The 108,716-nt window shown below is 71.1% G+C and carries 91 protein-coding genes, 2 pseudogenes and 1 riboswitch (1 of these 94 only partly in view); of the genes and pseudogenes, 30 read left to right on the top strand and 63 right to left on the bottom strand.

From position 1 onward, the window contains the following. The first annotated feature begins 93 nt into the window (after window positions 1-93). Complete coding sequence (locus tag ACZ5Y0_RS16475; RefSeq protein WP_469129350.1) at window positions 94-1,491, top strand: ribonuclease D; 1,398 nt, start codon at window positions 94-96, stop codon at window positions 1,489-1,491. Between the two features lie 82 nt (window positions 1,492-1,573). On the opposite strand, the gene ACZ5Y0_RS16470 is transcribed toward ACZ5Y0_RS16475, so the two are convergent. Beyond that, window positions 1,574-1,720 (bottom strand): hypothetical protein, encoded by a 147-nt coding sequence (locus ACZ5Y0_RS16470; protein ID WP_469129437.1) that lies wholly within the window; start codon window positions 1,718-1,720, stop codon window positions 1,574-1,576. 195 nt (window positions 1,721-1,915) lie between these two features. On the opposite strand from ACZ5Y0_RS16470, the gene ACZ5Y0_RS16465 reads away from it, so the two are divergent. Both ACZ5Y0_RS16465 and ACZ5Y0_RS16460 read left to right on the top strand, forming a co-directional pair. Then, on the top strand, window positions 1,916-3,133 hold the full coding sequence (locus ACZ5Y0_RS16465; protein WP_469129349.1) for a thiolase family protein: 1,218 nt from the start codon (window positions 1,916-1,918) through the stop codon (window positions 3,131-3,133). Next, on the top strand, window positions 3,130-5,259 hold the full coding sequence (locus tag ACZ5Y0_RS16460; RefSeq protein ID WP_469129348.1) for a 3-hydroxyacyl-CoA dehydrogenase NAD-binding domain-containing protein: 2,130 nt from the start codon (window positions 3,130-3,132) through the stop codon (window positions 5,257-5,259). Before ACZ5Y0_RS16465 ends, ACZ5Y0_RS16460 begins: the two co-directional genes overlap by 4 nt. A 113-nt stretch (window positions 5,260-5,372) precedes the next feature. On the opposite strand, the gene ACZ5Y0_RS16455 is transcribed toward ACZ5Y0_RS16460, so the two are convergent. Then, window positions 5,373-6,389 (bottom strand): hypothetical protein, encoded by a 1,017-nt coding sequence (locus tag ACZ5Y0_RS16455; RefSeq protein WP_469129347.1) that lies wholly within the window; start codon window positions 6,387-6,389, stop codon window positions 5,373-5,375. Window positions 6,390-6,495: 106 nt separating this feature from the next. On the opposite strand from ACZ5Y0_RS16455, the gene ACZ5Y0_RS16450 reads away from it, so the two are divergent. Next, a complete protein-coding gene (locus ACZ5Y0_RS16450; protein WP_469129346.1) occupies window positions 6,496-6,870 on the top strand; it encodes a PIN domain-containing protein in 375 nt (124 codons plus the stop codon). 139 nt (window positions 6,871-7,009) lie between these two features. Here ACZ5Y0_RS16450 and ACZ5Y0_RS16445 read toward each other — a convergent pair whose 3' ends face one another. The 9 genes from ACZ5Y0_RS16445 to ngcE form a co-directional block, all read right to left on the bottom strand. Next, window positions 7,010-8,530 (bottom strand): amino acid permease, encoded by a 1,521-nt coding sequence (locus tag ACZ5Y0_RS16445; RefSeq protein ID WP_469129345.1) that lies wholly within the window; start codon window positions 8,528-8,530, stop codon window positions 7,010-7,012. Window positions 8,531-8,722: 192 nt separating this feature from the next. Then, complete coding sequence (gene dxs, locus ACZ5Y0_RS16440; protein ID WP_469129344.1) at window positions 8,723-10,642, bottom strand: 1-deoxy-D-xylulose-5-phosphate synthase; 1,920 nt, start codon at window positions 10,640-10,642, stop codon at window positions 8,723-8,725. 282 nt (window positions 10,643-10,924) lie between these two features. Continuing rightward, window positions 10,925-12,271: a sugar ABC transporter permease gene (locus tag ACZ5Y0_RS16435; RefSeq protein ID WP_469129343.1), complete on the bottom strand. Its 1,347-nt coding sequence runs from the start codon at window positions 12,269-12,271 to the stop codon at window positions 10,925-10,927. Continuing rightward, a complete protein-coding gene (locus tag ACZ5Y0_RS16430) occupies window positions 12,268-13,059 on the bottom strand; it encodes an ATP-binding cassette domain-containing protein (protein ID WP_469129342.1) in 792 nt (263 codons plus the stop codon). The genes ACZ5Y0_RS16435 and ACZ5Y0_RS16430 overlap by 4 nt, the downstream gene beginning before the upstream one ends. A 275-nt stretch (window positions 13,060-13,334) precedes the next feature. Beyond that, complete coding sequence (locus tag ACZ5Y0_RS16425; RefSeq protein WP_469129341.1) at window positions 13,335-14,426, bottom strand: sugar ABC transporter substrate-binding protein; 1,092 nt, start codon at window positions 14,424-14,426, stop codon at window positions 13,335-13,337. A 122-nt stretch (window positions 14,427-14,548) separates the two neighbouring features. Further along, window positions 14,549-15,748: an ROK family transcriptional regulator gene (locus ACZ5Y0_RS16420; protein ID WP_469129431.1), complete on the bottom strand. Its 1,200-nt coding sequence runs from the start codon at window positions 15,746-15,748 to the stop codon at window positions 14,549-14,551. Between the two features lie 217 nt (window positions 15,749-15,965). Beyond that, window positions 15,966-16,883 carry a carbohydrate ABC transporter permease gene (locus ACZ5Y0_RS16415; protein WP_469129340.1) on the bottom strand — a complete coding sequence of 306 codons (918 nt, stop codon included), beginning with the start codon at window positions 16,881-16,883 and terminating at the stop codon, window positions 15,966-15,968. Between the two features lie 2 nt (window positions 16,884-16,885). After that, on the bottom strand, window positions 16,886-17,812 hold the full coding sequence (locus ACZ5Y0_RS16410; protein WP_469129339.1) for a carbohydrate ABC transporter permease: 927 nt from the start codon (window positions 17,810-17,812) through the stop codon (window positions 16,886-16,888). A 28-nt stretch (window positions 17,813-17,840) separates the two neighbouring features. Continuing rightward, window positions 17,841-19,307 (bottom strand): N-acetylglucosamine/diacetylchitobiose ABC transporter substrate-binding protein, encoded by a 1,467-nt coding sequence (gene ngcE / locus ACZ5Y0_RS16405; protein WP_469129338.1) that lies wholly within the window; start codon window positions 19,305-19,307, stop codon window positions 17,841-17,843. Between the two features lie 478 nt (window positions 19,308-19,785). Here ngcE and ACZ5Y0_RS16400 point away from each other — a divergent pair, with 478 nt between their 5' ends. The 3 genes from ACZ5Y0_RS16400 (at window position 19,786) to ACZ5Y0_RS16390 (ending at window position 24,828) form a co-directional block, all read left to right on the top strand. Continuing rightward, window positions 19,786-23,538 (top strand): GH92 family glycosyl hydrolase, encoded by a 3,753-nt coding sequence (locus ACZ5Y0_RS16400; protein ID WP_469129430.1) that lies wholly within the window; start codon window positions 19,786-19,788, stop codon window positions 23,536-23,538. 535 nt (window positions 23,539-24,073) lie between these two features. Next, window positions 24,074-24,571 carry a DUF2975 domain-containing protein gene (locus tag ACZ5Y0_RS16395; protein WP_469129337.1) on the top strand — a complete coding sequence of 166 codons (498 nt, stop codon included), beginning with the start codon at window positions 24,074-24,076 and terminating at the stop codon, window positions 24,569-24,571. Next, window positions 24,571-24,828: a helix-turn-helix domain-containing protein gene (locus ACZ5Y0_RS16390; protein WP_469129336.1), complete on the top strand. Its 258-nt coding sequence runs from the start codon at window positions 24,571-24,573 to the stop codon at window positions 24,826-24,828. The genes ACZ5Y0_RS16395 and ACZ5Y0_RS16390 overlap by 1 nt, the downstream gene beginning before the upstream one ends. A gap of 177 nt (window positions 24,829-25,005) precedes the next feature. On the opposite strand, the gene ACZ5Y0_RS16385 is transcribed toward ACZ5Y0_RS16390, so the two are convergent. The 3 genes from ACZ5Y0_RS16385 to ACZ5Y0_RS16375 form a co-directional block, all read right to left on the bottom strand. Next, the gene (locus ACZ5Y0_RS16385) at window positions 25,006-26,070 is read right to left on the bottom strand and encodes a lytic polysaccharide monooxygenase auxiliary activity family 9 protein (protein ID WP_469129335.1); all 1,065 of its coding nucleotides are present in this window, start codon (window positions 26,068-26,070) and stop codon (window positions 25,006-25,008) included. 348 nt (window positions 26,071-26,418) lie between these two features. After that, entirely contained in the window at window positions 26,419-27,093 is a 675-nt protein-coding gene (locus ACZ5Y0_RS16380; protein ID WP_469129334.1) for a hypothetical protein, read from the bottom strand. Between the two features lie 402 nt (window positions 27,094-27,495). Next, window positions 27,496-30,330 (bottom strand): aconitate hydratase, encoded by a 2,835-nt coding sequence (locus ACZ5Y0_RS16375; RefSeq protein WP_469129333.1) that lies wholly within the window; start codon window positions 30,328-30,330, stop codon window positions 27,496-27,498. Between the two features lie 863 nt (window positions 30,331-31,193). On the opposite strand from ACZ5Y0_RS16375, the gene ACZ5Y0_RS16370 reads away from it, so the two are divergent. Then, a complete protein-coding gene (locus ACZ5Y0_RS16370; RefSeq protein WP_469129332.1) occupies window positions 31,194-31,394 on the top strand; it encodes a DUF4236 domain-containing protein in 201 nt (66 codons plus the stop codon). A 64-nt stretch (window positions 31,395-31,458) separates the two neighbouring features. Beyond that, a complete protein-coding gene (locus ACZ5Y0_RS16365) occupies window positions 31,459-32,988 on the top strand; it encodes a helix-turn-helix domain-containing protein (protein WP_469129331.1) in 1,530 nt (509 codons plus the stop codon). A gap of 309 nt (window positions 32,989-33,297) precedes the next feature. Here the strand turns inward: ACZ5Y0_RS16365 and ACZ5Y0_RS16360 are convergent, their stop codons facing one another. Further along, window positions 33,298-33,825, bottom strand: coding sequence for a DUF6584 family protein (locus ACZ5Y0_RS16360; protein ID WP_469129330.1), 528 nt, complete (start codon window positions 33,823-33,825; stop codon window positions 33,298-33,300). 219 nt (window positions 33,826-34,044) lie between these two features. On the opposite strand from ACZ5Y0_RS16360, the pseudogene ACZ5Y0_RS16355 reads away from it, so the two are divergent. Continuing rightward, a pseudogene (locus ACZ5Y0_RS16355) lies at window positions 34,045-34,365 on the top strand (helix-turn-helix domain-containing protein); the annotation flags it as partial. A 423-nt stretch (window positions 34,366-34,788) separates the two neighbouring features. On the opposite strand, the gene ACZ5Y0_RS16350 reads toward ACZ5Y0_RS16355, so the two are convergent. The 3 genes from ACZ5Y0_RS16350 to ACZ5Y0_RS16340 all read right to left on the bottom strand — a co-directional run bounded on the left by ACZ5Y0_RS16350 (window position 34,789) and on the right by ACZ5Y0_RS16340 (window position 37,616). Beyond that, window positions 34,789-35,877 carry a CU044_5270 family protein gene (locus ACZ5Y0_RS16350; protein ID WP_469129329.1) on the bottom strand — a complete coding sequence of 363 codons (1,089 nt, stop codon included), beginning with the start codon at window positions 35,875-35,877 and terminating at the stop codon, window positions 34,789-34,791. After that, window positions 35,874-36,530, bottom strand: coding sequence for an RNA polymerase sigma factor (locus ACZ5Y0_RS16345; protein WP_469129328.1), 657 nt, complete (start codon window positions 36,528-36,530; stop codon window positions 35,874-35,876). The genes ACZ5Y0_RS16350 and ACZ5Y0_RS16345 overlap by 4 nt, the downstream gene beginning before the upstream one ends. A gap of 114 nt (window positions 36,531-36,644) precedes the next feature. Then, window positions 36,645-37,616 carry an EamA family transporter gene (locus ACZ5Y0_RS16340; RefSeq protein ID WP_469129327.1) on the bottom strand — a complete coding sequence of 324 codons (972 nt, stop codon included), beginning with the start codon at window positions 37,614-37,616 and terminating at the stop codon, window positions 36,645-36,647. Between the two features lie 155 nt (window positions 37,617-37,771). Between ACZ5Y0_RS16340 and ACZ5Y0_RS16335 the strand changes: the two are divergent. Beyond that, window positions 37,772-37,918: pseudogene (locus ACZ5Y0_RS16335) on the top strand (DUF5999 family protein); the annotation flags it as partial. Between the two features lie 23 nt (window positions 37,919-37,941). Here the strand turns inward: ACZ5Y0_RS16335 and ACZ5Y0_RS16330 are convergent. Together ACZ5Y0_RS16330 and ACZ5Y0_RS16325 are read right to left on the bottom strand one after the other, a co-directional pair. Next, entirely contained in the window at window positions 37,942-38,343 is a 402-nt protein-coding gene (locus ACZ5Y0_RS16330) for a RidA family protein (RefSeq protein ID WP_469129326.1), read from the bottom strand. Then, window positions 38,340-39,632: an acyl-CoA dehydrogenase family protein gene (locus tag ACZ5Y0_RS16325; RefSeq protein WP_469129325.1), complete on the bottom strand. Its 1,293-nt coding sequence runs from the start codon at window positions 39,630-39,632 to the stop codon at window positions 38,340-38,342. The genes ACZ5Y0_RS16330 and ACZ5Y0_RS16325 overlap by 4 nt, the downstream gene beginning before the upstream one ends. Window positions 39,633-39,790: 158 nt before the next feature. Here ACZ5Y0_RS16325 and ACZ5Y0_RS16320 point away from each other — a divergent pair, with 158 nt between their 5' ends. Together ACZ5Y0_RS16320 and ACZ5Y0_RS16315 are read left to right on the top strand one after the other, a co-directional pair. Beyond that, a complete protein-coding gene (locus ACZ5Y0_RS16320) occupies window positions 39,791-41,395 on the top strand; it encodes an AMP-binding protein (RefSeq protein ID WP_469129324.1) in 1,605 nt (534 codons plus the stop codon). Window positions 41,396-41,410: 15 nt separating this feature from the next. Beyond that, on the top strand, window positions 41,411-42,235 hold the full coding sequence (locus tag ACZ5Y0_RS16315) for a PaaX family transcriptional regulator (RefSeq protein WP_469129323.1): 825 nt from the start codon (window positions 41,411-41,413) through the stop codon (window positions 42,233-42,235). 11 nt (window positions 42,236-42,246) lie between these two features. Here ACZ5Y0_RS16315 and ACZ5Y0_RS16310 read toward each other — a convergent pair whose 3' ends face one another. Together ACZ5Y0_RS16310 and ACZ5Y0_RS16305 are read right to left on the bottom strand one after the other, a co-directional pair. After that, complete coding sequence (locus tag ACZ5Y0_RS16310; protein ID WP_469129322.1) at window positions 42,247-44,637, bottom strand: bifunctional salicylyl-CoA 5-hydroxylase/oxidoreductase; 2,391 nt, start codon at window positions 44,635-44,637, stop codon at window positions 42,247-42,249. Further along, complete coding sequence (locus ACZ5Y0_RS16305; RefSeq protein WP_469129321.1) at window positions 44,638-45,465, bottom strand: enoyl-CoA hydratase family protein; 828 nt, start codon at window positions 45,463-45,465, stop codon at window positions 44,638-44,640. A gap of 314 nt (window positions 45,466-45,779) precedes the next feature. Here ACZ5Y0_RS16305 and ACZ5Y0_RS16300 point away from each other — a divergent pair, with 314 nt between their 5' ends. Further along, on the top strand, window positions 45,780-46,241 hold the full coding sequence (locus ACZ5Y0_RS16300; RefSeq protein WP_469129429.1) for an ATP-binding protein: 462 nt from the start codon (window positions 45,780-45,782) through the stop codon (window positions 46,239-46,241). Between the two features lie 8 nt (window positions 46,242-46,249). Here ACZ5Y0_RS16300 and argF read toward each other — a convergent pair whose 3' ends face one another. Then, window positions 46,250-47,260 carry an ornithine carbamoyltransferase gene (gene argF / locus ACZ5Y0_RS16295; protein WP_469129320.1) on the bottom strand — a complete coding sequence of 337 codons (1,011 nt, stop codon included), beginning with the start codon at window positions 47,258-47,260 and terminating at the stop codon, window positions 46,250-46,252. Window positions 47,261-47,409: 149 nt separating this feature from the next. Further along, the gene (locus tag ACZ5Y0_RS16290; RefSeq protein ID WP_469129319.1) at window positions 47,410-48,633 is read right to left on the bottom strand and encodes an arginine deiminase; all 1,224 of its coding nucleotides are present in this window, start codon (window positions 48,631-48,633) and stop codon (window positions 47,410-47,412) included. 139 nt (window positions 48,634-48,772) lie between these two features. Between ACZ5Y0_RS16290 and ACZ5Y0_RS16285 the strand changes: the two genes are divergently transcribed. Together ACZ5Y0_RS16285 and ACZ5Y0_RS16280 are read left to right on the top strand one after the other, a co-directional pair. Beyond that, window positions 48,773-49,837 carry an SPFH domain-containing protein gene (locus ACZ5Y0_RS16285; protein ID WP_469129318.1) on the top strand — a complete coding sequence of 355 codons (1,065 nt, stop codon included), beginning with the start codon at window positions 48,773-48,775 and terminating at the stop codon, window positions 49,835-49,837. After that, window positions 49,834-50,724, top strand: coding sequence for a hypothetical protein (locus ACZ5Y0_RS16280; protein WP_469129317.1), 891 nt, complete (start codon window positions 49,834-49,836; stop codon window positions 50,722-50,724). The genes ACZ5Y0_RS16285 and ACZ5Y0_RS16280 overlap by 4 nt, the downstream gene beginning before the upstream one ends. A gap of 79 nt (window positions 50,725-50,803) precedes the next feature. Here ACZ5Y0_RS16280 and ACZ5Y0_RS16275 read toward each other — a convergent pair whose 3' ends face one another. From ACZ5Y0_RS16275 to ACZ5Y0_RS16255, 5 genes are all read right to left on the bottom strand, one after another. Further along, complete coding sequence (locus ACZ5Y0_RS16275; protein ID WP_469129316.1) at window positions 50,804-53,392, bottom strand: polynucleotide kinase-phosphatase; 2,589 nt, start codon at window positions 53,390-53,392, stop codon at window positions 50,804-50,806. After that, the gene (locus tag ACZ5Y0_RS16270; protein WP_469129315.1) at window positions 53,389-54,852 is read right to left on the bottom strand and encodes a 3' terminal RNA ribose 2'-O-methyltransferase Hen1; all 1,464 of its coding nucleotides are present in this window, start codon (window positions 54,850-54,852) and stop codon (window positions 53,389-53,391) included. The genes ACZ5Y0_RS16275 and ACZ5Y0_RS16270 overlap by 4 nt, the downstream gene beginning before the upstream one ends. 108 nt (window positions 54,853-54,960) lie before the next feature. Further along, a complete protein-coding gene (locus tag ACZ5Y0_RS16265; RefSeq protein ID WP_469129314.1) occupies window positions 54,961-55,884 on the bottom strand; it encodes a DUF4232 domain-containing protein in 924 nt (307 codons plus the stop codon). 154 nt (window positions 55,885-56,038) lie between these two features. Next, window positions 56,039-56,962: an LLM class F420-dependent oxidoreductase gene (locus ACZ5Y0_RS16260; RefSeq protein WP_469129313.1), complete on the bottom strand. Its 924-nt coding sequence runs from the start codon at window positions 56,960-56,962 to the stop codon at window positions 56,039-56,041. A gap of 351 nt (window positions 56,963-57,313) precedes the next feature. After that, on the bottom strand, window positions 57,314-57,775 hold the full coding sequence (locus tag ACZ5Y0_RS16255) for a DUF6099 family protein (protein WP_469129312.1): 462 nt from the start codon (window positions 57,773-57,775) through the stop codon (window positions 57,314-57,316). 472 nt (window positions 57,776-58,247) lie between these two features. On the opposite strand from ACZ5Y0_RS16255, the gene ACZ5Y0_RS16250 reads away from it, so the two are divergent. Then, a complete protein-coding gene (locus tag ACZ5Y0_RS16250; RefSeq protein WP_469129311.1) occupies window positions 58,248-58,553 on the top strand; it encodes a hypothetical protein in 306 nt (101 codons plus the stop codon). Then, entirely contained in the window at window positions 58,550-58,858 is a 309-nt protein-coding gene (locus ACZ5Y0_RS16245; RefSeq protein ID WP_469129310.1) for a hypothetical protein, read from the top strand. The genes ACZ5Y0_RS16250 and ACZ5Y0_RS16245 overlap by 4 nt, the downstream gene beginning before the upstream one ends. An 83-nt stretch (window positions 58,859-58,941) precedes the next feature. Here ACZ5Y0_RS16245 and ACZ5Y0_RS16240 read toward each other — a convergent pair whose 3' ends face one another. The 3 genes from ACZ5Y0_RS16240 to ACZ5Y0_RS16230 form a co-directional block, all read right to left on the bottom strand. Further along, the gene (locus ACZ5Y0_RS16240; protein ID WP_469129309.1) at window positions 58,942-59,268 is read right to left on the bottom strand and encodes a nucleotide pyrophosphohydrolase; all 327 of its coding nucleotides are present in this window, start codon (window positions 59,266-59,268) and stop codon (window positions 58,942-58,944) included. Further along, window positions 59,265-60,611, bottom strand: a complete 1,347-nt coding sequence (locus ACZ5Y0_RS16235; protein WP_469129308.1) for an ATP-binding protein — start codon at window positions 60,609-60,611, stop codon at window positions 59,265-59,267. Before ACZ5Y0_RS16235 ends, ACZ5Y0_RS16240 begins: the two co-directional genes overlap by 4 nt. A 188-nt stretch (window positions 60,612-60,799) precedes the next feature. Continuing rightward, window positions 60,800-61,186, bottom strand: coding sequence for a cell division protein SepF (locus ACZ5Y0_RS16230; RefSeq protein ID WP_469129428.1), 387 nt, complete (start codon window positions 61,184-61,186; stop codon window positions 60,800-60,802). 476 nt (window positions 61,187-61,662) lie between these two features. Between ACZ5Y0_RS16230 and ACZ5Y0_RS16225 the strand changes: the two genes are divergently transcribed. Both ACZ5Y0_RS16225 and katG read left to right on the top strand, forming a co-directional pair. Next, window positions 61,663-62,097, top strand: coding sequence for a Fur family transcriptional regulator (locus tag ACZ5Y0_RS16225; RefSeq protein ID WP_469129307.1), 435 nt, complete (start codon window positions 61,663-61,665; stop codon window positions 62,095-62,097). A 59-nt stretch (window positions 62,098-62,156) separates the two neighbouring features. After that, window positions 62,157-64,382, top strand: coding sequence for a catalase/peroxidase HPI (gene katG, locus ACZ5Y0_RS16220; protein ID WP_469129306.1), 2,226 nt, complete (start codon window positions 62,157-62,159; stop codon window positions 64,380-64,382). 890 nt (window positions 64,383-65,272) lie between these two features. Here katG and ACZ5Y0_RS16215 read toward each other — a convergent pair. The 9 genes from ACZ5Y0_RS16215 to ACZ5Y0_RS16175 all read right to left on the bottom strand — a co-directional run bounded on the left by ACZ5Y0_RS16215 (window position 65,273) and on the right by ACZ5Y0_RS16175 (window position 73,865). Continuing rightward, window positions 65,273-65,440, bottom strand: coding sequence for a hypothetical protein (locus ACZ5Y0_RS16215; RefSeq protein ID WP_469129305.1), 168 nt, complete (start codon window positions 65,438-65,440; stop codon window positions 65,273-65,275). A 37-nt stretch (window positions 65,441-65,477) separates the two neighbouring features. Then, window positions 65,478-65,834 (bottom strand): PRC-barrel domain-containing protein, encoded by a 357-nt coding sequence (locus ACZ5Y0_RS16210; RefSeq protein ID WP_469129304.1) that lies wholly within the window; start codon window positions 65,832-65,834, stop codon window positions 65,478-65,480. Window positions 65,835-66,251: 417 nt separating this feature from the next. Then, window positions 66,252-66,833 (bottom strand): VanZ family protein, encoded by a 582-nt coding sequence (locus tag ACZ5Y0_RS16205; RefSeq protein WP_469129303.1) that lies wholly within the window; start codon window positions 66,831-66,833, stop codon window positions 66,252-66,254. Between the two features lie 380 nt (window positions 66,834-67,213). Continuing rightward, window positions 67,214-68,200 (bottom strand): YihY/virulence factor BrkB family protein, encoded by a 987-nt coding sequence (locus ACZ5Y0_RS16200; RefSeq protein WP_469129302.1) that lies wholly within the window; start codon window positions 68,198-68,200, stop codon window positions 67,214-67,216. Between the two features lie 198 nt (window positions 68,201-68,398). After that, window positions 68,399-68,602, bottom strand: coding sequence for a cold-shock protein (locus ACZ5Y0_RS16195; protein ID WP_023586116.1), 204 nt, complete (start codon window positions 68,600-68,602; stop codon window positions 68,399-68,401). A 991-nt stretch (window positions 68,603-69,593) separates the two neighbouring features. Next, on the bottom strand, window positions 69,594-69,986 hold the full coding sequence (locus tag ACZ5Y0_RS16190; protein ID WP_469129301.1) for a type II toxin-antitoxin system death-on-curing family toxin: 393 nt from the start codon (window positions 69,984-69,986) through the stop codon (window positions 69,594-69,596). Then, on the bottom strand, window positions 69,983-70,177 hold the full coding sequence (locus ACZ5Y0_RS16185; protein ID WP_037672007.1) for a ribbon-helix-helix protein, CopG family: 195 nt from the start codon (window positions 70,175-70,177) through the stop codon (window positions 69,983-69,985). The genes ACZ5Y0_RS16190 and ACZ5Y0_RS16185 overlap by 4 nt, the downstream gene beginning before the upstream one ends. Before the next feature lie 141 nt (window positions 70,178-70,318). After that, entirely contained in the window at window positions 70,319-71,671 is a 1,353-nt protein-coding gene (locus ACZ5Y0_RS16180; RefSeq protein ID WP_469129300.1) for a class I SAM-dependent RNA methyltransferase, read from the bottom strand. Between the two features lie 91 nt (window positions 71,672-71,762). After that, window positions 71,763-73,865: an APC family permease gene (locus tag ACZ5Y0_RS16175; RefSeq protein ID WP_469129299.1), complete on the bottom strand. Its 2,103-nt coding sequence runs from the start codon at window positions 73,863-73,865 to the stop codon at window positions 71,763-71,765. 416 nt (window positions 73,866-74,281) lie between these two features. Between ACZ5Y0_RS16175 and ACZ5Y0_RS16170 the strand changes: the two genes are divergently transcribed. Beyond that, window positions 74,282-74,953: a potassium channel family protein gene (locus ACZ5Y0_RS16170; protein ID WP_469129298.1), complete on the top strand. Its 672-nt coding sequence runs from the start codon at window positions 74,282-74,284 to the stop codon at window positions 74,951-74,953. Further along, window positions 74,950-75,618, top strand: a complete 669-nt coding sequence (locus ACZ5Y0_RS16165; RefSeq protein WP_469129297.1) for a potassium channel family protein — start codon at window positions 74,950-74,952, stop codon at window positions 75,616-75,618. Before ACZ5Y0_RS16170 ends, ACZ5Y0_RS16165 begins: the two co-directional genes overlap by 4 nt. 251 nt (window positions 75,619-75,869) lie before the next feature. Here the strand turns inward: ACZ5Y0_RS16165 and ACZ5Y0_RS16160 are convergent, their stop codons facing one another. From ACZ5Y0_RS16160 to ACZ5Y0_RS16135, 6 genes are all read right to left on the bottom strand, one after another. Next, window positions 75,870-76,643, bottom strand: a complete 774-nt coding sequence (locus tag ACZ5Y0_RS16160) for a DUF3159 domain-containing protein (protein ID WP_469129296.1) — start codon at window positions 76,641-76,643, stop codon at window positions 75,870-75,872. Between the two features lie 3 nt (window positions 76,644-76,646). Next, the gene (locus ACZ5Y0_RS16155; protein ID WP_469129295.1) at window positions 76,647-77,045 is read right to left on the bottom strand and encodes an OB-fold nucleic acid binding domain-containing protein; all 399 of its coding nucleotides are present in this window, start codon (window positions 77,043-77,045) and stop codon (window positions 76,647-76,649) included. 673 nt (window positions 77,046-77,718) lie between these two features. After that, window positions 77,719-78,897: an alginate lyase family protein gene (locus ACZ5Y0_RS16150; RefSeq protein WP_469129294.1), complete on the bottom strand. Its 1,179-nt coding sequence runs from the start codon at window positions 78,895-78,897 to the stop codon at window positions 77,719-77,721. A 169-nt stretch (window positions 78,898-79,066) separates the two neighbouring features. Continuing rightward, window positions 79,067-79,831, bottom strand: a complete 765-nt coding sequence (locus ACZ5Y0_RS16145) for a DUF3710 domain-containing protein (protein ID WP_469129293.1) — start codon at window positions 79,829-79,831, stop codon at window positions 79,067-79,069. Between the two features lies 1 nt (window position 79,832). Further along, the gene (dut, locus tag ACZ5Y0_RS16140; RefSeq protein WP_469129292.1) at window positions 79,833-80,384 is read right to left on the bottom strand and encodes a dUTP diphosphatase; all 552 of its coding nucleotides are present in this window, start codon (window positions 80,382-80,384) and stop codon (window positions 79,833-79,835) included. Next, the gene (locus ACZ5Y0_RS16135; RefSeq protein WP_469129291.1) at window positions 80,381-80,965 is read right to left on the bottom strand and encodes a PaaI family thioesterase; all 585 of its coding nucleotides are present in this window, start codon (window positions 80,963-80,965) and stop codon (window positions 80,381-80,383) included. Before ACZ5Y0_RS16135 ends, dut begins: the two co-directional genes overlap by 4 nt. Window positions 80,966-81,104: 139 nt before the next feature. Between ACZ5Y0_RS16135 and ACZ5Y0_RS16130 the strand changes: the two genes are divergently transcribed. Further along, window positions 81,105-81,569 (top strand): DUF3093 domain-containing protein, encoded by a 465-nt coding sequence (locus ACZ5Y0_RS16130; protein WP_469129290.1) that lies wholly within the window; start codon window positions 81,105-81,107, stop codon window positions 81,567-81,569. Window positions 81,570-81,644: 75 nt separating this feature from the next. On the opposite strand, the gene ACZ5Y0_RS16125 is transcribed toward ACZ5Y0_RS16130, so the two are convergent. From ACZ5Y0_RS16125 to ACZ5Y0_RS16110, 4 genes are all read right to left on the bottom strand, one after another. Then, window positions 81,645-82,583, bottom strand: coding sequence for a hypothetical protein (locus tag ACZ5Y0_RS16125; protein WP_469129289.1), 939 nt, complete (start codon window positions 82,581-82,583; stop codon window positions 81,645-81,647). A 13-nt stretch (window positions 82,584-82,596) separates the two neighbouring features. Continuing rightward, window positions 82,597-82,893: a DUF4193 domain-containing protein gene (locus ACZ5Y0_RS16120; RefSeq protein ID WP_003993510.1), complete on the bottom strand. Its 297-nt coding sequence runs from the start codon at window positions 82,891-82,893 to the stop codon at window positions 82,597-82,599. A gap of 395 nt (window positions 82,894-83,288) precedes the next feature. After that, window positions 83,289-84,521 carry a sensor histidine kinase gene (locus tag ACZ5Y0_RS16115; protein WP_469129288.1) on the bottom strand — a complete coding sequence of 411 codons (1,233 nt, stop codon included), beginning with the start codon at window positions 84,519-84,521 and terminating at the stop codon, window positions 83,289-83,291. A gap of 4 nt (window positions 84,522-84,525) precedes the next feature. Further along, a complete protein-coding gene (locus ACZ5Y0_RS16110; protein WP_467515691.1) occupies window positions 84,526-85,179 on the bottom strand; it encodes a response regulator transcription factor in 654 nt (217 codons plus the stop codon). Between the two features lie 415 nt (window positions 85,180-85,594). Between ACZ5Y0_RS16110 and ACZ5Y0_RS16105 the strand changes: the two genes are divergently transcribed. After that, entirely contained in the window at window positions 85,595-85,768 is a 174-nt protein-coding gene (locus ACZ5Y0_RS16105) for a hypothetical protein (RefSeq protein ID WP_469129287.1), read from the top strand. A 97-nt stretch (window positions 85,769-85,865) separates the two neighbouring features. Here ACZ5Y0_RS16105 and ACZ5Y0_RS16100 read toward each other — a convergent pair whose 3' ends face one another. Both ACZ5Y0_RS16100 and ACZ5Y0_RS16095 read right to left on the bottom strand, forming a co-directional pair. After that, entirely contained in the window at window positions 85,866-86,681 is an 816-nt protein-coding gene (locus ACZ5Y0_RS16100) for an inositol monophosphatase family protein (RefSeq protein WP_469129286.1), read from the bottom strand. An 8-nt stretch (window positions 86,682-86,689) separates the two neighbouring features. Continuing rightward, entirely contained in the window at window positions 86,690-87,817 is a 1,128-nt protein-coding gene (locus ACZ5Y0_RS16095) for a ferrochelatase (RefSeq protein WP_469129285.1), read from the bottom strand. 301 nt (window positions 87,818-88,118) lie between these two features. Between ACZ5Y0_RS16095 and ACZ5Y0_RS16090 the strand changes: the two genes are divergently transcribed. Both ACZ5Y0_RS16090 and ACZ5Y0_RS16085 read left to right on the top strand, forming a co-directional pair. Continuing rightward, window positions 88,119-89,357, top strand: coding sequence for an MFS transporter (locus ACZ5Y0_RS16090; RefSeq protein ID WP_469129284.1), 1,239 nt, complete (start codon window positions 88,119-88,121; stop codon window positions 89,355-89,357). Further along, window positions 89,317-90,636, top strand: coding sequence for a D-arabinono-1,4-lactone oxidase (locus tag ACZ5Y0_RS16085; RefSeq protein ID WP_469129283.1), 1,320 nt, complete (start codon window positions 89,317-89,319; stop codon window positions 90,634-90,636). Before ACZ5Y0_RS16090 ends, ACZ5Y0_RS16085 begins: the two co-directional genes overlap by 41 nt. Here ACZ5Y0_RS16085 and ACZ5Y0_RS16080 read toward each other — a convergent pair. Then, window positions 90,560-91,354: a hypothetical protein gene (locus ACZ5Y0_RS16080; RefSeq protein WP_469129282.1), complete on the bottom strand. Its 795-nt coding sequence runs from the start codon at window positions 91,352-91,354 to the stop codon at window positions 90,560-90,562. The genes ACZ5Y0_RS16085 and ACZ5Y0_RS16080 overlap by 77 nt on opposite strands. A gap of 489 nt (window positions 91,355-91,843) precedes the next feature. Here ACZ5Y0_RS16080 and sepH point away from each other — a divergent pair, with 489 nt between their 5' ends. Next, window positions 91,844-92,875 carry a septation protein SepH gene (gene sepH, locus ACZ5Y0_RS16075; RefSeq protein WP_469129281.1) on the top strand — a complete coding sequence of 344 codons (1,032 nt, stop codon included), beginning with the start codon at window positions 91,844-91,846 and terminating at the stop codon, window positions 92,873-92,875. Window positions 92,876-93,019: 144 nt separating this feature from the next. On the opposite strand, the gene ACZ5Y0_RS16070 is transcribed toward sepH, so the two are convergent. After that, a complete protein-coding gene (locus ACZ5Y0_RS16070) occupies window positions 93,020-93,871 on the bottom strand; it encodes a sulfurtransferase (protein ID WP_469129280.1) in 852 nt (283 codons plus the stop codon). Window positions 93,872-94,167: 296 nt separating this feature from the next. Between ACZ5Y0_RS16070 and ACZ5Y0_RS16065 the strand changes: the two genes are divergently transcribed. Then, the gene (locus tag ACZ5Y0_RS16065) at window positions 94,168-94,971 is read left to right on the top strand and encodes a VOC family protein (RefSeq protein ID WP_469129279.1); all 804 of its coding nucleotides are present in this window, start codon (window positions 94,168-94,170) and stop codon (window positions 94,969-94,971) included. A 55-nt stretch (window positions 94,972-95,026) separates the two neighbouring features. Here ACZ5Y0_RS16065 and ACZ5Y0_RS16060 read toward each other — a convergent pair whose 3' ends face one another. Genes ACZ5Y0_RS16060 through ACZ5Y0_RS16045 form a run of 4 tightly spaced genes read right to left on the bottom strand, consistent with a single transcriptional unit; the run spans window position 95,027 to window position 100,563 of the window. Next, window positions 95,027-95,674 (bottom strand): thymidine kinase, encoded by a 648-nt coding sequence (locus ACZ5Y0_RS16060; RefSeq protein WP_469129278.1) that lies wholly within the window; start codon window positions 95,672-95,674, stop codon window positions 95,027-95,029. A 59-nt stretch (window positions 95,675-95,733) separates the two neighbouring features. Next, on the bottom strand, window positions 95,734-96,924 hold the full coding sequence (locus tag ACZ5Y0_RS16055; RefSeq protein WP_469129277.1) for an alkaline phosphatase family protein: 1,191 nt from the start codon (window positions 96,922-96,924) through the stop codon (window positions 95,734-95,736). Beyond that, window positions 96,924-97,520 carry a DUF5998 family protein gene (locus tag ACZ5Y0_RS16050; protein ID WP_469129276.1) on the bottom strand — a complete coding sequence of 199 codons (597 nt, stop codon included), beginning with the start codon at window positions 97,518-97,520 and terminating at the stop codon, window positions 96,924-96,926. The genes ACZ5Y0_RS16055 and ACZ5Y0_RS16050 overlap by 1 nt, the downstream gene beginning before the upstream one ends. Before the next feature lie 43 nt (window positions 97,521-97,563). Further along, a complete protein-coding gene (locus ACZ5Y0_RS16045) occupies window positions 97,564-100,563 on the bottom strand; it encodes a bifunctional acetate--CoA ligase family protein/GNAT family N-acetyltransferase (protein WP_469129275.1) in 3,000 nt (999 codons plus the stop codon). Window positions 100,564-100,741: 178 nt separating this feature from the next. Here ACZ5Y0_RS16045 and ACZ5Y0_RS16040 point away from each other — a divergent pair, with 178 nt between their 5' ends. Then, complete coding sequence (locus tag ACZ5Y0_RS16040; RefSeq protein WP_073492738.1) at window positions 100,742-101,023, top strand: HPr family phosphocarrier protein; 282 nt, start codon at window positions 100,742-100,744, stop codon at window positions 101,021-101,023. Window positions 101,024-101,273: 250 nt separating this feature from the next. Here ACZ5Y0_RS16040 and ACZ5Y0_RS16035 read toward each other — a convergent pair whose 3' ends face one another. The 4 genes from ACZ5Y0_RS16035 to ACZ5Y0_RS16020 form a co-directional block, all read right to left on the bottom strand. Next, window positions 101,274-101,966 (bottom strand): GntR family transcriptional regulator, encoded by a 693-nt coding sequence (locus ACZ5Y0_RS16035; RefSeq protein ID WP_469129274.1) that lies wholly within the window; start codon window positions 101,964-101,966, stop codon window positions 101,274-101,276. 187 nt (window positions 101,967-102,153) lie between these two features. Next, window positions 102,154-102,909: a M23 family metallopeptidase gene (locus ACZ5Y0_RS16030; protein WP_469129273.1), complete on the bottom strand. Its 756-nt coding sequence runs from the start codon at window positions 102,907-102,909 to the stop codon at window positions 102,154-102,156. A 13-nt stretch (window positions 102,910-102,922) separates the two neighbouring features. After that, a riboswitch (cyclic di-AMP (ydaO/yuaA leader) is annotated at window positions 102,923-103,091 on the bottom strand. Window positions 103,092-103,358: 267 nt separating this feature from the next. Beyond that, the gene (locus ACZ5Y0_RS16025; RefSeq protein ID WP_469129272.1) at window positions 103,359-104,747 is read right to left on the bottom strand and encodes a M16 family metallopeptidase; all 1,389 of its coding nucleotides are present in this window, start codon (window positions 104,745-104,747) and stop codon (window positions 103,359-103,361) included. Then, window positions 104,744-106,096: a M16 family metallopeptidase gene (locus tag ACZ5Y0_RS16020; RefSeq protein WP_469129271.1), complete on the bottom strand. Its 1,353-nt coding sequence runs from the start codon at window positions 106,094-106,096 to the stop codon at window positions 104,744-104,746. The genes ACZ5Y0_RS16025 and ACZ5Y0_RS16020 overlap by 4 nt, the downstream gene beginning before the upstream one ends. Before the next feature lie 336 nt (window positions 106,097-106,432). Between ACZ5Y0_RS16020 and ACZ5Y0_RS16015 the strand changes: the two genes are divergently transcribed. Then, window positions 106,433-108,716, top strand: partial view of a DNA gyrase/topoisomerase IV subunit A gene (locus tag ACZ5Y0_RS16015; RefSeq protein WP_469129270.1) — the 5' portion only. It continues 173 nt past the right edge of the window; 2,284 of the gene's 2,457 nt are visible here — the first part of the coding sequence; the start codon lies at window positions 106,433-106,435; the stop codon falls past the right edge of the window.

Genomic DNA, 108,716 nt, shown 5'->3' with positions numbered 1-108,716 from the left:
TTGTAGGAGGTTGGTGTGTGGGGTGACTTGGGGTCCTCCGGGGAGGCCCCCCCCCCCCCCCCCCCCCCGCCCACACACGGATACCCTTGACAGGTGACCGACGCCCAAGAAACCGCAGCAGCCAGCTCACTGCGAACCACCGGGGGCGCCCCTCCGGAAGACGACGGACCGACTGCTACCGGGGCGCCGACACCACTGCTGGAACCGCGCGAGGGCATTCCCCCCGTGATCGCCGACGACGACGCCCTCGCCGAGATGATCGCCGCCTTCGCCGCCGGCTCCGGCCCCGTGGCCGTGGACGCCGAACGCGCCTCCGGCTACCGCTACGGCCAGCGCGCCTATCTGGTGCAGCTGCGCCGTGAGGGCGCCGGTACCGCGCTGATCGACCCCGTCGCGTGCCCCGACCTCTCCGCGCTCGGCGAGGCGCTGTCCAGCGTGGAGTGGGTGCTGCACGCGGCCACCCAGGACCTGCCCTGTCTGCGGGAAATAGGCATGGTGCCCACCCGCCTCTTCGACACCGAGCTGGCCGGGCGACTCGCCGGGTTCCCCCGCGTCGGCCTCGGCGCGATGGTCGAGGGCGTCCTCGGCTTCGTCCTGGAGAAGGGGCACTCCGCCGTCGACTGGTCCACCCGTCCGCTGCCCGAGCCGTGGCTGCGCTATGCCGCCCTGGACGTCGAACTCCTCGTCGACCTGCGCGACGCGCTGGAGAAGGAGCTGGACCGACAGGGCAAGCTGGACTGGGCCTGGCAGGAGTTCGACGCGATCGCCTCCGCTCCGCCGCCCGAGCCCCGCAAGGACCCCTGGCGCCGTACGTCCGGCATGCACAAGGTGCGTCGGCGCCGTCAGCTCGGTGTGGTGCGGGAGCTGTGGCAGACGCGGGACCGGATCGCCCAGCGGCGGGACGTCTCCCCCGGCAAGGTGCTGTCGGACGCGGCCATCGTGGAAGCCGCGCTCGCCCTGCCGGTCAACGTGCACGCGCTGGCCGCGCTGAACGGCTTCGGGCACCGGATGAGCCGGCGCCAGCTCGAGCAGTGGCAGGCGGCCGTCGACCGGGCCAAGTCGCTGAGCGAGTCGCAACTGCCGCAGCCGGGGCAGTCGGTCGTCGGGCCTCCGCCGCCGCGGGCCTGGGCGGACAAGGATCCCGAGGCCGCCGCCCGCCTCTCTGCGGCGAGGTCGGCCATCTCGGCGGTGGCCGAGGAACTGAACATGCCGCAGGAGAACCTGATCTCTCCCGACACCGTCCGGCGGGTCTGCTGGGAGCCGCCCCAGCCGGTCGACACGGCGTCGATCGCGTCGGCGCTCACGGCCCTCGGCGCACGCCCCTGGCAGGTGGAGCAGGTGACGCCGGTGCTGGTGGCGGCGCTGTCGGCGAAGGGGACGGGCCCGCAGGCAGGCGGTACGCGGGAGAGCGGTGCGCAGGGGGCGGGCGCACCCGAGAGCGGCGCGCTGGGGACCGCCGCGGGGGAGACGGATTCCCGGAGGCCGGCCTAGCCGCCGTGGACATCGCTGTCATACGGCGGTCGCCGGCCCCGGCGGTCACTCGCGCCGTTTCCGCGCTCGGGGCATCACCGGGTCAGCGCTCGCGTGAACCGTTGCAGGTGTTCCACAGGGTCAGGAGGACGATCGATGCCGGCAGGAAGACGAGGACCGCTCCTGCCGAGATCGTCCTCCCAGGGGCCGCGCAGGGGCCCCTGAAGCGCAACAGCGACGTCGAGTTCACGCCAAGATCTTGTGGACGGGTGGAGGAAAGGGCCCGCGGAAGGCGGGGCTCGACGCTCCGCCGCGCGTGTGACATTCACCGCTCCACCCGGTAGGGCTGTGCAGCTACGTTACCCACAAGTAGCATGGGTTCTGAGCGCGCGCTCAGCGCTTGCGCAACGCAGCAGTGCCACCCCGCACCTGGAGGAGAGCCATCGTGCCTCGTACCGTCAGGGACGTCGTCTTCGTAGACGGCGTCCGTACCCCGTTCGGCAAGGCGGGCCCGAAGGGCATCTACCACGAGACCCGTGCCGACGACCTCGTCGTGAAGGCGATCCGGGAGCTGCTGCGCCGCAACCCCGGTCTCGACCCGAAGAAGGTCGACGAGGTCGCCATCGCCGCGACGACGCAGATCGGCGACCAGGGCCTGACCATCGGCCGCACCGCCGGCATCCTGGCCGGCCTGCCGACCTCCGTGCCCGGTTACTCCATCGACCGCATGTGCGCGGGCGCCCTGACGGCCGTCACCACGGTCGCCGGCTCCGTCGCCTTCGGCGCCTACGACATCGCCATCGCCGGCGGTGTCGAGCACATGGGCCGCCACCCGATGGGCGAGGGCGTCGACCCGAACCCCCGGTTCGTGAGCGAGAAGCTGGTCGACGAGTCCGCCCTCTTCATGGGCATGACCGCGGAGAACCTGCACGACCGGTACCCGCAGATCACCAAGCTGCGCGCCGACGAGTACGCGGTGCGCTCGCAGGAGAAGGCCGCCAAGGCCTACGCCAACGGCAAGATCCAGGCCGACCTGGTGCCGGTTTCCGTGCGCCGTACGAGCCCCGAGGCCGGCGAGACGGGCTGGGGCCTGGTCACCGCCGACGAGCCGATGCGTCCGGGAACGACCCTGGAGAACCTCTCCGGGCTGAAGACCCCGTTCCGTGTGCACGGCCGGGTCACCGCCGGCAACGCGGCCGGTCTGAACGACGGCGCGACCGCTTCCCTCATCGCTTCCGAGGACTTCGCGCGCGAGAACGGCCTGCCGGTCAAGATGCGTCTGGTCTCCTACGCCTTCGCGGGCGTCGAGCCGGAGGTGATGGGCTACGGCCCGATCCCGGCCACGGAGAAGGCCCTCGCGCAGGCGGGTCTGTCGATCTCCGACATCGGTCTCTTCGAGATCAACGAGGCCTTCGCCGTCCAGGTCCTGGCGTTCCTGGACCACTACGGCATCGCGGACGACGACGAGCGCGTCAACCAGTACGGCGGCGCCATCGCCTTCGGCCACCCGCTGGCCTCCTCCGGCGTCCGTCTGATGACGCAGCTGGCCCGCCAGTTCGAGGAGCAGCCGCACGTCCGCTACGGCCTGACCACCATGTGCGTCGGCTTCGGCATGGGCGCGACGGTCATCTGGGAGAACCCGCACTTCGAGGGGGACAAGTGAGCACCACCGCTGAGCTGCTGAAGGGTGCGGCCGAGCTGTTCCCGGACGAGGTCGTCACGTCGGCGCACGTACGCCACTTCGACCTGCCGCAGGGTGCCGGGCGCTTCGCCCTGATCACCCTCGACAACGGCCTGGACCACACCAAGCCGACCACCTTCGGCCCGCAGTCGCTGGCGAACCTGAACACCGCCATCGACCAGGTCGAGAAGGAGGCCGCGGCCGGCGAGATCGTCGGTGTCGGCGTCACCGGCAAGCCGTTCATCTTCGCGGTCGGCGCCGACCTCAAGGGCGTCGAGCTGCTGAAGGAGCACGAGCACGCGCTCGCCATCGGCAAGGGCGGCCACGAGGTCTTCAAGCGCCTCTCCGGCCTGGCGGTGCCGACCTTCGCGTACTACAACGGCGCGGCCATGGGCGGCGGCGTCGAGGTCGGTCTGCACTGCACCTACCGCACGGTGTCCGCGGCCCTGCCCGCCTTCTCGCTGCCCGAGGTCTTCCTCGGTCTGGTCCCCGGCTGGGGCGGCTGCACCCTGCTGCCGAACCTGATCGGTGCCGAGAAGGCCGTCTCGGTGATCATCGAGAACTCGCTCAACCAGAACAAGCAGCTCAAGGGCGCCCAGGTCTACGAACTGGGGATCGCCGACGCCCTGTTCGAGGGCGCGGACTTCCTGGAGCAGTCGCTGATCTGGACGGCGGCCGTCCTCAAGGGCGAGATCGTCGTCGACCGTCCCGTGATCGACCGCGGCGAGGCCTGGGACCGGGCCGTCGCCAAGGGCCGCTTCATCGCGGACAGCAAGGTGCACGGCGCCGCCCCGGCCGCCTACCGCGCCCTCGACATCATCGCCGCCGCCAAGAACGGCGACCTCCAGCAGGGCTACGACGCCGAGGACCAGGCCCTCGCCGACCTGATCATGGGTGGCGAACTGCGTGCCGGTATCTACGCGTTCAACCTGGTGCAGAAGCGCGGCAAGCGCCCCGCCGGCGCCCCCGACAAGAACCTGGCCCGCCCGGTCACCAAGGTCGGCGTCGTGGGCGCGGGCCTGATGGCCTCGCAGCTCGCCCTGCTGTTCCTGCGCCGACTGGAGGTGCCGGTCGTGCTGACCGACATCGACCAGGAGCGCGTCGACAAGGGCGTGGGCTACGTCCACGCCGAGATCGACAAGCTGCTCGGCAAGGGCCGCATCAACCAGGACAAGGCCAACCGCCTCAGGGCACTGGTGACCGGTGTGCTGGACAAGGCCGAGGGCTTCGCGGACGCGGACTTCATCATCGAAGCCGTCTTCGAGGAGATCGGCGTCAAGCAGCAGGTGTTCGCGGAGGTCGAGGCGGTCGCCCCGGCGCACGCGATCCTCGCCACCAACACCTCGTCCCTCTCGGTCACCGAGATGGCGTCGAAGCTGAAGAATCCCGAGCGGGTCGTGGGCTTCCACTTCTTCAACCCGGTCGCGATCCTGCCGCTCCTGGAGATCGTGCGCGGCGAGGCCACCGACGACGCGTCGCTGGCCACCGCCTTCGCCGTCGCCAAGAAGCTGAAGAAGACGGCGGTTCTGGTGAAGGACGCCCCGGCGTTCGTCGTGAACCGCATCCTGACCCGTTTCATGGGTGAGGTGCAGAACGTCATCGACGAGGGCACCCCCGTCGAGGTCGCGGAGAAGGCGGTGGAACCGCTCGGCCTGCCGATGTCCCCGCTGGTCCTCCTCGAGCTGGTCGGCCCGGCGATCGGCCTGCACGTCTCGGAGACGCTCAACCGGGCGTTCCCGGACCGTTTCACGGTCTCCCCGAACCTCAAGGCGGTCGTCGAGGCGGGCAAGCGCGGCTTCTACGTCTACGACAGCGGCAAGCCCGAGCTGGACCCGGAGGTCGCCGCGCTGCTGAAGCAGGGCGACACCGTCCTGACCGAGGAGCAGGTGCGGGCGCGCGTCCTGGACGCGGTGGCGCAGGAGATCGGGCTCATGCTCGACGAGGGCGTCGTCGCCGAGGCCCAGGACATCGACCTCTGCCTGATCACCGGTGCCGGCTGGCCCTTCCACCTGGGCGGCATCACGCCGTACCTGGACCGTGAGGGTGTGTCGGAGCGGGTGAACGGCAAGACGTTCCTCGCTCCGGGCGTGGCGTCGATCCCGGCGTAACGCACAGGCGTGCAGGAGGGCCTCCGCCGGTCGGCGGGGGCCCTCCTCGTGTCCGCGCCCGCGGCACCGGGGACATGCGGCGGCGGGCTGCCACGCAGGCGGGCCGAGCCCGGTCAGACCTCCTGCCACGCCGTCAGCGCCAGCCCCGGTTCGCTCTTGCGGCGGGTGAGGAGGAGCCGGCCGGTCGACGGGGACAGGGTCACCGCGACCACCCGGTCCTCGTGGTCCCGGGCGAGGGCCACCTCGGCGTCGGCGGGCAGCTGGGGTCCGGACTCGGTCCACCAGGCGCCGGCGCCCTCCTCCTCGGTCGGGTACGCCGCGAAGGCCACCCTGCCGCTGGACGAGCGCTGGGCCAGCAACGTGCAGTCGTGGCCGTCGAGTTCGCAGCGTACGGCGGCCACCGGACCGGGGCCCGCCGCGGCGAGCAGGGCGACGGGCTTGCCGCCGGGGCGCCAGGCGCACAGGTCGCCCGAGTCGTCGGTGTAGTACAGCGTGGTGTGGTCCGGCGAGGTGGACAGGGCCCGCAGGGTGCCGGGGCGGACCGACGTCTCCAGCGACTCCGCGAGGACGGGCGGGGTGCCCGGCTGCTCCTGCCGCCAGTGCTGAAGGCCGCCGGGGACGGCCGCGTACGCCTCGACCCGCCCGGACTCCCCCGCGAGCGCGACCGGCGCTCCCTGGACGTCCGGCCCCTTCAGGTCGCGCCACGGGTCCCAGCCGCCCTTCTCCTTCTGGGCGACCATGCCGAGCCCGGTGCCGGCGCGGGCCACGAAGACGTGTGCCCGCCCCTGGGCGTCCACGGCCACGGCGGGGACACCGGTGCGGTCGCCCTTCGTGTTCGGGTGGCCGGCCGTGACCCAGTCGAGGGCGGCGAGCAGGGGCCGGAAGTGGGTGGAGTGCACCAGCCCCGCCTGGCCCGCCGCGGTGGGCCGCCAGGAGACCAGATGGGCGTATGCGTCGTCGCCCCGGCCGACCGCGAGGACCGCGTGCACCTTCTGGTCGCCGCCGACCTTGCGGGGTGGGGCCCAGGAGCCGCCGGGCGTGTGCTCCGCGCGGCACAGGACCGCGTCGTCCGACGTCAGGTAGACACAGAGCCGCCCGTCGCGGCCACGTACGAGCCATTCGCCGTTCACCCGGTCACTGTATGACGGCCCTCTGCGCACGTCCGCGCGTGGGGCACGTCCGAGCGGTCGTCCGGGGCCGTCGTCCGCGGCGGCCGCCCGTGGCACCCTGGGCGCCATGGACGACGACAACGGCCCGCTCCTCGTGATCGTCGACGCCGCGAACGTCGTGGGGTCGGTGCCCGACGGGTGGTGGCGCGACCGGCGGGGTGCCGCGGAGCGGCTGCGGGACCGGCTGGCCGCCGACGGACTGCCGGGGCACTCCGGACCGGTGGAGGTCGTCCTCGTCGTCGAGGGCGCCGCACGCGGTGTGGGGCCGGTCTCCGGTGTCCGGGTGGAGTCCGCGCCCGGCAGCGGTGACGACCACATCGTCGACCTGGTGGCCCGGTCGGCTGACCGCCCCCGCCTGGTCGTCACGGCCGACCGCGAACTGCGCCGACGGGTCGCCGCGCTGGGCGCCGACGTGACGGGGCCCCGCTCGGTCCGGGCGTGAGCGGTGACGGCGCCCAGGGCGGGCCTCGGGGGCGGACAGACCGCGGCTCGACGGCGGCGACGGCGCGCGGCGGCACGGCACAACGGCGCACGGCCCCGCGTCACCGCCGGGGCGGGAGACGCGGGGCCGTGCGGGGTCGTCAGCGGCCTTCGCCGGGGTCCGGCTTGATCACCCGGCCGACGGGCTCCTCGCGGCGGCCCAGGAGGCTGTGGGAGCGGCCGTACAGGAAGTAGACGACGAAACCGATCACCATCCAGATCGCGAAACGCAGCCAGGTCTCGGCGGGCAGGTTGAGCATCAGCCACAGCGAGGCCAGCACCGAGAGGATCGGCAGGGCCGGCACCCACGGGGTGCGGAAGGCGCGGTGCAGGTCGGGACGGGTCCGGCGGAGGATGATCACGCCGATGGCGACGACGACGAAGGCGAAGAGCGTGCCGATGTTGACCAGTTCGGCGAGTTCGCTCAGGGGTGTGAAACCGGCCAGGACGGCGATGAGCACGCCGAGCAGGATGGTCGGCCGGTGCGGGGTCTTGAACCGCGGGTGGACCTGGGAGAAGAACCGCGGCAGCAGCCCGTCGCGGCTCATCGCGAAGAAGACGCGGGTCTGGCCGAGCAGCAGGATCATGCAGACCGTGGTGAGGCCGACGGCGGCGCCGAAGCTGATGAAGCCGGCGTACCAGGGGTGTCCGGTGGCCTTGAAGGCGTCGGCGAGGGGCGCGGTGACCGACAGCTCGGTGTAGTGCTGCATGCCGGTCACGACGATCGACACCGCCACGTACAGGGCGGTGCAGATGATCAGGGAGCCGATGATGCCGCGGGGCATGTCGCGCTGGGGGTTCCTGGTCTCCTCGGCGGCCGTGGCGACGACGTCGAAGCCGATGAACGCGAAGAAGACGACGGACGCGGCGGTGAAGATGCCCATCACGCCGAAGTTGGACGGCGCCCACCCGAACATGAGCTGGATGAGCGGGGACTGGAGGCCGTCACCCGCCGGCACCTCCTGCGCCTTCGGGATGAACGGGTCGTAGTTGTCGCCCTTGATCAGGAAGGCGCCGGCGATGATCACGACGAGGACGACGGTCACCTTGATGGCGACGACGACCGAGGTGACCCGCGCGGAGAGCTTGGTGCCCAGGACGAGGATGCCGGTGAGGACCAGGACGAGCGCGGCGGCGAGGATGTCGAAGCCGAAGCCGTCGGCCCCGTCCCGGCCGCTGAGGGCTGCCGGCAGATGCCAGCCGGCGTTGTCCAGCAGCGAGGCGATGTAACCGGACCAGCCGACCGCGACCACCGCCGTGCCCAGTGCGAACTCCAGGACCAGGTCCCAGCCGATGGTCCAGGCGGGCAGTTCCCCGAGGGAGGCGTACGAGAAGGTGTACGCGGAGCCGGCCACCGGGACGGTGGAGGCGAACTCGGCGTAGCAGAGCGCGGCGAGCGCGCAGACGACGCCGGCCGCCACGAACGCCAGGGCGACGGCGGGACCGGCGTTGTTCTTGGCGACCGTGCCGGTCAGGACGAAGATGCCGGTGCCGATGATGACGCCGACGCCGAAGACGGTCAGATCGAGCGCGGACAAGGATTTCTTGAGCGCGTGCTCCGGTTCCTCGGTGTCGAGGATGGACTGCTCGATCTTCTTCGTCCGGAAGAGGCTGCTGCTCACGGGTTTACCTCCCACGCTGTGTCGTCCCCGACATGATCGAGAGGGGGCGTAGTGCCTATGCCCCGGCGCGGGCTCATTCACGCAAATGGGCCGGTTCCACCACTCTCCCAGCGGTGAAACCGGCCCGGTCGGGCGTTTCGGCACAGAGCCCGTCACTCGCGCGCGGGTCTCGTCAGTGGCGCGCGAGTGCCCTCAGTCGCGCGCGGCCTCGACCTCGGCGGCCGCCCTGTCGTACCGGCCGTCGAGCCTGGAGACCAGGCCGGTGACCTGGCGGGCGATGTCGGGGGCGGTCAGCCCGATCTCGGCCATGACCTCGGCGCGGGAGGCGTGGTCGAGGAAGCGGGGCGGGATGCCGAAGTCGCGCAGGGGTACGTCGACGCCGGCGTCCCGCAGGGCCTGGGCGATCGTGGAGCCCACCCCGCCGACGCGGGAGTTGTCCTCCACGGTGACGACGACACGGTGGCGCTCCGCGAGCGGGGCCATGGCCTCGTCGACGGGCTTGACCCAGCGCGGGTCGACGACGGTGGTGGAGATGCCCTGCCGGTCGAGGAGGGCGGCGATCTCCAGGCACATCGGGGCGAGGGCGCCCACGGAGACGAGCAGCACGTCGGGCCGGTCGGTGCCCGGCTCCCGCAGTACGTCCATGCCACCGACGCGTCCCACGGCCGGTACGGCGGGTCCGACGGCTCCCTTGGAGAAGCGCACCACGGTCGGCGCGTCGTCGACCTGGACGGCTTCCCGCAGCTGGGCGCGCACCTGGTCCGCGTCGCGCGGGGCGGCCAGCCTGAGGCCCGGCACGACCTGGAGGATCGACATGTCCCACATGCCGTTGTGGGAGGCGCCGTCGGTGCCGGTGACTCCGGCCCGGTCCAGCACGAAGGTGACCCCGCACCTGTGCAGGGCGACGTCCATGAGGACCTGGTCGAAGGCGCGGTTGAGGAAGGTGGCGTAGACCGCGAAGACGGGGTGCACGCCCGCGTGGGCGAGACCCGCCGCGGAGACGGCGCCGTGCTGCTCGGCGATGCCGACGTCGTAGACGCGTTCGGGGAAGGCCTTGGCGAACTTGTCCAGGCCGACCGGCTGGAGCATGGCCGCGGTGATCGCGACGATGTCCTCGCGCTCGGTGCCGAGCTTGACCATCTCCTCGCCGAACACGGAGGTCCAGTCGGCGCCGCTGCTGGCGATCGGCAGACCCGTGTCGGGGTGGATCTTGCCCACGGCGTGGAAGCGGTCGGCCTCGTCCTGGAGGGCGGGCTGGTAGCCGCGGCCCTTCTCGGTGAGGCAGTGCACGATGACGGGCCCGCCGAAGCGCTTGGCGCGGGCCAGCGCCGACTCCAGGGCCTCGATGTCGTGGCCGTCGATCGGGCCGACGTACTTCAGGCCGAGATCCTCGAACATGCCCTGCGGGGCGATGAAGTCCTTCAGGCCCTTCTTGGCGCCGTGCAGCGTGTCGAAGAGGGGCTTTCCGACGACCGGGGTGCGATCGAGGATCTCCTTGGTCCGGGCGAGGAAACGCTCGTAACCGTCGGTCGTGCGCAGGGTCGCCAGGTGGTTGGCGAGGCCACCGATGGTGGGGGCGTAGGAACGCTCGTTGTCGTTGACGACGATGACGAGCGGGCGGTCCTTGGCCTCGGCGATGTTGTTCAGCGCCTCCCAGGCCATGCCGCCGGTCAGGGCACCGTCACCGATGACGGCCACGACGCGGCTGTCCCGCTTCAGGATCTCGTTGGCCTTGGCGATGCCGTCGGCCCAGCCGAGCACGGTGGAGGCGTGGCTGTTCTCGATGACGTCGTGGTCGGACTCGGCCTGCGAGGGGTAGCCGGACAGACCGTCCTTCATCTTCAGCCGGGAGAAGTCCTGCCGGCCGGTGAGCAGCTTGTGCACGTAGGACTGGTGGCCGGTGTCCCAGAGGACCTTGTCCTTCGGGGACTCGAAGACCCGGTGCAGGGCGATGGTCAGCTCGACCACCCCGAGGTTGGGCCCGAGGTGGCCGCCGGTCTTGGACACGGCGTCGACGAGGAAGGTCCGGATCTCCCCTGCCAGCTGGTCCAGCTCCTCCAGGCTGAGCCGGTCCAGATCGCGCGGTCCCCTGATGCGGGTCAGCAGCGGCACCCGTGCCTCCTTGCGAGTAGAGCTGATCGAGCTGTTGCCGGGCTCGTCGAGTCTAATGTTCCCCCCCGGCGGTCGGCGCCCGCCCCGTGAATCGTGCGTCACGGACCGGCCGTACCGGGATGCGGGCTTCCTCTGACACGGCTGTGCCCGGCACCGGGAGCGGTGCCGGGCACGAGGCGGTCCGCCGGCGGACCGCCGGAGCGCGGCGGATCACGCGACCGGCCACGAAGGACCGGCACGCGCACATCCCACCGCGCCCCGTACGGCGCTCCAGCTCATGGACTAGCCGCGACCGGCGGCCATCTGGCTCCTGCGGGACACGGAGTCGATGACGACCGCGCCGAGCAGGACACCACCGGTGATCATGTACTGGATCGAGGTGTTCATGTTCAGCAGGTCGAGGCCGGTCCGGATGGACTGGATGACCAGCATGCCCAGGAGGGCGGACCAGACGGTGCCGCGGCCGCCGAAGAGGCTGGTGCCGCCGATGACGGCCGCCGCGATGGCGAGCATCAGGGTGTCACCGGCGCCGGCGCTCAGCGACGCGCCCGCGGTCTGACCCGCGAAGAACATGCCGCCGACCGCGGCGAAGCCGCCGGAGATGGCGAACACGGTGATCCGGACCATCGGCACGTTGATACCGGCACGGCGGGCGGCCTCGATGCCACCGCCGACCGCGAACACCTTGCGGCCGTACGTGGTGCGACGGAGCACGAAGTCCACGATCACCAACGCCGCAAGGAAGATCACCAACGCGTTGGAGACACCGGACGCGTTGTTCAGCACGGCGGCGGACACGAACGCCGCGACCGCGAGCAGGCCCACGCGCAGCAGGATCTCGCCGGTCGCGCGGAACGGCACGCCCGCCGCCCGGCGGCGACGCTGCTCACCGAAGTTGCCGATCAGGGACAGCAGGACGGCGAGACCGGCCAGGATGTACGCACCGATGATGGCCTGGTCCATGAAGAAGGAGTTCTGGCCGAACAGGTGGATCGGCCCGGAGTCCGACGGCAGGTTGATCGTGCCGCTGGAACCGAGCAGCCACAGCATCAGACCGTTCCAGGCGAGCAGGCCGGCCAGGGTCACCACGAAGGCCGGTACGCCGATCTTCGCGAAGAACCATCCGTGCAGGGCGCCGATGGCGATACCGGTGAGGATCGTCAGGAGCAGGGAGAACCACGGGTTCATGGAGTGGTCCACCACGAACACGGCGAACAGCGCGGACGCCAGACCGCTGACGGACCCGACCGACAGGTCGATCTCGCCGAGCAGCAGCACGAACACCAGGCCGATGGCGAGCATGCCGGTGGCCGAGAGGAAGAAGCTGATGTTCGAGAGGTTCTCGGCGCTCAGGAACCGGTCGTTCTTGAACTGGAAGATCGTCCAGATGACGATCAGCCCGATGACCACCGGCAGCGAGCCCAGCTCGCCGCCCTTGACCTTGCGCTTGAACTCGGTGACGTAGCCCTTGAGGCCCTCTTCGCGGACCAGCAGGCGCGGGTCGACGACGGTGACCGGTGCGGCCGTGGGGTCGTCGGCGGGGGCGACGGTGTTCTGCTCCTCCACCACGCCCTCGGCCTTCTCGGTCTTGGTGGTGTCGCTCTTCACGGTCTTGGACGTGTCGCTCACTTTGCCGCCTCCGCGGTGCGACGCCCCGCACGACGGGTCACGGCGTTGTCCGTGGCACCCGTGATGGCGGCGATGATCTCTTCGTGGCTGGTGTCCTTCACGGGGAAGGAGCCGTTGTTCTTGCCCAGGCGCAGGACGGCGACGGTGTCGGCGACCGCCTTGACGTCGGCCATGTTGTGGCTGATGAGGATGACACCGAGGTCCCGCTCGCGCAGCCGCTCGACCAGGTCGAGGACCTGCGCGGTCTGCTCGACACCGAGGGCGGCGGTGGGCTCGTCGAGGATGACGACCTTCGGGTCGCCGATCAGCGCGCGGGCGATGGCGACGACCTGGCGCTGACCGCCGGAGAGGCTCGCGATCGGGATGCGCACGCTCGGGATGCGGATGGAGAGGGTGGACAGCAGCTCGCGGGCGTTCTTCTCCATCGTCACCTCGTCGATGGCTCCGCGGCGCAGCAGTTCGCGGCCGAGGTAGAGATTGCCGACCACGTCGAGGTTGTCGCAGAGGGCGAGGTCCTGGTAGACCGTCGCGACGCCGAGGCCCTGCGCGTCATGGGGCCTGGTGATGCTGACCGGCTTGCCCTCCCATTCGATGACGCCCTCGTCGATGGGGTGGACACCCGCGATCGTCTTGACCAGGGTGGACTTTCCTGCGCCGTTGTCGCCCACCAGGGCGACCACTTCTCCGGCGTGGACCTCCAGCTCGACGTCGGTGAGTGCCTGCACCGCACCGAATCGCTTGGAGACTCCGCGCAACGCCAGCACGGGCGTAGCGGACACGTGAACCATCTCCTTCGCCGCCTGACCGGCGGGGATGCCGCGCCGTGAGACAGGCGCGGAAGGGTGTGCGCAACGCCGACGGGTACGGGGCGTTGACGCACAAGGTTTACAAGATGAACATGCGCGAGTCCGCCGCACTTGGCAACGGTTCCGTCCGACGCCCGCCCCGGCAGCGGGGTGTGAAGGTGGGGTGGGCGTCGGAGGGGTCTCACGAGGCCGCTGTGCGGCCGGTGGTCCGGGCCCCAGGGGGCCCGGACCGGATGCGCGCGGAGCGCGCGGTACCGCTACTGGAGGCCGGCGGCCTTGCAGGCGGCGGCGAACTCGGCGGTGCAGATCTCCTGGACCGTGTACAGCTTGTCCGCGATCACCGTGTCCTTGATGTTGGCCTTGGTGACCGACACCGGGGTCAGCAGCTGGGAGGGCACCTTGTCGCCGGAGCCGCTGGTCAGGGTCTGGGTGGCGAGGGACTTGATGTCCTTGCCCTCGAGCAGGTTGACCGCGAGCTGGGCGGCGGCGTCCGCCTCCGGCTTGAAGGCCTTGTAGACGGTGGAGGACTGGGTGCCGGCGACGATGCGCTGGATGCCCGCCAGTTCCGCGTCCTGGCCGGTAAGCGGGATGCCGCTGATCTTCGCGCCCTTGAGGGTGTTGGCGATGCCACCGGCCATGCCGTCGTTGGCGGCGTAGACGCCCACGATCTTCTTCGCGCCCAGCTGCGTGATCGCGGCGGACATCTTCTGCGCGGCGACGGTGTCCTTCCACAGGCCGGACTGCTCGTAGGCGATCTTGACCTTGCCGTCGAGGGCCTTGTGGGCGCCCTCCTTGAACTGGCCGGCGTTCGGGTCGGCGTCGTCACCGTTGATCATGACGACGTTCGCCGTCGGGGTGGCCTTGGAGCCGAGCGCGGCGAGCAGGGCCTGGCCCTGGAGCTCACCGACCTTGACGTTGTCGAAGGAGACGTAGGCCGAGACGGGACCCTGCGCGAGGCGGTCGTACGCGACGACCTTGACGCCCTTGTCCACGGCGGACTTGATGGAGGACTTGATGGCGGCCGAGTCCTGCGCGGAGACGACGATCACCTTGACGCCCTTGGTGACCATGCTGCTCATCTGCTGGGCCTGCTTGGCCGGGTCGGCGGCGGCGTTCGCGTACTGCACGTCGCAGTCGGAGCACAGCTCCTTGACCTTGGCCTCGAAGAGCGGCTTGTCGAACTTCTCGTAGCGCGCCGTGACGCTGTCGGGGAGCAGCAGGCCGATGGACTTGTTGTCGGAGCTGCTGCTGTCGGAGTCGTCGTCGCCCGCCTTGCCGCACGCGGCAATCGACAGGGCCATGGAAACGGCGGTGGCGCCGATCACGACTCTACGCATCGTTGCGTTCATTGGGGTGTGCCTCCCTGACAGGGCCGCAACGCTGCGGCCGAGGTGGCTGGAAGTCAACTCGGCCACACGTGCGACGTCAAGAAGTAAATACTTAACGAGATGGCAACGGCGTCATTCGTTCTCTAAGTGAAGGCAGGTGCGGCGGCCGACAGAGTGCCGTCCAAAAGGGTCGAATCGCCCATCTCGCTGAGTGCGAGAGCGAGCGCTCCGAGCACCTCCGCGCGACCGCCAAGTGCCCCCGGGAAAACGGTGAGTTGCCGTGCCGCACTGGGGATCGCGTAGCGGCCGACGGACTCCCTGATCGGGCCGAGCACCAGCTCACCGGCCTCGGCGAGATCACCGCCCAGGACGACCCGGCTCGGGTTCAACAGGTTGCAGAGATTGGCGACTCCACTGCCGATGTGTCGGCCGACGTCGGCGATCACCCGACGGCAGCCCGGGTCTCCGTCCCTCGCCAGTCGCACGACTCCCTCCATCGTCAGGTCCGTGCCGTGGCTGGACTGGAGGAGCGGCAGCACATAGCGGGCGGCCGTGAAGGTCTCCAGGCAGCCCCGGTTTCCGCAGCGGCAGACGGGGCCGGACTCATCGAGTGTAATATGCCCGATTTCTCCCGCAGTCCCGCCGGGGCCCCGGTAGATCTTCCCGTCGATCACCAGGCCGGCGCCGACGCCGCTCGCGACCTTGATGTAAGCAAGATCACGAACGCCTCGGCCGCTGCCCCAGACCATCTCGCCGAGGGCGCCGAGGTTGGCGTCGTTGTCCACGTGCACGGTCACGCCGAGCCGCCCCCGCAGCTCCTCGGCGGGCTTGGTGCCGATCCAGCCGGGCAGGATCGCGGACGAGCCGAGCGTGCCGGACTCCACGTCGATCGGACCGGGGACGCCGAGACCCACTCCGGCGATCTTCGAACGGTCCACGCCGGTGGCCTCGATCAGGCGGCTGACCAGCTGTTCCGCCCGGTCGAAGCCCTGCGTCGAGGAGGCGTCCACATCCAGCGGCTCGGACTCCTCGGCCAGCACCTGATGGGCGAGATTGCCTACGGCGACCCGCAGGTGCGTATGACCGAAATCCACCCCGATGACGATGCCGGCGTCCCCGCTCAGGCTGACGCTGCGGGCCCTGCGGCCGCCCGCCGAAGTGGGCGTGACCTCGACGGTCCCGCCGTCCTTCAGCTCACGCACGATGTTGGATACGGTCGCCGCGGACAAGCCGGTCGACCGGGCGATCTCCGCCTGCGTGAGGGACCCGGCCAGACGCACGGCGCGTACGACTCGCTCCAGGTTGGCTCGGTGCAGCGACGACTGCGACCCCGGAGTCTCCACGACGACCTCCTGCGCGCGGGACCGCTTCAATGAGGCCCCGTCTATGTCCAACTAGTGAACTCTAAGCTGAGCTGTTCGGGTCGCCTCCCGTCAAGAGGTTGAACACTAATCGCGTTCGTGCACACACCGAACGGTGCCGTTCCCCAAGGAGGGAACGGCACGCGTCCGAGTGGCTGCGGAGTGCTACCGCGGCGTCCAAGTGATCAAGTGGAGGGGGCTACTTCAGCGCCCCCGCGGTCAGCCCCTGCACGACCTGCCGCTGGAAGACGATGTACGCGGCGAGCACCGGCAGCATCGCCATCACCAGGCCCGCGAAGAGACCCGACCAGTCACCCTTGTAGCCCTGGCTGACGGCCAGCTGGACCAGTCCCTGGGTGAGGACGCGCTTGTCGGGGTCGGTGTTGAGGACCGTGGGGAGCATGTACTGGTTCCACTGGCCCAGGAAGTTGAAGATCCCCACACTGATCAGGCCGGGCTTGGCCATCGGCAGCATGATCTGGAAGAACGTACGGCTGTGGGAGGCGCCGTCGACGCACGCCGCCTCCGCCACCGACGAGGGCAGTGTGCGGAAGAACGCCGTCAGGAAGAACACCGTGAACGGCAGCGAGTAGGCGATGTAGACCAGGACCAGGCCGTGGATGGTGTTCAGCAAACCCATGTTGTTCACCACGTAGAACAGCGGGACCAGCGCGAGCATGATCGGAAAACTCATGCCGCCGACGAACAGGTAGTAGACGAAACGGTTCCCGGGGAAGTCGAACCGGGCCAGGACGTACGCCGCCATCGAGCCGAGCACCAGGGTTCCGATGAGCGAACCCCCCACCACCAGAACGGTGTTGAGGAAGTAGTCGCTCATGTTGGCCTCGGTCCAGGCCCGCGACCAGTTGTCCAGGTGCAGCGTGTCGGGCAGCGACCAGGGCGATCCGAAGATGGAGCTGTCGTCCTTGAAGGAGGTCATCACCGCCCACAGCAGCGGCAGCACGACCATCACCGCCCACAGGACGAGGATGCCGTGCGAGAAGGCGTTGAGGACCTGCCCCTCCTTCTTCGGCGGGGGCGGAGCGCCGGCCCCCGGCGCGTCCGCCTTCGTGACCCGAACGGGCGCCGGAGGTTCTGCGGTCTTCTCGATGCTCATGATCAGTACTCCAGCCGCTCGCGCCGGCCCAGCCGCATCACCAGCGCGGCGAAGGCCAGCGTCACGACGAGCAGGGCGACTCCGACAGTGGTGGCGTAGGCGGCCTGACCGTCACGGAACGCCTTCTGGTACACGTAGAGGACCATGACGGTGGTCGAGTAGTCGGGGCCGCCCGGCCCGGTCGTCATGATCTGGACGACCGCGAACGACTCCGCGCCGAGCGCGAGGATGCCCATGTAGACCCAGCCGGACTGCACGGTGTCCCACAGCAGCGGCAGGGTGATGCGGAAGAACGTGGTCGCCCGGCCGGCGCCGTCGAGCAGTGCCGCCTCGTACAGGTCCGCCGGGATCGACGCCATGCCCGCGGAGAACAGCACCACGAAGAAGCCGACCGTGGACCAGACGAGCACCGCCATCACGCACCACAGCGCCAGACCGGGGTCGCCCAGCCACAGCGGTTGCACGCCGTCCAGGCCGATGCCCCGCAGCAACGAGTTGATGGCGCCGCTGTCGGGGTTGTAGGCGAAGGCGAACAACAGGGCCACGATGGCGATCGACAGCACCTGCGGAAAGAAATACACGATCTTGTAGAAGGACGAGCCGCGGACGCCGGAAATGACCGGGCCGCCCCTCCTCTTCCGTCCACCCACATTGATCATGAAGGCGAAGAACAGCGCCAGACCGATCGTCACCAGCGGCAGCACGACCGCGAACATCAAGCTGTGCTGCAAGGACTTCCAGAAGATCTCGTCGTCCAGCATCCTCCGGTAATTGTCCACGCCGACCATCTCGAACTCGGGGCTCAGACCGGTCCAGTCCGTGAACGAGTAGTAGATGGACTGGATGAACGGCCACACCACGAAGAGCGCGTACAGTCCCAGGGGCAGCGCCAGGAACCCCACGATGAACCGGTACTTGCCGTGCTGCATCGCCACTCCGGTGTCGTGATAATGCCGGTCACTGGTGCTTGTAGTGCTTGATCGAGGAGTCCTTGGCCGCCTCGTCGGCGTAAGCCTGGATCTTCTTGATCGCCTCCGCCGGGGTGAGCCGGCCGGCCATCATCTCGCCGAGGCCCGAGACCCCGATCTTCTCCTTCTGCAACTGCACGTACCAGTCCTGGATTCGCGGATTCACCACGTTCTGGCCCGCCTTGTCCAGGGCGGCGACACCCGACTTGAGGCCGGGGGTGAGCGAGATGCCGTCGGTGCCGCCGTTGTACGCGGTCAGCGACTTGACCTTGGTGGTGAAGTTCTTCGAGGACGCCTCGCTGAGCATGATGCGCAACTGCTCCATGCCGCCGGCCGGGTTCTTCGCCTTGGCCGGGACGACGAACGGCTCACCGCCGGACGCCCAGATGGTGCCGAACGGCAGCTTGTCCGAGCTGTCGAGACCGGTGGGCGCGGAGACGGCGAGGTCGAAGTCGGCGGGGATGACGTTCGCCGACTCGTTCTCCACCCAGGAGCCGTTGGGGATGAACAGCGCCTTGCCCTTGGCCCACGCGGTCTGCGACTGGATGTGGTCCAGACCGGGGGTGCCGCGGAGGATGTAACCCTTCTTGTACAGCTCGTAGTAGGCGTCGAAGCACGCCTTGACCGCCGGGTGCTTCCAGGCGTTCGGCTCCAGGTTGTCGATGGCGTCGAGGACTTCGCGGCCGCCGACCTTGCCGATCATCGGGTACAGCGAGAACGGCACGTAGTACGGGTACTTGCCCGCGTACGTCCAGCCCGCCATGCCCTTCTTCTTGGCCTTCTCGCAGACCGCGAGCATCTCGTCCCAGGTCTCGGGGTACGTGGCGTCCAGCGAGTCGAGGGCCTTCTGCGAGTACCAGACGCCGTACACCGTGTAGGCGTAGTACATGATCCACACCGGGTCGCCGTCGAACTGGCCCATCTCCACGATGCCGGGGCGCAGCGTGTCGCGGACCTTCTTCGCCGGGTCGTCGTAGGACGGGGCGTCCAGCAGCGAGGTCAGGTCGGCCAACTGGTTCTTGCCGACCAGGACGCCCATGTCCATCTGCTCGGCGCCGGAGTTGTCGATGAGGTCGGGCGGGGTGCCCTGGTTGAAGCGGGGCTGGAGGGTGGACTGGATCTTCTGGGTGGCCGAGAACTTCACCTTGGCCTTCGGGAACTTCTGTTCGTAGATCTTCACGGCGTCCTCGGCGTACTCCTTGCCGAAACCGCCGTCGAACAGGACGAATTCCATCTGGGCCGTGTCATTCACGCCGAGCGGGTTCTTCTCGGTCTTCCTGCCGGCCTCGGGCTTGTCCCCGTCGCCGTCACCCCCGCTGCTGGCACAGGCGGAGAGGAAACCCACCGTGGGGACGGCGATCAGTCCGAGTGCGGCCGATCTCTTGATCACATCACGGCGGCCGACATCTTTCGCAACGCGGTTCTCGGCCGAATCGGACGCAGAAGTGGATCCCATGCTCAAGTCCTCGCCTTCTCCAGGACTCAGGCGGTGAACCGGATCCTTCCCGGCACCGCGGTCAGGTCAAGCAGGGTCGTGCGGACGGGTGAATCGCCGACAGGTATAGTCCACTTCCCGCCACCGGACAAGATCGAATGCAAGGTTGGCCATGGGTCTTTTCCGAGTTGAGACCTGGCGGAAATACCCACGCGCCGTGACCGGTAGGCCGGAAAATCGCCGGACTCGAGCCCGCGGAGGACTCGGGGCGGGCCCACGACGGACGCCTCACGGGACCCGCGGAGGTCACTTCGCAGGACTCGGGTGGCGCGGTCAACATCCTTGACATCCCTCGCCACTTGGCCACCTACTGATTTCTGCGCGCCGATGAGGACAACGTTGTCCGGCGCAGGGAGGGTGCTCGCGGATGCAGCTTTTCGAGGTTCGGTCGAGGTGGATCGGATGGAGACGGGCGGTCGTGTGCACGGCCGCTCTCGTCATGGCGGCGGGCACTCCGGGGGCGGCTGTCGGCCTGCCGGACCGGGGGCCGGACCGAGGACCGGCGGCCGACCGGGAGTTCACCTCCTCGTTCGAGAACGACGATCGCGCTCCCGACTGGCGGAGCACCGTCGAGTCGGTGCCGGGCGGCGGCAAACGGGCGTCGGGGGTCGACGGCGGCTACGGCGGCGGACTCCCCGGTGATGTGACCGACCGCATCACGGACGTCCGGGCGAGTGCGGAGAACACGGCCGGCGGCGAGGTGAAGGAGAACCTCGTCGACGGCGAGGCGGGCACCAAGTGGCTGGCCTTCGAGCCCAGCGGCTGGGTGGAGTTCGACCTGCCGGAGCCGGCGGCGGTCACCGCCTACGCGCTGACCTCCGCCAACGACGCCGCCGGGCGCGACCCCGCGGACTGGACTCTGAAGGGCTCGGCGGACGGCACCGACTGGACGACCGTCGACAGCCGCTCCGGGGAGACCTTCGACAAGCGGTTGCAGACGAAGACGTACCCGCTCGGCGCCCCGGCCTCCTACCGGCACTTCCGGCTGGAGGTCACGAAGAACCACGGTGCCGGGATCCTCCAGCTCGCCGATGTGCGGTTCGGCACCGGTGGCGACGGTGATCCCGTTCCGCCGGACATGCTGACCGTCGTCGACCGCGGGCCGAGCGGTTCCCCCACCGCCAGGGCGCGGGCCGGCTTCACGGGGCTGCGCGCGCTGCGCTACGCCGGGCGGCACACCGCCGAGGGCCCCGGCTACTCGTACAACAAGGTCTTCGACGTGAACGTGCGGGTCTCCTCGCGCACCCGGCTCGCGTACCGGATCTTCCCGGCGATGGCCGAGGGGGACCTGGACTACGCGGCGACGAACGTCTCGGTGGATCTGGCGTTCACGGACGGGACGTACCTGAGCGGGCTCGGGGCGACCGACCAGTACGGCTTCGCGCTGTCACCGCGCGGGCAGGGCGCGGCCAAGTCGCTGTACGTCAACCAGTGGAACGACGTGGTCGCGGGGGTCGGCTCGGTGGCCGCCGGGAAGACGGTCGACCGGATCCTCGTCGCGTACGACTCCCCCGGTGGGCCCGCGCGGTTCCGGGGCTGGGTGGACGACATCGCGCTGCGCACGGCCGCGCCCGAGGTCCCGAAGGCGCACCCGTCGGACTACGCGGTGACCACCCGCGGCACCAACTCCAGCGGGAGCTTCTCGCGTGGCAACACCTTCCCGGCGACCGCGGTGCCGCACGGATTCAACTTCTGGACCCCGGTGACCAACGCCTCCACCCTGGGCTGGCTGTACGACTACTCCCGTGCGAACAACGCCGACAACCTGCCCACGATCCAGGCGTTCAGCGCGAGCCACGAGCCGAGTCCGTGGATGGGTGACCGTCAGACGTTCCAGGTGATGCCGTCGGCGGCGGCCGGCGTTCCGGACACCGGTCGGACGGCGCGGGCCCTGCCGTTCCGGCACGCGAACGAGACGGCCCGGCCGTACTACTACGGCGTGCGGTTCGAGAACGGGCTCAGGGCGGAGATGGCGCCGACCGATCACGCGGCGGCGTTGCGTTTCACCTATCCGGGTGAGGACGCGAGCGTCGTCTTCGACAACGTCACCGACCAGGCCGGCCTGACGCTCGACGCCGAGAACGGCGTGGTGACCGGCTACTCAGACGTGAAGTCGGGGCTGTCCACGGGCGCCACCCGGCTGTTCGTGTACGGCGAGTTCGACGCGCCGGTGACGGACGGATCCTCGAGCGGGGTCAAGGGGTACCTGCGGTTCGACGCGGGCCACGACCGCTCGGTCACCCTGCGTCTGGCGACCTCCCTGATCGGCGTCGACCAGGCCCGGGACAACCTGCGTCAGGAGATTCCGGAGGGGACCGCCTTCGAGACGGTCCAGCGGCGCGCCCAGCGGCAGTGGGACCGGCTCCTCGGCACGGTGGAGGTCGAGGGCGCCACCTCGGACCAGCTGACGACGCTGTACTCCAACCTGTACCGGCTGTACCTGTACCCCAACTCGGGTTTCGAGAAGGTCGGTTCGACGCACAAGTACGCCTCGCCCTTCTCGCCGATGCCGGGGCCGGACACCCCGACGCACACCGGCGCGAAGATCGTGGACGGCAAGGTGTACGTCAACAACGGTTTCTGGGACACCTATCGGACGACCTGGCCGGCGTACTCGCTCCTGACGCCGAAGCGGGCGGGCGAGTTGGCGGACGGGTTCGTGCAGCAGTACAAGGACGGCGGCTGGACCTCGCGCTGGTCGTCCCCGGGGTACGCCGACCTGATGACCGGCACCTCCTCGGACGTCGCGTTCGCGGACGCGTACGTCAAGGGCGTCGGCCTGGACGCGAAGTCGGCGTACGACGCGGCGGTGAAGAACGCGACGGTCGTGCCCCCGTCCTCAGGCGTGGGGCGCAAGGGCATGGCGACCTCGCCCTTCCTCGGCTACACCGGCACGGAGACCCACGAGGGCCTGTCCTGGGCGCTGGAGGGCTACCTCAACGACTACGGGATCGCCCGGATGGGACAGGAGCTGTTCCGGAGGACGGGCGAGAAACGCTACAAGGAGGAGTCGGAGTACTTCCTCAATCGCGCGCAGGGCTATGTGCACCTGTTTGATGCGGCAGCCGGCTTCTTCCAGGGCCGGGACGCCAAGGGCGACTGGCGGGTGGAGTCGTCGACCTACGACCCCCGCGTGTGGGGATACGACTACACCGAGACGAACGGCTGGGGTTACGCCTTCACCGCCCCGCAGGACAGCCGCGGCCTGGCCAACCTCTACGGTGGCCGCGACGGCCTGGGGCAGAAGCTCGACACCTATTTCGCGACCCCGGAGACCGCCTCCCCCGAGTTCGTGGGCTCCTACGGCGGCGTCATCCACGAGATGACGGAGGCACGGGATGTGCGGATGGGCATGTACGGGCACTCCAACCAGGTGGCCCACCACGCCATCTACATGTACGACGCGGCCGGGCAGCCCTGGAAGGCGCAGGCCAGGGTGCGCGAGGCACTGGCCCGGCTGTACACCGGGAGCGCGATCGGGCAGGGCTACCACGGCGACGAGGACAACGGCGAGCAGTCGGCCTGGTACCTCTTCTCCGCGCTCGGCTTCTACCCGCTGGTGATGGGCAGCGGCGAGTACGCGGTCGGCTCCCCGCTGTTCAAGAAGGCCACCGTCCACCTGGAGAACGGCGAGGACCTGGTGATCCGGGCTCCGAGGAACAGCGCCCGGAACGTCTACGTACAGGGCCTCAGGGTCAACGGCCGTCCCTGGACGTCGACTTCCCTCCCCCACTCGCTGCTCGCGAAGGGCGCGGTCCTCGACTTCGACATGGGCCCCCGACCCTCGGCGTGGGGCAGCGGGAAGGGCGCCGCACCGGTGTCCATCACCAAGGACGACAAGGTGCCGGTCCCGCGCGCGGACGTACTCGCGGGCGGTGGCGCCCTGTTCGACGACACGTCGGCGACGGGGACCGAGGTGTCGGGTGCGGTGGAACTGCCGGTCGGCACCGCCGAGAGGGCCGTCCAGTACACGCTCACCTCCTCCGGGCAGGCCGACGCACCGACGGCCTGGACACTTCAGGGCTCGACCGACGGCGTGACCTGGACCGACCTGGACCGCCGCTCCGGCGAGTCGTTCCGCTGGGACCGGCAGACCCGGGCGTTCTCGATCGCACGCCCGGGCTCGTACCGGCACTACCGGCTGACCTTCGACGGCCGGGCCGCGGTCACGGAAGTCGAGCTGTTGTCGTGATCGGAAAACGACGGCACGTACCAGGTGTACGCCGTCGTCGCTGACTCCGTACGCTCCTCCCCGTCGAGGGCGTCTCCTTCGCCCGCGCACGCGCCCGCCCCCTTCGGCGCTCGGCTCGCGCGACACCGTCCGCCCGCCGGGCGGCGCGTGCACGGCGTTCAACCGGTAGGGGAAGCAGACCGGCGAACGGTTGCCCCGAGGAGACGCACGCGTCGCCGTGCCCTGGCCACGCGGGCGAGGCGGGCAGGGGCGTCGGCAACTGGTGTCGCCGGACGGGCGGTCACGGACCGAGGGGCAGGTCCGTGACCGCCCGGTGGGAGCGGAACGCAGCGAGAGGCGCAGGGTCCCGCGGCCGACGCGGTGGCGGTGGCGGTGGCGGTGGCGGTGGCGGTGGCGGTGGCCAGGAAAATACCTCGACCTGTTCGGCATCCCCGACGAGCGACCGACCATCAAGCACGGGTCGGCAGGGTCACCCGCTTGCCTCTCCTATCGAAAATCGATAGGTTTCCATCGTCGCTCGATGGAAGGAGAGAACATGGGCAAGCTGACCGTGCTCGCGCTGCGGGGTGTGCTCGTGGCACTGCTCGCCGGTTCGGGGTTCTTGCAGGCGGTGATGGTGCCCCTGCTGGGCAGGGATCTGGACGAGGTCGACACGGACCTCGCGTACCCGCCCGCAGCGTTCCTGGTGATCGTCGTGCTGGGCATCGTGACGGCACAGGTCGTCCTGGTCTGCGTGTGGCGCCTGGTGACGATGGTGCGCCGCGGAACCGTCTTCTCCCACGCCGCCTTCCGGTACGTCCACATCGTGATCGGCGCCTTCGTGGCGGCCGCCGCCCTGATGTTCACCCTCGGGGTCCTGCTGGCACCGGGCGAGGCCGTCGCCCCCGGAGTCGTCCTGCTGATCGGCGGCGTCGTCATGGCGATCCTGGGGGTGGCGCTCGTCGTGCTCGTGCTGCGCATGCTGCTCGCCCAGGCCGTGGCACGCGACATCGAGGCGGCGCAGATGCAGGCCGAGCTGGCGGAGGTGATCTGATGCCGATCGCCGTCGACATCGACGTGATGCTGGCCAGGCGGAAGATGTCCGTGGGCGAACTCGCGGAGCGCGTCGGGATCACACCCGCCAACCTGGCCGTCCTCAAGAACGGCCGCGCCAAGGCGGTGCGTTTCTCGACACTGGCCGCCCTCTGCGAGGTACTGGAGTGCCAGCCCGGGGATCTGCTGCGCTGGGAGGCCGAGGTGGGGAGCGGGGCCGCATCAGCGACCGAGGCCGCTGTCGGCGCGGACGGCTGACGTCACGCGCCGCGTTCCCGCCCCCCCCAATCCCGGCAACACCGGGCCGGAGCGGGGTGAACCGTCACGGCCCGGTGCGTTCCGGTGCGCCCCCATGCGTTCCGGGGACTCCCCGGAACCCCGAGGGCTTCGAGGCTCCGGGGAGTCCCGCTTCCGGCACGAGCCGGGTGCAACGGCTCAACCGACCCGGCAGGGAAGGGTCGTCGCGCTGTCACCGCCGGGTCCTGAGACGACATATCCGAAGGTCGCGCTCTGGCCCGGACTCAAGGAGCCGTTCCAGTGGGCGTTGTGCACCATCACCGCCTGGCCGTTGTACGTGGCGTTGCCGTTCCAGAGGCTGTCCACCTTCTGACCTGAGGCCAGCGTCCAGTCGACCATCCAGCCGAGCATCGGGATGTCGCCGGAGTTGGTGACGGTGACCTCGGACTGGTAGCCGCCGCTCCAGCTTCCCGTCGTCCTGCGGGTCGCCGTGCAGGTGCCGGGGACGGGCTCGGTCGGGTTGCCGGGCTCGTGAATGCCGGTCACCTCGCCGTTGCCGCCGTCGAAGACGACGTCGGAGCAGGAGTAGAAGGTCTCGGCACTGTCCGAGCGCTGCCACACCATGTAGATGATGTGCCGCCCCGTCTTGCCGCCGGGCAGCTTGCCGCTCCAGGCGTAGTTCGCCTCGACCGTGCCCGGACTGCCGTTGAGCGGCGGGTGGTCGACACTGAGGAAGGGCCGGTCCTCGATGTCGTCCCAGGTCAGAGCCCGGGCGGGGTCGAAGCCGTCCTTGGTGACGTAGACGTGGAACCAGCCCGGGTGGGCGGCCCAGGCGTTGTAGGAGAAGTCGACGGTCGAGCCCGAGGTGAGGTGGGTGAGCGGCCAGTCGTCGCGGAGTGCGTCGAAACCGGTGAAGTTGGTGTTCCCGCCGCTGCACAACTGCCCGTCGGGCACGAAGCCGCGGGTGCGGCCGGCGCCGTCGGAGCGGAGCACGGAGAACCAGTTGTAGAACGGTGTGGTCCCGCTGACCCGCTGTGCGTTCTTGCAGGCGGGGTTGATCGGCTTGATCTCGCCGGTGTCGGTCAGCCCGTCCTGCCAGCACAGGAAGGTCCGGCTGCCCGGCTTCATGGGAGTGCCGTGCGCTTCGGCCTGGCCGCCCGCCGAGACGATGAGTCCGACGGCGGGGAGGGTGGCGAGGAGGGAGAGGAGGACGAGGAGGAGGGCCTTGGTGCGTAACCTCGCCCTCGCGTTTGTCCTGACCATGACATTCATGACGTCTCGCATGAGTAGTCCGTCCTTCCGTGTACGGACCGTGCGGGCATGGAACGGTGCGAATGCGGGTGCCGACAAGGGTGCGCCGGGGAGGGGGAGGCGGGAGCGGTCCCGGGCGGGTTCCGGTCCACCAAATGGGAGCGCTCCCACCTCACCTGTGCCGGAAGGTAGCGCTAGAGGGCCGACTTGTAAACGGAATCGGCACCGATGCTCGGAATCGGGGACGCGGCGAGGGGCGCGGGCCTCATCCACGGGCCCCGTCGATCCCGCGTTCCCCGCGAGGCGCGAGCCACCTGAGCCCCTGCCGGGGCACCGGTGCGGCATCGGCCGCTGAACGCGTTACGACGGCCGCTCGCCGACGGGCGCGCCGTACCAGCGCCACTGCGTGCGGCGGGGGTGATCCGGGATCTCCGCGCGGCCGGTGGCCCACAGGAGGGTGGGCCAGCGGGGTGTGTCCTTCGGGGCGTCCGGGAAGAGCCTGGTCAGCACCCGGTCGCACAGGTCGGCGTCGGGTGTCCAGCCGAGGCCGAGCCCTTCGGCGACGTCGTGCACGTGCACCAGCGTCTCGACGACGCCCATCGCCGCGAATCCCTCGGGATCGGCCAGGCCGAAGACGTGGTGCGCCCGTACCGTCGGCGGCGTGGTGCGCACGACGGCCGTGAGCAGCGCGCCACACGCCTCCAGGACCTGCGCCAGGCCCGCCGGGCCGGCGGCACGGTCGGCGAAGACGACGTTCGCCGGCCCGCCCGGTGTCCTCCGGTTCCACGCGAACGGCACGTGGGTGTCCGACGGCGGCATCTGCGGACCCAGTTGGGCGGCGTAGGCGAACAGGTCGTCGGCCAGGTGTTCGACGGTCTCCCAGCAGTCCCATTCCAAGGACCCTGCCCTGGCGCCCCAGTTCGCTCCCTGCGCCCCGCGCAGGGTGGTCACGGCCAGACGGACGGCGTACTCGACGTCGTCCGCGGTGACGGGATCGCTCGTGACGGAACCGCTTGCTGCATGTGTTTCGGGCATGGCCGGACCGTATCAACGGCTCTCCCGCCCCGATCAGGGGCCGCCCGTCAGGTGCGTGCGCGGCTGACGGGCTCGGCATGTGCGGCGGCATGGCCGGGGCGTCGCCCGGGCGGGACGGGACCTGGGCGTTCGTCCGGGAGTTCGCCGGCCGTCGGCACCGGGCGACCCCGACGGCCTGAGCAGCGCCATGCGCTCACCGCGGCGACGCGCCCTCTCCCCGCGTGCGCGTCCTGGCTCCCGCTCCCCTCGGCCGGCGGCGAACCGGAGCGGCCCGGCTCGCCCCGTACGTCGATGTGCCGCCGTGCGCCGCGGTGATCGCGTCGGCGACGGCGCGCACGACGGAGGGCCGCACCCCCGTCACCGGGGGTGCGGCCCTCGACCGCCTTGCCGGACCGCTGCCCGTTACTTGCGGATCAGGCTGCGCAGGACGTACTGCATGATGCCGCCGTTGCGGTAGTAGTCGGCCTCACCGGGGGTGTCGATGCGGACGACCGCGTCGAACTCGACGCCCGTGTCGGTGGTGACCCTGACCGTGCGCGGGGTGGTGCCGTTGTTCAGTTCCTCGACGCCGGTGAAGGAGAAGGTCTCCTCGCCGGTCAGGCCGAGGGAGGCGGCGGACTGGCCCTCCGGGAACTGGAGCGGCAGCACGCCCATGCCGATGAGGTTCGAGCGGTGGATCCGCTCGTACGACTCGGCGATGACGGCCTTGACCCCGAGCAGCGCGGTGCCCTTGGCCGCCCAGTCACGGGACGAGCCGGAGCCGTACTCCTTGCCGGCCAGGACGACCAGCGGGATGCCCTGCTCGATGTAGTTGCGGGAGGCGTCGTAGATGAAGGACACCGGCCCGTCGGCCTGGGTGAAGTCGCGGGTGTAGCCGCCCTCGGTGCCCGGCGCGATCTGGTTGCGCAGGCGGATGTTGGCGAACGTGCCGCGGATCATGACCTCGTGGTTGCCTCGGCGCGAGCCGTAGGAGTTGAAGTCACGACGCTCCACACCGTGCTCGGTGAGGTACTTGCCGGCCGGGGTGTCGGCCTTGATCGCGCCGGCCGGGGAGATGTGGTCGGTGGTGACCGAGTCGCCCAGCTTGGCCAGGACGCGGGCGCCCGTGATGTCGGAGACCGGGGTGGTCTCCATCGTCATGCCCTCGAAGTACGGGGGCTTGCGCACGTACGTCGACTGCGGGTCCCACTCGAAGGTGTTGCCGGTCGGGATCGGCAGGGCCTGCCACTGGGCGTCGCCCGCGAAGACGTCCTGGTAGGACTTGTTGAACATGTCCTCGCCGATGGCGTTGGCCACGACGTCGTTGACCTCGGCCTCGGTGGGCCAGATGTCCTTCAGGTGGACCGGGTTGCCGTCCTGGTCGGTGCCCAGGGCGTCGCGCGTGATGTCCACCTTCATGGAGCCCGCGAGGGCGTACGCGACGACCAGCGGCGGGGAGGCCAGGTAGTTCATCTTGACGTCGGGGTTGATACGGCCCTCGAAGTTCCGGTTGCCGGAGAGGACCGAGGTGACCGCGAGGTCGTGGTCGTTGACGGCCTTGGAGACCTCCTCCGGCAGCGGGCCGGAGTTGCCGATGCAGGTGGTGCAGCCGTAGCCGACGAGGTTGAAGCCGACCTTGTCGAGGTACGGGGTCAGGCCGGCCTTGTCGAAGTAGTCCGTGACGACCTTCGAACCCGGCGCGAGGGTGGTCTTGACCCACGGCTTGCGGGTCAGACCCTTCTCCACGGCCTTCTTCGCGACGAGCGCGGCGGCGACCATGACGTACGGGTTGGAGGTGTTGGTGCAGGAGGTGATGGCGGCGACCGTCACCGCACCGTGGTCGATCTCGTACGTCGAGCCGTCGGGGGCGGTCACGGTGACCGGGCTGGACGGGGCGGAGGCACCGGTGACGGCGGCGTGCTCGGGGGCGCCGGCGCCGTTGTCGTCGTTGCCGTAGGCCGGGGCGTCACTGGCCGGGAAGGACTCGGAACTGGCCTCGTCGACCGGGGAGGCCACGCCGTGCGGCTTCTCCTGTGCGGGCACGCCCGGCTCGCGGTCGTCGCCGCCGGTCACGCCGGCCTCGACGTAGTTGAGGACGTCCTGGGCGAACTGCTGGGCCGCGTTCGCGAGGACGATGCGGTCCTGCGGGCGCTTCGGGCCGGCGATCGAGGGGACGACGGTGGACAGGTCCAGCTCGAGCTTCTCGGAGAAGTCCGGCTCGGCCTTCGGGTCCAGCCAGAGGCCCTGCTCCTTGGCGTACGCCTCCACGAGCGCGACCTGCTGCTCGGAGCGGCCGGTGAGCTTGAGGTACTTCAGGGTCTCGTCGTCGATCGGGAAGATCGCGGCGGTGGAGCCGAACTCCGGCGACATGTTGCCGATGGTGGCGCGGTTCGCGAGGGAGGTGGCGGAGACGCCCTCGCCGTAGAACTCGACGAACTTGCCGACGACGCCGTGCTTGCGCAGCATCTCGGTGATCGTGAGGACGAGGTCGGTGGCGGTGGTGCCGGCGGGCAGCTCGCCGGTGAGCTTGAAGCCGACCACGCGCGGGATGAGCATGGAGACCGGCTGGCCGAGCATGGCGGCCTCGGCCTCGATGCCGCCGACGCCCCAGCCGAGGACGCCGAGGCCGTTGACCATGGTGGTGTGCGAGTCGGTGCCGACCAGGGTGTCGGGGTAGGCCTGGCCGTTCCGGACCATGACCGTGCGCGCCAGGTGCTCGATGTTCACCTGGTGGACGATGCCGGTGCCCGGCGGGACGACCTTGAACTCGTCGAACGCGGTCTGGCCCCAGCGCAGGAACTGGTAGCGCTCCTTGTTGCGGCCGTACTCCAGCTCGACGTTCTGCGCGAAGGCGTCGTTGGTGCCGAACTTGTCGGCGATGACGGAGTGGTCGATGACCAGCTCGGCCGGGGCCAGCGGGTTGATCTTCGCCGGGTCGCCGCCCAGCTCCTTGACGGCCTCACGCATGGTGGCGAGGTCGACGACACAGGGCACGCCGGTGAAGTCCTGCATGATCACGCGGGCCGGCGTGAACTGGATCTCCTGGGAGGGCTGGGCCTGCGAGTCCCAGTTGCCGAGGGCACGGATGTGGTCGGCGGTGATGTTCGCGCCGTCCTCCGTGCGGAGCAGGTTCTCCAGCAGCACCTTCAGGCTGTAGGGAAGGCGCGCGGAGCCCTCGACCTTGTCCAGCCGGAAGATCTCGTACGACTCGTCGCCCACCAGCAGCGTGCTGCGGGCGTCGAAGCTGTTCGCCGACACGACAGTCTCCTTCATTGATGTGCGCGTATCACCGCATCCTGCCGTCACGCGGGCTTGGCCGATCCGCTGAGGTCAGGCTAAGTTAGGGCACCCTTACCGGGGTGGCGGCTGCGGTGCGCCTCGGCAGATATCTCGATGTCGAGATAACTCTAGTACATGAGGGCTGGTTGGTCATGCCCGGGCCCGCCGCCACCTCCCCCGGCGCGGCCGACTCGCCCGCTCCGGGCCGGCTCGGTTCGAGCGAGTCGGCCCGTGCGGCCACGAGCCCGGCCCCCCGGCTTCCGCACTTCGCCGCCCGCCCACGGAAGCCCGTGCGGCACCGATGCCGCCGCGGCGCCGAGTCCTCAGCCCCGAAGGCCGCGGCCCGTCCCGGACGCGCTTCGGAGGCCGTGCCCCCTCCCGGGCGCCGCCCACCCGGACGGATCCGCACGGTCGCGACCGCACGACGAACCCGGCGGCCGGTCGACCGGTCGCCCCCCCCCCCCGCAGACGGGGCGCCTGCACCGAGACGCTCCCGTCGGTACCGCAACCGTCTCGCCGCCCCGGACACCATCGACCCGCTCGCCACAGCCGGCCCGGCAACCCTGCCGACCGTGCCGGCGACCACGCCCGCACTCCGGCGCGAGGCGGCCGTCCGCGCGAGGGCGAGAGCGTGCCGCGACGACGGGGTGGGGTTCACCGAACCATCGTCACCGGTCCCCCGGTGTCGTCACCTGACCATTCGTCAGTCCATCAGCCATGACCGCCATACCGCCCCACGAGTCCGCCGCACCCCGGCCATGGCCCGGCCGAGCGGGGGTAGACGGAGGTGGAGCGTCTCCCACACACGGAGCCCGACGTCCCGACCCAGAAGGAGAGTCGCGATGCCCCTCACTTTCCGCAAGAGTTTCCGCATCTTTCCGGGCGTGCGCCTGAACATCAACCGGCGTTCGTGGTCCATCACCACCGGCGGCGGCTCGCACGGCCCGCGCCACACCCACAGCAGCACCGGGCGTCGTACGACATCGATGGATCTGCCCGGACCCTTCGGCTGGCGCCGTACGCGTACCACCAAGCGCCGTTGACGGGGTGTCACCCGGACAGACCCCCCGAGAGGCGCGATCTCATATCTGAGATAACCTCAACCTCATGGCAGACGACTACCTCGTACGCATCGGCAGGCTCATCCGTGACGCCCGGCAGCACCGCGGCTGGACACAGGCACAGCTGGCCGAGGCGCTCGGAACGAGCCAGAGCGCCGTCAACCGCATCGAGCGCGGGAACCAAAACATCAGCCTTGAGATGATCGCTCGAATCGGTGAAGCCCTGGACAGTGAGATCGTCTCACTGGGCTACGCGGGGCCGATGCATCTGCGCGTCGTGGGCGGCCGACGGCTGTCCGGCGCCATCGACGTGAAGACCAGCAAGAACGCCTGCGTGGCCCTGCTGTGCGCCTCGCTGCTCAACCGGGGGCGCACGGTGCTGCGTCGGGTCGCCCGCATCGAGGAGGTCTACCGCCTCCTGGAGGTGCTGAACTCGATCGGCGTACGGACGCGCTGGATCAACGAGGGCGTCGACCTGGAGATCGTGCCGCCGGCCGAGCTGGACATGGCGGCCATCGACGCCGAGGCCGCCGTACGCACCCGCTCGATCATCATGTTCTTCGGTCCGCTGCTGCACCGCATGGACCATTTCAAGCTGCCGTACGCCGGCGGCTGCGACCTCGGGACGCGGACCATCGAGCCGCACATGATCGCGCTGCGCCGGTTCGGGCTGGACATCGCCGCGACGGAGGGCCAGTACCACGCCGTCGTCGACCGTGCCGTCCGCCCGGACCGGCCGATCGTGCTGACCGAGCGCGGGGACACCGTCACCGAGAACGCGCTGCTGGCCGCCGCCCGGCACGACGGGGTGACCGTCATCCGTAACGCCTCGTCCAACTACATGGTCCAGGATCTGTGTTTCTTCCTGGAGGCGCTCGGCGTCAAGGTCGAGGGCATCGGCACCACCACGCTCACCGTGCACGGCGTGCCGGACATCGACGTCGACGTGGACTACTCCCCCTCCGAGGACCCGGTCGAGGCGATGAGCCTGCTGGCCGCCGCCGTCGTCACGGAGTCGGAGCTGACGGTGCGCCGGGTGCCGGTCGAGTTCCTGGAGATCGAGCTGGCCGTGCTCGAGGAGATGGGGCTCGACCACGACCGTACGCCGGAGTACGTCGCCGACAACGGCCGTACGCGTCTGGTGGACCTCACCGTCCGGCCCTCCAAGCTGGAGGCGCCGATCGACAAGATCCACCCGATGCCGTTCCCCGGCCTGAACATCGACAACGTGCCGTTCTTCGCGGCCATCGCGGCCGTCGCCCAGGGCAAGACCCTCATCCACGACTGGGTCTACGACAACCGCGCGATCTACCTGACGGACCTGAACCGGCTCGGCGGGCGGCTCCAGCTCCTGGATCCGCACCGGGTCCTGGTGGAGGGCCCGACCCGCTGGCGGGCCGCCGAGATGATGTGCCCGCCGGCCCTGCGGCCCGCGGTGGTCGTGCTGCTGGCGATGATGGCGGCGGAGGGCACGTCCGTGCTGCGCAACGTCTACGTCATCAACCGGGGTTACGAGGACCTCGCCGAGCGGCTCAACTCGGTCGGGGCACAGATCGAGATCTTCCGGGACATTTGATTTCCGATGCCGCCGCACCCCGTCCGACCCGCCAACTTGGCGGGTCGGACGGGGTGCGGCGGCATCCGTGGGACGCGAAGCGGCCGCGGGACCCATGGGAACCTCCGGGGCACCACCGACGGTGCCCGTGGACACGGTCCAGGACTCAGCCCGGTGAACGGGGCTGTCCAGGACGGCTCCGGAGCCGTGATCACACCAGACACCGCGAGATCGCTCGACTCCTCACCCCGGGTTTCCCCGTCCAGGGCAGTTCCCGGCGGTCTCACCGAGCCGTGGGCGACACCTCCTCACAGGCCCCGGTGGCCCGCGTCAGTCGAACAGGGCGACGAGTCCGTTGACCCAGATCGCGAAGAGCACGAGCGCAGCCACCAGGCAGCCGACGCCCGCCAGCACACCGCCGACCGTCCACGGCTCGAAGGGCGCCTCGTACTCCCCTTCCCGGTCGTCCCGGTAGGAGGCGGGGTCGTCCCAGTCGACGGGGTGCCCCAGCTCCTCGGCGCAGGCGGTCCGCACCGCGACCAGCTGCCCCGCCGCGAAGGCGGTGGCGGCCTTCGCTTCGGGGCCGCGCCAGGCGAGGGCCTTCATCCGCCATCCGGGAGACCCGTACCGCGCCTCGAAGGCGGCGGTCTCGTCGGCGTTCCGGTCCTCTTCGAGGTACATCCAGCGTCCGGCCTCGGCGGCGTCGCCGTAGAGCCGGTACACCTCGGCCAGACGACGACGGAGCGTCAGGTCGTGCGGGAAGGACGAAATGAGTCCGCGCAGGCGCTGGCGCGCGAGGGGAACCCGGCCGACGGCCAGGTCCGCATCGACTCGGGCAAGGGTCTCTTCCAGGGGCATGAACGCATGATCGGATACCGCACCGGCATGCGTCGACCTGATTCTGTCGCTCAGCACTCGCTCGCTGTCCACGGCATCGGCTGAACCCCACTGGGACGGGACACCCCCGCGGGTCCTGGACGACCCTTGACGAGGCGAGCGACGGTGGAACCATCCATGCCCGTCTGACGTGCAGTTACATGGACCCGTGAGGGGGACAGGCGGGAGGACGGGGGAAGGATGTCGACCGGGAATGACGTCGAGCAGTTCACGGCGCTGCTGCGCCGACTGAAGGACCGCACGGACCGGAGCTACGGTTCCCGGGCCCGGCGCCTCCACATGAACACCTCCACGCTGCACCGCTACTGCGCGGGCGAGGCGGTCCCGCAGGACTACGCCGCCGTGGAGCGCCTGGCCGTCTTCTGCGGCGCGACCCCGGAGGAACGCCTCGAACTGCACCGCCGGTGGCTGGTCGCGGTGACGGCACGACAGCGGTCCCGGACGGGTGAGGGTGGGACGCGACCGACACGGGCCGGGGTGGCAGCCGAGACGACGGAGGCCGAGGAAGCAGGCGAGCCGACACGGGCCTAGGAGGACGGCGGGGATCCACACAACACCTGCCGCCACACCTGCGCCCATGGAACGGTCCCACCCCTGTTGAGCTGCGGAAACAGAGCCGCCTGGGACGCTCTGGGATGCCGCGCCGGGATGCGGTGAGGACTCGCGGGTGGCTGGGCGGCGTCCCGGCCGAAGCGCTGCGCGTGTCCGTCGATGGGCAGGACACGGCCGGCCCGGCTGACCGCCTCCGGACCGCCGCCCCGGCCGCCGCCCGCCACGCCTCGTCACTCTCCGGGTGGGACGGGGCGCGGATGACCCGCGAAGTGCCGGGCGACCGGTGCTTCCGGGACATGTGACCGACGACGCCGGCCGCCGCCCCTCGGTCGGACCGAGGGGCGGCGGCCGGATCCCGCGTGAGTGCGGCCGTTACGGGGTCTGCTTGATGCCGTCGACGACCGCTCGTTCGATGACGGCGCTGGTGAAGGTGATGGTGCCGGGCTTGATCCGGGCCTCCTCGCCGGTGCGCTTCTCGACCTGGACCGTGCGCTGGCCCAGGAAGACGTAGGTCTTCCTGTCGAAGATCCACTCCTCTCGCTGCCCGCTGGTCTCGTCCAGCCGGGCCACCGCCACGCCGTGCCGGCCCACCGCGTCCACGGCGTCCTGGACGACGACGACACCGGGGATCTTCGCGGCGGTGCGGAACAGGGCGGAGTACAGCCGCGCGGGAGGGTAGCTCTCGCCGAGGAGATCACCGATGGTGGTGAAGGCTTCCTGGTCGGGCGAGTTCCCCTGGCCCGCGGTCTCCTTGTAGATCTTGGCGAGGAGGGCGTCGGGATCGGTGGTCAGCCGGGTGAGGTAGTCGTACGACGGGCCGTTGAGGTTCGCCTTCGGGGTGTTGCCCTGTTCGTCCGGGAGGCTCAGCGTCTCGCCCTCGGGGCTGTCGTTGACGGCCGGGTCGATCAGCCAGCCCTCGGTGCCGTCCGGGGACTTCCACATCTGACGGCGGTGCAGCTCGTGGCTCGCCAGGGTCGTTCCGTCGTCGTCGTTCTTCAGGAAGGTGTCGGCGGTCCTGGACTCGATGTAGATGAACTGGCCGGGTTCGACGTCCGGGTGGGGGACCTCGGCCGCCGCCAGCGAGATCCTGTCGAGGAGTTGCGGCACGCCCTGGCTGCTCGCGGCACCGATCGAGGTGGTCAGGGCCGGCCCGGACGCGACACCGCGGTCCGCGGCGCCGCCGGACGTCACCACGGCGGCGACGACCGCCGCGGCCACGACGGCCGCCGTCACGGGCAGGGCGATCGCCAGGCGCGGCAGCCGCAGCCTCAGCCGCCCCGCCGGGGCCTGGACCGGGGCCGGTGCCGGGGCCGCGGTGCGCTGTTCGTCGTGGATCTGGGCCATCAGACGCTCCTTGTGGAACTGGTGTCGGCCCGACGGCAGGTCACGCGCCGTCCGGGAGAAGAGCGTGTCGCCCTCTTCCCCCTGGGCCGGACTCTGCCGGGACGTGTTCGCGTTCATCGGTTTCCTCCCTGCGCGGGCCGGACCACGGGTGTGTGGTCATCTCTTGTCTGTCGGCCGGGGCGGCCGCCTTCCCGTTTTCCGCCGGGCAACTTCGGCGCGGTACCGGCCGGCGGGTCCGGCGGGGCGTCCTCGGTGAGTGCGCGCAGCTTCCTGCGTGCCCTGGAGAGGCGTGAGGCGACGGTGCCGACCGGAATCCCGAGGGCCTCCGCGGCGGCCTCGTACTCCAGGCCCTCCCCCAGGCACAGCGCGACGACCTCACGTTCCGTCCGGCGCAGGCCGGCCAGGGCCGTCAGGGCCCGTGCGAGGCGTCGCCGGTCGTCGAGCCGGTCGACCACCTCCTCGGCGTGGTCGGGCACTGCCGACTCGGCCGCCGCGGCCGCCATCGCCGCCGCCCGGTACCGGCGGTTGCTGCGGTACTGGTTGCGGGCGGTGTTGGTGGCGATCCCCAGCAGCCACGGCCGTAGCGAGCCGCCCTCGGGATCGACCCTCTCGCGCAGTCGCCACGCCTCCATGAACGTCGCGGCCATGACGTCCTCGGCCGTCGACCAGTCGGCGGTCAGCCGGAAGGCATGGTTGTAGACCGCCTTCGCCCAGCTGTCGAACAGCTCCGCGAAGGCGGTCGGATCCCCGGCCCGTATCCGGGCACGCATATGAATGCTCACCTCCATGAGCTGTCCGGCAGCGCCCACCGCCTTCCCGTGACCCGCGTCACAACGGCGTCGGTCCCCGGCGGCGTTCACGGACGCCGGCGGCGGGCGCGCCGGCTACCTTCCTCCGGCGGCCGCTCCCTTCACGGGGACGGCGAGGAGGACGAGCCCCAGCCCCAGGACGGCCAGCCCGCACCAGGAGACGTTCGGCAGGCGCTCGCCGAGGACGGTGACGCCCAGGACGGCGGCGACGGCGGGCTCGGCCAGCGTCAGTGAGGTGGCCGCGGAGGCGGACGTACGGCGCAGTCCGTACCCGAAGAGGCGGTAGGCGAGGTAGACGGTGATCAGGGCGAGATAGCCGGCCACCGCCGCACCCCTGACGCTGCCCAGCCAGGTCACGTCGACGAACAGGGCGAGCGGCAGGACGAGCAGCCCGGCGGCGCCGAACAGCGCCCCGACCACCGCGCCGGAAGGGTGCCCCTGGCTGATGAGCCGGCCGCCGATGCACGCGTGGACGGCGTACGACAGTCCGGCGCAGGAGGCGAGCGGCACGCCGATGAGGTCGACCGGTGTGGTGGCTCCGGTGAGCCGGGGGCCCAGCACCAGGAGCGCGCAGCCGAGGACCGCGGTCACGGTGGCGCCGGTCCAGCGTGCGGTCGGCCGGTCCTGTCCGGTGAGCCGGGACAGGAGTCCGGCGAACACCGGCGCGCTGCCGAGCGCGATCACGGTGGCCACCGCCACCCCGGTGCGGGCCACGGCCGGGTAGAAGGTGACCGGGTAGCCGGCCGTGGCGAGGGCGCCGAGGACGAGCAGCCACCGCTCGGCGCGGGTGCCGGCGGCCGGCAGTGAGCGGGCGCCGCGGGAGGTGAGGAGGAGCAGGATGCCGCCGAGGGCGAGACCGGCGCAGCCGATGGCCGCGGCGGGCGCTCCGGCCGGGGCGAGGGAGGAGGCGGTCCCGGTCGTGCCCCACAGCACGGCCGCGGTGAGTACGGGGGCGGCACCGCCGAGGAGAGGGCGGCGGAGGCGGGTGTGGAGCGGGGCCGGAGCGGACGGGTGCGCGGGGATCAGGGGCGAGGTGCGGTTCGGCACAGTCGTGGTCTTCCGTCGTCGAATGCGTCTGGGACTCGATCCGGAACGGGCGCACGAGACGGCCACCGGCCGGCGCGGGGAGCGCCAGGTCGGGGCGGGGAGTCACATCAGTGGGTGTCCGGCGCCCGTCAGACGGCGAGCGGCGGCAGCACGACGTGCCAGTACGTATTCACCCGGCGATCGTAACGTGCGCGATCAGGCCCCGGCAGCCCGCGACCCTGCTGTGCGACGGCACGATCGTCTTCGACGACTCGGGCGAGCTGCTGCCCGCCGGACGTGTCGTGGCCCCGCACCGCGTCCCGCCGAACGGCTCGCCGTCGCCTGATCAGTTCCCCAGGACGGCGAACCCGTCCAGCTCGACGAGGGCCTCCTCGTCCCACAGCCGTACGATCCCGAGGACCGCCATGGCCGGGTAGTCCCGCCCGGCCGACTCCCGCCAGATCCGACCGAGTTCGGGGGCGCAGGCCCGGTAGGCGGCGACGTCCGTGACGTACACCGTGACGCGCGCGAGGTCCGCGGGGGTGCCGCCGGCCGCCGACAGGGCGGTCAGCAAATTGGTCACGGCGCGGGCGAACTGGTCCGGCAGCGAGGCCCCGACCACCTTCCCGTCGGTGTCCAGCGCGGTCTGCCCGGCCAGGAACACCACACGGGAGCCCGTCGCGACGACCGCGTGCGAGAAGCCGGCCGGCGGGGACAGCTCGGGCGGGTTGACGCGTTCGACGGTCATCGGACGCCCTCCGCTCCCGGCTGCGACGGCATGCTCTCACCCTTACCCGCGTCCGCCACCGCCGCACCGTCCTCCCCCGCGTCCGCCCCCGCGCGAAAGGCATTCGCCCCCGCACCCGCATCGTGATGCGCATACGCGCTGTGATCCGCAGCCGCGTTCACCTCCGCGCGCTCGGCCTCCGCGTACAACTCCTTGGCGATGATGGCGCGTTGCACCTCGCTCGCCCCCTCGTAGATCCGTGGCGCCCGCACCTCGCGGTACAGGTGTTCCAGCAGATGGCCCCGGCGCAGGGCGCGGGCTCCGTGGAGTTGGACGGCGGCGTCGACGACGTACTGCGCGGTCTCGGTCGCGAGGAGTTTCGCCATGGCGGCGCGGCGCGGCACGTCCGGGGCGCCGGTGTCGTACGCCGTGGCGGCGGCACGGACCATCAGGCGGGCCGCCTCCGTGCGCAGGGACATCTCGGCGACCTGGTGGGCGACCGTCTGGAGGTCCCTCAGCTTGCCGCCGAAGGCGTCTCGTCGGGCGGTGTGGGTGAGGGTGGCGTCGAGGGCGGCCTGGGCCATGCCGACGGCGAAGGCGCCGACGCTGGGCCGGAAGAGGTTGAGGGTGGACATGGCCACGCGGAAGCCGCGGTCCGGTTCGCCGAGCAGGTCCGCCGTGGTGACCGGGACGGCGTCGAGGGTGAGGCTGCCGACGGGGTGCGGGGAGAGCATGTCCAGGGCGGTGCCGGTGAGGCCGGGGCGGTCGGCGGGGAGCAGGAACGCGGTGACGCCACGGGCGCCCGCTCCGGGCGTCGTGCGGGCGAAGACGGTGTAGAAGTCCGCCTCGGGGGCGTTGGAGATCCAGCATTTCCCGCCGGTCAGGCGCCAGCCGTCGGGGCCGTCGGGTTCCGCCGCGAGGGAGAGCGCGGCCGCGTCCGAACCCGCCCCCGGCTCGCTGAGCGCGAACGCGGCCACGGCGCTGCCGTCGGTGACGCGGGGCAGCCACCGCTCGCGCTGACCGCGGGTGCCGTGCGCGTGGACGGGGTGCGCGCCGAGGCCCTGGAGGGCGAGGGCGGTCTCCGCCTCGGTGCAGGCGTGGGCGAGGGATTCACGCATGAGGCAGAGGTCGAGGGCGCCGGAGGTGAACAGACGGGCCAGCAGGCCCAGTCGGCCCAGTTCGACGAGGAGGGGCCGGTTGATCCGGCCGGGTTCGCCCTGCTCGGCGAGCGGGCGCAGCCGGTCGGTGGCCAGGGCGCGCAGTTCGGCACACCAGGCGCTCTGTTCCGGTTCGAGCGAGAACGCGGGCATCGCCGCCCCTCTCCGCCGATGGCCTTGCCTCTGCCTCCTCCACCGTATCGCGAACCGTTGACTGCCGTCACCAACACGATACGCTCGGTGGGCGAGCCCACCATCACGCCCGCCACGGCGCCCACCAGGCGCCCACCAAGGCAAGGGGGCGAACCGCCATGCACGCCTCGGGCCACGTCGACACCTTCGCGCGCGACCACCTCCCGCCACCCGGCCAGTGGCCCCGGCTGGACTTCGGCCTGCCGGAGCTGCGCTATCCGGAACGGCTGAACGCCGCCGCCGAACTGCTCGACGGGGGCGCCCCCGAGCGGCCGGTGTTCCGCACCCCCACGGGCCCGCCGTGGACGTACGGGGAGCTGGGCGCCCGTGTCGACCGGCTGGCGCACCTGCTCACCGGCGAGCTGGGCGTCGTGCCGGGCAACCGGGTGCTGCTGCGCGGGCCGACCACGCCGTGGCTGGCGGCCTGCTGGCTGGCGGTGCTGAAGGCGGGCGCGATCGCGGTCACCGTGCTGGCCCAGCAGCGCTCGCACGAGCTGCGCACGATGTGCGAGATCGCCCGGGTGGAGCACGCCCTGTGCGACATCCGGTCCGTGGACGACCTTGCCGAGGCGGGGATACCGGGGTTGCGGATCGCGGTGTACGGCGGTGACGCCCCCGACGACCTGCTGAACCGGCCGACGACCGCCACGCCGTTCCCGGCCGTGGACACCGCCGCCGACGACGTGGCGCTCATCGCGTTCACCTCGGGCACCACCGGCCGGCCCAAGGGCTGCCTGCACTTCCACCGGGACGTGCTGGCGATCGCCGACACCTTCTCCCGGCACGTGCTCGCACCGCGCGCCGACGACGTGTTCGGAGGCAGTCCCCCGCTCGGGTTCACCTTCGGGCTCGGCGGGTTGCTGGTGTTCCCGATGCGGGTCGGAGCGAGTGCCGTGCTGCTCGAACAGGCGGGTCCGCGGCAGTTGTTGCCGGCGATCGCCGAGCATCGGATGTCGGTGCTGTTCACCGCGCCCACCGCCTACCGGGCGATGCTCGGCGACCTCGACGGCCACGACGTGTCGTCCCTGCGCCGCTGCGTCTCCGCCGGCGAGAACCTGCCCGCGGCCACCTGGCGGGCCTGGCACGAGCAAACCGGGCTGCGCCTGATCAACGGGATCGGGGCCACCGAGCTGCTGCACATCTTCATCTCGGCGGCCGACGAGCGGATCCGGCCGGGTACCACGGGCGTCCCCGTTCCGGGCTGGCACGCGCGCGTGCAGGACGAGACCGGCGCGCCGGTCCCCGACGGCCGGCCCGGACTGCTCGCCGTGCGCGGCCCGGTGGGCTGCCGCTACCTCGCCGACGCGCGGCAGCGGGAGTACGTGCGCGACGGGTGGAACGTCACCGGCGACACCTACGTCCGTGAGGACGACGGCCACTTCCGGTACGTGGCCCGCGCCGACGACATGATCGTCTCCGCCGGGTACAACATCGCGGGCCCCGAGGTGGAGGACGCGCTGCTGCGCCATCCCGACGTCGTCGAGACGGCGGTCGTCGGACGGTCCGACGAGGCGCGCGGGCAGGTGGTGGTGGCGTACGCCGTCCTGCGGGCCGGGGCGCGCCCGGACGCGGAGGCGCTGCGGGCTTTCGTCAAGGCGGAGTTGGCGCCGTACAAGTGTCCGCGGGAGATCGTCTTCCTGGACGCGCTGCCGCGCACCGCGACCGGCAAACTCCAGCGCTTCCGCCTGCGCACCAGGGGTGACACCGATGGTGACCAGCAGTGATGCCGACGACCTAAGATGATCAACGTGTCCGACCAGCCCGCACCCCGGTCCCTCATCGTCACGCTCTACGGCGCGTACGGCCGCTTCGCGCCGGGCCCGGTGCCCGTCGCCGAGCTGATCCGGCTGCTGGCCGCGGTAGGTGTCGACGCTCCCTCGGTGCGCTCCTCGGTGTCCCGGCTGAAACGACGCGGTCTGCTGCTGCCGGCCCGCACCGCCCAAGGCGCCGCCGGGTACGAACTGTCCGCGGAAGCACAGCAGTTGCTGGAGGACGGCGACCGTCGCGTCTACGCCACCGCGCCCCCCGAGGACGAGGGCTGGGTGCTGGCGGTGTTCTCGGTGCCGGAGTCGGAGCGGCAGAAGCGGCACGTGCTGCGTTCCCGGCTGGCGGGTCTCGGCTTCGGCACGGCCGCCCCCGGTGTGTGGATCGCCCCGGCCCGGCTGCACGAGGAGACCCGGCACACCCTGGAGCGGTTGGGCCTGGACGCCTACGTCGACTTCTTCCGCGGCGAGCACCTTGGCTTCGCACCGACCGTGGAAGCCGTCGCCCGCTGGTGGGACCTGGCGGCCATCGCCAAGGAGCACGAGGCGTTCCTCGACCGCCACGCGCACGTGCTGCACGCCTGGGAGCGGCGCACGGACACCCCGCCGGAGGCGGCGTACCGCGACTACCTCCTCGCTCTGGACGCCTGGCGCCACCTGCCCTACGCCGACCCCGGTCTGCCCGCCGGGCTGCTCCCCGGGGACTGGCCGGGGGCACGCTCGGCAGCCGTGTTCCAGGGGCTGCACGGACGGCTGCGGGACGCGGGCGCCGAGTTCGCGGGCCTGCTCCCCGGCGCCTGAGCGGACCGTCGTCAATTCCCCAGTGTGAGGCGCTGTTTGGGGGCGTCCGTACGACCGGTGCGCGGCGGCCGGCTGCCCGCCCGGTACGGCGCCGGCCAGACGGCGCCCGGCCCGTCGTAGCCCTGTTCGGCGGCCGCGTGCAGCGTCCATTGCGGGTCGTACAGGTGCGGGCGGGCCAGGGCGCACAGGTCCGCCCGTCCGGCCAGGAGCAGCGAGTTGACGTCGTCCCAGGAGGAGATCGCGCCGACCGCGATCACCGGCACGCGCGCCTCGTGCCGGATCCGGTCCGCGAACGGCGTCTGGTACGACCGCCCGTACGCCGGGGTCTCGTCGGCGACGACCTGCCCGGTGGAGACGTCGATCGCGTCGACGCCGTGCGCGGCGAAGGCGCGGGCGATCTCCACGGCGTCCTCGGCCGTGGTCCCGCCGTCGGCCCAGTCGGTCGCGGAGATCCGTACGGTCATGGGCCGCTCCTGCGGCCACACGGCCCGTACGGCGTCGAAGACCTCCAGGGGGAACCGCAGTCGCCGCTCCAGCGAGCCGCCATAGGCGTCGGTGCGGCGGTTGGTCAGCGGGGAGAGGAAGCCGGACAGCAGGTAGCCGTGCGCGCAGTGCAGTTCGAGCAGGTCGAACCCGGCCCGCGCGGCCCGCCAGGCCGCCGACGCGAACTGCTCGCGCAAGTCGGTGAGTTGCGCCCGGCCCAGCTCGCGCGGAATCTGACTGCCGGGCCGGTACGGCAGTGGAGAGGCGGCCACGAGGGGCCAGTTGCCGTCCGGCAGGGGCTCGTCCATGCCCTCCCACATGAGCCGGGTGGAGCCCTTGCGCCCGGAGTGGCCGAGCTGCACGCCGATCGCGGTGCCCGGCGCCCGCTCGTGCACGAAGTCGGTGATCCGCCGCCAGGCCGCGGCCTGTCCGCCGGTGTAGAGGCCGGCGCAACCGGGCGTGATGCGTCCCTCGGGCGACACGCACACCATCTCCGTCATCACCAGCGCGGCCCCGCCGAGTGCGCGGGCACCGAGATGGACGAGGTGGAGGTCGCCGGGGACGCCGTCGGCCGCCGAGTACATGTCCATGGGCGACACCACGACCCGGTTGCGCAGGGTCAGACCGCGCAGCCGGAACGGCGTGAACATCGGGGGTGTGCCGGGCGGGCAGCCGAACTCCCGCTCCACGTCCTCGGTGAAGCGCGCGTCGCGCAGCCGCAGGTTGTCGTGGGTGACGCGGCGGCTGCGGGTGAGCAGGTTGAACGCGAACCGGCGCGGCGGCTGGTCGACGTACAGGCCGAGGTTCTCGAACCACTCCAGGCTGGCGAGGGCGGCACGCTGGGTGGAGGCGACGACCGGCTTGCGTTCCTCCTCGTAGGCGGTCAACGCCGTCCGCAGGTCGGCATGTTCCTCCAGGCATGCCGTCAGGGCCAGGGCGTCCTCGACGGCGAGCTTGGTGCCGGAGCCGATGGAGAAGTGGGCGGTGTGGGCGGCGTCGCCCAGCAGCACCACATTTCCGTGCGACCAGCGCTCGTTGACCACCGTGCGGAACGCCGTCCACGCCGAGTTGTTGGACCTGAGCCGCTGTCCACCGAGCGCGTCCGCGAAGATCTTGGCGCAGCGTTCGATCGACTCCTGCGGGGCGACCTCGTCGAATCCGGCCGCGTGCCAGACCTCCTCGCGCATCTCGACGATGACGGTGGAGGCACCGCATCGGTTCCGTGGCCCGGACGGCCCCGCCGAGGGGTGGTGGTCGGCAGCCGGGCGGGCGTACGGATAGCCGTGCAGTTGCATCACGCCGTGCTCGGTCTCGGCGATCTCGAAGCGGAAGGCGTCGAAGGCGAAGTCGGCGGCCAGCCAGATGTAGCGGCAGCGGTGGGCGGTCACGCGGGGGCGGAATACGTGGGCGTAGGTCTCGCGGGTGGCACTGTGCACGCCGTCGGCGGCGACGACCAGGTCGTAGGTCTGCGCGAGGCTCTCGGCGGGCGGCGCCTCGGCGTGCGGGCGCAGGTCCACGCCGAGGGCGTGGCAGCGGGTGTGCAGGATCTCCAGGAGGCGCTCTCTGCCCAAGGCGGCGAAGCCGTGGCCTCGGGCGGTGTGGCGGGTGCCTCTGTGGACGATGTCTATGTCGTCCCAGCGGGTGAGGTTCCGCCGGAGGGCCTCGTGGACGACGTGGTCGGCGTGTTCTATGCCGCCGAGGGTTTCGTCGGAGAGGACCACTCCGAAGCCGAAGGTGCGGTCGGGCGTGGTGCGTTCCCAGAGCGTGACCTCGCGGTCGGGGACGCGGCGTTTCAGGAGGGCCGCGGTGTAGAGCCCGCCGGGGCCTCCACCGATGACGGCGATGCGTGGGGGGTGGTGGGGGCCGTCGTGGGGCGGGCGCGCCGTGGTGGCTGGTAGCGCCCCTTCGGGTGAGGACACTTACCGCCCCTTCCACTTGGGGGGGCGTTTTTCCTGGAAGGACCGGTGGAACTCCGCGTAGTCCTCGCCGTTCATCAGGAGGGCCTGGGTCGCGGCGTCCAGTTCGACCGCTGCCGAGAGCGGCATGTCGAGTTCGGCCGTGAGAAGGGCCTTCGTCTGGGCGTGGGCGAGGGCCGGGCCGTCGGCGAGGCGGCGGGCCAGGCGGTGGGCGGCCTCGTCGGCGTCGGTCTCCTCCGCCAGTTCGCTGATCAGGCCGATCCGCTCCGCCTCGGGGGCACGGACCGGTTCGCCGAGCATCAGCAGACGGGTGGCGTGGCCGAGGCCGACGACGCGGGGCAGGAGGTAGGCGGCGCCCATGTCTCCGCCCGAGAGGCCGACGCGGGTGAAGAGGAACGCGAAGCGGGCACTGGGGTCGGCGACGCGGAAGTCCGCGGCCAGGGCCAGCACCGCGCCCGCCCCGGCGGCCACCCCGTGCACGGCCGCGATCACCGGGAACGGGCACTCCCGTACGGCCCGGACGACCTGGCCGGTCATCCGGTTGAAGTCGAGGAGCTGGGCGGTGTCCAGGGCGAGGGTGGCGCCGATGATCTCCTCGACGTCTCCGCCGGAGCAGAAGCCGCGTCCCTCGCCGGCCAGCACCAGGGCGCGCGCGGAGCGTTCCCTGGACAGTTCGGCGAGCAGATCGCGCAGGTCGGCGTAGGCGCCGAAGGTGAGCGCGTTGAGTTTCTCGGGGCGGGCGAGGGTGACGGTGACGACGCCGTCGGTGTGGGTGACGCGCAGATGGTGCCAGTCGGAGGTGCGGGCGGCGGAGCCGGTGAAGGGACTCATGAGGGCGGCCTCCTCGGCGAGCGGTCACCTTCGAAGTTATCACTGGAATGTGACCGTCGTCAGGAGTGCGCAATAAGGCGAACGGGTAAGCGAACGGTGTCCACGCGTGACCGGTCCGCGTCACATGCGTCACCGGTCGTCGATAACGCGGTAACAGCGGGACCAGGGGTGTGCGCGGGACCGTTGTGCCGGGTAGGCCGACCGGTGCCGGGCCGTCCCGTACGGCGGCCGGTCTGGGCCTCTGGCGGAGGCCGCCGTACCATTCCTCAAATCGAAAGCAGGACCGCCTGATGTCGTCCACGGGAACCTGCGCCATGAACGGACTCGCCTTGCACGAACGCCCCTCCGCAGCCGCCTCCTGGCGTATCGCGCTGCCGCACTCCGCCGCGGCCGTGCCGGTGGCCCGTGCCCTGGTCCGCACGGCGCTGGCGGAGCTCGAACACGGGGCGGACAGCGATACGGCGGAGCTGCTGACCGCCGAGCTGGTGGCGAACGCCGTGGAGCACACCGCCGGGGACGATCCGATAGAGCTGGTGGTGCAGCTGCTGCCGACCGGCTGCCAGGTCGAGGTGCACGACCCCGACCCGGTGCCGCCCGGCGACCTGACCCGCCCGGTCGTCGGCCAGGAGCCCGACCCGTGGCAGGAGCACGGGCGCGGGCTGCTGCTGATCCGCGCGCTCAGCTCGTCCTGCGGTCACCGGCCGACGGAGACCGGCAAGGCGGTGTGGTTCCGGCTGGCCGCGGTTCCGCCGCAGGGGGGCCCTCGTCCGGGGTGAACCGGGCCCTATCGGGCCAGCGTCGCCACCAGCACGGCCTTGATGGTGTGCAGCCGGTTCTCGGCCTCGTCGAAGACGATGGAGTGCGCCGACTCGAAGACCTCGTCGGTCACCTCCAGCGAGTCCAGACCGTGCCGGTCGTGGATCTCGCGGCCGACCTTGGTGCCGAGGTCGTGGAAGGCGGGCAGGCAGTGCAGGAACCTGACGTCGGGGTTGCCGGTGGCGCGCAGGACGTCCATGGTCACGGCGTACGGGGCGAGGGCCTCGATCCGCTCGTCCCAGACCTCCTTGGGCTCCCCCATGGAGACCCACACGTCGGTGGCGACGAAGTCGGCGCCGCGCACGCCCTCGGCCGGTGACTCCGTGAGGGTGACACGCGCACCGCTGGTGACGGCCAGCTCGTGCGCGCGGTCGACGATCTTCTGGGCGGGCCAGTAGGCCTTGGGTGCGACGATGCGCACGTCCATGCCGAGCAGCGCACCGGTGACCAGGTAGGAGTTGCCCATGTTGAAGCGGGCGTCGCCGAGGTAGGCGAAAGTGATCCCGTGCAGTGGCTTGGCGGTGTGCTCGGTCATGGTGAGCACGTCGGCGAGCATCTGGGTGGGGTGCCAGTCGTCGGTGAGGCCGTTGTAGACGGGCACGCCGGCGTGTGCGGCCAGTTCCTCGACCTTGGCCTGACTGTCGCCGCGATACTGGATGCCGTCGTACATCCGGCCGAGCACGCGCGCGGTGTCCTTCACGGACTCCTTGTGGCCGATCTGCGAGCCGCCCGGATCGAGGTACGTGGTCGAGGCGCCCTGGTCGGCGGCGGCGACCTCGAACGCGCAGCGGGTGCGCGTGGAGGTCTTCTCGAAGATCAGCGCGATGTTCCTGCCGCTGAGGTACCGCGTCTCGGTCCCGGCCTTCTTGGCCGCCTTCAGCTCGGCGGCCAGCTCGATCAGCCCGCGGAACTCCTCCTGGGTGAGATCCAGCTCCTTGAGGAGGTGGCGGCCGGCGAGGGCGGTCGGGACTGTCGCCATGGGGCGCTCCAGAGGTGCGGTGAACAGGTTCGGTGGCAGGTCGTTCGGTGACATGTTCGAGAAGGAGAATGCCTGGAAGTCTATACGACTGTAAGCATTTATATACAGTCGGGGGCTCACGGGCGGCCCGCCCGCTCCCTCACCGAGGACTACACCGGGCCCCGCTCCACCGGACAGCTCATGCAGCGCGGTCCGCCCCTCCCCCGGCCCAGCTCGCTGCCCGGGATCTCTATGACCTCGATGCCCTGCTTGCGCAGATGGGTGTTGGTGGTGGCGTTGCGTTCGTAGGCGACGACGACGCCCGGCTCGACGGCCAGGACGTTGCAGCCGTCGTCCCACTGCTCTCGTTCGGCGGCGTGCACGTCCTGGGTGGCGGTCAGGACGCGGATCTCGCTGAGGCCGAGGGCGGCGGCGATCGCGCGGTGCATGTGCTCCGGCGGGTGGTCGGTGACCTTCAGCTCCTTCTCGCCGACGCCCGGCTCGATGGTGTACGAGCGGAGCATGCCGAGGCCCGCGTACTGGGTGAAGGTGTCGCCGTCGACCATCGTCATCACGGTGTCGAGGTGCATGAAGGCGCGCCGCTTCGGCATGTCGAGGGCGACGATCGTGGTGGCCGAGCCCGCCGCGAACAGCTTGTGGGCGAGCATCTCGACGGCCTGGGGGGTGGTGCGCTCGCTCATGCCGATGAGGACGGCGCCGTTGCCGATGACGAGAACGTCCCCGCCCTCGATGGTGGAGGGGTAGTCGGCCTGCCCCTCGGACCAGAGGTGGAACTCCTCGGGTCGGAAGAGCGGGTGGTAGCGGTAGATCGCCTCGAAGTGCACGGTCTCGCGCTGCCGGGCCGGCCAGCGCATCGCGTTGATGGAGACGCCGTCGTAGATCCAGGCGGAGGTGTCACGGGTGAACAGGTGGTTGGGGAGGGGACCGAGGAGGAAGTCGTCGAGCTCCATGGCGTGGAAGCGCACGGAGGTCGGCTCCGGGTGCGCGTCGAGGAACTCCCTCTTGGTCATGCCGCCGACCAGGACCTCGGCCAGGTCGGGCGCGGCCAGGTTCTCGAAGGCCGCGCGGAGGTGGTCGGTGGCGAGCACCCCGTACTCCTTCTCGTCGAAGACCCGGTCCAGGACGAGTGCTCGGGCCGCCGGGATCTCCAGGGCCTCGGTGAGCAGATCGCCGAAGAGGTGGACGGCGACGCCGCGGTCACGCAGGACGTCCGCGAAGCCGTCGTGCTCGACACGCGCCCGGCGCACCCAGAGCACGTCGTCGAAGAGAAGTGCGTCCTTGTTGCTGGGGGTGAGCCTTTTGAGCTCGAGATCCGGCCGGTGCAGGATGACGCGGCGCAGCCGCCCGGCCTCGGAGTCGACATGGAAACCCATGCCTCCATCCTGACCACCGGGGCCCGCCTTCACCCGCCACTGGCCCGATTCCGTCTCACCTTGTTTTCGTCCCCTTGACGACAAGTCGGCTCCTCGATTATCGTCCCAGTGACGACAATAGTTCGAACGAGGGGGACCCGTGGCCGACATCACCCGGCGCCTGGGCTGGCGCCACCTGCGGGGCGCCCCGACGGCGCACATCCGCCACCACCGCTCCGGCACCCTGGTGCACGACGGTCCCGGACTCAGCTTCTGGTTCCGCCCGCTGACCGCCGCCCTCTCCGAAGTCCCGGTGGACGACCGCGAGTTGGCCATGACCTTCCACGCCCGTACGGCGGACTTCCAGGACGTGGCCGTACAGGCGACCGTGACCTACCGGGTCAGCGATCCGGCGCTCGCCGCCGCCCGCCTCGACTTCTCGATCGACCCGGACACCGGGGTCTGGCGCGGCGCTCCGCTGGAGCAGCTCGGCACCCTGCTGACCGAGACGGCCCAGCAGCACGCGCTGGACGTCCTCGCCCGTACGCCACTGTCGGCGGCGCTGGTCGACGGGGTGACGGCGGTGCGTGAGCGGGTCGCCGCCGGGCTTTCGGCGGAGCCCCGGCTGCCCGCCACCGGCATCGAGATCGTCGCCGTGCGCGTGGTGGCACTCCGGCCGGAGCCCGAGGTGGAACGGGCCCTGCGCACCCCGGCGCGCGAGCAGATCCAGCAGGAGGCGGACCGGGCGACGTACGAGCGCCGGGCGGTGGCCGTCGAGCGGGAACGGACGATCGCCGAGAACGAGCTCGCCAGCCAGATCGAACTCGCCCGCCGCGAGGAGCAGTTGGTCGACCAGCGCGGTACGAACGCCCGCCGCGAGGCTGAGAAGAACGCGGCGGCCGACAAGGTGCGCGCCGAGGCGGAGGCGGCACGCCTGGTACGGCTGGCGGAGGCGGAGGCGGCCCGTGCCGTCACCCTCGGCGACGCGGAGGCGACCCGGACGGTACGGCTGGCCCGCGCGGAGGCGGAGGCGGCCCGCGAGGTGGGCGAGGCGCGGGCGCGGGCCCAGGCGGCGTGGCTCCGGGTGCACGCGGACGCCGACATCGCGACCCTGCACGCCCTGACCGGCACCCGGCTCGCGGAGAACCTGCCGCACATAGACAGCCTGACCATCTCGCCGGACGTACTGACGGGACTGCTGGCCAAGCTGGGAGTCCAGGAGTGAGTCTGGCCCCGCGTGCGGTGCTGGTCCACCGCACCACGGAGTACGAGGAGTTGGTCGCCCGGCACGGCACGCACGGCCAGGCCGCCTTCTTCCTCTCCTCGCGGGGCCGGGACATCGAGGAGGTCGCCGAGCGTCACCGTCGCACCCGCCGGGCGCTGGCCGAGGTGACGGCGGCGATTCCCCTGGCCTGGCGCCAGAGTCGTGTCGAGCGGCGGGACCTGGACCGTTTCCTGTTCGCGCCGGAGGACGTGGTGGTCGTGGTCGGCCAGGACGGGCTGGTGGCCAACGTCGCCAAGTACCTGGCGGGTCAGCCGGTCGTGGGCATCGACACGGACCCCGGCCGCAATCCGGGTGTCCTGGTCCGCCACCGGCCCGCGGACACGGGGGCGCTGCTGACCGCCACCGACGGCGTCGAGGAACTGACCATGGTCGAGGCGGTCGCCGACGACACCCAGCGGCTGGTGGCCCTGAACGAGATCTATCTCGGCGCGGCCGGCCACCAGACCGCCCGCTACCGCCTGGGCCTCGACGGCGACGGGGGTGTCGCCGAGGCCCAGGCCTCCTCAGGGGTACTGGTCGGCACCGGCACGGGAGCCACCGGCTGGATCCGCTCGGTCCGGCAGCAGCGGGGCGCCGACGGCCCGCACCTGCCGGGCCCCTGCGAAGAGCGGCTCCTGTGGTTCGTCCGGGAGGCCTGGCCGTCCCCGGCCACCGGCACCTCCCTGGTCGCGGGCGAACTCGTGGCCGGCGCCCGGCTGACCCTCACCGTCGAGTCCGAAAGGCTCATCGCCTTCGGTGACGGCATCGAGAGCGACGCGGTGGAACTCACCTGGGGACAGCGGGTCACGGTGGGCGTGTGCGAGGAGCGACTGCGGCTGGTGGGATGACCCCACCAGCCGCAGGGCCCCTCGCGCGGATCACGCCAGGACAGCGGCCGGACCCGAAGGTTTCCGGCCGCCTCCCCGGTCACAGCCTCGGGTCCACCGGCTCCGACTCCAGCGCGAGCACGCCGAACACCGCCTCGTGCACGCGCCACAGGGGCTCGCCCTCCGCCAGCCGGTCCAGGGCCTCCAGGCCGAGGGCGTACTCGCGGATCGCCAGGGAGCGCTTGTGGTTCAGGAAGCGCTGCCGCAGCCGGGCGAGGTTGTCGGGTCGCGTGTACTCCGGGCCGTAGATGATCCGCAGGTACTCGCGTCCCCGGCATTTGATGCCCGGCTGGACCAGCCGGCCCCGCTCTCCCCCGCTCCCGGCTTCGCTCGAGCCGGGAAACCCGCATCGCACCACCGCTCCCAGAGGCTTGACGACCATGCCCTCGCCGCCACGACCCGTCATCTCCAGCCACCAGTCGACGCCGGCCCGCACCGACTCGGGGTCGCCCGTGTCGACGTACAGGCGCCGGGTCGTCTGGAGGAGGCCGGTGCTGTCGTGCTCCACCAGCCGGTCCAGCAGGGTCAGTTGCTCGTCGTGGGGCAGGGCCGCGAGGCTGCGGCCCTGGACCGCGAGGATCTGGAACGGTGCCAGGCGGACACCCTCCAGGCCGTCCGTGGTCCAGCAGTAACGCCGGTACGCCTCGGTGAACGCGGCCGCGTCGGCGGCACGTTCACGCTGCCGGGACAGCAGGTCGCCGACGTCGACCCCGCGTGCGGCCGCGCCCTCCAGCGCCGCCAGGGTGTCCGGGAAGACCGCGCCGGACGCGGCGCCGACGGCCGCGTACTGCGAGCGCAGCAGTCCGGCCGCCTTCAACGACCACGGCATCAGCTCCGCGTCCAACAGCAGCCAGTCGGTGTCGAGTCCTTCCCAGAGACCGGCCTCGCCGACCGCCGTACGGAGCCGGTCGAGGATCCGCTCGGTGACGGACCCGTCGTCGAAGAAGGGGCGGCCGGTGCGGGTGTAGAGGGAGCCCGTCGGACCCTCCACGCCGAACCGCTTCCGGGCCGTCTCCGCGTCCCGGCAGACCAGGGCCACCGCCCGCGAGCCCATGTGCTTCTCCTCGCACACGACCCGCGCGACACCGTCCTCGGCGTACTGCGCGAACGCCTCCGCCGGGTGCTCCAGATACCCCTCCACGCGGCTGGTCGCCGTCGGCGCCATGGTCGGCGGCAGGTACGGCAGCAGGCGCGGGTCGACGGCGAATCGACTCATGACCTCCAGGGCCGCCGCGGCGTTCTCCTCCCGCACGGACACCCGTCCCGCGTGCCGGGTCTCGATCACGCGTCGGCCCTGCACGTCCTTCAGGTCCAGCGGGCGCCCGTCGAGCCCGCCCGGCGCCTCGGCCCGCAGCGGCCTCGCCGGCTCGTACCAGACCCGCTCGGCCGGTACGTCGACCAGCTCCCGCTCCGGCCAACGCAGCGCGGTCAGCTTGCCGCCGAACACGGCGCCGGTGTCCAGGCAGATGGTGTTGTTGAGCCAGCTCGCCTCCGGGACCGGAGTGTGGCCGTAGACGACCGCGGCCCGCCCGCGGTAGTCCTCCGCCCACGGGTAGCGCACCGGCAGGCCGAACTCGTCGGTCTCGCCCGTGGTGTCGCCGTACAGGGCGTGCGAGCGGACCCGGCCCGAGGTACGGCCGTGGTACTTCTCCGGCAGCCCCGCGTGGCACACCACCAGCCTGCCGCCGTCGAGGACGTAGTGGCTGACGAGGCCGTCGAGGAACTCCCGTACCTCGGTGCGGAACTCCTCACTCTCGCGGTCCATCTGCTCGATGGTCTCGGCGAGTCCGTGGGTGGGCTGGACCTTGCGGCCGCGCAGATGGCGGCCGTACTTGTTCTCGTGGTTGCCGGGCACGCACAGCGCGTCGCCCGATTTGACCATCGCCATCACGCGGCGCAGCACACCGGGGCTGTCCGGGCCGCGGTCGACGAGGTCGCCGACGAAGACGGCCTGGCGGCCCTCCGGGTGGACGCCGTCGACGTAGCCCAACTTCTCCAGCAGCGACTCCAGTTCGGCGGCGCATCCGTGGATGTCACCGACGATGTCGAAGGGGCCGGTGAGGTGGGTCAGGTCGTTGAAGCGCTTCTCGGTGACGACCGTGGCGTTCTCGATGTCCGCCACCCCCCGCAGGACGTGCACCTTGCGGAAGCCCTCCCGCTCCAGGTGCCGCAGCGAGCGGCGCAGCTCGCGGGTGTGCCGCTGGATGACCCGGCGCGGCATGTCGGCACGGTCGGACCGGGCCGCGTTGCGCTCGGCGCACACCTCCTCCGGCACGTCCAGCACGATCGCGATGGGCAGCACGTCGTACTGCCGGGCCAGGTCGATGAGTTGCCGTCGGGCGTCCTGCTGCACGCTGGTCGCGTCGACGACCGTGCGCCGGCCCGCCGCGAGGCGCTTGCCCGCGATGTAGTGCAGGACGTCGAAGGCGTCCCGCGAGGCGCTCTGGTCGTTCTCGTCGTCGGCGACCAGGCCGCGGCAGAAGTCGGAGGAGATGACCTCGGTGGGCTTGAAGTGACGCCGGGCGAACGTGGACTTGCCCGACCCCGACGCGCCTATCAGCACGACGAGGGAGAGGTCGGTGACGGGCAGGACACGGCCCTGCTCGGGGGTTTCCCGAGTGTCGCTCATGCTGCCTTCGCCTCCTTCTCGTCCGTGGTCCTCAGCGCGAAGACGGCCATCTGCGTCGGGGGGCCGACCTCGGGGTCGTCCGGTCCGACGGGCACGAACTCCACGTCGTAGCCGTGCCGCGCGGCCACTCCGCCGGCCCAGGTGCGGAACTCCTCGCGGGTCCACTCGAAGCGGTGGTCGCCGTGTCGGACGTGGCCGGCCGGGAGCGTCTCCCAGCGGACGTTGTACTCGACGTTCGGGGTGGTCACCAGGACCGTCCTGGGTCGGGCCGAGCCGAACACCGCGTACTCCAGGGCGGGCAGCCGCGGCAGGTCGAGGTGCTCGACGACCTCGCTGAGCACGGCCGCGTCATAGCCCTTGAGCCGGCTGTCGGTGTAGGCGAGCGAGCCCTGGAACAGCTGGACGCGGGAGGCCTGCCGTTCGCCCATCCGGTCCAGCTTCAGCCGCCGGGAGGCGATGGTCAGCGCGCGCATCGACACGTCGACGCCCACGATCTCCGTGAACCCGGGGTCCTTCAGCAGTGCCTGCACCAACTGGCCCTGGCCACAGCCCAGGTCGAGCACGCGGGCGGCACCGGACGCGCCCAGCGCGGCCACGATGGCGTCGCGGCGCTGCACGGCGAGCGGGGTCGGCCTCTCCTCCGTCTCCGCCTCGACCGCGTTGTCGATCTCCTCGACCGCACTGTCGTCGGTCTCGGCAAGTCGCACCAGCTCCAGCCGTTCCATCGCCTGCCGGGTCAGTGACCAGCGGCGCGACAGATAGCGGCTGGTGATCAGCTTCTGTTCGGGGTGGCCGGGCAGCCAGCCCTCGCCGGCCCGCAGCAGCTTGTCGACCTCGTCGGGAGAGACCCAGTAGTGCTTGGCGTCGTCGAGGACGGGCAGCAGGACGTACAGGTGCCGCAGGGCCTCGGCGAGCGTCAGCGCCTCGGACTCCAGCACGAGCCGCACGTACCGCGAGTCCCCCCAGTCCGGGAACTCCGTGTCCAGCGCGACCGGTTCGGCGCCCACCGACCAGCCGAGCGGCTCGAACAGGCGCCGGACCAGGGCGGGTCCGCCGCGCGCGGGCAGCGCCGGCACCTCGACGCGCAACGGTCGCGGCTGCGCCGGCAGTTCGGGCTTCGCCGTGCACACCCCGCGCATGGCGCTGGAGAAGACGCCGCTGAGCGCGACGGCGAGCAGCGAGGAGGCCGCGTACGGGCGGTCGTTGACGTACTGCGCGAGCGCCGCGTCGGGTGCGCCGCCGCGGCCCTTGCCCTTGCCCCGGCGGACCAGCGCCACCGCATCCACCTCCAGCAGCAGTGCCGCCGTGCAGCGTTCGGCGTCCGCCTCGGGGTAGAGGACGTGCGCCTTGCCGTAGGAGGTGGAGAACGCCTGCGCCCTGTCGGGATGCTTGTGCAGCAGGAAGCCCAGGTCGGTGGCAGGGCGTTCGGGGGTGCCGGTGGTGGTGATCGTCAGGAACACGGTGGTTGCCTCGGAAGGGGTTCGGAAGAAGCGAAAGCGCTGGTGGTGCGCCCGCGCGTTTTTCCAACGTACAGAGAACGGGGCGTGCGCACCGGGGATTTTCCCGCGCTACTCCGCCGCCCGCTTCCACGGCCGGACGCCCAGCCTTCCGGTGGTGCCGAGGTCCAGTCCGGGTGTCACGACGACCGGGTCGGCACCCGCCTCGGCCCGGACCCGGACGTACGGGACGTTCACCGCCGTGCCGCCTTCGGTGGTGTTGCGCCACACCAGAGCGGCGATCGCCTTCTCGCCCGGCTTCAGGGTGACGGGTCCGGGCGCCTCGTCGGGCCCGGCGCCGGTGGTGATCTCGCCGCTGCCCCTCAGGATCTCGACGCCGTCGACCGGCTCACGGTTGTCGTCCAGCAGTTCCAGCAGCGGGTAGCCGTTGACGGAGTAGTCGCGCGATCCGCAGTTCTCCAGGTGCAGACCCACCACACGCAGGCCCATCGCCGCGTCGCCCTGGTCGGCGGTGACCCGGACCCCGGAGGACGGACAGTGGCCCGCCTCGGCCGGTGCCTCGTCCGCCGGCACCTTGGTGACGTCGGCGACCTCGGCCCGCGTCACCGAGGACGATCCCGGCGCCCATCCCAGGCCGACGGTGCCGCGGACGGTCTTCCCCGGCCCGACCGCGCGCACGGTCTCGCGCTTGTTGCCCATCACCTCACCCGCGCCGTTGGTGAAGTTGACGAGGATCGTGTACGTCATCGCCTCCGTGCCCCGGTTGGTCACCTCGTACGCGGCGGAGATGCGCGAGTCGGCGGGCAGCCGGTCGGCGGTGACCGAGAGGCTGCGGTCGGGAGACGGTGCGGGCGACGGGATGGTCACCGAGGTGATCCGGACCCCGTCGACCCCCTCATCGGTCGCCTGGGTACCGGGTGACGGCGTAGCCGCGCCGATGCCGCTGGTCCGGTTGTCGGCGCGCTCCGCGCCACACGCCGAGAGCAGCAGGACGGCGGCGAGGGCCGGAAGGAGGAGGGGGGCGGGTCTGCGCATCCGGTCACCACATCAGGGTGCCGCCCCGCCGGCTGTGGTGGAGGCCATAATTCCGGTCACAGGGCTGTCACAGGCGCCCTCCGGTAGCCCGCCCGCGCGTTCCGGCACCGGACATCGTTGTCCGGTGCCGGAACGCGCGGGGTTCGCGGCGTCGTCACGGCAACTGCGACTGGACCTCGGCGGAGATCAGCTCCAGGTGGTCCAGGTCGTGCAGGTCGAGGACCTGGAGGTAGAAGCGTGTGGAGCCGATCTCGGCGTAGCGGCCGATCTTCTCGACGACCTCGGCCGGGGTGCCCGCCAGACCGTTCTTCTTCAGCTCGTCGACCTCGCGGCCGATCGCGGCGGCACGGCGGGCGACCTCCTGGTCGTCCTTGCCCACACACACCACGAGGGCGTTGGAGTAGGTGATCGCGTCGGCCGCGCGCCCCGCCTCCTCGGCGGCGGCCCGGACCCGGCCGAACTGCCGCTCCGTCTCCTCGATCGAGCCGAACGGCATGTTGAACTCGTCGGCGTACCGGGCGGCCAGCCGGGGTGTACGGCTCGCGCCGTGACCGCCGATCAGTACGGGGATCTTCGCCTGGGCGGGTTTGGGCAGTGCGGGCGAGTCCTCGAGCCGGTAGTGCTCGCCCTCGAAGTCGAAGGTCTGGCCGGCGTCCGTCGCCCACAGACCCGTGACGATCTCCAGCTGCTCCTCCAGGCGGCCGAACTTCTCCTTGGGGAAGGGGATGCCGTACGCCCGGTGCTCCTCCTCGAACCAGGCGGCGCCCAGGCCGAGTTCCACGCGGCCGCCGGACATCTGGTCCACCTGGGCGACCTGGATGGCGAGGACGCCGGGCAGCCGGAACGTGGCGGCGGTCATGAGCGTGCCGAGGCGGATGCGCCTGGTCTCGCGGGCGAGGCCGGCGAGGGTGATCCAGGCGTCGGTGGGGCCGGGCCGGCCGTCCACGTCACCCATCTTCAGATAGTGGTCGGAGCGGAAGAAGGCGTCGAAGCCGAGGTCCTCGGTGGCCTTCGCCACCGTGAGGAGGGTGTCGTACGTGGCGCCCTGCTGGGGCTCGGTGAAGATGCGGAGATCCATGTCTCCATCCTGCACGAGGGCCTGACGAGGGCCTCCTGGACCCCACCGCTCCCCCCTCGGACCGCCCGTCTCCGCCCGGAGTGGGCATGCGGCTGCGTACGCCGGGGCCCAGCCGAGTCGGTGACCGGCCCTCGGGGCGATCGTTCGGCCGACCGGTGCCGGACCGCCCGGCGCCGGCGGCCGGCAGTCGGCGCCGGGACGTGGAGGATCCGACGGCCGCGCCGAACCCGGATCCGTCCGCGCCGGAAACACTCCGGCCGGGTGGAGGGCCGGGACCGCCCAGGAGGGGGCGGCGAGCCGAACTGGGACCCGTGGTGCCGCGACTGTCGCGGTGATCGCCCTTACGGGGTCTCATCCCTCCCGCAACACCCCTTCCCGCGCCGCCAGCTTGCGCAGCATCTCCAGGACCCGGTCCCTGGACTCGTCCGCCGCGTCGATGGCCTCCATGCACTGCCAGTACGTCCCCTCGTCCGCCGCCGAACTGGCGACGCCGACGAGGGCGATGCCGACCTCGCCGAGGAGATCGCCCAGACGAAGGAGGGCCTCGCGGGCGTCGTCCAGTTCGGTGAGCCGGGCGGCGAGCAGGTCACCGGGATCGAGGTCCGGGGTCTCCAGCACTCCGCAGCCCCGTCCCGCCAGCTCGGTCAATCCCAGGGCCTCGCCTCGCAGTTCGGGCGGACCCGAGACCGCCAGGCGACTGCCGATCGCCTGGGCCAGGGCCTGCGCCTGCCATACCTCCGTCAGGGTCCGTCTCCCGCCACCACTGCTCGCGAGAGCCCTGCTGCTCGTCAGGATGAGCCGCACCGCGTCCATGGGCGCCCCCGTCTGTCCCGACGTGCTCCGCGCACGTCGACCTCACTGCACCACTACCCAGAGTGAAGGCGTGTGGGGCGAAAAGCCAGAGGAAGACCGAAATCTGTGGACAACAAATTGATTTCGGACAGCCGATTAACTACTAAGAGTAATATCGGAGCATGGGGCTCCGCTAAGCGGTCCGGCGCGGCCGCCCCTCGGGGAGTCGACCGGACCTCCCGTCCGCTCCCCGGACGGGAGGACCCAGGGGCGTCGGCGGAGCTGATCGCCACCGCCCTCGCGCTCCTGCCCGAGGCCGCCCGCCGAGTTCGCCGCGGCCGAGCGCGGACGCCGGCCCGTCTTGAGCGGACCACCGCACCGACGGCGTGGTCACGGACGGGAAGCACCGTGCCACGCCGGACGGCGTCGCCCCGCGGCGGCACCCTCCGCCTCGGTGCCCGGCGCTGTCCCACCCCCGTCCTACGCTGCCGCCATGAGCATCCCTCCCCACTACGGCGCGCACCGCACGACACCGCTGACCGAGGGTGGGTCGGTTTCCGTCACGGGCGCCGTCACCGCGCATCCGGCGTCGTTTCCGTACGGCGACGGGAAGGGCGCGCACCTGTACGACGGGCGCGCGCCAGGGACGGCCTCGGCGTCCCTGGGGAAGAGACCGATCAGGGGTGGCCTCGACGCCCGGTGGGACGAGACCCAGGGGTACGCCGTACCCCGGATGCGCGGCCCGGTGCTGATCGGGGAACTCGCGGCGGTTGCCGACGGGATGGGGGAAGAGGGATGACGGAGGCGAACCCGGAGAAGGCGGCGGACCCTTCGCCGCGCGCTCCGGAGTGCACTGCGGAGCAGCGGCGCCTCATCGATTTCGGCGAGGCGCTGTACCGCCGCATCACGCCGGACGCGGATCTGGGGCACGTGCTGCTGCCGGAGGACGACGCGGTGGCTGTCGTACACCGCGTGCGGGGCGGTGGGACGATCCTCGTGGCGGCCGACCGGTCGGTTCTCTTCTTCGGTTCGGCGCTCGACCTCGGTGCCGCCCTGATCGACTTCCGGGCCGGCCGGCGCACCCCTGTGGAGCGGTTCCGGTAGTGCGTCGGCCGGCGGCGCGGGCCCCGGACAGACGGTGACACGCGGGACGCCCACCACTGGGAAGGCCGCTTCCCACCAGACGGCTACGGTGCCGGAAACCGCCGCTCGTTGCGGTCGATCTTCGCGTCCAGTGCCGCCAGCGGATCGATGCCGAGCACCTCGCACAGTTGCAACAGATACGCGAACACGTCGGCGACCTCGTCGGTCACCCGGTGCGCGCGCTCCGGGTCGTCCATCACGCGCGCCGACTCCTCCGGGGTGGACCACTGGAAGATCTCCAGCAGTTCGGAGGCCTCCACACTGAGCGCGGAGACGAGGTTCTTGGGGGTGTGGTACGGCTGCCAGTTCCGGGCGGCCGCGAACTCGGCCAGCCGGCGCTGAAGCTTCGCCACGTCGAGATGTTCTGTCACGGCTCCAGGTGTACCACCGTGACGCCCGCGGTCTCCGCGGCCCAGGAAGCGTCGCTCACCGTCCCGACGCAGCGGATGTGGCCACGCTCGCCCATCCGGACGGCGAGTCGCAGCAGTTGGCGGCGCTGGCACACGTCCAGGTCCCGGTCGAAGCCGTCGGCGAGCACGGTGAGGGCACGCATCGCGTCCGGCACCTCGACAGGCGGGTCGACGTCCAGGACGCCGGTGCCGGTCAGCAGGACCAGGGTGAGGGCGAGGTGGCGCAGTTCGCCGTCGCCGAGGCGCGCCAGTTCGGTACGCGGTCCCGCGCCCCGGTCGAGCAGGGCGCGGACGGTTCCGTCGCCGAGGGGCTCGGCGAGCACATCGGTCACCGGTCCCGCGCAGCCGGCGCGGACGGCCGCCACGAGCTGCGCGTGCCGCCGTACGCACTCCTCACGCGTGCGCCACAGGACGTCGGCGAGGTTGTCGCAGCCGCCCAGCAGGCGTCCGGAACCCATGCGGACGGGGGTGCGCATACGGTCGGGCCGGGGGTCGCAGGCGAAGACGGAGCGCAGCGCGACCAGCATCTGTTCGGCGGCGGCGAGCACCTGGCGCTGTCCGTCGGTCTTGCCGGCCACGCGCAACGGCAGCAGGGCGGTGGCGAGGCGGTCGTCGGGCAGCGGGGCGCGCGTGACCGGCGAGGAACCGGCGGTGTGCCAGGCGGCCTGCACCGTACGCCGGCTCGGATCCCGCAGCGCGGTCTCCAGCAGCACGAGCCCGTCGGCGCTCAGCCGCTCCCCCACGATGCGCAGGTCCGGCTCGGCCTGGACGGCGACGTCGAGCCGGACCGGGCCCTCGGGTCCGTCGGCCGTGCATCCGATACGGAACCCGCGTCGGTGCTGGGCGTCGGGCCGGGCCCGGTCCGGCACACAGGCGACCGGGTCCGGGAACACCTCCCCGACCGCGCTCCCGCCCGCGAGCCGGGCCAGCGCCTCGTACGCCCGCAGCACGCTCGTCTTCCCGCTCCCACTGGGCCCGGCGAAGAGAGTGACCGCGCCCAGCGGATGGGCGGCCCGCCGATGCCGTGCGAAGGCGGAGAGCCGCAGCTCGGTGAGGCCGGGGCGGCGGGGACGCGAGGGGAGGGAGGGGGCCTGGTGATCCGGGAAATCCTGGACGCCCCGGGGCGTTCGCGGCTCACCCGGTTGCCGCGCGGACCCTGAAGGGGGTGACCCGGCGGCGGACGCGGGCCCGGCGGGAGACGGGAACCCCTCCACGGACGCGGGCCCGGCGGGGAAGGGGAATCCCTCGACGGACGCGGGCCCGACGGGAGGCGAGGACACGGAAGATGTCAGCGGCACGGCCATGTGCGGACCGTAGAACTCTGCCGGTCCGGCGAACCGTTCCGCCCTCGTGAGCTTCCTACGAACGAGCGACGGCGCGCGCGGGGCGGACCCGGTGAGTGTCCGTCACCGCCCGGCGCGCCCTCCCGCGCCCCACGCCCGTCTCACACTCCCCGCGCCGCGCGCCTCACCCACTTCGCGCTCCGCGCCCCTCACACTCCCGCGCCCTCGATGAGCCCGCTCACCTCGGTGCCCGGCGGGGTCAGCAGAAACACGTTGCGGTCGACCCGGTGCATCCCGCTGGCGAGGCCGAAGACCACGCCGGTGGAGAAGTCCAGGACGCGCTTGGCGACGTCGGTCTCCGCGCTGCTCAGATCGAGCAGCACCGGAATGCCCGCCATCAGGGTCTCGGCGACCTCGCGCGCGTCCGCGAAGACATTGACCCTCAGGACGACGAAGCGCCGCCGGGTCTCCGTCTCCGCGTCCGGCAGCGCTCGATGTCCCACCGCCGACGGCCACGCGTCCCGGCCGCGCAACGGAACGACCTGAGCGAGCCCTTCCCACTGTTCATCGGTGACGTCGTAACGGTTCACCGGCACCCCCGAACTGACTCGCTTCAACTGCCTGCACCAGCCATTCTTACGCCAAATCACCCGTTCGGCCCAACAGCGACACGGTCCGCGACAGAGTCGGGAGCCACCGTGTCTCACCTCACGAGCCTCACACCGAAGTCTTCACCTCCGCGAACACCCCGCTCGCCGTCCCCGATTACCGTTCCGCGCCCCGCAGTTGGCAAGAACCGCACGGATGACACCCGTGCGGCGGACTCCGCCGACGATGTCCGCCCTCCCGAACCGTCCGGCCGCCCGCGCCATCGCGCCGCGTCCCTGACGCCGCCCGCTTCCGGCCACCGGTGGCGACCGAGCAGGGCGGCGACCGAGGACGGCCGGACACGGAGAACGGCCGCCCCCGAGCCCCCTCCCGGGAACCGGACCTTCCGGGCAACCCGACGCGACTCAGAATTGGAACGATTCCATTTCTTGAACCGTTCGTGTTTGTGGCTTAGGTTGGCGTCATGACCGCACCCGGGATTCCGTCCACGGCGGAGGAGCTGCGCGGTGCCGGCCTGCGGGTGACGGCGGCCCGCGTCGCGCTGCTGGACACCGTGCGCGAGGGCGGCCACCTCGAGGTCGAGACGATCGCCACGGGCGTGCGCGACCGAGTGGGTCACATATCGCTGCAAGCCGTCTACGAAGCGCTCCACGCGCTCACCGCGGCCGGTCTGCTGCGCCGCATCGAGCTTCCGGGCAGCCCCGCCCGGTTCGAGGGCCGCGTCGGGGACAACCACCACCACCTCGTGTGCCGCTCCTGCGGCACCGTGGCCGACGTCGACTGCGCGGTCGGCCACGCCCCTTGTCTGACCGCCTCCGACAACCGTGGCTTCTCCGTCGACGAGGCCGAGGTCGTCTACTGGGGCCTGTGCCCCGAGTGCTCCGGCACCCCCCACTGACCACCTGATCCACGCAGTAGCCCAGCCCCGTGATCCACGCAGTTCGGAAGGATTCCCCCATGACCGAGAACCATGACGCGATCGTCACGGACCCGACGCCGGAGGAGACGGGCGGCTGCCCGGTCGCGCACGGGCGGGCCCTCCACCCGACCCAGGGCGGCGGCAACCGTCAGTGGTGGCCGGAGCGCCTGAACGTCAAGATCCTCGCCAAGAACCCGGCCGTGGCCAACCCGCTCGGTGAGGAGTTCGACTACGCGGAGGCGTTCAAGAGCCTCGACCTCGCGGCCGTGAAGCAGGGCATCGCCGAGGTGCTGACGACCTCGCAGGACTGGTGGCCGGCCGACTTCGGCAACTACGGCCCGTTGATGGTCCGGATGGCCTGGCACAGCGCCGGCACCTACCGCATCAGCGACGGCCGCGGCGGCGCCGGCGCCGGTCAGCAGCGCTTCGCCCCGCTCAACAGCTGGCCGGACAACGCCAACCTCGACAAGGCCCGCCGTCTGCTGTGGCCGGTCAAGAAGAAGTACGGCCAGAGCCTGTCCTGGGCCGACCTGCTGGTCCTCACCGGCAACGTGGCCCTGGAGCAGATGGGCTTCGAGACCTTCGGCTTCGGCGGCGGCCGCGAGGACGTCTGGGAGCCCGAGGAGGACGTGTACTGGGGCCCCGAGACCACCTGGCTCGACGACCAGCGCTACACCGGCGACCGCGAGCTGGAGAACCCGCTCGGCGCCGTCCAGATGGGCCTCATCTACGTCAACCCCGAGGGCCCGAACGGCAACCCGGACCCGCTGGCCGCGGCCCGCGACATCCGTGAGACGTTCCGCCGGATGGCGATGAACGACGAGGAGACGGTCGCCCTGATCGCGGGCGGTCACACCTTCGGCAAGACGCACGGCGCCGGCCCCGCCGACCACGTCGGCGACGACCCCGAGGCCGCCTCGCTGGAGGAGCAGGGCCTCGGCTGGAAGAGCACCTACGGCACCGGCAAGGGCGGGGACACCATCACCTCCGGCCTGGAGGTCACCTGGACCGCCACGCCGACCCGGTGGAGCGACGGCTTCTTCAGGAACCTGTTCGAGTTCGAGTACGAGCTGACCGAGTCCCCGGCCGGCGCCAAGCAGTGGGTGGCGAAGAACGCCGAGGCGATCATCCCCGACGCGCACGACCCGTCGAAGAAGCACCTCCCGACGATGCTCACCACCGACCTGGCGCTGCGTTTCGACCCGGTCTACGAGCAGATCTCCCGCCGGTTCCACGAGAACCCGGACCAGTTCGCGGACGCCTTCGCCCGCGCCTGGTACAAGCTGACCCACCGTGACATGGGTCCCAAGTCGCTGTACCTCGGCCCGGAGGTTCCGCAGGAGACGCTGCTGTGGCAGGACCCCCTGCCGGAGCGGACGTACGAGTTGATCGACGCCGGTGACATCGCCGCCCTCAAGGAGCAGGTCCTCGGCTCGGGCCTGACGGTGTCGCAGCTGGTGTCCACCGCTTGGGCGTCGGCCTCGACGTTCCGCGGCAGCGACAAGCGCGGCGGCGCCAACGGCGCGCGCATCCGCCTGGAGCCGCAGCGCGGCTGGGCGGTCAACGACCCCGACCAGCTCGCGCTCGTGCTGCGCACCCTGGAGGGCATCCAGCAGTCCTTCAACTCCGGCCGCGCCGACGGCAAGCAGGTCTCGCTGGCCGACCTGATCGTGCTGGCCGGTGCCGCCGCGGTCGAGCGGGCCGCCAAGGAGGGCGGCTTCGAGGTCGAGGTGCCGTTCACGCCGGGCCGGGTGGACGCGACCGAGGAGCACACCGACGCGGAGTCCTTCGCCGCGCTGGAGCCGAACGCCGACGGGTTCCGCAACTACGTCGGCAAGGGCAACCGCCTGCCGGCCGAGTACCTGCTCCTCGACAAGGCCAACCTGCTGACGCTGAGCGCACCCGAGATGACCGTCCTCGTCGGCGGCCTGCGCGTCCTGGGCGCCAACCACCAGCAGTCGCAGCTCGGCGTCCTCACCACCACGCCCGGCTCCCTGACCAACGACTTCTTCGTCAACCTGCTCGACCTGGGCACGACGTGGACGTCTACCTCGGAGGACCAGAACACCTTCGAGGGCCGTGACGCCGCCACGGGCGAGATCAAGTGGGCCGGCACCCGCGCCGACCTCGTCTTCGGCTCGAACTCCGAGCTGCGCGCGCTGGCGGAGGTCTACGCGAGCGACGACGCGAAGGAGAAGTTCGTCAAGGACTTCGTCGACGCCTGGGTCAAGGTCTCCAACCTGGACCGCTTCGACCTGGTCTGATCCCCGCGCCCAACGGCCGGGCCGGCTCCTTCTGGACCGGCCCGGCCGTCCGCGTACGGGCCCGCGGCTCCGCGGGCCGCTCCGGGGCACATGCCCGGTCCCGGTACCGCAGCAGCTCTGGGCGACCGGGAAACCGGGTGCCCGACGATTCCCCGGCAGTCATCGAGCCGAGCTTCCCCCTACATCTGCGCCAGAGCCGCGCCGGGCCCCCGGCGCGACATCCCGGTTTCCCGCCGCCGCGGACCGCGCGGGCATCCGCCCGGGCGCTCTGTCCTCACGACGACGGCGCTCGGTCCCGGCGCTACCCCGCCGGCGCAGCCTGCGGGGGGCGTCGCCGTGCTCGCCGTCGCACTGGTACACGAACACCGTGGCCCCCTTCGGGTCGGTCAGACGCCGGCGATCCGAGCCGGCTCGGATCGCCGGAGTGCGTAGGCTCCCGCGAGCACCGGACAGCTGTCGGCGGTCCACAAGTGGGTGCGGTCGCGCCCGCCCGTCCCGGTGAGTGCCTCGAAGTTCCCCGCGCATCCGGAGCGCTCGCACACGGCACGCAAACGGACACTGATGTCGTCGGCCACGTGATGGTGCGGTGCCCGGCGCCATCGGCCCGGGCTGGGCGTGCACGGCCGTGCACGCCGCCTCTCAGGAGATCCCCTGGACCGGGGCAGGCCGGCGACTTCGCGCAGCCACTGCGGCGGGCCGACCAGCAGGTCCTGCTCGGCGCGGACGGCACGGTGACCCCGCCGGTGCGGATCATGAACGAGATGTCGGCGTACCGGGTCATCAGGGGCGGACCACTCGGCGACGACTCGAGGACCGCTCCGGCCGCCCGCTCCGTCGGGCGGGCGGGCCGTCGGGCGGGCGGAGCGAGGCGCTCTGCCCCGGTGAGCGCGTCAGCGGGGCAGACGCCTGCGGCGGCGGCCCAGCCGCACACCGAGGAGGACGAAGTCGGCGATCAGGACCAGCACACCGATGACCAGCAGGTAGAAGAGACCCTTCGCCACCACTCCGATGACGCCGAGCACGATGGCCACGATGACCAGCAGGAGGAAGAGAGCCATCCGTGTCACCTCGAGGTGGGGGAAGTCGGCGGGGCCGTCAGCGGCGCGCGAGGCGACGTTCGCCGCCCGCACCCGTTCGGTAGGCGAGATCGTAGTGCGCGAAGACCGTCTTCTCGTCCTCCGCGAGCAGTTCGCCGTCCGTGCCGATCGAGGGCGCTTCCTTGACGTGCTTCTTGTCGTGAGCGACCTTCAGGTAACCGGGGCCGACCGTCGCCCCGTCGAGGGGGACGAACACCAGCCGGTGGCGGGTCGGCAGGCCGACCGTGACCGTCGCGAACGCGGGCAGGTCCGTGGCCGTGTCGACGTAGAGCGCCTCCAGGACGCCGATCTTGTGCCGCTCGTGGTCGACCACATCGTGGCCGCGCCACTCCCTGATGTCTTCCGCCTCGAACACGGGGTCCCTCCGTCACAGGTCAGCTGAAGGACCACTGTCTCGTCCTTCCCTTGCTCTCTCCTTACCTGCCTGCGGGACGGCACACCAGGCGGAGCCGAGCGATCACGGCCCGCTGACCGGGGCGGCAGAAACAGCTCATCGGCACACCGTGAGGAATCGCCACTCCGCGCGAGACCCCGCATCTCCCCGCCGCCCGTGGTGCGTGGTGGCGGCCGGCCGCCCGGGACAGCGACTTCGGCGCCCGCCCGAGCGGCGGGCGAGGGGGCCGCGTCGTCGGCGGCCGGGCGTACCGGATGCTGACCGGCCCGCCCGGCTGCCGACCGGGATCCGTCGCTGCTCGACGGCCGCCCCCGGCAGCGAGACCCGGCTCATGCCGCTGCTCGCGCGCTCTGACGCGATCGGTTACGACGCGATCGGTTACGACGCGTCCGTATACGACGGATCCGTAGCAGTCACCGGATGCTTGCCGGACCGGTGCCACCAGTGGCGGCGCCGGGGATGCACGGCACGGCCCAACCGGAGGCCGATCAGCAGGTAACCGAGGAGAGCACCTGTGGTGTTGAGCAGCACGTCATCGATGTCGAAGGTGCGCCCGGTGACAAGGGCGCCCTGGACGAGTTCCACGAGGAGCATCACGACAGCGGTGACCACCGCTACCCGGACCAGCCCGCGCGCTCGGGGCACCAGCACCGGCAGCAGCACGCCGAACGGCACACCCAGCAGGATGTTGCCGCCGAGCTGCTTGACGGTGTCAAGGGACGCGGGCTGGGCGAGATAGGCACGGATGGAGTCACCAGGGCGCAGATTGCTGTGCGTCAACGGCACGGACGCCGCCGACGGTTCCAGCGTCAGCCGGGCCAGCACCACCGCGAATCCCACCATCGCCGCGAAGGCCAGCAGCATGGCCAGCACCCGCCCGAACAGAGGCAGGGGAGGTTTTCCGGGACTCCGTTCCCCGGATTCCGTCGCGCTCTCGTCACGCAGAACTGTCCGCGCCATTACAAGCTCCTAGCCAAAGTGGGTTGCTTGGACGTTCCGATACCCGCGTCGTGAAGCGGCAGGCACTGTGCGCCGTCCGTTCCGGTCCGAAGTTGTCGTCGCGCCCGGAGTTGGACGAGTGTGCGCCGCGTCGTCACGCTCCTCAGCGAAGCGGGCGGGCCGGGCCGCCGACATCCACGAGTGCCGGCGCGGGTCAGGTACTGGTGCTGGTGCTGGTGCTGGTGCGACAGGCGGCGCGATGCGACCGGCAGCGCTTGTCAGCGGCACTGGCTACGTTGTTCTGGCGTACCGGTCGTCGCTTGGCCGTAGCGATGCCGGTGGGCGAGGAAACCGGTGCCTGGCCGATCAGGGCGAGGGCTGGGCAGCTCACGCCCCGCCGGTCATCGACGGCGGAGTTTGGCCAGTTCGGCGTTGAACTGGGCCCCCGTGAGAAGGGCCAGGTTGGACAGCCACAGCCACACCAGGAAGACGATGATCCCGGCGAGCGATCCGTACAGCCGGTTGTAGGTGCCGAGGTGCGAGACGTAGAGGGCGAAACTCGCCGAGGCGACGAGCCACAGGACCACGGCCAGAGCGTCTCCCAGAAGCCGCTGCCGCACCCCACGGGTCCCGGGCGGGCCCGAGCGGAACAACACCAGCACCAAGGTGGCGACCAGGCACAGCAGAAGCGGCCATTTCAGCGCGTTCCATGCGAGGCCCGCAACCCCGCCCATGCCCACGAGCCGGCCGACGGTGTGGGCCGCTTCCCCGGTCAGGATGAGCAGCAGGGCACTGGAAACCAGCAGTATCAGCAGCACCAGGGCGGTCATCACCAACCGTGGTGCCGTCCTCCACGCCGGGCGCAGATCCTCTATGCCGTGCATGACGTGCAGGGCTCGGCGGAACACCCCCAGATAGCTGGAGGCGGACCACAGGGCGCCGATCGTGCCGAGGACGGCCAGCGTCCAGGCGGCTGTGTGCTGCTCCGCCATGCCCTCCAGCGTGCTCCGCATGACGGGGCGGGACTCGGTCGGCACGACAGCGATCACGTTACTGATCAGCGTGTCGATGGTCGAGGCGCCGACGATTCCCAGCAGTGAGACCGTGACGAGGAGCGTCGGGAAGAGCGCGAGCACCGCGTAATAGGTGAGTGCGGCGGCGAAGTCGGTCACGTTGTCGTTCCACACCGAGGCGGGCGTTCGCCGCAGAGCGCTGCCGATGTGGCGCCAGCCCGGCAGGTCGCGCGCATACGTCGGGGGCGGCAGGGATGGTGCGGTTCCCTGGCGTGTCTGCGACGAGTGAGGTGCCGGGCCCTCTGCCGTGCAGCGGGGCAGCTTCGAGCGGTCGGCACCGTCCGGCTCGACCGCGGGTGTTGGCGAGTTGCTCATCAGGCGGGCGCCTTCCCCTGTGCCGTGTGCCGTCGTCCGGCTCTTGAATGGGGCCTGCATTCCCGAGGAGCAAGGGCGCGGGGTGAGAATGCGGATTCCTCGGAGTCGTCCCACAACGGAAACCGCTGCCGAAAACGCGTGCAGCTGGGGCCCGCACCCCGAAGGATGCGGGCCCCAGCTGCGAAGCGCGCGTCAGCGTCAGGCCGGAACGATGTTCTCGGCCGTCGGGCCCTTCTGGCCCTGCGCGATGTCGAAGGTGACCTTCTGGCCCTCGAGCAGCTCACGGAAGCCCTGCGCGGCGATGTTCGAGTAGTGGGCGAACACGTCAGCGCCGCCACCGTCCTGCTCGATGAAGCCGAAGCCCTTTTCCGCGTTGAACCACTTCACGGTACCAGCAGCCATGTCATATCTCCTTTGGGGCAGTACATCGGAATCCGCACCGCGCGGACACCGTGTCGCTGTGATGATTACCCCGCCCGACAAATGACCGGCATACAAAAGTGCTCCCACCTGCCGAAACCGAGTGGGGGCACTTGAAGTTTTGGGAACCACAACTGCAACTGACATCGACAGTAGCACGCTGGAACGGCCTGCGTGTGTTGCACAATTGCACTCCGTTCATTGCGGCAATAACTCTCGTCGCATGGTCCGTAATACTCTCACCTGGCGGGCACAGATATTGGTTCACCTTGGGCACAACCTTCCATGAAAAGGGTGCAGCCAGCCGCTCCAGGACGCTCACACGACAACGCACGCGGCGTCCGCGAGACGGCCCTTCCGGGGACGTCCAGCAGCTGTCAGGGGCGCCCGGGGCGCGGGAGGCGCGCCAGGTCGCACGGCGGTGATGGGGCCCTCGGGCTCCGACAAGACCATCCCGCTGCACTGTCTCGCGGGGTGGACCGGCCTACCGGGGACTCCGCCTGGTGGGGGCAGGAGGCAGGTGGCCCGTTTGCCCGCGCGGCGGCCGGCGAAGCTGCGGCGCAGCCGGGTCGGCCTGATGCCGTCTACGACGGTCACGCGGCACGTCGAACTCTTCAGGGGCTGTCGGCCTCCTCCAGGAGGGCCTCGTCGTGCGTGGCCTCGTCGTGCGTGGCCTCGTCGTGCTGACCGGTCCGGTCTCCTCGCACCGCAGCGCGTCCGGGAGCGGGGACTGCCGGTGCCACCCTGCTCCCCCGGGGGGTGCACGGACCTCCACGGCCCGGACGGCAGCCGCTGGGTACAGAGCTTCGACGAGCGCGGCAATCGGGTAGCGGTCACCGATCCGGCCGACCATACGACCCGGTACAGGTGTATCCACCGGCCGTCGATGAACTACATCCCCCGTGGTACGGCTGCGGTGGGGCGACCGGCCGATCGGCGCGGCGTGGCACTGTTACGGGACAGGACGTCGAGGTCAGGAAATGGGGAACCAGGCCGACAGACGCTTGGCAATGGCCGGTACTTCGATGTTGTCCTGCGCGACTTCCTCGACGAATGGGCCGGCAACGGAGACGGGCGGCGGCACGGTACTGGCGCTGACGCCGTTGAACCGCAGGAAGACACGCATGGTGAGCCAGGCGGTGCGCTTGTTACCGTCGATCAGCGCATGATTGCGGGCAACGGAATGCAGCAGTGCCGCCGCCTTCTCGTGCAGCGTGGGATATAGCTCGGCTCCGAACACGTTCGTCCGGGGTCGCTCGATCGCCGACACCAGGAGTCCCATGTCACGCACACTGTGCTCGGTACCGTTGACCGTGCGGGCAATGGCCAGGATCTCGTCGATCTGGATGTAGCGCACGTCCGTCACTTCAGGTAGTCCAGAATCTCCGCATCGCTGTCCATCAGCTCGGCCAAGACGTCATCGACCTTCAGCTCGGCCCTGTTCTGGGCGTCGCGGATGGCCTCGATGGCAAGTTCCTGCTTGCTGCGGCCCTCCCGACGAGCCCGCTCGGTGAGCTTCGCGTCAAGGTCGTCGGGGAGTCGGAGTGTCATCGCCATACAGCGATGATACCTGACCGGTATCAACGTGACACGGTCGAGCCGCGTTCCCGGCCCCCGGGGAACGTTGGCCGGGGTGACCACTCGCACCGCCTGCGGCGGTGCAGCAGAAGTAACCCACCCGGACAACAAAAGCGCAGGTCAGGAGCCCTTGTCCGCAGGTTCGAGGATCGCCACGCACTCCACGTGATGCGTCATCGGGAACAGATCGAAAGCCCGCAGAGTCCGCACCCGATACCCCCCGTCCCGGAAGTACCCCAGGTCCCGAGCCAGTGCGGCCGGGTCGCACGCCACGTACGCGATCTTCCGCGCCCCGAGGGACGACAGGTGCTCGACCGTCTTTCGTCCCGCTCCCGCCCGCGGGGGGTCGAGGACGATGAGGTCGACCTCGCTGATCCCCGTGCGCGGGAGCACGCTCTCCACCTTGCCCTGCTCGATCCGCACGCGGTCGAAGTCGGCGAGGTTGTGCCGGGCGTCCTCGACGGCGCGCTTGCCGGACTCGATGCCGAGGACCGCGCCCTTGTCGCCGAGGCGGTCCGCGAGGGCGCCCGCGAAGAGGCCGACGCCGCAGTACAGGTCCAGCGCCATGTCGCCCTTGCGTGGCAGGAGGCCCTGCATGACGGCCTTGACGAGGGTGTCGGCGGCCTGCGGGTGGACCTGCCAGAAGCCGCCACTGCCGACGCGGTACGTCCGGCCGTCGGCGCGCTCGCGCACGAACGCGCGGCCGTGGACGCGGTGGATGCCGCCGTCGTGCTCCTCGACGCGCATGACCGAGACGGGCCTGTCGAGTTCGACGAGGGGCAGGCGAGCGCCGGGCCGAGGTTCGAGGATCACCATGCGGTCCTGGCTACCCGTCGCCGCGATGGCGTCGACGGAAGCCATTCCGGACCAGTCGCGGTCCTCGATGCCCAGCTCGCTGACGCCCGGGGCCGCGATCATGCAGTGTTCGATCGGCTCGACCTCGTGCGAGCGGTGGCGGCGCAGCCCGGCGTTGCCGTCGGCGTCCACCGCGTACTGCACGCGCGTCCGCCACTGGGGCACCTGACCGGCCGGCAGCTTGTCGCCCTCGGCCGGCATCACGGTGCCGTCCCAGCCGGCCTCCTCGGGCGTGAGGCCCGCGAGCCGCTTGAGCTGCTCGGCGATGACCTCGCCCTTGAGGCGGCGCTGGGCGCCCGGCTTGGCGTGCTGCCAGTCGCAGCCGCCGCAGCGGCCGGGTCCGGCGTACGGGCAAGGTGCCTCGACGCGGTCCTTGGACGCCTCCAGCACCCGCACGGCGTCCGCGCGCAGGAAGCGCGCGCCCTCCTCGCCGTCGGTCACCCGGGCCACGACCCGCTCGCCGGGCAGCGTGTGCCGGACGAACAGCACCTGACCCTCGTCCGTGCGGGCGATGCAGTGCCCGCCGTGGGCGACGGGACCGACCTCGACCTCGTACTCCTCGCCGACGAGCGACCGCGCCTGCGAGTCCGCCTGCGAGTTCTTCGGTTCTGCCTGCATGGCGGGATGACTCCACTACTCGAACGAGGTACGGCCGGACAACAGCCCACCAGTCTACGTGGCTGTCGTCCGGCCGCTCACCATGATCAGGTCAGGCCGACGAGTCCGGGGAACCCGGGCCCGGCGTGCCCGGGGAGCCGGGGGAACCCGTGCCCGACGGCTCCTTCGGGCGCCCCTCGTGGGCGGGACCGCGCCGCACCGAGCCCGGAGCGTTCCAGTCCTGCCGCTTGCGGGCCCGCTTCTTGGCCACCTCGGAGGACTGGAGCTGGTACGGCACCGAGGTCACCATCACGCCCGGTGTGAACAGCAGGCGGCCCTTCAGCCGGAGCGCGCTCTGGTTGTGCAGCAGCTGCTCGTACCAGTGACCGACCACGTACTCGGGGATGATCACCGAGACGGCGTCCCTCGGCGACTCCCGGCGCAGACTCTTGACGTACTCGATGACCGGCCGCGTGACCTCGCGGTAGGGCGAGTCGAGCACCTTCAGCGGTACGTCGATGCCGCGCCGTTCCCACTCCTCGCGCAGTGCCTTCGTCTCGGCCGGGTCGACGTTGACGGTGAGCGCCTCCAGGGTGTCGGAGCGCATCAGCTTGGCGTAGGCGAGGGCGCGCAGCGTCGGACGGTGGATCTTGGAGATCAGCAGCACCGAGTGGACGCGGGAGGGGCGGACGCTGTCGTCGCTGGGTCCGTCGGGTGCGGCGAGTTCCGCCGAGACGCCGTCGTAGTGGCGGCGGATCGCGGTCATCGTGCCGTAGAAGATCACCATGCCGAGCAGGGCGACCCAGGCGCCGTGGGTGAACTTGGTGAGGAGGACGACCACCAGGACCACGCCGGTGAAGAAGGCGCCGAAGGTGTTGATCGCCCGGGAGCGGACCATGTGGCGGCGCTTGGCCGGATCGGTCTCGGTCGCCAGGTGGCGGTTCCAGTGCCGGACCATGCCGGTCTGGCTGAGCGTGAAGGACACGAACACGCCGACGATGTACAGCTGGATCAGCCGCGTGGAGTCGGCGTCGTACAGCACGATCAGCAGGGTCGCCGCGCCCGCGAGGAGCACGATGCCGTTGGAGAACGCCAGGCGGTCGCCGCGGGTGTGCAGCTGGCGGGGCAGGTAGCGGTCCTGGGCGAGGATCGAGCCGAGCACCGGGAACCCGTTGTAGGCGGTGTTGGCGGCCAGGAACAGCACCAGCGCGGTCGCCGCGGCGAGCACGATGAAGAGGAAGCTGCCCTTACCGAAGACGGCCTCGGCGACCTGGGTGATCACCGGGTTCTGGACGTAGTCGGAGCCGACCGCGGCGCCGTTGTGCAGCAGGTCCACGGCCGGGTTCTCGGCCATGCGGACGTCGGTGACCAGGGCCAGCACGATGATGCCGCAGAACATGGTGACGGCGAGCAGGCCCATCGCGGCGAGGGTCGTCGCCGCGTTCTTCGACTTGGGCTTGCGGAAGGCGGGCACGCCGTTGGAGATCGCCTCCACGCCGGTGAGCGCCGCGCATCCGGAGGAGAAGGCGCGCAGCAGGAGGAACAGCAGGGCGAAACCGGCCAGGCCCTGGTGCTCGGGCTTGATCGTGTAGTCGGCGGTGGGCGCCCGCATGGAGTCGTCCAGGACCAGTCCCCGGAACGCGCCCCACGCGATCATGATGAAGACGCCCGCGACGAAGACGTACGTCGGAATGGCGAAGAGCTTGCCGGACTCCTTGACGCCGCGCAGGTTCATCAGCGTCAGCAGGACGACGACGGCGACCGCGCAGGCCACCTTGTGCTCGACGACGAAGGGGATCGCGGAGCCGAGGTTCTCGATGCCGGAGGCGATGGATACGGCGACGGTCAGGACGTAGTCGACGAGCAGGGCGCTCGCGACGGTGAGACCGGCCTTGGCGCCGAGGTTGGTGTTGGCCACCTCGTAGTCGCCGCCGCCGCTCGGGTAGGCGTGGACGTTCTGCCGGTAGGAGGCGACCACCGTGAACATCAGCACCACGACCGCGACCGCGATCCACGGGCTGAAGTGGTATGCCGACACGCCCGCGATGGACAGGACCAGCAGCACCTCCCCGGGCGCGTAGGCCACGGAGGACAGCGGGTCGGAAGCGAAGACGGGTAGGGCGATGCGCTTCGGCAGGAGCGTTTCTCCGAGCCGATCACTGCGCAGTGCGCGCCCGATCAGAATCCGTTTGGGCACGTCGGTCAGTTTGGACACAACAGAGCATCGTAGGCCTTCGAACACGGGGTCGCCCACCCTCCCCCGGGGGTCAGCCGGGTGACATCGCGTCCCGGCCCCCTCAGGGCGCCCGCCGTCTGCCTCACAGGTGAAATCAGCCAGGGCTCGGCTACGGATTCCGTGGTCACGCCGATCGCCATGCCTCTATGACCATTCCCGTCCGCTGCCGCCCTCCCGGAGGTTCCACGCAGATGACCGCGGAGCTGATCCGCGCCGCCGGCACCCTCGTCGGCCTCGGAATCCTCACCCTCCTCAGCCTCTGGAGCATCAGCCGTCGCTGACGCGGTGAACGCTGCACAGGGGTGCCCTCGGCGGACCGCGCGTGTGTAGCTTGGTCGGCGGTCTGAGACCCTGTTACAGCCAAGTCAGCAACATTTGACCTCGGAAGGACGGTCGTGCACATCGTCATCATGGGCTGCGGCAGAGTGGGTTCCGCTCTCGCCCAGACCCTGGAGCAGCAGGGGCACACGGTCGCCGTGATCGACCAGGACCCCACCGCCTTCCGACGTCTTGGCTCCTCGTTCGGCGGCCGCCGGGTCACCGGAGTCGGCTTCGACCAGGACACCCTGCGCGAAGCGGGCATCGAGGAGGCCGGGGCCTTCGCCGCCGTCTCCAGCGGCGACAACTCCAACATCATCGCCGCCCGCGTGGCCCGCGAGATGTTCGGCATCGAGAACGTCGCCGCCCGCATCTACGACCCCCGCCGCGCCGAGGTCTACCAGCGCCTGGGCATCCCGACGGTGGCCACGGTCCGCTGGACGGCCGACCAGATGCTGCGCCGGCTGCTTCCCTCGGGTTCCGAGCCGCTGTGGCGCGACCCCACCGGCGGCGTCCAGCTGGCCGAGGTACACGCCTCAGCCTCCTGGGTCGGACACAAGATCAGCAAGCTTCAGGAGGAGACGGGCGTGCGCGTCGCCTTCCTGACCCGCCTCGGCGAGGCCATCCTGCCCACCTCGCAGACGGTTCTACAGGAGGGCGACCTGGTGCACGTGATGATGCGCACCGACGACGTGGAGAAGGTCGAGGCCTCGTTCGCCGAGGGCCCGAAGGAGGACGGTCACCGATGAGGGTCGCCATTGCCGGAGCCGGCGCGGTCGGCCGATCGATCGCGGGCGAGCTGCTGGAGAACGGCCACGAGGTCCTGCTGGTCGACAAGGCGCCGACCGCCATCTCGGTCGAGCGCGTCCCGCAGGCGGAGTGGCTGCTGGCCGACGCCTGCGAGATCACCTCCCTCGACGAGGCGGCTCTCCAGCGCTGCAACGTCGTGATCGCCGCGACGGGCGACGACAAGGTCAACCTGGTCGTGTCTCTGCTCGCGAAGACGGAGTACGGCGTCCCGCGCGTGGTCGCCCGGGTGAACAACCCGAAGAACGAGTGGCTCTTCAACGAGTCCTGGGGCGTGGACGTCGCCGTCTCCACCCCGCGTCTGATGTCGGCCCTGGTGGAGGAGGCGGTGAGCGTCGGCGACCTGGTACGCCTGCTCCGCTTCAGCCACGGCGACGCCAACCTCGTCGAACTGACCCTCCCCGAGGAGTCGGCCCTGGCCGGCACCCAGGTCGGCGACGTGGAGTGGCCCGAGGACACCTCCCTGGTCACCATCATCCGCGGCACCCGCGTCCTCACCCCGTCCCGTGAGGACTCCCTGGAAGCGGGCGACGAACTTCTGTTCGTGGCCGCGCAGGCCCGGGAGGAGCAACTGGAGGACCTGCTGTCGGTACGCCGAGAGGGCTGACTTCCCCACGCCTTCACCAAGCAGATGCTCAGCGAGCTGTCGGCCGCGGACTGCCTCAGGCCGGTCTGAGGGATACCCCGCCGCGGAGTTCGAGGTCGAGGCCGTTCGGACCCGGAGGCGGCTCCGGGGGCGGAGCCAAGGGTCTCCGGGGGCGCAGCAAAGGGCCAGGGGCGGGAGGTGCAGCGGGGGCGAAACACAGCGGTGCGGGCCGCCGGCAGCCCCAGGTGCGCAAGCGCCCGTGCCGCCGGAACCTACCCGTCCCGGCGGTGCCGCGGCCCGGCGTCCGCGGTACCCGCCGCGTCGGCCTCCGCCGCCTCCGGCTGCGCAGCCTTCGACTCCGCGGCCTTCTCCTCCGCCTCCATCTCCGCGAAGACGTCGATCGGCGCGGGAGCCTTCGCCAGGAACACCCACGTCAGCCACACGGCCAGCAGGAACGGCGGAATCTTCAGCGCGATCAGCACCCATCCCAGCTGGGTGGTGTCGGCCCACCAGTACAGCGGGAAGAGAATCGCGCACTTGGCGAGAAGAATCAGCCCCCAGGCATAGCTGGCCTTCGCGTAGGCCTTCTTGCGGCCGGGGTTGCGGGTCCGCCAGGAGAGGTTCTCCTTGAACACCGGCCCGAGGATCAGCCCGAGCAGCGGGACCCCGCACAGGGTCGTGATGATGTACGCCAGCGACAGGCCCAGGGTGTAGAGCATGCCGGGCAGGTAGAAGTCCTTCGCGTTGCCCGTCATCATCGCGAACACGACGCCGAAGGCGACACCGAAGACACCGCTGAAGGCGTGCTTCACCGTGTCCTTCATGGCCAGGCGGACCACGACCAGGACCAACGACACCGCCAGCGCGGCGATCGCCGACATGTGCAGGTCCTTGTTGATCGTGTAGATCGTGACGAACAGCAGGCCGGGCACCACCGTCTCGACCATGCCCCGCACCCCGCCGAACGCCTCGAAAAGCGCGGCTTCCGTCACCGCCCGGGCGTCGTCCTGCTGAGTGTCTTCGGTCGGCTTGTCGAGCGACGTCACCGGCTACTCCCTACCAAGGGGTCTCAGTTCGTACTTGGGGTTGAACAGCACCCGACGGCCCCGGCTCAGTGAGATCCGGCCCGATGCTATGAGCTTGCGCCCCGGCTCTATGCCGACGATGGAGCGTCTGCCCAGCCAGACCACGTCCAGCGCGGCGGAGCCGTCGAACAGCTCGGCCTCCAGCGCCGGAACTCCGGCCCGCGGTCGCAGGGTGACCGTGCGCAAGGTACCAGTAACCGTGACGATCTGACGGTCCTGGCAGTCTCCGATCCGCGTACAGCCGGCGGTCTCGGTATCCTCCCGCAGCTCCTCGGACTCCAGGTCCTCCTGGGAGGAGGAGAGCCGATCGAGCATGCGCCGGAACCGGCCCACCGGCTTCTCGGAACGAGGAACAGCACTCATGCCTGAAGGGTACCGGGAGGCACCCCGAGGCCCGTACCCGCATGGTGACGCCCCGCCCCCACCTCCCGACTCGGACCTGCCGCGGCTCACCTCTCGCATCGATGCCCCCGACGCCGGCCCCGTGACGAAGTGCCGGGGAGGGGACGGACCTGCCTCCACCTTCCTGAGCGGTTGCGCCCCGGCGGACCCGCGGGTAGTTCGCCTCCGTCCCGTACGACAGCCCCCACGCCTCTGGAAGCAGGTACTTCTGGCCGACCAGGCAACCGGAGGTGCGCATCCGCGCCTCCGAGGAAGCGGGCCGACGACGGTGGCGGATCCGAAGCCGGTAACGGCCCCGGCCGGCCACGGCCGCCCGATCCTCGGCCGCACGCACGGTGAGCACCATGGCCAGTCCCCCGCCCGGTGCGCCTCCGCTTCGAGGGTCGTAGACGGCCGGCGCCTCCGCCTCCGCCTACGGAGAGGGCGAGAGGGCAGGCACCGGACAGCTTTGACGTGGTCCTGACGCGGTGGACAGGACACTCCGTGAGCCGACTTGCCCATACGCCCTCCCCCTCGCTCCCTCGCCGTCCCCCTCACCGCTCCATCGGATGAGCGCCCCGGACCGGTTCACGCCGGACGGTTCCTTTTCTCGCGCCGTGCGGCGGCCGCCTCCGACGCCGTGCGGCACCCGCTCTCACACCGTGCTGTCCCCGTGCGTCAGCGTCTCCCAGGCGACGAAGAGGTTGTTGCTGCCCGCCGGGCGGTTCTGCAAGGTCAGCGTCTGCGTGTTCGTCATCGGGATGCCGAGCCGGTTGTGCAGCGCGTTGTAGCCGACCTCGGTGACCGGGCCGAGGCCCAGCTTCAGGGAGCCGCCGCACAGCCAGCTCGGTGCGGCCGTGCCGAGCTGGTACTTGGAGTGGAGGCCGAGTGCGTGCCGCAGCCGCTCGCCGACGTCGGTGCCGTAGAGATCCTGGCCCTGGATCCGGCTGGTCTCGGCGATGTGCGAGATCGCCGAGATGCCGTACCCGGTGTGGGTGAAGTCGCGGCAGGTCTCCTGGCTCAGGCCGTCGACGAAGGTGGTCTGGCCCTGCCAGTAGGCGACGATCTTCTCCCGGGTGTCGAGGTTCTGGCTCGGCACGGTCTTCGGCAGGGCGCCGTCGGAGGCGAGGTAGACGTAGGCGGCGGTACGGGTGCGGAACTTCGCCATCGCCTTGTCGTACGACGTCTTGTCCTCCAGGAAGACGGAGATGCCGACGGCGGCCTCCATCATCGACAGCTCCCAGTTGCCGTTGGAGTTCGAGCCGTTGATGACCTCGGGGAGGTAGACGTCGCGCAGCATGTCGGCGAAGCGCCCGGAGTTGGCCCAGGTGCCGGAGTACGTGTACTTGATGATCTCGGCCGCCCTGGGCCAGGACGAGCCCGCCCACCCGGTCTGGAGGGGCGCGTTGCTGTTGGTGTGGTCCGTGATCATCGCGGACCAGGCGTCCATCAGTTCGATCGCCTTCTTCGCGTGACGCTCGTCGCGCGTGACGTACCAGGCGAGGGCCTGGGTGTAGGCGGCGATCGCGTCCTCGCGCTCGTCCGTACAGCCGTTGTTCGGGTTGGAGTAGGAGCCGCATTCGACGATCGCGCGCGGCTTGGGGACGCGGTTCAGGTCGGCGTACTTGCTCGCCAGCATCCGGTCGTACGCCCCCTTCCACGGCTGGGCACCGGCATTGACCTGTTGGCGGGCGAAGTCGAGCTGGGCCCGGGAGACGGTGACGCCGGGGTGGGCGAAGGCGGCGGGTGCGGCCTCGGCGCGGGTGACGGCGGGAGCGGCCAGGGTGCCCAGGAGGAGGGCGGTGACGGTCACGAGGAATGCGGGTCTACGCACTGCGACTCCGTTCTCGTATGTGAACACAGGGCGCCCTTATGAACTAGGGCGTTGAGCGGAGACGCTAGGTACAGACCAATGGGTCGTCAAGGGTGCGCGCACGACGGAAAGGGCCGCACCCCCAGGAGGGGGTGCGGCCCTTTCCGTCGCTGCCGACCGAGCGGGGCGGCTAGCGGACTTCCGTGATCTCCGGTCCGCGCTGCAACTGCCCCATGCCGCCGGAGAAGCGGGAACCCGCCTCCTCCTGCTGGACGCTCTCGGGAACCATCTGGGCGTCGTTGGGCAGCTTCAGGACGATCGGGTCGCGCGGAGCCATCGGGCCCTCGCCGCGTACCACGACCGTGTCCCGGAAGATCTGCTCCAGCAGGCCGGCGGCCTGCGGCTGCACCGCGCCCTGACCCGAGATCACCCCGCGCAGGAACCAGCGGGGACCGTCCACGCCGACGAACCGCACGACATGGAAGCCGCTCGTGCCGTCCGGCAGCTGCACCGGCACCTGCGCCCGCAGCTCCCAGCCCAGCGGGCCCTCCACCTCGTCGATGATGCCGCCCTGCTGGGTGATGCCGGAGCCGATCTCCTCGCGCACCTCGCCCCAGATGCCCTCGCGCTTGGGAGCGGCGAAGGCCTGGAGCTGGATGGCGCTGTCCCGCAGTACGACGGTGGCCGCGACGATCGCGTCACCGGCGACCTCGACCCGCAACTCCATGCCGTCGACTCCGGGCACGAAAAGGCCGCCCAGGTCCACCCGTCCCTCGGCGGGGTCGCGCACCTCCGAGCTGTCCCAGGGACCGTCCGGCCGCGGCTCCGGCTCCAGCCGTACGCGCTCGCGCACGCCCTCCGTCTCCTCCGCCTCAGTGTCGACGCTGTCGACGACCTGCTCGGCCTCGCCGGCCGCGTCCTCGGCGGCACCCTTCTTCTTGCGACGTCCGAACACGTCACTGTCCTTCCCGGTCGGATACGACCGATGCGTATCGATTCCCACCCGTCGCGCCGCCCACGGCGGCTTGACCGTTCGTGCCGCTTGCGCCGTCCACGGCGGCGTGGCCACCGGTGGACCCGAAGCCCCCTTCGGCCCGCGCCGAGTCGGGAAGTTCCGCGACCTCCTGGAAGCGGACCTTCTCGACCTGCTGGACAACCAGTTGGGCAATCCGGTCGAAGCGCTCGAACCGCACGGACTCGCGCGGGTCGAGATTCACCACGATCACCTTGATCTCCCCACGGTACCCGGCATCAACCGTCCCCGGGGCATTCACGAGGGCGACACCGCATCGGGCGGCGAGCCCCGACCGGGGGTGCACGAAGGCCGCGTACCCCTCGGGCAGCGCGATGGCCACCCCCGTGGGGAGTACCGCCCGCTCCCCCGGCGCCAGTTCACGGCTTTCGGTGGTCCGCAGATCGGCCCCCGCGTCACCGGGTTGCGCGTACGTGGGAAGCGGTACGTCGGGATCGACGCGCCGGATCAGCACGGGCACGGGTTCACGGCTCACGGGTTCACCTCGAAGGCGCGGCCGCGCCGGACCAGGTCCGGGTCGCTCATGGCGGCGTCGATCTCCTCCTGGCGGCCGTGCTGGACGAAGTGCTTCACCTCGACCTCGACGAAGAGCGCGTCGGCGCGGACCGCGACGGGCCCCTCGGGGCCGCCGATCCGGCCGGTGGCCGTCGAGTAGATCTTCCGCCCGGCCACCGCCGTCACCTCGGCCTCGAAATACAGCGTCGTCCCGACGGGCACGGGCCGCGCGAAGTCGGTCTCCAGCCGTCCGGTCACGGCGATGGTGCGCAGCAGCCAGTTCAGCGAACCGAGCGTCTCGTCGAGCGCGGTGGCCAGGACACCGCCGTGCGCCAGACCCGGCGCCCCCTGATGAGCGGGCTGCACCGTGAACTCAGCGGTGACGGTCACTCCCTCGCCGGCCCGCGCCTCCAGGTGCAGCCCGTGCGACTGGCCGCCGCCACACCCGAAACACTGTTCGTAGTGCGCGCCGAGAAGCTCGCCGGGCGCGGGCGCGTCGGGATGCCGGACCGGTTTCACGGCGCCGGCCGGAGGCTCAAGAGCTGCGGAAGTACCACTCACAGCCGCAGACCTTACCCGCCCGCCCGTCACCCACCACCAATCCGACGGCAACACTGGGGCACCGGCCCTCCGACCCCGCCCGTCATCCGCTCCCACCCTGAGCCGGGCCCGGGTCGGACACCGTGCCAAGCTTGGTTCCATGCAGCTCTCCGCCACCCCGTACGACGAACGCCTCACCACTCCCCGCTCCTGGTGGTTCGTCTCGTGCCTCGTGGGCGTCGCCTTCGCCCTGATCCTGCTGCCCTTCGGCACCCTGCCACCGCTCGGCGGCCTGGTCGGCGGCACCGCGGTCGCCGCGGTCGCGGCCAGTTCGTACGGCTCGCTCCGCATCCGCGTGGTGGGCGACTCGCTCATCGCGGGAGAAGCGAAGATCCCGGTCGCGGCGCTGGGTGAGGCGGAGGTGCTGGACGCGGAGGAGGCGCGGGCCTGGCGCACGTACAAGGCGGACACCCGGGCGTTCCTGCTGCTGCGCGCCTACATTCCCACCGCGCTGCGGGTGGAGGTCACCGACCCGGCCGACCCGACGCCCTACCTGTACCTGTCGACTCGTGAACCGCAGCGGCTGGCCGAGGCACTGCGAGCGGCACGGGGAACCGCGGCGTAGGCGAACTTCGCGGAACGCGGGGCGGGGAAAGATCGCGGCGCGGGCGGTGGTTCCGCCTCCGCCGCGCAACCCTTTTCAGCCCTCGAGTTCGCCGGGGCTGTCCCCGAGCGGCAGAGGGTTCTGCGGTTTCTCCAGGGGTGGCAGTTCGGGCAGCTCGTCCCACGGCACCTGCATCGTGCGCAGGTCGGCCCGGACCTTCGCAGCCAGTTTCCTGGTGTCCCGGCGGTTCATCACCGCACCCACGGCGGCACCCACCAGGAAGGGCATGAGGTTCGGCAGGTCGCGGACCATGCGCTTCATGATCTGCTGCCGCAGCTCGCGCTTCATCTGGCCGCCGAGGGCCGAGTTGATCGAGGTGGGCTTCCGTACGTCGACGCCGCGTTCGCCGGACCACGAGCGCAGATACGCGGTGCTGCGGTCGACGAGGTTCCCGGCGGGTCGTACGCCGTAGACCTCGTGCAGTTCGGCGATCAGTTTCAGCTCGATCGCCGCCACGCCGCTGATCTCCGCGGCGATCTCGGCCGGCATCGCCGGCGGTACGGGCAGCATGGCCGCCGCACCGACACCCGCGCCCACGGTGGAGGTGGCTCTCGCCGCGCCCGCCACGAGCTTGTCGGCGAGCTGCTCCGGCCCGAGTCCGGGGAACTGCCGACGCAGCGTACGGAGATCCCGTACGGGGATCCGCGGGGCCATCTCGATGACGCGGTCCGCGAGGTGGGCGATGCCCGCCCTGGCGCGCTTGCCGCCCCTGCGGGCGCCGTCCTTCGCCAGGTCGACCGCCTTGTGCCGGATCGCCGCGGCCCGTCGCCTGGCGACGGGCGCGGCGCCCTGAGCCGGCGCCGGGAGGTCACCCCGGTCGCCCGCCGCTTCGAGCGAGGCCGATCCCGCAGGGAAAACTCCCTTGCCGGATGAGCCTCGCTCGTCGTCACGCACGCCGTGAGGGCCGTCGGACGGCCCCTTGTCCGCTCCTGACAGGAGGAAGCGGCGCTTCCGAGGAGGGGTCGAGCCAGTCACGGCCGACCCGCCCTCAGTCGCAGTCGCGGCAGATCGGCTGGCCGTTCTTCTCACGGGCCAGCTGGCTGCGGTGGTGCACCAGGAAGCAGCTCATGCAAGTGAACTCGTCCTGCTGCTTGGGCAGAACCCGGACGGCCAGCTCCTCATTGGAGAGGTCTGCGCCGGGCAGTTCCAGGCCTTCTGCGGCCTCGAACTCGTCGACATCGACTGCGGAGGCGGACTTGTCGTTCCGCCGTGCCTTCAGTTCTTCAAGGCTGTCGGAGTCAACGTCGTCGTCGGTCTTGCGTGGGGTGTCGTAATCGGTTGCCATTTCGCCTCTCCCCCTCTGGGTGTCTGCGGTGTCTCCAGCGCACGTAACGCGTGAGAGGCCGGACTTGTGCCCGCCTCGAGGCGGAGATTTTGCCTCACATCAAGGTCTGTTACTCAATCGACACCCAACCGGCCCCCTCAGGAGTGATCGGCTTGGATGGCGATCGGGACCGTACACGGTCCGAATGCCGCACTACAAAGGCGCCTCACCGTGTACTTCCCGTGATCAAGACGCCCGAAAACCCGGAGTTTCCGGGCTTTCCGACAGCATTCTTGATCACAGAGAGTGGATGGCCGGAAAACCGCTCTTGTGATCGATCACACACGGGGAAGCCTGATCGCGGCCCTGAAAATTCCGCGCAAAGCGAACAAGCCCGCGTGTGTCGCGGCATGTTCTCAGAGCGGCAGGCTGACTCGCATCACGAGCCCTCCTCCCTCGCGCGGCTGCGCCGCGATATGGCCGCCGTGCGCCCGTGCCACGGAGCGCGCGATCGACAGGCCGAGTCCGACGCCCTTGTCGCTGCCCGTTCGCTCCGTGCGCAGTCGCCGGAAGGGTTCGAAAAGATTGTCGATCTCGTAAGCGGGGACCACCGGGCCCGTATTGGACACGACGAGAACCGCCTGGCCGTGCTGGACCTCGGTGGTCACCTCGACCCAGCCGTCCTCGGGGACGTTGTAGCGCACGGCGTTCTGCACCAGGTTAAGCGCGATCCGCTCCAGGAGTACGCCATTGCCCTGGACGACCGCGGGATCGCGCTTCCCGCGGATCTTCACGCCCTTCGCCTCGGCCTCGCCGTGCGCCTGGTCGATGGCCTGCCCGGCGACCTCGGCGAGGTCGACCGGCTTGCGCTCGACGACCTGGTTGTCACTGCGGGCCAGCAGCAGCAGACCCTCCACGAGCTGCTCGCTGCGCTCGTTGGTGGCCAGCAGCGTCTTGCCCAGCTGCTGGAGTTCCACCGGCGCGTCGGGGTCGGAGAGGTGCACTTCGAGCAGCGTGCGGTTGATGGCCAGCGGCGTCCTCAGTTCGTGGGAGGCGTTGCCCACGAAACGCTGCTGGGCGGTGAAGGCGCGCTGCAACCGCTCCAGCATGTCGTCGAAGGTGTCGGCCAGCTCCTTCAGCTCGTCGTCCGGCCCGTCCAGCTCGATACGGCGGGACAGATCCGAGCCCGCCACGGAACGCGCGGTGCGCAGGATCCGGCCGAGCGGGGCGAGAACGCGGCCGGCCATGGCGTACCCGAACGCGAACGCGATCACGGCGAGTCCGAGGAGGGCCAGCAGCGAGCGGCTGAGCAGGTCGTCCAGGGCATGCTGGCGCTGCTGGTTGGCGCACTCGTTCATGGCGCGGTTCAGCTCGTTGGCGGTGGGTTCGTTCGGGAAGTTGCAGATGTCGCTGGCGACCTGCCCGGCGAGGATCCTGAAGGGCAGATCGCTGCCCACGTTCAGCGCGTTCGCCGCCAGCAGGTAGATGATCGACAGCAGCAGGATGCCGGCGATCAGGAACATCCCGCCGTACAGCAGCGTGAGCCGTATCCGGATGGTCGGGCGCAGCCAGGGGAAGGGGGCCTGTGGCCTCCTGGGGTCCCAGGTGGGCTTGGGGGGCGCCTGCGGTGGCGCCGGCGTCGTGGCCACGGGGTCAGATCCGGTAGCCGGAGCCGGGGACGGTGACGATCACCGGCGGTTCTCCGAGCTTGCGACGCAGGGTCATGACGGTCACCCGCACGACGTTGGTGAACGGGTCGGTGTTCTCGTCCCAGGCCTTCTCCAGGAGCTGCTCCGCGGAGACGACGGTGCCCTCACTGCGCATCAGCACCTCCAGGACGGCGAACTCCTTGGGGGCGAGCTGCACCTCCTTGCCGTCGCGGAAGACCTCGCGGCGGTTCGGGTCGAGCTTGATGCCGGCGCGCTCCAGGACGGGCGGCAGCGGCAGGCTGGTGCGCCGGCCCAGGGCACGCACGCGTGCGATCAGCTCACTGAAGGCGAAGGGCTTGGGGAGGTAGTCGTCGGCGCCGATCTCCAGGCCCTCGACGCGGTCGCTGACGTCGCCGGACGCCGTGAGCATCAGTACGCGCGTGGGCATGCCCAGCTCGACGATCTTGCGGCAGACGTCGTCGCCGTGCACGAGCGGGAGGTCACGGTCGAGGACGACCACGTCGTAGTCGTTGACGCCGATGCGCTCCAGGGCGGCCGCACCGTCGTACACGACGTCGACGGCCATGGCCTCCCGGCGCAGTCCGGTGGCCACCGCATCGGCGAGCAGCTGCTCGTCCTCGACGACGAGTACGCGCACGTCGCTGTCCTTCCTGTGTCCACCCGGGGAGCGCTCCGTGGGCGCACGCGGGCAGGGGGTTCGGGTGAGTGGGCCTCCATCCTGCCCTTTTCGGCCATAAGTCGGCGGTAAGGCGGGTTGGAGGGGTCTGAAGGACGGGTGTGAAGCCCAGGGAATGCCAGATTTTCTGCGCGGGTTGAGGTTTCTGCGGGAGGGAGCGGGGGGAGGACGGTTCTACATCCCGCGATCACGCTCTGCATGTGCCGCAGCACCATGCGGCACTCCGCGATCCGCTTGCCGCAGAGTGGGCGTGGGTGTCCGGCACCGTCGCCGCCCGGCCGGGCAGCGCTGGGCACCTGTTGGAGACGTGATCGCCCCTTCCCAATCGGCACACCCCCGTGCCACAGACCCACGACCCAGGACGAGGGGGCGCAGCATGGACGCATTCACCGCAGGACTTCTGCAGCGCATAAGGGCGACCGAGTCCGACCTGACGCGGGCCCGCGACGAGGGCGACGACTTCCTCGTGGAGGTCGAGCAGGGCGAGCTCGACGACCTGCGCCGTCTCGCCGCCGAGCACGGTGTGCAGGTCGGTGTGATGATGGCCTGACCAGGCCGCACGTACGACGGAGGGCCCCGGCGAATCCAGCGCCGGGGCCCCTTCGTGTGCGCGCGTCGGACGTCCGGTCGGGCGCGGTGCCGGGCGCTCAGTCGTGCCAGGCGCCGAAGTCCTCCAGCAGCCGCTGGAGGGGCTCGAAGACGCCAGGGGTCCCGGCGATGGTCAGCTCGCGCGAGGGGCGCTCTCCGGGGCGGCCACCGGTCAGGGCGCCCGCCTCCCGGGCGATCAGGTCGCCCGCCGCGAGGTCCCAGGGGTGCAGGCCGCGCTCGTAGTACCCGTCGAGGCGGCCGGCTGCCACGTCGCACAGGTCGACGGCCGCGGAGCCGCTGCGCCGGATGTCACGCAGCAGCGGGATCAGCCGCTGGGCGACGTCGGCCTGGTGGGCGCGGACCTCGGTGACGTAGTTGAAGCCGGTGGAGACCAGGGCCTGTTCGAGCGGGGCCGCCGGCCTACAGGCGATGGCGCGCTCGCCCTCCCAGGCGCCGGTCGCCCACGCGCCCCCTCCGCGCACCGCGCGGTAGGTCTCGCCGCGCATCGGGATCGCCACGACTGCGGCGACGGTCTCGCCGTCCTGCTCCGCGGCGATGGAGACGGCCCAGGTGGGCAGGCCGTAGAGGTAGTTCACGGTGCCGTCGAGGGGGTCGATCACCCAGCGGATGCCGCTGCTGCCCTCGCTGGAGGCGCCCTCCTCGCCGAGGAAGCCGTCGTCGGCGCGGTGCTCCGAGATCAGGCTGGTGATCAGCTTCTCGGCGGCGATGTCCATCTCGGTGACGACGTCGATGGGGCTCGACTTGGTGGCGGCGACCGCGAGGTCGGCCGGTCGGCCGTCCCGCAGCAGGTCGCCGGCCCGGCGGGCGGCTTCCTCGGCCAGTTCGAGCAGTTCGGTGTGCAGGGGGTCGGTCACGGCGCTCCTCACGCGTACGGGCTGTCGGCACCCGCGGCGGCGGGCCTGGGGGCACGGGACGGACAGCAGCCGACGGGACAGAGGTTGTGGCTCGCGCCCAGGGCGCCCAGGGCGCACGGGGCGACGTCCCGCCCGCTCTCGGTCGCGGCGCGCTCCAGGACGAGTTCGCGGATGGCCGCGGCGAAGCGCGGATCGGAGCCGACGGTGGCCGAGCGGCGCACCGGCAGGCCCAGTTCCCCGGCCTTGGCCGTGGCCTCCGTGTCGAGGTCGTAGAGGACCTCCATGTGGTCGGAAACGAAGCCGATGGGGGCCATCACGACGGCCGGCGCCCCCGCCGCGTGCCGCTCCTCCAGGTGGTCGCAGATGTCCGGCTCCAGCCACGGGATGTGGGGGGCGCCGGAGCGGGACTGGTAGACGAGCTGCCACGGGTGGTCCACGCCGGTGCGCTCGCGGACGGCGTCGGCGACGAGCCGGGCCACGTCCAGGTGCTGCGCGACGTACGCCCCGCCGTCGCCGTGGTCGTCGACGGGGCCGGAGGTGTCGGCGGCGGCCGTCGGGATGGAGTGGGTCGTGAAGGCGATGTGGGCGCCGTCCCGGACGTCGTCGGGCAGGTCGGCGAGGGAGCGGACCACACCGTCGATCATGGGCTCCAGGAAGCCCGGATGGTTGAAGTAGTGCCGCAGCTTGTCGACCTTCGGCGGCTCCAGGCCCTCGGCCTGGAGCGCGGCCAGCGAGTCGGCGAGGTTCTCGCGGTACTGGCGGCAGCCCGAGTACGAGGCGTACGCGCTGGTGGCGAGGACGAGGACGCGGCGTCGGCCGTCGGCGACCATCTCGCGCAGGGCGTCCGTCAGGTACGGGGCCCAGTTGCGGTTGCCCCAGTAGACCGGCAGGCCGAGCCCGTGGTCCGCGAAGTCCTTGCGCAAGGCGTCCAGCAGGGCACGGTTCTGGTCGTTGATGGGGCTGACCCCGCCGAACAGGAAGTAGTGCTGCCCGACTTCCCTGAGGCGTTCCTTGGGGATGCCGCGCCCGCGCGTCACGTTCTCCAGGAACGGGACCACGTCGTCCGGGCCTTCCGGTCCGCCGAAGGAGAGCAGGAGCAGGGCGTCGTAGGGGGTGGCATCGAGCGCGTCTGGCATGTCTCGATCCTGCCACCCGTCGCTGACAGCCCGGAAACGCCGGGTGGTCGTGGCGGGCGACTTCCGGGCGTCGGAGCGCGCAAAGGGTCGTGGCAGGGGGTCCGTAAGGGGTACGGCAGGGGCGCGGCAGGGGTACGTTAGGGTTGCCTAACTCGTAAGCTGTATCAGCCGCCTACGCGCCTTACCGGTAGGCGGCCCCCCTTGCACGCCCCACCGAGCCCCACCGACTCTCGCAGAGCCACCTTTTCTCGCGCCGTGCCGAGCCGCCACGCACGCGTGACCGGACCCGACGGAGACCTCCGTGCCCAGCCCCTACCGCGCCCTGTTCGCCGCCCCCGGCTCCAGGGGTTTCTCCGCCGCGGGGTTCCTCGGCCGGATGCCGCTGTCGATGATGGGCATCGGCGTGGTCACGATGGTCTCCCAGCTCACCGGGCGCTACGGCCTCGCCGGCGCCCTCTCGGCGACCATCGCGCTGTCGGCGGCGGCGATCGGGCCGCAGATCTCGCGCCTGGTGGACCGGCACGGGCAGCGCAGGGTGCTGCGGCCCGCCACGCTGGTCGCGCTCGTCGCGGCGACCGGGCTGCTGCTGGCCGCGCACTTCGCATGGCCGGACTGGGTGCTGTTCGCGTGCGCCGCCGCGATCGGATCGGTGCCCTCCCTCGGCGCGATGATCCGGGCCCGCTGGGCGGCCGTCTACCGGGGGACCCCGCAGTTGCACACCGCGTACTCCTTCGAGTCCGTGGTGGACGAGGTCTGCTTCATCTTCGGCCCGATCATCTCCATCGGCCTGTCCACGGCCTGGTTCCCGGAGGCCGGTCCCCTGCTGGCGGCCTGCTTCCTCGCCGTCGGCGTCTTCTGGCTGACCGCGCAGCGGTCCACCGAGCCCGAGCCCCACCCGCGCGAGCGGAAGGGCGGCGGCACGGCGATGCGCTCGCCCGGCCTGCGCGTACTGGTGGCGACGTTCGTGGCGACGGGGGCCGTCTTCGGAGCGGTCGACGTGGTCACCGTGGCCTACGCCGACGAGCAGGGGCACAAGGCCGCCGCGAGCGTCATCCTGGCGCTGTACGCCGCCGGCTCCTGCGTGGCGGCCCTGGTATTCGGCCTGCTGCGCCCCCAGGGAGCCCCCGAGCGACGCTGGTTGCTGGGCGTGTTCATGATGGGCGTGAGTATGATCCCCCTCCTACTGGTCGGGAACTTGCCGTTTCTGGCCGTGGCGCTCTTCGTCGCGGGCCTCGCCATCGCTCCCACGATGATCACGACGATGTCCCTCATCGAAGAGCACGTACCACGCGCGCAGCTGACCGAGGGCATGACCTGGGTGAGTACCGGGCTCGCGGTCGGGGTCGCGCTGGGTTCCTCGATCGCCGGCTGGGTCATCGACACGGCGGGCGCGCGGGCCGGGTACGGGGTTCCGGCGGTCTCCGGAGCCGTCGCGGTCGCGGTCGGTTTCCTCGGGTACCGCCGGCTCAGCAGGCCGGCGCCGGGTCGTGGAGGCACCGTTGAGCAGCACAGCGAGCGGCAAGAGCGGCACGTGGCGTAACTGGGGCGGCAATGTCGTCTCCCGTCCCGCGCGGGAGGTCACGCCCGCCTCCGTCGACGAACTGGCCGCGGCGGTGCACCGGGCGGCCGAGGACGGACTGACGGTCAAGGCGGTCGGCACGGGTCACTCCTTCACGTCGATCGCCGCGACGGACGGTGTGTTGATACGCCCTCACCTACTGACCGGCATCCGCACCATCGATCGCGAAGCCATGACCGTCACGGTCGAGGCGGGCACCCCGCTCAGAAGACTCAACCTGGCGCTGGCACGCGAGGGGCTGTCGCTCACCAACATGGGCGACATCATGGAGCAGACCGTCTCCGGCGCCACCAGTACGGGCACCCACGGCACGGGCCGGGAGTCGGCCTCCATCGCCGCCCAGATCAAGGGCCTGGAGCTGGTCACGGCCGACGGCTCGGTCCTGACGTGCTCGGAGAAGGAGAACCCGGAGGTCTTCGCGGCGGCCCGGATCGGCCTCGGCGCCCTCGGCGTCGTCGCCGCGATCACCTTCGCCGTGGAGCCGATCTTCCTGCTCACCGCGCGCGAGGAGCCGATGCCCTTCGACAGGGTCCTCGCCGACTTCGACGAACTGTGGGCCGAGAACGAGCACTTCGAGTTCTACTGGTTCCCGCACACCGGTAACACCAACACCAAGCGCAACAACCGCAGCGTCGGACCGCGCAGGCCGGTGGGACAGTTGGCCGGCTGGTTCGAGGACGAGTTCCTCTCCAACAGCGTCTTCCAGGCGGCCCAGTGGGTCGGCAGGGCGGTGCCCGCCACGATTCCGGCCATCGCCAGGGTCTCCAGCAGGGCGCTCTCCGCGCGCAGTTACACGGACATCCCCTACAAGGTCTTCACGTCGCCGCGCAGGGTCCGGTTCGTGGAGATGGAGTACGCCGTGCCGCGCGAGGCGGTGACCGAGGCGCTGCGCGAACTGAGGGCCATGATCGAGCGCTCTCCCCTGCGGATCAGCTTCCCCGTGGAGGTGCGCACCGCACCGGCCGACGACATCACCCTGTCCACCGCCTCCGGCCGCGACAGCGCCTACATCGCGGTCCACATGGTCAAGGGTTCGCCGTACCAGGGGTACTTCACCGCCGCCGAGCGCATCCTCACCGCGCACGAGGGCCGACCCCACTGGGGCAAGATCCACACTCGGGACGCGGAGTACTTCGCCGGGGTCTACCCGCGGTTCGGCGAGTTCACGGCGTTGCGGGATCGGCTGGATCCTGACCGGCGGTTCCAGAACGACTACCTGCGGAGGGTTCTGGGGCAGTAGCGGATTCGGTGGGCATGGGGGTCGGCTCCTGTCCGGCCCCCGTGTCCCCGCTCGCGCTCGGCGTGGGCTCCGGCGACGTCGTACCGCTGTCGTCGCCGGGAGAGGAATCCGGGGCGGTGCCGTCGTCGGAGGGCGTGGCGGCCCCGGTGGCCGCGGGACTCTCCGAAGAGGTGGGTGCCGGGCCGGTGCCGCCGGGGGCCGGGCCGTCGTCCGGGTCGGAGTCCCCGCCCGAAGGCGAGGCGGCGGTGCCCGACAGGGCGTCGCCCACGGTCGTACCGCCGTCGCCGCTGAAGCTGGCGCCGGAGGCCAGTTCGTACGCGGTGACGCCCGCCATGGTCACGCCGAAGACCAGGGCCGCCGCGACGGCCGGCCGTTTCCAGCTCCGCACACGCGCGCGGTGGACCGTTCCCCGGGAGTACTCGCCGGGGGCGAGGGCGCTCGTCCGCCTGGGCCGGGGAACCACGGCAACTTCGCGGAACTGCTCGCCGGTACGGCTGAAGAAGTGCTGGAAGACGGTGCCGCCGCAGGTGGCGACGACGCTCACGACACCGGCGCCGAGGATCGTGCCGTAGACACCGAAGTACGAGGCGAGTTTGGCGGCCACCACGGCGGCGACCGCACCGCCCGCGACCTGAGGGACGCTCAGATCGCTCCGTTTCGGTTCCTTCACCTCCCCCGCCGCGTTCGACTCCTCGTTCCCACCGGGCTGTTCACGCATTCCGGGACCTAGCCTGCCTCTCTCGTACGTGATCGACTTTTCCTGCCGGATCAACCAACTGCACGAAAAAGGGACGTACGCGCGAAACCGATAGTTCCGTTTCTGGGGATTGCGTGAAGTACGCCACGTCCAAGATCGCGGAAAGCGCTTGCCCGGTCGGCAGACCGCACCCCTTGCCGGAAGTCGGGCGGCGCGCCAATCCACGCAGGTGGCCCGAATGGAGTACTGTTGCGAGCCCTGGGTCCGGTCTCCCACCAGGATGTCCGGAGCCTTCACGGACCGCCAGGAGGAGGTCAGTTGCACAGGGTTACGGAGTTGGTCACTCAGCGTGGCTGATTGATCACCGTGCCATAACGGCGATCAAGGGCTCATGCGCGACACGCCGGGCAACTCGGCAAGGTTGTGGCAGGCTGCACCCGGGCAGGCCACACTCGACTAGCGGAAGCAGCGACGCACGTGACGTCGGCAGGCACCACCCGGGAGGTCCCCATGCCCGAACTGCGTGTCGTGGCCGTCTCGAATGACGGCACACGGCTGGTGCTGAAGGCTGCGGACAGCACGGAGTACACGCTTCCGATCGACGAGCGTCTGCGCGCCGCCGTCCGGGGCGACCGTCCCCGCCTCGGCCAGATCGAGATCGAGGTGGAGAGCCATCTCCGCCCCCGCGACATCCAGGCGCGTATACGTGCCGGCGCGACCGCGGAAGAAGTCGCGCAGATGGCAGGCATCCCCGTCGACCGCGTACGCCGTTTCGAAGGCCCCGTGCTGGCCGAGCGTGCGTTCATGGCCGAGCGGGCCCGCAAGACTCCCGTCCGCCGGCCCGGCGAGAACGCCGGTCCGCAGCTCGGGGAGTCCGTGCAGGAGCGGCTGACGCTGCGCGGCGCCGAGAAGGACACCGTGCAGTGGGACTCCTGGCGCCGCGACGACGGCACCTGGGAGGTCCTGCTCGTCTACCGGGTCGCGGGCGAACCGCACTCGGCGAGCTGGACGTACGACCCGCCACGGCGGCTCGTCCAGGCCGTCGACGACGAGGCGCGCTCGCTGATCGGCGAGTCCGACGACCTCGCCGCGCCGGAGCCCAGCTTCCCCTTCGTTCCGCGCATCGCCCGGTTGCCCCGCGACCGCACGATGGACCGCGCTCTCGACCGGGCGAGCCTGCCCGCACAACCCTCCGAGCCTGCCGAGGAGAGCACCGGCGAGCGCGAACGGGACTCCCTGACCAGCCTGCTGGAAGCGGTACCGAGCTTCCGGGGCGACATGATCGTCCCGGAGATCCCCTCCGAGGAGCCGGAAGAGCCCACCGAGGAACCGGCCGAAGAGGAGCCGCCGGCGCCCGCAGCGTCCGCCGGTTCCGCCTATGCGGACGTCCTCATGCCGCGCTCCGTCGGCAGCCACCGCGACCGACTCATCGGCTCCACGGACCGTCAGGCCGAGGCCGACGGAGTCCGGCCCGGCCGCCGCGCCGCGGTGCCCAGCTGGGACGAGATCGTGTTCGGCACCCGACGCAAGAAGCAGGAGTAACGCGGGCAGCGCGAGCGGGTCGCCGTACGGCGACCCGGCCGTGGCCTGCACGCTTCACCCCCGTCGGTTCGCACAGGGGTGCATACGTGGGAAGGGGTCGCACCTGTTCGGTGCGACCCCTTTCTCGTGTGCAGCGCGACGGAGTTACCGGGGGTCCGGGCCCACGGCCACCGGACGGGACGGGTCCGAGGACCACTCCGACCACGAACCGACGTACAGGGCCGCGGGAATCCCCGCGACGGCGAGCGCCAGCACCTCATGGGCACCGGAGACGCCGGAACCGCAGTACACGCCGACCTCGGCGCCGTCGGACGCCCCCAGCGTCCGGAAACGGTTCCTCAAGTCCTCGGCGGGCAGGAAACGGCCCTCCGGACCGACGTTGTCCGTCGTCGGCGCGGAGACGGCGCCCGGAATGTGTCCGCCGACCCGGTCGATCGGCTCCACCTCGCCCCGGTACCGCTCACCCGCGCGCGCGTCGAACAGGACGCCGGAGCGGGCCAGTGCCGCCGCCGCGTCCGCGTCGAGGAGTCCCCCGGCGTCCGGCCGCGGCTCGAAGTCACCCTCCGCGGGCGCCGGGACGTCGACCGACAACTCCCCCTGCCACGCCGTCAACCCGCCGTCGAGGACTCGCACATTCGGGTGGCCTGTCCAGCGCAGCAGCCACCACGCGCGGGCCGCCGCCCAGCCCTGCCCGCCGTCGTACACCACCACCGGCCGGGCGGCCGACACGCCCGCCCGGCGCATGGCCGCACCGAAGTCCGCCAGATCCGGCAGCGGATGACGGCCGCCCGCGCCGGGCACCCCGGCCAGTTCCCGGTCCAGGTCGACGTACACGGCGCCCGGTACATGCCCGGAAGCGTGGGCGGCCCGGCCGTCGAACGGAGGCTCACCGGCCGCCTTCGCCACACTGAGCTGCCAGCGGACGTCGAGCACGGTCGGCGGGTTCTCCCCCGCCAGGGCACCCGCGAGTTCGGATGCGGAGATGATGGCGTTCATGGCCCCATCCTCGCGCACCGGGTGGCCCCGTCGTCCAGGTCCGGCTACTCTGCTCGGCCGGACAGGCCCGATCACGAGGCGTACGGGATCGGGCACATGTCGTACAGCCGATCGACATCCTTCGCAATCGCACGAAAACGGATCAGGAACCGCACCCCTGCCGTCCCTCCCGACACACCCGCCACGGCACGGCGGCGCGCCCGGAGCGCTCGCCACCGTGAGTGGTGCGAGCATCAGCCCGGGGCCGGAGTGCGGAAGTGACGCGGCCACCGCGAGTGGTCGAGGAGAGAGTGACGATGCCCCAGGCACGTGGGCCGGCCGGCCTGAACGGCGAAGCACACACCCGGTACGCACCCGGCACACCCTGCTGGGTGAGCTTGATGGCGCACGGACTGACGGCCACGCAGGAGTTCTACGGCGAGCTGTTCGGCTGGGAGTTCCGACCCGGACCGCACCAGCTCGGGCCGTACGTACGTGCCCTGCTCGAGGGCCGCGAGGTGGCCGGCATCGGCCAACTCCCCCCGGACCGGCACCTCCCCGTGGCCTGGACGCCCTACCTCGCCTCCGACGACGTGGACACCACCGCCGAGACGGTGCGCCTGAGCGGCGGCACGATCGGGGTCGGTCCGCTGGACGCCTCCGACGCCGGGCGCCTGGCCATCGGGTCCGACCCGACCGGCGCGGTCTTCGGTATCTGGCAGGCGGCCGCCCTGCTGGGCACGGACCTCACGGGCGGACACGGCACCCCCGCCTGGAACGAACTGCTGACCTTCGAGTCGGCGAGCGTCGTCAAGTTCTACGAGACGGTGTTCGGCTACCGCCGGGAAGCGGTGGCGTCCGACGACTTCGACTACGTCACCCTGCACGTCGCGGAACGCCCGGTCGCCGGAGTCCGCGGTCTGGGCGACGCGCTCCCCCGGGACCGGGGGGCGCACTGGATGACGTACTTCGAGGTGGGCGACGCGGACGAGATGGTCGCGCGGGTCGCCGACCTCGGCGGGCAGGTCCTCGCACCGGCCCACGACGGTGCGCGCGGGCGCGTGGCGACGGTCGCCGATCCGGAGGGAGCGCGCTTCGCCCTGATCCAGGAACCTGCCTGAAGTCCAGGTCCGGCGGAAGGCTGATCGAGGGCTGGCCGAGGTCCGCCGAGAGGTGCTAGACCTGCTGCACGGGCAGGACGTCCGGGGAGAGCACCGCCGCGCGGGCCGACGCGGCCGTCATACGGCGGCGATGGTGGCGCCGGCACAGGACCTCGTAGCCGACGGTGTCCGCCTGGTCCACGTCGCCGATCACGACCTGCGCGCCCTCGACGACCATCACTCCGCCGACCGTGCGGGCGTTGTGCGTGGCGCGGGCGCCGCACCAGCACAGGGCCTCGACCTGGAGGACCTCCACACGGTCGGCCAGCTCCACGAGCCGCTGCGAGCCGGGGAACAGCTTCGAGCGGAAGTCGGTCGTGATGCCGAAGGCGTAGACGTCGATCTCGAGATCGTCCACCACGCGCGCGAGCTGGTCGATCTGCTCCTCCGCGAGGAACTGCGCCTCGTCCGCGATCACATAGTCCGCGCGGCCGCCCTGCGAGAGGTGGTCGACCAGGTAGCCGTACAGGTCCTGGCCGTCCTCCACCTCCACCGCGTCGGTGACCAGGCCGAGGCGGGAGGACAGCTTGCCCTCGCCCGCGCGGTCGTCGCGGGTGAAGATGATGCCCTGGAGGCCGCGCGCGGAGCGGTTGTGCTCTATCTGGAGAGCCAGCGTGGACTTCCCGCAGTCCATGGTTCCGGAGAAGAACACCAGCTCGGGCATGAGGAGTCGAGCACCTTTCGGCGGGATTTCAGTGGGAGAGGGGGCGGAGCGGCGGGCCTTCAGGAGCGTACTTCGAGCAGCGGGACGAACTGCTCGGCCGGGGTCATCGAGCCGTGGTTGCCGACCATGGCCGACTCCTTCGGCTCGCGCTCCGAGGCGATGAGCAGGACGTCGTCCCGGGCGGCCGCGATCACGTCGCCGAGGCGGGCGTACACGCGCTCGTCGATGTGCGGGCCGAACCAGCCCGCGGCGATCGCCTCGTCCCGCGACGCCACCCAGAACTGCTCACCGAGCACCTCTCGCCAGCAGGTCAGGACGTCACCCTCGGCGCCCGGCACGGCGTAGACATGGCGGGCACGGCCCTCGCCGCCCAGCAGGGCGACCCCGGCGCGCAGCTCCCAGTCCTCGTCGAAGTCGATGCGGTGGTCCTCGTCGAAGGGCACGTCGACCATGCCGTGGTCGGCGGTGACGTAGAGCGCGCTGCGCGGCGGGAGCTGCTCGGCGAGTCGCTGGACGAGCCGGTCGACGTACATGAGCTGGCCGCGCCAGGTGTCGGAGGAGACACCGTAGCGGTGACCGGCGCCGTCGAGTTCGGCGTAGTACGTGTAGACCAGAGAACGGTCTCCGGCCGCGAGCTGCTCGGCCGCGAAGTCCACGCGCTCCTCACCGGTGAGGCGCCCGTGGAACGTGCCGCCGCTGAGGGCGACCTTGGTGAGCGGGGTGTTCTGGAAGTGGGGTGCGGACACCTGCGCGGCGTGCACGCCGGCCGCTGCGGCCAGCTGGAAGACCGTCGGGTACGGCTGCCAGGTGTGCGGCGAGGTCCACGGCTGCCAGCGCAGCTGGTTCATCAGCTCGCCGGTGGCCGGATTGCGCACGGTGTAGCCGGGCAGGCCGTGCGCGCCCGGCGGGAGGCCGGTGCCGACGGAGGCGAGGGACGTCGCGGTGGTCGCCGGGTACCCGGCCGTGAGCGGGCGCCCCGTGCCGCCGCGCGAGCTGCCGAGGAGGCTGTACAGGTAGGGGGCCTCGTCGCGGTGGGCCTTGATCTGCTCCCAGCCGAGGCCGTCGATCAGGAAGACGCAGTTGCGGTCGGCCGGGGCCAGTTCCGCGATGGCCGCGGTCGTGCCCGGGACGCCCATGCCGGCGGCCAGCGTGGGCAGCAGGTCGGCGAGCGAGCCGGAGCCGTACTCGGGGACGGGTGCGGAGGAGACGGCGAGGGGTTCCGGGTCGTCCCAGACGGCGGGCTGAGCCATTACGCGGTCAGATCCGCGGTCGCCTCGGAGAGCGACTGGGCGAAGGCGAGGGTCTGACGCACCGTTTCCGGGCCGTCCCCGGCCTCGCTGACGCGCAGGCTGAGGTCGTCCGCAGTCGAACTGCCGGTGTAGCCGTGGTCGGCGTCGCAGTTGGGGTCGCCGCAGGCGGCGGGCTCCAGGTCGATGCGCGAGACCGCGCCCCAGCCGATCGTCAGCACGACCTCGCGCGGCAGGCTGCCCGGCGTGTACGACTCCGGGTTGGCGACCACGCGACTGAGGACGACCGATGAGATCCGGCCGAGCTTCACGGACTCGGTGGAGGTGGTGGCGTACGGCGTCGGCGAGGTGCTGTCGGCGGCCTGCTCGTCGGTGTGGCTGACGATGAAGCGGTTGCCGGTGAGGACCAGCACGGTCACATGCCGGCGCACTTCGTTCTGGTCGAACGTGGTCTCCTGGTGGACCAGGTACGACCGGATGGGCTCGCCGCCCACGGCGGCCTCCACCGCCTCGGCCACGAGGGCCGGGTAGTAGCCGCTGCGCTCGATCGCCGCACGCAGCCCCTGGGTCGTCGTACTGGTCTTGGCCATGCCCTCCATCCTACGGGGACCCACTGACTGCGAGGGACCGGTCACGGCCCCTTCAGTAGGCGGGGAGCGTCCGCGGGCCGAGGTCGCCGCGGGCGGGCGGGGGCGCCAGGCGGACGGAGGCGCCGAGAACGCTCAGGCCGTGCGGGGCGACGACGACCGGCTCCAGCGTGACCGTGACGACCTCGGGGTGGTCGTCGACCAGGCGGGACACCCTGAGCAGCAGCTCCTCCAGGGCGGGTGTGTCGACGGGCGTCGAACCGCGCCAGCCGAACAGGAGGGGTGCCGTCCGGATCGACCGGACCAGGGAGGAGGCGTCCCGGTCGGTGACCGGGATCAGCCGGTGCGCCATGTCACCGAGCAGCTGCGAGGCGGCCCCGGCGAGCCCGAAGGACAGTACGGCTCCGGCCGCGGGGTCGATGACCGCCCGGACGACGGTGTCCACCCCGCGGGGAGCCATCGCCTGGACCACGGGGCGCAGCTCCTGCGGGGTGCCGAACAGCTCGGTCAACTCGGCGTACGCCCGCCGGAGTTGCTCCTCGTCGGCCAGGTCGAGGCGGACGCCGCCCAGGTCGGCGCGGTGGCGCAGGTGGGGGGCGGTGGCCTTGAGGGCGACCGGGTAGCCGAGGGCGCCGGCGGCCTGTGCGGCCGCGTCCGGGCTGGGCGCGGGGATGGCGCGCCGGACGGGGATGCCGTACCGGCCGAGCAGGTCGCAGGTCTCGTCGGTGCCGAGGGTGAGGCCCTGCCCGCACGCCAGGAGCCTGCCGATCAGCTCGGCGGCACCCTTCTCGTCGATGTCCTCGTGCTCGGGCACCCTGCCCGGTTCGGCCGCCTCACGCCGCCACTGCGCGTACTTCACGGCCTCGGCGAGGGCGCGGACCGCACGCTCCGCGGCGGGATAGGCGGGGATGAGGTGGGCACCCTCGGGGGCCTCCGGCCGCCCGGCGGGATCGGCGGGCGGCGCTGGGGGCGTGCCGCCCGTCGTCGGAGCGGTCGCCGCGCGGCCGGGCCCGGTCGGTCCGGTGGCCGTCGCACCGGTCGCCGGTGTCCCGGTAGGGGCCGCGTCGGCCCTCGTCGCGGGCGGGGTGGTTCCGGCCTCGGTCGGCTCGGCTCCCGTCACCCCGGTGTCGCTCCCGTTGCCCGTCCCGGTGTCGGCCGCTCCCGGGTCCGGCGCCGTCGTACGCGCGCGTGGGGCCGTGCTCGTCGCGGCCGAGAGGGCTTCCGCGAGGCCGCCCAGTTCCACGTGCACCACGAGCACCGGCTTGGCGGGGCCGGCGGCCGCGGCCGAGCGCAGCGCCTGCGCCAGTTCCGCGTCGCCGGGGGACGCCTCGCCGATCGCGGGGATCGCGGTCACCACGACCGCGTCGCACGTCTCGTCGGCCAGGGCGTGGGCCAGGGCGGCGTGGAAGTCCTCCGCCGACGCCTCGGTGGTGAGGTCCAGGGGCGGCTGCGGGCGCAGGCCCTCGGAGAGACACGCGTCGTACGTCAGCAAACCCAGTGACTCGGAGTTGCCGAGGATGCTCACGCGCGGGCCTCGTGGCAGCGGCTGGCGTGCCAGCAGCAGGCCCGCGTCGACCAGTTCGGTGATGGTGTCCACACGGATCACCCCGGCCTGCCGCAGCAGGGCCGACACCGTGGCGTGGGGCAGCCGGGTGGCGCGTACGGCGTGGCCCTGGGGGGCGGAACCGGCGCCCTGGACCACCACCAGCGGCTTGGCCGCCGCCGTACGGCGCGCGAGACGGGTGAACTTGCGCGGGTTGCCGATGGACTCCAGGTACATCAGGGCGACGTCGGTGTCGGGGTCGTCGTACCAGTACTGGAGGACGTCGTTGCCGGACACGTCCGCGCGGTTGCCGGAGGAGACGAACGTCGACACACCCGTGACGCCGGTGACGCCGCCGCCGCGCCGGTGCAGCCGGGACAGCAGGGCGACGCCGATGGCGCCGGACTGGGCGAACAGGCCGATCCGGCCGGGCCGCGGCATCTGGGGGGCCAGCGATGCGTTCAGCCGTACCCGCGGAGAGGTGTTGATGAGCCCGAAGGCGTTGGGCCCGATGATCCGCATCCCGTACGCGCGCGCGTGCCGCACGAGTTCGCGCTGGCGCTCTCGACCGTCGGGGCCGCTCTCGGCGTATCCGGCGGCGAGGACCACGAGTCCTTGTACGCCGTGTTCGCCGCACTCGGCGACGACTTCGGGCACGCGTTCGGCCGGGACGGCCACGACCGCGAGGTCGACGTGCCCGTCGATGTCGCGCACCGAGCGGTGCGCGGGCACGCCGTCGAGCTTTTCGAGGCCCTCGGGGAACGCCTTGTTCACGGCGTGCAGGTCTCCGGTGAAGCCTGCTTCCCGGAGGTTGCCGAGGACGCTTCGGCCGACGCCGCCGGGGGTACGGCCGACGCCGATGACGGCGACCGATCCGGGCGCCAGCAACCGCCGTACGGAGTGGGCCTCGGCGCGCTGTTCCCGCGCACGCTGCACGGCCAGGGAGCGTGCGGTGGGTTCGAGGTCGAACTCCAGGCGGACGACGCCGTCCTCGAAGCTGCGCTTCTGTGTATAGCCGGCGTCCGTGAACACCTTGATCATCTTGTTGTTGGCGGGGAGCACCTCGGCGGCGAACCGTCGGATGCCGCGCTCGCGCGCGACGGCCGCGATGTGTTCGAGAAGGGCGGAGGCGACGCCCCGTCCCTGGTGGGCGTCCTGCACGAGGAAGGCGACCTCGGCCTCGTCGGCGGGCGCGGTGGCGGCCATGCCGTCGGCGCCGATGCGGTCATAGCGTACGGTGGCGATGAACTCGCCGCCGACCGTGGCCGCGAGTCCCACCCGGTCCACAAAGTCGTGGTGCGTGAAGCGGTGGACGTCCTTCGCGGACAGTCGCGGGTAGGGCGCGAAGAAGCGGTAGTACTTCGACTCGTCCGACACCTGCTCGTAGAAGCTGACCAGGCGCTCGGCGTCATCGACGGTGATGGGGCGGATGCGTGCGGTGCCGCCGTCGCGCAGCACCACGTCGGCCTCCCAGTGGGCGGGGTACTCGTGGCGGTCCGACGCGCTCTGCATGGGGCCCAGCGTACGGCTCGCGTACGACAACGGCGCGAGGCAGTCTGTGGTGGGACGGAGGTCGGATCGAGGCCGCGATCCGACGGCCGTAGGGGACGGGACACACGGGCCGTCCCTCCCACGCTTCACGTGTGGAACACTGGTCTAGACAACCTGAAACAGTGAAGGGCAGCATCACATGGCTGAGCGCCGCGTCAACGTCGGCTGGGCCGAGGGCCTCCACGCCCGCCCCGCCTCCATCTTCGTCCGAGCCGCCACGGCCGCAGGCGTCCCGGTGACGATCGCCAAGGCGGGCGGCAACCCCGTCAACGCGGCCTCCATGCTGGCCGTCCTCGGCCTGGGCGCCCAGGGCGGCGAGGAGATCGTCCTCGCCTCCGAGGCCGAGGGCGCGGACGCCGCTCTCGACCGGCTGGCCAAGTTGGTCGCCGAGGGTCTCGAGGAGCTGCCCGAGACCGTCTGAGCCGACTGTCGCCCACAGCAGGTACCGAGCCGCGTCGCCCGCTTCCGGGTGGCGCGGCTCCGCTGTTTCCGGCCGCTGTTTCCGGCACCGGGTGACATTTTCGGAGGCGGGCCGGAAATCATGCGCGGACCCGCGAAGAGCACGCGAGCGACACGGGAAGGGCGCGCCGCCTCAAATGCGGAGGCACGTCGGAAAAGGGCAGCGGAAACGCCCCTCCGCCGAATTGCCTTCTTTGTATACGGCCCTTGTGTTAATGCCGCAGGCCGGACATGTTTACGACGTGTTGCGAAGTCCTCACACGGTCCCGGCGGTGACCGCCCGAGAAGCGCAGCCGGTGCGCGGAGGTCGCGCGCTCGGCGTGCAGCGCCGTGACGGCCCGCGCGCGCTCTCCGTCGCCGCGCGCCACGGCGTCCACGATCGCGCCGTGCTCCGCCCAGGACTCCACGGGGCTGGTCGGCGCGTCCACCACGTACATCCAGGAAATCTTGTGGCGCAGTTGGGTGAGCGTCGAGGTCAGGGCGTGGCTGCCGGAGGCCTGTGCGAGGGTCTCGTGGAACCAGCCCCCGAGGGAGCGCAGATCCTCGCCGCTGCCCCGCCTGGCACGTTCCTGGCCCAGCCGGACGAGGCCGCGCAGCACCTTGAGATGCCCCTCGGTGCGTCGTCGGGCGGCCCGGGCGGCGCCGAGCGGTTCCAGGAGCATGCGCATGTCCAGCAGGTCGGCGGCCTCCCGCTCGGAGGGTTCGGCGACGCACGCGCCCGCGTGCCGCCGCGTGACGACGAAGCCCTCCGCCTCCAGCGTGCGCAGGGCCTCCCGGACGGGGACGCGCGAGACGCCGTAGCGGCGCGCGAGGAGTTCTTCGGTGAGGCGGCTGCCGCGCTCGTAGACACCCGCGACGATGTCGTCCCGGATGGCCGTGCACACCGAGTGCGCCGGAATACGCATGACCGACCTCCGCCTTAATCACCGTGAAACGTCGACGATTGACGTGTGCTCCGTGACTCTATTGCAATCAGCGGGAATTTCCGATGGGGGGCCGGAATCCAGGGATATTTTTTGACAGCACGTTCCGTGAAACGACGAAAGCCCCGGCCACGAGGGCCGGGGCGATCACGTTCTGCGCCGAACGTCGTCAGATGCGCACGCCGTGCTGGCGGAGGTAGGCGACCGGATCGATGTCCGAGCCGTACTCGGCGCTGGTGCGGGCCTCGAAGTGCAGATGCGGGCCGGTGACGTTGCCGGTGGCGCCGGACAGGGCGATCTGCTGGCCCGGGGCGACCTTCTGGCCCACCGAGACTCCGATGGACGAGAGGTGGCCGTACTGGGTGTACGTGCCGTCGTTCATCCGGATCACGACCTGGTTGCCGTAGGCGCCGCCCCAGCCGGCCTCGACGACGGTGCCGAGGCCCACCGCGTGCACGGGGGTGCCGGTGGAGGCGTGGAAGTCGATGCCGGTGTGGCTGCCGGAGGACCACAGGGAGCCGCCGGACCGGTAGCCGGTGGAGACGTAGGAGCCGCTGATCGGCGAGACGAAGGTGTTCAGGCGCTGGCGCTCGGCCGCGCGGGCGGCACGGACCCTGGCCTCGCGCTCCGCCTCGACCTTCGCCGCGGCCCGGGCGGCGGCCTCCCTGCGCTCGGCCTCCACCACGGCGGCCTGCTTCTGGGCGGCGGCCTGGTCGTCGATGCGCTCGGCGACGGTGTCGCCCACGGCGACGACCGGGATGAGGCCGGTCTGCTCGACGGGGGTCTCAGCGGCCAGGGCGGGGCTGGAGGCGACGGTGCCGATGACGCCGGTGGTGGTGAGCGCCGCGATGCCCGCCACGCGGGCGGTGGTGCGCTTCATCCGGCTGGGACGACGGTGCTTCCCGGTGGCGCAAGTGGACGCCATGAAGTTGAGCGGTCCTTTCCTTCCCTCTCGCCTACCGGGTTAGCTGACGGGTTCGGAGCAGGAAGGTCTCCTACGGACCCCCTCGCGCACACGCGCGGGCGTCCGATTCACCCCAGGGACTGCCTCATTGGGTCCCCGGCTCCCCTGGCTCGCGCCATGCGGGGACTCGGCGATGACTGTCCGGTGCCGCGGGCGCGGCGCACTGCCTGACGAACAGCCCGATTGAAAGTAGACGCGGGGGTCGTCAATACCCAAACGGAACGCGGCTTTTGTAGCGCATGCCACAGGGCAGACAGGCAGCCTCTCTCTCAAATCGGACATCAGGGAGCCCTGGTGACACATCCGTCAACCAGGGCTCCCTGCGCGCGCGTGGCGTCGCGGTTGCCGCTCCGCGTCGCCACATCGCGTTCCTACTCGGCGATCCCGCTTCGCGTTCCCCCTTCGCCTTGCTACTCGGCGGGGACGACCTTCACCTCACCGATGCCGAGGGCCTCGACCGGCGCCTTGATCGCGGCCGCGTCGCCGACCAGGACCGTCACCAGGCGGTCCACCGGGAAGGCGCTCACGACCGCCGCGGTGGCCTCGACGGTGCCGGTCGCGGCGAGCTGCTGGTACAGCGTCGCCTGGTAGTCGTCCGGCAGATGCTGCTCGACCTGGTCGGCGAGCGTGCCCGCGACGGCGGCGGCCGTCTCGTACTTCAGGGGTGCCACACCGACGAGGTTCTGCACGGCGACGTCACGTTCGGCGTCGGTCAGGCCGCCCTCGGCGAGGGTGCGCAGCACCTTCCACAGGTCCTCCAGGGCGGGACCGGTGTTGGGGGTGTCGACGGAGCCGCTGATGGCGAGCATCGCGGCGCCCGAACCGTCCGGCGCGGACCTGAGGACCTGGCCGAAGGCGCGCACGCCGTAGGTGTAGCCCTTCTCCTCGCGCAGGACGCGGTCCAGCCGGGAGGTGAGAGTGCCGCCGAGGCAGTACGTGCCGAGCACCTGCGCGGGCCACACGCGCGCGTGCCGGTCGGCGCCGATGCGGCCGATCAGCAGTTGCGTCTGGACGGCGCCGGGGCGGTCCACGATGACGACCCGTCCGGTGTCGTCGGCGGTCACCGGCGGCACCGGACTCGGCTGGGCCGTGGAGCCCGTCCAGGCGCCGAGGGTCTCGCCGAGGAGCGCGTCGAGGTCGAGCCCGGTGAGGTCGCCGACGACGACGGCGGTGGCCGTGGCGGGACGGACGTGCTTCTCGTAGAAGGCGCGTACGGCGGCGGAGTCGATCTTCTCGACTGTCTCCGCGGTGCCCTGGCGCGGCCGCGACATGCGCGCGGTCGCCGGGAACAGTTCCTTGGAGAGTTCCTTGGCGGCGCGCCGGGAGGGGTTGGCCAGCTCGTGCGGGATCTCGTCCAGGCGGTTGCGGACGAGGCGCTCGACCTCGCTGTCGGCGAACGCCGGCGCCCGCAGGGCATCCGCGACGAGGCCGAGGGCCTTGGCCAGGCGGGAGGCCGGGACCTCCAGGCTGAGGCGGACGCCGGGGTGGTCGGCGTGCGCGTCGAGGGTGGCGCCGCAGCGCTCCAGCTCGGCGGCGAACTCCTCGGCGGAGTGCTTGTCGGTGCCCTCGGAGAAGGCCCGCGCCATGATCGTGGCGACGCCGTCGAGACCGGCCGGCTCGGCGTCCAGGGGCGCGTCGAGAATGACCTCGACGGCGACTACCTGCTGGCCGGGGCGGTGACAGTGCAGGACGGTCAGGCCGTTGTCGAGCATGCCGCGCGCGGGTGCCGGGAACGCCCAGGGCCTGGCTTCGCCCGCGCGGGGCTGGGGGTGGAAGTCCATCGCGGCGAGCTCGGTCACTGGGCCGCCTCCTCGTTCTCGTCCTCGTCGGCGGTGTTCTCGGTGGGCTCGGTGGGCTCGTAGACCAGTACGGCGCGGTTGTCGGGGCGCAGGCGGGCCTTGGCGACCTCCTTGACCTCCTCCGCGGTGACGTCCAGTACTCGCTGGACCGCGGTCAGGGCGAGCTGCGGGTCACCGAACAGGACGGCGTACCGGCACAGTTCGTCGGCGCGGCCGGCGACCGTGCCGAGACGGTCCAGCCACTCGCGCTCCAACTGGGCCTGGGCGCGTTCCATCTCCTCGTCCGTGGGGCCTTCCTCGGCGAACCGGGCCAGCTCCTCGTCGATGGCCGCCTCGATGACGGGCACCTCGACGTCACCGGACGTCTTGACGTCCAGCCAGCCCAGGGAGGGCGCGCCGGCCAGGCGCAGCAGGCCGAAGCCGGCCGCCACCGCCGTACGGTCGCGGCGGACCAGGCGGTTGTAGAGGCGGGAGGACTCGCCGCCGCCGAGCACGGTGAGCGCCAGGTCGACCGCGTCGCACGCGCGTGTGCCGTCCTGCGGCAGGCGGTAGGCGGCCATCAGGGCACGGGCCGGGACCTCCTCCTCGACGACCTCGCGCAGCTGCTCGCCGATGACGTCGGGCAGGGAGCCGTCACGGGGCTGGGGCTTGCCGTCGTGGGCGGGGATGGAGCCGAAGTACTTCTCGATCCAGGCGAGCGTCTGCTCCGGGTCGATGTCGCCGACCACCGACAGGACAGCGTTGTTGGGCGCGTAGTACGTGCGGAAGAACGCGCGCGCGTCCTCCAGCGTCGCGGCGTCCAGGTCGGCCATCGAGCCGATCGGCGTGTGGTGGTACGGGTGGCCCTCGGGGTAGGCGAGAGCGGTCAGCTTCTCGAACGCCGTGCCGTAGGGGACGTTGTCGTAGCGCTGGCGGCGTTCGTTCTTGACGACGTCGCGCTGGTTCTCCATCGACTCGTCGTCCAGGGCGGCCAGCAGCGATCCCATGCGGTCCGCCTCCAGCCAGAGGGCCAGCTCCAGCTGGTGGGTGGGCATGGTCTCGAAGTAGTTGGTGCGCTCGAAGCTGGTCGTGCCGTTGAGCGAGCCGCCCGCGCCCTGGACCAGCTCGAAGTGACCGTTGCCCTCGACCTGGGCGGAGCCCTGGAACATCAGGTGCTCGAAAAGGTGAGCAAGGCCGGTACGGCCCTTGACTTCGTGGCGCGAGCCGACGTCGTACCAGAGACACACCGCTGCGACGGGGGTCAGGTGGTCCTCGGAGAGCACCACGCGCAGGCCGTTGGCCAGGCGGTGCTCGCTCGCTGTCAGGCCCCCGGAGCCTGCCTGGGCTGTGGCCGTGTGACCCATGGGCATGTACGTCCTTCCGATCGCGGACGCGGTCGTCGAAACCGCGCTTTTCCTGCCGGTCCTGCCACTGTATGCAAGCGTGCGGAGCGGCGGCGAAGTTCCCGGGCGGCGTACGCCGAGAGCGAGATCGCGTAGCCTGCGGGCAGCCGTGGACGAGGTGCCTCTCCGGCCGGTCCGGTCGCCGACGCCCGGGCCCTGGGACGCACTGTCAGTGTCACGGTCCACAATGGTCCGCGTAGATCCCGTCACACGCCTCAGCAAGAGTGAGCCGAAGGGCGCGTGCCCACACCGACGTGAGCGCCCCGCAGGCGAGCGACCAGGAAACAGGAGGAGCCGGCAGCGATGGCCCGCCGCAGCACGAAGACCCCGCCGCCCGACGACTCGTACGAGGAGCGGATCCTCGACATCGACGTCGTCGACGAGATGCAGGGCTCCTTCCTCGAGTACGCGTACTCGGTCATCTACTCCCGCGCCCTGCCGGACGCCCGTGACGGCCTCAAGCCCGTCCACCGCCGCATCGTCTACCAGATGAACGAGATGGGCCTGCGCCCCGACCGCGGATACGTGAAGTGCGCGCGGGTGGTCGGCGAGGTCATGGGCAAGCTGCACCCGCACGGCGACGCGTCGATCTACGACGCCCTGGTGCGCATGGCCCAGCCGTTCTCCATGCGCCTGCCCCTGGTCGACGGCCACGGCAACTTCGGCTCGCTGGGCAACGACGACCCGCCGGCCGCCATGAGGTACACCGAGTGCCGGCAGGCCGCGGCTACGAGCCTGATGACCGAGTCCATCGACGAGGACACGGTCGACTTCACCCCGAACTACGACGGCCAGGAGCGGGAGCCGGTGGCGCTGCCCGCCGCCTTCCCGAACCTGCTGGTCAACGGTGCCTCGGGCATCGCGGTCGGCATGGCCACGAACATGCCGCCGCACAACCTGGGCGAGGTCGTCTCGGCTGCCCGCCACCTGATCCGGTTCCCGAACGCGGATCTGGACACGCTGATGAAGCACGTCCCGGGCCCGGACCTGCCCACCGGCGGCCGGATCGTCGGCCTCTCCGGGATCAGGGACGCCTACGAGACGGGCCGCGGCACGTTCAAGATCCGCGCCACGGTGTCGGTGGAGACCGTGACGGCCCGCCGCAAGGGCCTAGTCGTCACCGAACTGCCCTTCGCCGTCGGACCCGAGAAGGTCATCGCCAAGATCAAGGACCTGGTCGGCTCGAAGCGGATCCAGGGCATCGCCGACGTCAAGGACCTCACCGACCGCGAGCACGGACTGCGCCTGGTCATCGAGATCAAGAACGGCTTCGTGCCCGAGGCGGTCCTGGAGCAGCTGTACAAGCTGACGCCCATGGAGGAGTCCTTCGGCATCAACAACGTGGCGCTGGTGGACGGCCAGCCGCTCACGCTGGGCCTGAAGGAACTGCTCGAGGTCTACCTCGACCACCGCTTCGAGGTCGTCCGGCGGCGCAGCGAGTTCCGCCGGACCAAGCGCCGCGACCGCCTGCACCTGGTCGAGGGCCTGCTCACTGCTCTCGTCGACATCGACGAGGTCATCCGTCTGATCCGCTCCAGCGACAACAGCGCGCAGGCCAAGGAGCGCCTGATCGAGCGCTTCTCCCTGTCGGAGATCCAGACCCAGTACATCCTCGACACGCCGCTGCGCCGGCTGACCAGGTTCGACCGGATCGAACTGGAGGCGGAGAAGGAGAGGCTCAACGAGGAGATCGCCGAGCTGACCCGGATCCTGGAGTCGGACGCAGAGCTGCGCAAGCTGGTCTCGGCCGAACTGGCCGTGGTCGCCAAGAAATTCGGTACCGAGCGTCGTACCGTCCTGCTGGAGTCGGCGGGCACGCCGGCCTCCACCGTGCCGCTCCAGGTCGCCGACGACCCGTGCCGGGTGCTGCTCTCGTCGACGGGTCTGGTGGCCCGTACGGCGAACGGCGAGCCCTTCACGCAGGACGCGGACGCCCGCCGGACCAAGCACGACGTGATCGTGTCGGCCGTGCCGGCCACCGCGCGCGGGGAGATCGGCGCGGTCACGTCGACGGGCCGACTGCTGCGGATCAACGTCGTCGACCTGCCGCAGCTGCCGGACACGGCGTCGGCACCGAATCTCTCGGGCGGCGCCCCGCTGGTGGAGTTCGTCTCCCTGGAGGGTGACGAGACGGTGGTCTGCCTCAGCACGCTCGACGAGTCCTCCCCCGGCATCGCGCTCGGCACCGAGCAGGGCGTCGTCAAGCGGGTGGTGCCCGACTATCCGGCCAACAAGGACGAGCTGGGGGTCATCGCCCTCAAGGAGGGCGACCGGATCGTCGGCGCGGTCGAGCTGCGTACCGGTGACGAGGACCTGGTCTTCGTCACGGACGACGCCCAGCTGCTGCGCTACCAGGCCTCGCAGGTCCGCCCGCAGGGCCGCCCGGCGGGCGGTATGACGGGCATCAAGCTCACCGCGGGCGCGAAGGTGATCTCCTTCACGGCCGTGGACCCGGCGGCTGACGCGGTGGTCTTCACGGTCGCGGGTTCTCGCGGCACCCTGGACGACTCCGTCCAGACGACCGCCAAGCTGACCCCGTTCGACCAGTACCCGCGCAAGGGGCGAGCGACCGGCGGCGTGCGCTGCC

It is taken from the genome of Streptomyces sp. NPDC033216, from assembly GCF_055577115.1.
Note: the sequence above shows the minus strand (reverse complement) of the source record. Positions and strands in the feature narration are given on the sequence as shown.

Bases quoted from the DNA above. Each gene is read 5' to 3' on its own strand.
- argF (WP_469129320.1), bottom strand. From the start codon at position 47,260: ATGGCGACAGTCCCGACCGCCCTCGCCGGCCGCCACCTCCTCAAGGAG.
- ACZ5Y0_RS16120 (WP_003993510.1), bottom strand. From the start codon at position 82,893: ATGGCAACCGATTACGACACCCCACGCAAGACCGACGACGACGTTGAC.
- ACZ5Y0_RS16035 (WP_469129274.1), bottom strand. From the start codon at position 101,966: ATGCGTATTCCGGCGCACTCGGTGTGCACGGCCATCCGGGACGACATC.
- ACZ5Y0_RS16275 (WP_469129316.1), bottom strand. From the start codon at position 53,392: ATGAGCGACACTCGGGAAACCCCCGAGCAGGGCCGTGTCCTGCCCGTC.
- ACZ5Y0_RS16255 (WP_469129312.1), bottom strand. From the start codon at position 57,775: ATGGACGCGGTGCGGCTCATCCTGACGAGCAGCAGGGCTCTCGCGAGC.
- ACZ5Y0_RS16260 (WP_469129313.1), bottom strand. From the start codon at position 56,962: ATGGATCTCCGCATCTTCACCGAGCCCCAGCAGGGCGCCACGTACGAC.
- ACZ5Y0_RS16250 (WP_469129311.1), top strand. From the start codon at position 58,248: ATGAGCATCCCTCCCCACTACGGCGCGCACCGCACGACACCGCTGACC.
- ACZ5Y0_RS16205 (WP_469129303.1), bottom strand. From the start codon at position 66,833: ATGGCGCGGACAGTTCTGCGTGACGAGAGCGCGACGGAATCCGGGGAA.
- ACZ5Y0_RS16130 (WP_469129290.1), top strand. From the start codon at position 81,105: ATGCAGCTCTCCGCCACCCCGTACGACGAACGCCTCACCACTCCCCGC.
- ACZ5Y0_RS16425 (WP_469129341.1), bottom strand. From the start codon at position 14,426: ATGAACGCAACGATGCGTAGAGTCGTGATCGGCGCCACCGCCGTTTCC.
- ACZ5Y0_RS16020 (WP_469129271.1), bottom strand. From the start codon at position 106,096: ATGCCCATGGGTCACACGGCCACAGCCCAGGCAGGCTCCGGGGGCCTG.
- ACZ5Y0_RS16390 (WP_469129336.1), top strand. From the start codon at position 24,571: ATGCCGATCGCCGTCGACATCGACGTGATGCTGGCCAGGCGGAAGATG.
- ACZ5Y0_RS16245 (WP_469129310.1), top strand. From the start codon at position 58,550: ATGACGGAGGCGAACCCGGAGAAGGCGGCGGACCCTTCGCCGCGCGCT.
- ACZ5Y0_RS16235 (WP_469129308.1), bottom strand. From the start codon at position 60,611: ATGGCCGTGCCGCTGACATCTTCCGTGTCCTCGCCTCCCGTCGGGCCC.
- ACZ5Y0_RS16225 (WP_469129307.1), top strand. From the start codon at position 61,663: ATGACCGCACCCGGGATTCCGTCCACGGCGGAGGAGCTGCGCGGTGCC.
- ACZ5Y0_RS16300 (WP_469129429.1), top strand. From the start codon at position 45,780: ATGAACGGACTCGCCTTGCACGAACGCCCCTCCGCAGCCGCCTCCTGG.
- ACZ5Y0_RS16350 (WP_469129329.1), bottom strand. From the start codon at position 35,877: ATGAACGCGAACACGTCCCGGCAGAGTCCGGCCCAGGGGGAAGAGGGC.
- ACZ5Y0_RS16290 (WP_469129319.1), bottom strand. From the start codon at position 48,633: ATGGGTTTCCATGTCGACTCCGAGGCCGGGCGGCTGCGCCGCGTCATC.
- ACZ5Y0_RS16095 (WP_469129285.1), bottom strand. From the start codon at position 87,817: ATGCCAGACGCGCTCGATGCCACCCCCTACGACGCCCTGCTCCTGCTC.
- katG (WP_469129306.1), top strand. From the start codon at position 62,157: ATGACCGAGAACCATGACGCGATCGTCACGGACCCGACGCCGGAGGAG.
- ACZ5Y0_RS16315 (WP_469129323.1), top strand. From the start codon at position 41,411: ATGATCAACGTGTCCGACCAGCCCGCACCCCGGTCCCTCATCGTCACG.
- ACZ5Y0_RS16450 (WP_469129346.1), top strand. From the start codon at position 6,496: ATGGACGACGACAACGGCCCGCTCCTCGTGATCGTCGACGCCGCGAAC.
- ACZ5Y0_RS16065 (WP_469129279.1), top strand. From the start codon at position 94,168: ATGCCCCAGGCACGTGGGCCGGCCGGCCTGAACGGCGAAGCACACACC.
- ACZ5Y0_RS16180 (WP_469129300.1), bottom strand. From the start codon at position 71,671: ATGCAGGCAGAACCGAAGAACTCGCAGGCGGACTCGCAGGCGCGGTCG.
- ACZ5Y0_RS16330 (WP_469129326.1), bottom strand. From the start codon at position 38,343: ATGACCGTCGAACGCGTCAACCCGCCCGAGCTGTCCCCGCCGGCCGGC.
- ACZ5Y0_RS16045 (WP_469129275.1), bottom strand. From the start codon at position 100,563: ATGCAGAGCGCGTCGGACCGCCACGAGTACCCCGCCCACTGGGAGGCC.
- ngcE (WP_469129338.1), bottom strand. From the start codon at position 19,307: ATGGGATCCACTTCTGCGTCCGATTCGGCCGAGAACCGCGTTGCGAAA.
- ACZ5Y0_RS16215 (WP_469129305.1), bottom strand. From the start codon at position 65,440: ATGGCTCTCTTCCTCCTGCTGGTCATCGTGGCCATCGTGCTCGGCGTC.
- ACZ5Y0_RS16320 (WP_469129324.1), top strand. From the start codon at position 39,791: ATGCACGCCTCGGGCCACGTCGACACCTTCGCGCGCGACCACCTCCCG.
- ACZ5Y0_RS16050 (WP_469129276.1), bottom strand. From the start codon at position 97,520: ATGGAGGGCATGGCCAAGACCAGTACGACGACCCAGGGGCTGCGTGCG.
- ACZ5Y0_RS16070 (WP_469129280.1), bottom strand. From the start codon at position 93,871: ATGAACGCCATCATCTCCGCATCCGAACTCGCGGGTGCCCTGGCGGGG.
- ACZ5Y0_RS16430 (WP_469129342.1), bottom strand. From the start codon at position 13,059: ATGGTTCACGTGTCCGCTACGCCCGTGCTGGCGTTGCGCGGAGTCTCC.
- ACZ5Y0_RS16040 (WP_073492738.1), top strand. From the start codon at position 100,742: ATGGCTGAGCGCCGCGTCAACGTCGGCTGGGCCGAGGGCCTCCACGCC.
- ACZ5Y0_RS16080 (WP_469129282.1), bottom strand. From the start codon at position 91,354: ATGCGTGAACAGCCCGGTGGGAACGAGGAGTCGAACGCGGCGGGGGAG.
- sepH (WP_469129281.1), top strand. From the start codon at position 91,844: ATGCCCGAACTGCGTGTCGTGGCCGTCTCGAATGACGGCACACGGCTG.
- ACZ5Y0_RS16055 (WP_469129277.1), bottom strand. From the start codon at position 96,924: ATGGCTCAGCCCGCCGTCTGGGACGACCCGGAACCCCTCGCCGTCTCC.
- ACZ5Y0_RS16185 (WP_037672007.1), bottom strand. From the start codon at position 70,177: ATGGCGATGACACTCCGACTCCCCGACGACCTTGACGCGAAGCTCACC.
- ACZ5Y0_RS16030 (WP_469129273.1), bottom strand. From the start codon at position 102,909: ATGGCGTCCACTTGCGCCACCGGGAAGCACCGTCGTCCCAGCCGGATG.
- ACZ5Y0_RS16360 (WP_469129330.1), bottom strand. From the start codon at position 33,825: ATGCCCCTGGAAGAGACCCTTGCCCGAGTCGATGCGGACCTGGCCGTC.
- ACZ5Y0_RS16410 (WP_469129339.1), bottom strand. From the start codon at position 17,812: ATGCAGCACGGCAAGTACCGGTTCATCGTGGGGTTCCTGGCGCTGCCC.
- ACZ5Y0_RS16165 (WP_469129297.1), top strand. From the start codon at position 74,950: ATGAGGGTCGCCATTGCCGGAGCCGGCGCGGTCGGCCGATCGATCGCG.
- ACZ5Y0_RS16345 (WP_469129328.1), bottom strand. From the start codon at position 36,530: ATGCGTGCCCGGATACGGGCCGGGGATCCGACCGCCTTCGCGGAGCTG.
- ACZ5Y0_RS16370 (WP_469129332.1), top strand. From the start codon at position 31,194: ATGCCCCTCACTTTCCGCAAGAGTTTCCGCATCTTTCCGGGCGTGCGC.
- ACZ5Y0_RS16415 (WP_469129340.1), bottom strand. From the start codon at position 16,883: ATGAGCATCGAGAAGACCGCAGAACCTCCGGCGCCCGTTCGGGTCACG.
- ACZ5Y0_RS16265 (WP_469129314.1), bottom strand. From the start codon at position 55,884: ATGCGCAGACCCGCCCCCCTCCTCCTTCCGGCCCTCGCCGCCGTCCTG.
- ACZ5Y0_RS16325 (WP_469129325.1), bottom strand. From the start codon at position 39,632: ATGCCCGCGTTCTCGCTCGAACCGGAACAGAGCGCCTGGTGTGCCGAA.
- ACZ5Y0_RS16200 (WP_469129302.1), bottom strand. From the start codon at position 68,200: ATGAGCAACTCGCCAACACCCGCGGTCGAGCCGGACGGTGCCGACCGC.
- ACZ5Y0_RS16380 (WP_469129334.1), bottom strand. From the start codon at position 27,093: ATGCCCGAAACACATGCAGCAAGCGGTTCCGTCACGAGCGATCCCGTC.
- ACZ5Y0_RS16395 (WP_469129337.1), top strand. From the start codon at position 24,074: ATGGGCAAGCTGACCGTGCTCGCGCTGCGGGGTGTGCTCGTGGCACTG.
- ACZ5Y0_RS16365 (WP_469129331.1), top strand. From the start codon at position 31,459: ATGGCAGACGACTACCTCGTACGCATCGGCAGGCTCATCCGTGACGCC.
- ACZ5Y0_RS16195 (WP_023586116.1), bottom strand. From the start codon at position 68,602: ATGGCTGCTGGTACCGTGAAGTGGTTCAACGCGGAAAAGGGCTTCGGC.
- ACZ5Y0_RS16155 (WP_469129295.1), bottom strand. From the start codon at position 77,045: ATGAGTGCTGTTCCTCGTTCCGAGAAGCCGGTGGGCCGGTTCCGGCGC.
- ACZ5Y0_RS16105 (WP_469129287.1), top strand. From the start codon at position 85,595: ATGGACGCATTCACCGCAGGACTTCTGCAGCGCATAAGGGCGACCGAG.
- ACZ5Y0_RS16060 (WP_469129278.1), bottom strand. From the start codon at position 95,674: ATGCCCGAGCTGGTGTTCTTCTCCGGAACCATGGACTGCGGGAAGTCC.
- ACZ5Y0_RS16400 (WP_469129430.1), top strand. From the start codon at position 19,786: ATGGCGGCGGGCACTCCGGGGGCGGCTGTCGGCCTGCCGGACCGGGGG.
- ACZ5Y0_RS16305 (WP_469129321.1), bottom strand. From the start codon at position 45,465: ATGAGTCCCTTCACCGGCTCCGCCGCCCGCACCTCCGACTGGCACCAT.
- ACZ5Y0_RS16385 (WP_469129335.1), bottom strand. From the start codon at position 26,070: ATGGTCAGGACAAACGCGAGGGCGAGGTTACGCACCAAGGCCCTCCTC.